The organism is Methylomarinum sp. Ch1-1, assembly GCF_030717995.2.
Classification (GTDB): domain Bacteria; phylum Pseudomonadota; class Gammaproteobacteria; order Methylococcales; family Methylomonadaceae; genus Methylomarinum; species Methylomarinum roseum.
Genome location: NZ_CP157743.1, coordinates 2,072,501 through 2,187,843, shown reverse-complemented (window position 1 = coordinate 2,187,843; position 115,343 = coordinate 2,072,501). Strand labels below are relative to the sequence as shown.

Genomic DNA, 115,343 nt, shown 5'->3' with positions numbered 1-115,343 from the left:
CATGAAATATGCTGAAGAACTAACGCATCAATCATAATCGAGGAGAGAGCACATGACCGATACCAAGCCCCCTTTAGATCCGCATCCGCTCAGTGAATATGTCGCCTGGGCCGGCAATCGTAACCGAGAACCCTTGCTAGGGGTATTGAAGGAAAAATTACCCAAAGAACCGGGCCGGGTGCTGGAAATGGCCAGCGGCAGCGGCATGCATATCAACTATTTCGCCCCGCACTTCGATCATTTGCATTTCCATCCTTCCGACCGGGATACCGAGGTTTTCGAGAACATCAAAAACCTGAGGCAGGAACATGAAAATGACAATATCGCCGACCCCGTCCATCTGGATCTCACCAATCCGGAAACCTGGTTCAATGCCGGTCATCCGGGCTCGTTCGACGCCATTTTCTGCATCAATATTTTTCAAGTTGCACCCATCTCCATCGCTGATGGTATGATGGAATGCGCCGAACATTTGTTGTCGGATAACGGTATATTGTTGATCTACGGGCCCTTTCAGGTGGAAGGCCGGTTTACCACGGATTCCAACCAGGAATTTCATCAAACCCTGAGTTCCGCCGGCGTCTCCGAATGGGGGCTGAAAGATGTCGCCGATTTAAAAGCGGCCGCCGCCAGACACGGTCTGGAATTAAAAGAACAAATCGATATGCCGTCGAACAATTTCTCACTGGTTTTCGGCAAAATACAATAACTACTTACAACAACAATGAGGTAACGACATGAGCAAAGTCTTAAATGAAGTTTTATTAGCGAACCGAGAATATGCCAGCGGCTTCGATAAAGCCGATCTGCCTATGCCTCCAGGTCGTCAATTCGCTATCCTGACCTGCATGGACGCCCGCCTGGACCCGGCTAAATACGCCGGTCTTGCCGAAGGCGACGCCCATGTCATTCGCAACGCCGGCGGCCGCGCCAGCGACGACGCCATCCGCTCGCTGGTCATTTCCTATAAATTGCTGGGCACCCGTGAATGGTTTGTCATTCATCATACCGATTGCGGCATGGAAACCTTCACCAACGAAATCATGACCGACCTGCTCGGCAGCAGCCTGAAAACCGCATCGGTCGATGCATCCGGCTGGCACGATTGCTGTGAAGGCCCCGGTTCGACGGAAGGCAAATACATCAACTGGCTGACCATCAAGGATCAAGCGGAAAGCGTGCTGGAAGATGTCGTCCGCATCAAGTCCCATGCTCTAGTCCCTACCGACATTCCGGTATACGGCTATATCTATGACGTCAAGTCCGGCAGCTTAATCGAAGTGCCGGCCGCGACCGAAGCCGGCAAAGTAGGCTAATGGAACAGCCATGTTCAGCCGTTATCATCGGTGTTGGGCCAGAACGTGGACTGGGCGCTACACTCGCAAAACATTTTGCCGCAAAAGGTTTGCATGTTTTTATAGCTGGGCGCAGTGAAGAAAAACTGCAAACCGTGGCCGATAGCATCATGGCCTCAGGTGGCCAGGCGACTTCCGTAGTTGCCGACGCCACCCGGGAATACGATATCGATCATTTGTTCGATATCGTCCGCTATCACGACAGTGATTTGCGTATTGCCGCCTACAATGTGGACAGCAACATTCCGGCGCCGATCCTGGAAACCGAAATGGAAACGTTCACGCATTTGTGGCAACAGAATTGCCTAGGCGCATTTCTGTTTGCCAAACAAGCTATCGAGCTGATGAGAGCGCGGCAACAAGGCACCCTGTTTTTTACCGGCGCCAGCGCTTCGCTGCGCGCCAAACCGCCTTTTACCGCGTTTGCTTCAGCCAAAGCCGCCTTGCGTTCGTTGGCGCAAGGGCTGGCCCGGGAATTCTCCCCGGAAGGCATTCATGTGGTGCATGCCGTCATTGACGGCGTCATCGACGGGGACCGCGCCGCCCAACAGTTTCCTGCCTTGGTCAAGGCCAGGGGCAAGGAAGGTCTGCTGCAGTTGGAGGCGATCGCCGAAACCTATTGGGCGATCCACAACCAACATCCCAGCACCTGGACTCACGAACTGGATCTGAGACCGTTCAAGGAACCCTTTTAATCAGGTAATTCGTATGACACAACAACCGACTTGGCGCTTACAAGGCAGTTATTTTGAAACCTGCAACTGCGAGACGGCCTGTCCTTGTATATGGCTGCAAGATCCCAGCGAAGGCGACTGCAAGTTGCTGGTGGCCTGGCACATCGAAACCGGCTTTTTCAGCCGACAACGTCTGGACAACCTCAATGTCGCCCTGGCTTGTTACGCGCCCGGCAACATGAAGGATGGCGACTGGCAGGCCTCTCTGTATATAGACGAGCGCGCGAATGCCGAACAGGCGGACGCCATCACCCAGATATTCAGCGGCCAGCAAGGCGGACACCTCGCCATACTGATGAGCTTCGTCAGCGAAGTCAGCGGAGTCAAAAAGGTCAAGATCGACTATCGTGAAGACGGCAACCGGCGCATGCTAACCATTCCCGGCATCGCCCAGGCGGAAATCGAAGGCATCCGGGGCATCAACGGCAAGCAATCCAGCGTCAGCAACCCGCCATTATGCGTCGTCGACAGCGATCCGTCATTAGTGGCCAAGTCCAAGCACTATCAATATCAGGATTATGATAAAAATTGGCAGTTCAGCGACCGCAACGGTTATTACTCTCCCTTTACCTACCAACCGTAACGGCGATTTAACACGATGCCGGTCATAGCCGCTGCGCTGATAGCGGTCACCCTGGGCGCATGGCTGATGCTGTTTTTCCAGCATCAGCAGATGACTAACCGGCCGATGGCGGAGATGTGGATGCCGCCCTCCGACGCCTGGCAGTGGAGCAGCATCGATTTCGCCGTCGTTTACAGCATGTGGGCGGTCATGATGGCGGCGATGATGCTGCCCTCGGCGCTGCCGATGATCAAAGCCTACAGCCGAGCCTGTCGGCAACGCTATCATCAGGATTTCCCCTACAGCTTGTTGTTCAGCCTGGCCTACCTATCGATATGGTTTCTGTTCAGCGTCGTGCTGACGCTGCTGCAATGGCAATTTCATCACCAGCAATGGCTTACGCCGATGATGGAAAACGATAGCCCGTGGCTGGCGGCTTTAATCCTGATTACCGCGGGGCTCTATCAGTTCAGCGCTTTCAAACAGAGCTGTTTGCATCACTGCCGCACGCCGGCCAGCTTCCTGTTAAATCATTGGCAAAACGGCCACAGCGGCGCATTCAAGATGGGCATGACGCATGGCCTCTATTGCCTCGGTTGCTGCTGGGCGCAAATGCTGCTGATGTTTGCCGTCGGCGTCATGAACATCACCGCGATGATCATCTTGACCCTGTTCATTCTATTGGAAAAAAGCCTACCGCTGTACATCGACACCCTCAGCAAAACGGCCGGTGTCCTGCTATGTTGCTGGGGGACCTGGTTATTAATCTGATAGTGGGGTTTGGCGGCTTGCCCGCGAAGCCGCCCTACATTGGCGGATCCGCTGCGCTTGATCCACCCTACCCAATTTGCCCCCCCGGTGCGGGTTGTGGTGGCTTGCTTCGCGAAGCCACCCTACGCGAAGCCACCCTACGCGAAGCCGCCTTACATTGGTGGATCCGCTGCACTTGATCCACCCTACGTTGGTATCGTAACCATCGGGTCGGCCACCGTAGGGCGGATTCGCCGACAGGCAATCCGCCTGAATATGCACAATGGCCAATTTTGCCTCCGGAGGCAGTTTTTGGCGGATCCGCTGCGCTTGATCCACCCTACTCAATTTGCCCCCCCCCGGTGCGGGTTGTGGTGGCTTGCTTCGCGAAGCCACCCTACGCGAAGCCGCCCTACATTGGTGGATCCGCTGCACTTGATCCACCCTACGTTGGTATCGTAACCATCGGGTCGGCCACCGTAGGGCGGATTCGCCGACAGGCAATCCGCCTGAATATGCACAATGGCCAATTTTGCCTCCGGAGGCAGTTTTTGGCGGATCCGCTGCGCTTGATCCACCCTACTCAATTTGCCCCCCCCCGGTGCGGGTTGTGGTGGCTTGCTTCGCGAAGCCACCCTACGCGAAGCCGCCCTACGATGCTACGGTACGGGTAGGGTGCGCTGACGATAGGAAGCGCACCATGTGTTGATGCGCTTCACGCTGTTCGGCATATCCGAAGGCAAGACGGTGCTTTGCGTAGGAGCGCCGCCCTCGGCGCGAAAAGAAGCATACAACCAAGCACAAAAAGCGGAGATTTTTTATCAATACGCCATAGTCATGCTTTTGTCGTCGTTCTAAAGATATACTATAGTGTCGCCGAAGCATTCTTTTCCAAATATCGAACAACAGTCAAACCATGGCTCCCATTACACACAATATCTACATCACCGGCGCCGAACAGGGCAGCGGAAAATCGGTCATTATGCTGGCCATGATGGAATTGTTCTCCGGTCACGCCGACAAAGTCGGTTTTTTCCGCCCGATCATACACAGCGGCGAAGAAAAGGACGATCTAATCGAAGTGATCAGCAACCGCTATCAACTGGAATGGCCTTATGAAGCGATGTACGGCTGTAGCGACGAAGAAGCCTATCGCCTGCTGGCCAACGATCGTTACGAGGAATTACTGAAAACGATCCTGTCCAAATACCGTAGCCTGAAGGCGCAATGCGATCACGTCCTCTGTGTCGGCTCCGACTATAAAACCGGTTCGCCATTGTTTGAATTTGATTTCAACGCCGATGTCGCCAACAACCTAGGCTGCCTGTTGATGCCGGTCATTAAGGGAAAAAAACGCAATAATACCGATATCATCGACACCCTCTACAGCATCAGACATGCGGTTCATGAAAACGGCTGCGACTTGCTGGCCGCCGTCATCAATAATGTCGACCCCAACCAGGTCGACGCCCTCAGGGCCCGTTTCAGCCACGATCCTAACTCCAATTTTCCGGTTTATATCGTGCCTGCAGAACCTTCGCTGGAAAGGCCCAGCATCGGCGATATCGCCCGCACCCTGAACGCGAAGCAGTTAGCGACCAACAATGAAACCTTAAACCTAGAGGTCTATAACTACAAGGTCGCCGCGATGATCGTGCCCGACTTTCTCGATTATCTGGAGAAAGGCGACCTGATCATCACCCCCGGCGACCGCTCAGATATCATCCTGGCCTGCCTGATGGCCTATCATTCCAAAAATTATCCGCAAATCGCCGGCTTGTTGCTGACCGGCGAGCAGGAACCGGCCCATCAGGTCAAACAATTGATAGACGGCCTCGGCGAAATGCCTTTTGCCGTGCTCGGCGTCGCCACCGACACCTTCACGACGGCGATGAACGTCACCCATGTGCATGCCAGATTGCATGCGCAGAATCAGCGCAAGATCGCCACGGCGCTGGGTCTGGTGGAAAACAATCTAAACATGGAGGAACTTAAGCAACGCCTGCTGACCCAAAAAACACCGCGCATGACGCCGTTGATGTTTGAATATGAGCTGCTGCAACGAGCCAAAACCAACCCTCGTCACATCGTGCTGTGCGAAGGCGAAGAGGAGCGCATCCTCAGAGCGGCGGAAATCCTGTTATTGCGGGGCGCGGTCAAACTGACGCTGCTGGGCAACGAAGAGACCATAAGGCAAAAAATCCAAGCATTGGCCTTGCAGCTGGACGATATCACCATCATCGACCCGCTGACCTCCGACCTGCGCCAGCTTTACGCCAACACCTACCATAAATTGCGTGAACATAAGGGCGTCGTATTTGACATGGCCTATGACCTGATGGCCGATGTCAGTTATTTCGGCACGATGATGGTTCATCTGAATCATGCCGACGGGATGGTCTCCGGCGCCGTACACACCACCCAGCACACGATCCGTCCGGCATTTGAAATCATCAAAACCAAGGCCGGCACGTCGATCGTGTCCAGCGTCTTCTTCATGTGCCTGGAAGACCGGGTTTTGATTTATGGCGATTGCGCCGTCAATCCGGCCCCGACTGCACAGCAATTGGCCGAAATCGCCATCAGCTCTGCGCAAACCGCCGCGATGTTTCACATCTCGCCACGCATCGCAATGCTGTCATATTCCACCGGCGCATCCGGCAAAGGCGAGGCGGTGGAAAAAGTCAGAAAAGCCGTCGCGCTGGCCAAAGCCCTGCAACCGGATCTGAAATTGGAAGGTCCGATGCAATACGACGCCGCCGTCGACGCCAGCGTCGCCCGCACCAAGCTTCCGGACAGCGAAGTGGCCGGCCAAGCCAATGTCTTCATCTTCCCCGACCTCAACACCGGCAACAATACCTACAAGGCCGTGCAACGTTCTTCCGGCGCGATCGCGATCGGCCCGGTGCTGCAGGGCCTGAACAAACCGGTCAACGACCTGAGCCGCGGCTGCACGATTCCGGACATCGTCAATACCGTCTTGATTACCGCGATTCAGGCCCAGGGGTGACGATGAAAACACTGGTGCTAAACTCCGGCAGCTCGTCGATCAAGTACAGCCTATTCGACCTGAACGGTCACAACCTGCTTGTTTCCGGGCTGATCGAAAAAATCGGCGAAGAAAGCAGTCGCCATCGCTTTCGCCTGCACAATGACGCCGGCAACAGCGACAACAACGATGCCGGCATAACCATCGCCGACCATAGGCAAGGCTTGCAAGCTATATTTACCCTGCTGAGCGAGCGCCAGGCCATCGCCCGGGCCGAAGAACTGTTCTGCATCGGTCACCGGGTCGTCCATGGCGGCGAACATTTCCGCCAGCCGGTGATCATCGACGCCGAAGTCATCGCCCAAATCAGGGAAATGATTCCGTTGGCGCCTTTGCATAACCCGGCGAACCTGCTCGGCATCGAACAAACGATCGAACAGCTGCCTCAAGTGCCCCAAGTGGCGGTATTCGATACCGCCTTCCATCAAACTCTGCCGCCGCATGCCTTTCATTATGCGGTGCCGGCCGACTGGCATAAACACTATCGAGTGCGTCGTTACGGCTTCCACGGCACCTCTCATCATTATGTCGCCAAGCAGGCGGCCGCCTATCTGGGCCGGGAACTTAACAAGCTGAACCTGATCACGCTGCACCTGGGCAACGGCGCCAGCGCCACCGCCATCGAACAAGGCCGCAGCATCGATACCTCGATGGGTTTGACGCCGCTGGAAGGTCTGATGATGGGCACCCGTTGCGGCGATATCGACCCGGCCCTGCCCTTTTATCTGCAACGCAGCGGTCAGTTATCCGCCGTCGAAATCGAAACCGCGCTGAACAAACACAGCGGCCTGAAAGGCGTCTGCGGCGAAAACGACATGCGCAGCGTTCACCGCAAGGCCGAAAACGGCGAACAGGCCGCACAGCTGGCGCTGCAAATGTACGCCTACCGGATTAAAAAATATCTGGGCGCCTATTATGCCGTGCTCGGCCATGTCGACGCGATCGTCTTCACCGGCGGCATCGGCGAAAACGATGCCTGGCTGCGCGAGCAATGTTGCGCCAATCTCAGCGCCTTAGGCATCGACATCGATACCGACAAGAACGCCCACATCGACAACGACTGCGCCGCGATCAACGCCGGCGATCAACCGGTCGCCGTGCTGGTCATTAAGACCGATGAAGAGCTGGAAATCGCCCTGCAGGCGGTCGAATGCGTATCCCAACCAACTGAATCCCATGACCACAACCCTGCTTAAACGTCGATTGAATATCCTGCTGCTAACGGCCCTCTTGTCGCTGTTCTATTGGCAGACGGCGCGAGCTCATCTCGGCCCCCACGAAAGCTCCGATTGTTTTATCAATATCGAAACCACGCAACTGCGCTTCAACGGCTATCAATTCCACGGCCAACATCCGGAGAAACATTATTGCCGCTATTTTCCGCAATTGGGCGACGTGATTATTCAAATTGATTCGTTACAAGACCTCGGCCCACAGCAAATATCGCTGCAATGGCTGGAACTGGCGTCGTTGCCGCAATTGTTCAGCGAAGATAAGGCCTTAGTGGAAAGCCAGCCATCGCCCTGGAAGCCCTTTGCCGACGGCATCAATTCGCTGAGAAAAAACGTTCAACAACTCGGCCTATACGGCATCAAGATCCGCCTCAAGGCTCCGAACGGCGTCGTAAGACAACAGCATTTCTATTTCCTGGTCGGTTTCCCGGTCATGCCGATACTGCTAGGCGTCGCCCTGCTATTGTTGCTGTTGATCGGCCTGATTTTCCTCAGACAATCGAAAAGGTCAGACCGTTAGCGCACCGCAAAATCCGTCACTACCCTCGCCCATTGTTGATAAAAGGCAACTGCAGAAGCCTCAGGAATCTCACCTGTTGCGGCGCTCGCATCCTCGGCAAACCGATGTCCATCGTTTCCTGTGGCCCGGCCGGATCGGCAGTATAGGTCCGACATAAACGATCCCACAGCGAAATGGAAAAACCATAGTTGCTGTCTATTTCCTGACGAATCGTCGAATGGTGAATGCGATGCATATCCGGCGTGATGATCAGCCAACGCAAGATTCTATCCAGCTTGATCGGAATATTGACATTGCTGTGATTGAAGGTGGCCGCACCATTCAGGATGATTTCAAAGGCGATCACCGCCGCCGGCTCCGCCCCCAGCGCATAAACCCAAGCCACCTTATAAAACATCGACAACAGTATTTCCAACGGATGAAACCTGACCGCCGTGGTCGCATCGAATTCCAGATCGCTGTGGTGCACCTGATGCAAGCGCCACAACAACGGCCATTTATGGGTGATGATATGCTGCAAGTAAATGGCGAAATCCAGCGCCAACCAGGTCAAAAAAGCATTTAACCAGAACGGCAAGTCCAACTGATTCAGCAAGCCCCACGATTTCTCGCCGGCATCGATGGCGCTGAAAAAGGCCAGCCCGCCGATCGTCAGCCGCATCATCGCCATGTTAAAAAAAGCCAACCCCAGGTTGATCGGCCAGCGCTGCTTTCGGGTTACCGTTTGCCGCCGGGGACTGATCGCCTCCCAGCTGACCATCAGTAAAAAAACGCCTAGGGCGATAAATAAGCGAACCAGGTTTTCCTGCACAACAGCTCTCCTCGTTGCAGTTGAAGATGTCTTAATATGGCTCCACGCGGGGCGGGTTATTTAACCCGCCCCGAACGCTCAACTTGCTTTCGGCGATTGAATCGTTCAGGACGGAGTTACAAACTCCGTCCCGCTCAAGAAAGTCAGGACGGCGTTACCCACGCGGGACAGGTTATTTAACCCGCCCCGAACATTTTGGTTTTTAGCCTGGCACAGGGGTGAAAGAGTCAGGACGGCGTTACTAACCCTGTCCTGCTTATGACTCAACCAACGCGTTCCGCTACAAATCAATCGGCTTTAACAAGGCGGTCAAATCATCGGCGTTCAACTGGAAAGCCTCCTCTTTCTGACCGCCCTGATAAACGCCATCGGCCAACGCGCGTTTCTTTTCCTGCATCGCCAGAATTTTTTCCTCGACGGTATTCTCGGTCAACAGCTTATAGACGAAGACCGCCTTCTCCTGACCGATACGATGAGCACGGTCCGCCGCCTGGCTTTCCACCGCCGGATTCCACCAGGGATCGTAAATAATCACGGTATCCGCCTCGGTCAGGTTTAAACCGACGCCGCCGGCCTTCAGACTGATCAGAAAAACATCCGCTTCGCCGCTTTTAAAACGCTCGATAGCTTCATCCCGTTTCCGGGTTTGTCCGGTCAGCTTGCTGTAAGCGATCTTTTGAGCCTTTAATTCCGCCTCGATCAACCCCAGCATCTTGGTGAATTGTGAGAAAACCAGGATGCGCCGCCCCTCTTCCAATAATTCCGGCAGCATCTCCAGCAACAAATCCAGTTTGGCCGACTCGGTCACCTTCTGCGCTTCCTTCAGCGACAGCGTTCTCGGGTCGCAGCAGGTCTGGCGTAATTTCAACAAGGCGTCCAGAATGGTGATATGACTGCGCGCCATGCCCTTTGTCGCAATCGCCTCTCGGACTTTCTTTTCCATCGAAATGCGTATGCTTTCATACAATGCCGCCTGCTTTTCGGACAATGGCACCGAGCGAACGATCTCGGTCTTCTCCGGCAACTCGTCGGCCACCTGCCGCTTGGTGCGGCGCAACATGAAAGGTTCCACGCGTTTGGACAGCCGCTCCCGCGCCTGTTCTTCGCCATAAACCTCGATCGGAGTGCGATACACCTTCCTGAACAAAGCGTTGTTCCCCAAGAATCCCGGCATCAAAAAATCGAATTGCGCCCATAGCTCACCGAGATGATTTTCCATCGGCGTGCCGGTCAGGCACAGACGATGACGGGCGTCGATTTTACGGACCAGCCGCGCAGCCTGAGCCTTAGGATTTTTGATCGTTTGCGCCTCATCGAGGATTAGAAAGTAATATTGATGTTCCAGCAACGCGTCCTTATCTCTAGGCAACAACGGATAAGTGGTCAGCACCAGATCATGTTGGGCGATCTGATCGAAACGCTGTTTACGCTCGACGCCTTGCAGGGTCAACACACTCAGTTGCGGAGTGAAACGCTCGGCTTCGCGACGCCAATTGCTCATCAAACTGGTCGGCGCGATGATCAGGCATGGCTTGTCCATACGGCCGGCCTCCTTTTCCAGCAACAAATGAGACAGGGTTTGAACGGTTTTCCCCAAGCCCATGTCATCGGCCAGAATACCGGCGAAATCATAGGCGCGTAGAAATTGCAGCCAGCTCAAACCTTGGCGCTGATAATCACGCAATTGCGCCTGCAACCCGGCAGGTACAGGACTGTCTTCGATGCCGCGAAAATCCCTGAGCTTCTTGCCGATTTCGAGCAGTTCGGCGCCGCCTTGCAGGCTGAAAACACCGTAACTATGCTCTTCCATGTCGGCCAGGGCCGCGGCATTGTAACGCGATAGCCTGCCATTGCCGTCCTCATCAAAACTGACACTGTCGAACAACTCATAGAGTATATCCAAAAACGGTTTAAGCTGTGTGGCCGGGACCTTGATATAATGGTGGGATTCCAGCGGAATACTGAGCATGTCCGGCAACTCTTCCCGGGAATATTGCTCCAGCACCGGCATAATCAACGGCATCAACGGCATCGATTGGTCATTGACCGTGATATTAAAACGCATCTGAAACCAATCGTGATCGGTTTGTTCGATTTCGGCGTCCCAGTTCTCCGCCTGCTGAAACTGAAGCAAAAAACTGTCGTCCTGTTCGACAATCCAGCCCCTTTCCTCCAGCTCCGGCACTTTATTATCCAGGAATTCGGCCCAGCGCCCCGCGCTGTCCATCAAGGTCTTTTCAACCGGGCTGAATAAAACCAACTCCTCCAGACCTGCAAGCTCATTCGGATAAAACCCAAATTCGGCCAGTTCCGTCACCGCGGTGATTTCGGCCTCGGTATTCCGCTGAATCCTGACATAGCCGCGTTCCGCCTTGACCACGCTCACCTCATCGGCCCGATAAGCCGATACCGTGTAGTCGTCATAATCGAAACTCAGCATGATAAAATGGCTGTACTGATTATTACTGCCGACCGCTTGCCCGAACAAGCGCAGCCGCGGGATAGGTTCGGCTCCATTCAATTCGCTCAGCTCAAGCGGCTGCGGCGGCGGCAAGGAAAGCTCCGGATGTTCGACAATTAAGCGCCGGCTAAACTCATCGGCCAACTCGGCCGGCACGACCGGAGCCGATAGTAACCGACGAAATTGGTGCTGACTCAAACCGCCGACCAGAACCTCCCCCATAGTCCCCGCTGCCTCATCGATATAGAGCGGCGGTTCGGTCGGCAACAACATGGCATCAGCGGGCTGAGTCTGGACCCGTAGCTTGTAATTGCTGCCTTGTTGTTGCCAGGACAAGTCTAAAGACCGCTCCACGTCGGCAACCAAGGGCTCTGATTGATGCGTTTTCCAGAATAAACGCCCGCTTTTCAACGCCTTTTGCAAGGCGATATAGCCCGCGGCGCCTTCCAAGGAACTTCCTTGTCCATAGCTGAGATCAAGACTCGTCAAAATTCTGGCGATCTCAACATCCTCGGGCCTGATATAGTTGTTGTAGTGATAACTATAAATAACATTGGCCGCCGGTGTCTGCCGACCCACGGTCAAGCCGCCCGATTTTTTCTCCCGAGTCACGTACAGAGACAAAATACAATCATCCCGTCCGCTTAACGGCTGGATCACATAAGCGATAAACTCGTTAGTGAAATCAATGACATTGTTCGCCTCATCCAAGGTATCCAACCAGGACAAACAGGCCGTTGACGTGACTTGCGATTTCGGTCTGCTTTGTTCATAAGCTAAACAGGCGGCGACCACATGTTTACAGTTATAGCCCACCGGACAACTGCAAGAGCCGGAAACATCCAGCGGACCGCCCTCTTCAGAAAACCAACTTAATTCGATTTGCTGCACATATTGCCTACCGCCGTTGCCCTTGACGACCGAATATAGCTCTATTGATAAATCGTCTTCATGCTCGACCCGAAGTTCAACAACCCGATTCTGTTCAAAATATTTTTCCCCGCGCGTATATGCACCATTTCCGCAGTCGTAACGGAGATCCGCCGCTGCTATTTTCTTGTGACTAGTCAATTATTCCTGCCTCAGTCTTACTCATTCTCATTGCGCGATATGATATCAAGAAAATCGAAACCTCGTCTCCAAGACGGAAACTTATGCCGGAAATACCTTACACGACCGTTAACCCTAGAACCTAAGAAATTGTTTTTTCAAGAAAAACTATTTTTTGCTAAAAAATCGTCAATATCCACTGGAATTTATCCGACAGAAACTATAGAATACGCAGATCTACTAGCTCATCAGCAGTGCCTCGGTGGCGAAATTGGTAGACGCACGGGACTTAAAATCCCGCGGTGGCAACACCGTGCCGGTTCGATTCCGGCCTGAGGCACCATTCAAAAACACCCTCTCATTGACATGCCTATCCCAGCATAGAATGTCTGAACGCAGCTATTGGCCCGAACCATAAAATCCTCCACCCGTAGGATGTGTTGAACGCAGTGAAGCGCATCGATCCACCTCGCCTTCTAACAATGCAATCCATTAATTAAACAGCCGAATCGCAGCGATTGGCCCCGAACCATAAAACCATCGCCCCCACCTCAAACAATGCAATTCATAAAATAATTGCAACGTCAGCAGAACCTACCGTCTAGCAATAAAACAGCACATGTGGTTACAATGGCGCATCTATTCAAGCGTCACTAACAATCTTTTGCCGCCAATGATAGCTTCTCAAAAAAATTAGACGTCACGCCCTTTCAACTGCTCTGTTCAGACGCATTGCTAATTTAACGCTGTTAAAAGTCTGTTCTGAGACAAAAGGACGATCACGAAACACAAGGAAATGGATAAATTTAATCGCATCTGGCAACTGCACCAGGAATTCAGCAACCGACGACTCCCGGTCAAACTCAGCAAACTGGCCGAACTGCTGGAATGCAGCGAAAAAACGATCCAGCGCACCCTCAAACAAATGCAACTGGAGCTTAACGCCCCGCTGGAATATACCCCAGAGTTTCATGGCTGGCGCTACACGCCTGACAGACAAGACCAATTCGAACTTCCCGGTTTATGGATGAACGAAAGCGAGCTGGTTTCTTTGATTTTGTTATTATCGATTCTTGAAACCTTCGGCAACGGTTTACTTAATCGGGAAATGCAGCGCGCCAACGTCTATATTACAAAACTGCTAAGTGACCGGGGACTGAACCGCGACGCCATGACGGCAAAACTAAAAGTCCTGCCCATCGCACAAAAAACCCTGCCGTCCAAAACCCTTTATACCGTCAGCGAAGCGCTATTCAAAAACCGGCAAGTCGCCATCGACTACACCGACTTCAACAATCGCGAAACCACAAGAACCATCAGCCCGCAAACATTGGTGTATTACCGGGACAACTGGTACGTCGACGCCTGGTGCCATCTGCGAAGCGAACTGAGAACATTCTCCATCGCCCGCATCACCGCCGTTTCTCTAAAAAATACAGCCATCAAACCCATCGGATCGGAATTATTATCGGCGCACTTTTCGGAAAGTTACGGCATATTCGCCGGCCAACCAACACAAACAGCCAAACTGAAATTTTCTCCCAAAATCGCCAGAGAAATCGCCATGCAATGTTGGCATGAAAAGCAAAAGGCTTATTGGGATGGGGAACATTACCTATTGGAAATTCCTTATGGCAAAAGCGAGGAACTGATTATGGACATCATGCGCTATCTGCCCGATATCGAGGTCCTCGGTCCTGCCGACTTGAAAGACGCAGTTAAAAGCAGAATTCAACGGGCTCATGAAATTTTTTGCAGCTAGGACAAGTTTTGTCCGCCTGCCGGCGCATAATGCCAATCCCGAAAACGTTTCAATCCTTTTTAATCCTCAATCGCTGGATAACCGTTTATGGATCAACTCACCGACCTTAAAGCCATACTGCACTCCAAAAGGGCCAACATTTATTACCTGGAAAAATGTCGGGTCATGCAAAAAGACGGCCGCGTCCTCTATCTGACCGAAGCCAAAGAAGAAAAGCAATATTGGAATATCCCGATCGCTAACACCACCGTGATCCTGCTCGGCACCGGCACCTCGATCACCCAGGCCGCCGTACGGATGCTGGCCTCGGCCGGCGTTCTGATCGGCTTTTGCGGAGGCGGAGGCACGCCGCTGTTGATGGGCAATGAAATCGAATGGCTGACACCGCAAAGCGAATACCGACCCACGGAATACATACAAGGCTGGCTGTCATTCTGGTTCGACAAGCAAAAGCGACTGAAAGTCGCCCAGCAATTTCAACACGGACGCATCGACTATTTAAGTCGGGTCTGGGCCAAAGACAAGGACCTCAAAACCGAAGGGTTTGACAGCAGCGATGAGGATATAGCGGGCGCGTTAGCAAACTGCACAGCGAAAATCGATAGCGCGAAAAACGTCACCGAATTATTGGCCGCCGAAGCGCAACTGACCAAAAGCCTATACAAAACCGCCGTCAAACGCACCCAACAGAGCGATTTCATCCGCAATTCGGAAAGCGTCGATGACGCCAACATCTTTCTCAACCACGGCAACTACCTAGCCTACGGACTGGGAGCGACCACACTGTGGGTGCTCGGCATCCCACACGGCTTCGCGGTCATGCACGGCAAAACCCGGCGCGGCGCCTTGGTGTTCGATGTCGCCGACCTGATCAAAGACACATTGATATTGCCATGGGCCTTCATCTGCGCCAAAGAAAAAATGACCGAGCAGGAATTTCGCCAACAAATCCTACAAAAGTTTACCGAGCATAAAGCGCTGGATTTCATGTTCGAGTGTGTCAAACAAGTGGCTTTACAAAGTTGGGAGTCAAACGAATGACAGCTTTGATTCAGTCGCAACCTTATGCAAGCGCCTGTCACGAGTCCATAGCTTGGTATCCGGAGAAAGCGCGGCCGAGGCGAGCAAATGTAAATCGATATATCCAATTCCTCTCCCCATTAACCGGTTTTTTTCCAGAAAAAACAATGCCTCCTGATGCGAAGCTTCTATCGACCGAGGCAGGTTATTCCACAACATCAATAACTCCTTGCGTTGCTGGAGATTACCACAAGCCAGTTCACCGACAATCATGGTATGCATACAAACACGATTGGCCTCTAATAGCCCGGTTAATTGGGAATCCCCCGAACGCAGAAAGTCAATCCAGACACTGGTATCAACCAAAACCGGCGTCATGCGGCATCGCTCGACTGACGCCGGGGTATGGCCTTCAAGTCAGGCTCCGAACCACCCAGAAGCGCCAGCCTGCGAGCACTTTCGCGTTCAATCAAAGCCTGCAAGGCTTCCCGGATCAAAGCGGTTTTTTCCTTTTTCCCTGTCAAAACGACCGCTTGTTGATACAAATCCTCATCAATATTGATCGTTGTACGCATAAAACACCTCTACTCATCATCATATTCAGACATCATTGTATGCGTCATATTGTGCTTATAGCAATAAGAGGAAAATGCTCATGATGGTCACCTTCGTGTCCGAATGCGAGAAAAAAGCCTTGGGCCGCACCCGCCGCGTCCTCGACGCCTTCGCCAACCGCATCGGCAGCCGCACCTGGCAAACCGTGATCACCGAGGAAGGCTTGCAGGCGGTGAAAAAACTGCTGCGCAAAAGCGCGACCAAGAATACCGCCGAGGCGTGTCATTGGATACGGAGCCGGAGTCGGAGCGAATTGGTTTGGGTCGTGGGGAACCGGAGCAAGTTTAATCAGGAAGGGATTGTGCCGGTGAATAGTACGCAAAAAACCATTTGGCAAAGTGATATGTCGGCAGATTGGCATGCGTTGCCGTTAATAAAAAGCTTAACGGCCTTAGCCGCTCTATTTCATGATTGGGGCAAGGCTTCTGAATATTTTCAAGACAAGTTAGCAAGCAATAAAAAGACAGGCGATCCTTTAAGACACGAATGGATTTCCACCTTATTTTTAAATGCTTATGTAAATGAAGAGTCAGATCAATCTTGGTTAACCCGGTTGGCCGAAGGCAAAATAGAGATCGAAGATTTAAAAAAATTAGTTTGCGATAAACATAACCAGAGCAAGGAAAAAAATAAACCATTGCATAAACTACCGACAGCAGCCAGTGTGCTGGCTTGGTTAATTGTTTCACATCACCGGCTTCCTGTTAACGATATCAATGTTCGTTCATCTTCAAAGCCGCATCAATTTAAAGATTTGTTTAAAGTCATCGATCAAAAATGGGGGTATGAAAATATCTACAATGAAGATGAATATAAAAGCAACTTGTCCCGTTGTTTCGACTATCCCAAAGGTTTGCCGAGTCAATCCGACAAATGGCGGCAATATGCTCAGCGCAACGCTAAAAAACTGCGGGAACTGTTGCCGTTGCTTGAACAAGCCATTGCCGACGGTAGCTGGCGTGTCATTATGCATCATGCCCGTTTGGCATTGATGTTGGGTGATCATTATTACTCCTCACAGGAAAAGGATAAGAACTGGAAAAGTAACCTCGATTTATACGCCAATACCGATAAGAGTCATCAGCTCAAACAGCAACTTGATGAACATTTGGTGAGGGTGGCCAAGCAAGCGGTACGCAATGTGCATTTGTTGCCTGCCTTTGAAGGCCAACATCAAGAGCTGCAACGCGCTTTTGATATAAAACCGTTGAAACAAAAAAGCCCGATTGCCTATCGCTGGCAAGACATAGCAGTAACAAAAATCAGTGACTGGCGAGAACAACACAAGGCAAAACTTAATTCCCATCATTTCGGTTTTTTTGCCGTCAACATGGCCAGCACGGGCCAAGGTAAAACATTCGCCAATGCCAAAATCATGCGGGCTTTATCGATTGACGCGGAAAGCCTGCGCTATATTCTGGCGTTGGGATTAAGGACTCTGACCTTGCAAACCGGGGACGAATACAGAAAGCGTATCAAACTGGAAGATGATGAATTGGCGGTATTAATCGGTTCGCGGGCTGTTTTGGAGTTGCATGAGCTTAACCAGTCCCAAAAAGAAGATGTAGGCATTGAAACGGGGTCGGAATCGGAAGAAAGCCTTCTGGATAATGAAATTGATTTTAGTTCCAGCATTCCCGATGACCAATTGGCAACGGTATTAACCACACTCAAGAGCAGGCAGTTTCTTTATGCACCTGTATTGGTCTGTACTATCGACCATTTAATGGCTGCTACGGAAACCAAAAGAGGTGGTCGTTATATTTTGCCCGTCTTACGGTTAATGTCTTCTGATTTGGTTATCGATGAAATTGACGACTTTGACGGGAAAGATTTAATTGCTATTGGTCGTTTAATCCACCTGGCAGGCATGCTGGGACGTAAGGTCATGATTTCCTCCGCCACCATTCCACCCGATTTAGCGGAAGGTTTTTTTAATGCCTATCAGGAAGGTTGGTCATTATTTGCCAGACACCGTAACCGAAGCCAGATTATAGGCTGTGCCTGGATTGATGAAAAAACGACGCACGTCGAATCGATTGACAGTCAATCTTGCGATCAAGCTATAGGTCGGTATCGGCAACAGCATCAGGGGTTTGTCGCTAAGCGCATCAAAATGTTACTGACTCAAGCGGTTAAACGAAAGGCGGATATTGTGCCTGTTGTTGAAACAGACGGACAAACACAAACGGACGCATTTTTTTACGCCATAAAAACCGCCATTGTAGAAAAACACCGGCAACATTGTTTTATCGATGAACAAACAGGCAAGTCGATAAGTATCGGCTTGGTGCGCATGGCCAATATTAATCCATGTGTTCTGTTAACGCGTTTTTTACTCAATGTGGAATGGCCTGAATCCATGGATATACGGTGTATGGCGTATCACAGTCAGCAAACGTTGATCATGCGTAACGAACAGGAGAAACATTTAGATCAAATCTTAAAACGTCACCCAGGCAATGAAGCACTATGTCATCATCCGGTGATTCGGCAGCACCTTGACTCTACAAAAGCGAAACACTTGATCTTTGTTTTGGTTGCCACTCCCGTAGAAGAGGTCGGACGCGATCATGATTTTGACTGGGCGATTGTCGAACCGTCTTCTTACCGTTCCATTATTCAGTTAGCTGGACGTATTTTACGACATCGTTCATTAGAGAACGCGTTAGAACATTGCAATATCGGTTTGTTGCAATACAACCTGAAAGGCTTTTTAGGACAAGAGAAAGTTGTCTTTCGGCATCCAGGTTATGAAAGCGATGGCAACAAATTGAAAACACATGATTTGACCAAGTTGGTTAATACCGCTGAGCTTGCAAAACGGGTCGATGCTCAGGCGCGTATCAGTAAATCAGAACAACTTCAGCCAGAAAGCGATCTCGTTGATTTGGAACATAGTGTGATTCAGCAGCTATTGACTCACTATACCGAATTCGGCCCGGCATCTTTGCAAGGTTGGCTGCAAAGTTGCTGGTGGTTAACCGCCATTCCGCAACAGCTCGTCAAATTCAGAGAAGGCTATCCGCAAGTGACGCTGTTTTTGGTTGATCATGAAGGCGAATGGAAATTTGCTGAAAAAGATAAATTTGGCAAGCCTGTCGTTTGCGAGCAGATCAAACATATTCATCAGCAGAATGAGCTTTCGGCGACGGAACGACAACGGCTCTGGTTGCATCGGGATTATCAAGAACTGCTGGAAGCAACCGGAAAACCGAGCGCGAAAGAAGCAGCGTTGGTTTATGGGGAAATCAATATACCGGATAATGAAAAGGCGGAGTTTGTTTATTCGGAGCAATTTGGAATTACAAAATCAATAAAGGAGACAATATGCTAGACCCGGCAATACAAGCGTTTCTCAACGAACGCAAAGAACTGTGGTTAAAGAAAAAAATCACCACGAAAACATCTGAAAATGAACAAGCTGAATTAAAAATGCAGGCAGTGGAAGCTTTTTCATTGGATGAATGGCTGCCCGATGCCGCTAAGCGCGCCAGGCAGTTGTCGATGGTCTCTCATCCGGGAAAATTCAGTCACCCTAGTGCAAAAACAAGCGCTGTGATTGCTACTGCTCAACGGCAAGCCGATGGTTTTTTACGGTCCGGGAATGTGGCTGTCGATTTGGATGTATTAGGTAATGCGGCGGCATTGGATGTTCATAAGTTCTTGAGTATTTATTTGTCCGACGGCGCGACGGTATTAGAGCATTTAGAGCAACAAACCGAAACGATACGGCAACAATTCACTCTGCACACAGCACCATTTGACGAAATTGAAGCCGGGTTGCTGGCAATAAAACAGACAGGGGATAGTTCGGTCAAAACCAGCGAGCGCGTCAAACAGGTTTATTTTCCAGTTGATCAGGCTGAGTATCACTTGCTGTCCGTTTTAACGCCATCGAGTATCATGTTTAAGCTTAAGGAGCGTATTAATGTTCTACGTTTCTCTGATGAAGTCAAAGAAATACGCGAAGCAAAGAAAAACAATCTCTATCATGAAAAGTCTTTATCCGAGCTATATGGCTTAAGCGTCATCGGGTTTGGCGGCACAAAACCGCAAAACATCAGTGTGCTCAATAATAAAAATGGCGGAACAGCTTATTTATTAGCATCCACTCCGCCTATGTTGGAACAAAGGACTAACCAACCACCCAGAACAGATTTCTTTGTTGGTTATTTAAACACTAAAAGCTATGCCGAAGACTTCAATAAATTACATAAGCTGTTAGTGAGTGACGCCAACAATATGCATATACGCAAACAACGTGATTGGCTGATTCGCACGATTATCTACCAAGTGGCTGACAGACTTTGGCAAGTTCGGTTCTTACCTGCTGGGTGGTCTGATTCCGATAACTATGCACAACTGACTCACTATCAAAAAATCTGGCTGGATCAGCAATATCAGGGACAACGCTCAGAAAACACCGATTATTTAAGCAAAGTAAAACAGGAGCTTGCTATTTGGTTTATCAATACCTACAAGAAATTATTGGATGATCAGGCGGTAAGTCTCGGCGATGAGCAACTATCGGCCATTAAAGAATTAATCGAAGATTGTGAGGAGGCTTTACGATGAACAGCAGAACTCTCTTGTTAATCCCTAAGATCAAGATTCACAATGCCAATGCCTTGTCCAGTCCTTATACCATCGGTTTTCCGGCAATGACTGCCTGGTTAGGCGCTGTCCATGCGCTACAACGACAATTAAACGCTATTGATGATTATGATGAGGTACGACTAAGCCGCATGGCCGTTATCAGTCATGACTTTAACCTGCAAACCTATAAAGGTAATAGTGACTATGTTTATTCCATTATCGGTACGGGCAATCCGCTTGATAAGAACGGTGACCGGCCTTCATTTATAGAAGAAGCCCGCTGTCATTTAACCGTTTCACTAACCATCGAATGCGAAGAACTTGGGCTGATTGATGAAAATGAATTTCTGGAACAAGTTACAAAAACGCTGATCAGCATGAAATTAGCGGGTGGCGATGTGCTTTCCATGCAAGACCCGCAGTTAATTCCCGTTGAAGATGAAAACAGCTTAAAAATCCTAACTAGAAAAGTCATGCCGGGTTTTTGTCTGATCGAGCGGCGCGACCTTATGCAGCAAGCTATGCAAGAGGGGCAGGATGCAATCGATGCATTATTGGATTACCTATCCGTACACCACCATAGCAATCAGGATGATGCGGGGCATGTGACCTGGACAAGCAGTCGTAAAACCAAAGGTTGGATTGTACCAATTGCGACGGGCTTTCATGGTCTTAATGCGCCGGGTTTAACTGAAAATCAGCGAGACCCGGATACTCCCCACCGATTTGCGGAAAGCATTGTCACGCTCGGCGAATTTGTCATGCCTTATCGAATATCCAACCTGGATAACATGCTTTGGCAATATCACGCCGATTTGAAAAACAGTCTTTATCTTTGTCAACAAACACAACCGATCACTCAATAAGGAGAAATACTCATGGCTAAGAATGAAAAAATGGCGTCCGTATTAGCATTTGAAAAAAAACTGGTCCCCTCGGATGGCTTCATGTATGGAACCACATGGGATCAGCGATATGAGAAAAAGTCCTGTTCACCGCTCGCTCTTAAGGAAAAATCAGTACGGGGTACCATTTCAAATCGTTTAAAAGCGACTATTAAAAATGATCCATTAAAACTCAACGCAGAAGTGGAAAAACCAAATTTACAACGCGTCGATAGCTGTGCATTAGGGACGGATCAAGACACGTTAAAGCTTCACTTTACATTGAAAGTGCTTAGTGGAGTACAAAAGCCATCAGCCTGTAATAGTCACGTTTTTAATGAAACCTATACCAAGGCGGCCAATGGTTATATCGAGGCCGAAGGGTTTACCGAGTTGGCCAAACGCTATGCGACTAATATCGCCAATGGTCGTTTTTTGTGGCGAAATCGGGTTGGTGCGGAAAAGCTTGAAATACAGGTCAGTGTATTAAATCGCTTGGATGATAATCAAAAAACATGGGTGTTTGATGCAACACAGTTCAAATTACGGGATTTCGAGCAATCAACACCGGAGTTGGAAGAATTAAGTACGGTAATAGCCGAGTCGCTTTCAGGAAAAGCAGATTTTGTGTTATTGGAAGTCAATGCGTTTGCTTTGATAGGAAAGGCTCAGGATGTCTATCCCAGTGAAGAACTGGTTCTGGATAAAAGCAATTCAAAAGATAAAAGAAGCAAAATCCTTTATCACATTAACAATATTGCCGGGATGCATTCACAAAAAATCGGGAATGCGTTACGTACTATCGATACATGGTATCCCGAGTATGCGGAAGCCAATATCGGGCCGATTGCCTTGGAGCCTTACGGCGCAGTCACCAACCTGGGTAAAGCTTTTCGTAACCCCAAAGCCAAATCTGATTTTTTTACCTTATTTGACAAATTTGCCACGGGCGAAACCTTGGGCAATATTGAAGATCAGCACTACGTTATGGGTGTCTTAGTGCGTGGCGGCGTGTTTGGCGAAAGTGGCAAGGAATAAGCTATGAAATGGTATCAAGACATCACCCTTCTGCCCGATGCGGAAGCCAATCTTGGCTTCCTCTGGCACAAGGTTTATCAGCAAGTCCATTTGGCGTTAGCGGACAATAAAATCGCAGAGAACCAATCGGCGGTTGCTGTTTCTTTTCCGGGTTATGGGAGCAAACAATTTCCATTGGGGGAAAAACTACGGTTGTTTGCTGGAACTCAAGCCCAATTGGAGGAAATGAAAATAAACCAATGGCTGTCCCGCTTAACCGATTACACACATGTGAAGCCCATTAAGTCAGCCCCGGAAGCAATCAACCAATATGCCTGTTTTCAACGGAAACAATTTAAAAGTAATTTATTGAAAGAGGCGGCAAGAAGAGCTCAATATAAGGGTGAAACATTGGAAGCGGCATTGGCGCATTTTTCGCATTATGAAAAAGAATGCGCGTTGCCTTATATCAATATGGCCAGCTTATCGATGGAAGATAATAACAGTCCTCGAAATTTTAAACTGTTTGTGGCGCGTGAACTTTTTGATGAGCCCCAAGCAGGGCCTTTTAATTGTTATGGCCTTAGTAAAACCGCTACCGTCCCTTGGTTTTAAGTAAGCTGCGACCGATCTCGTTCCCACACTCCTGCGTAACCTCAGGACATAAATGGGAACGAGAGACAGTCAGTCTGATCAGTCGAATGATGAATTGCAAGCGGAGTCTAACCAGGGCTCAGTTCCAGAATGGAATCGGGTACTTTTGGCTGATTATTTGCTTAATAGCGAAAATTAAGTGATTTGACCCAAAAAATTTAAGCTCTTTAACAATATAGAAAAATCAATAAGTTATAAGATAGCGAAAAATAATGGTTAAAACGGTTATTTTTACATAAGTAGCTGTTGCCATTATTTTTTTACGTTTTATACTACAGTTCACTGCCGCACAGGCAGCTTAGAAACAATGGCAAATGGTTCACCGCCCGCGACATCGGTTCACTGCCGCACAGGCAGCTTAGAAAAAACCAGAAAGCAGCGGAAGTGGAGCGACTGTGTTCACTGCCGCACAGGCAGCTTAGAAAAATGGCGAACGATTCTTCGTTGTGATGTGAGAGTTCACTGCCGCACAGGCAGCTTAGAAATCCCGCGACCAGGCCGAAGTGTTCAAGGCCTAGTTCACTGCCGCACAGGCAGCTTAGAAAAGCTGAAATGGTGGGACGCGAAGAACGACCCGGTTCACTGCCGCACAGGCAGCTTAGAAAGACCTGGACCGGGGAAAGTTAAGGGAGCTAACGTTCACTGCCGCACAGGCAGCTTAGAAAAAGCCTAAATTTAAACTCGCCATAGCGCCTATGTTCACTGCCGCACAGGCAGCTTAGAAAGCTGGCATAAGGAGTCGCTGGAGGGTGGTGAAGTTCACTGCCGCACAGGCAGCTTAGAAAATCACAGCGATGCCGTCGCGCACCTCGACATTGTTCACTGCCGCACAGGCAGCTTAGAAAGCTAAAAATACCCTCTTTGCCCGGTTGAAACTGTTCACTGCCGCACAGGCAGCTTAGAAAATGTTTTTCAGGTCCAGACGGCCAATGACAATGTTCACTGCCGCACAGGCAGCTTAGAAAATGCACCCAGCCGGCGTGATCGTCCCGCCAAGGTTCACTGCCGCACAGGCAGCTTAGAAATCTTGATGCGCGGTCAAATCGTCCCAGAATGCGTTCACTGCCGCACAGGCAGCTTAGAAAATTCGCTGGCAATGACCGGGTTTGCTCGGATGGTTCACTGCCGCACAGGCAGCTTAGAAATGAAATTTTCAACAATCCAATCGCCATCGCTAGTTCACTGCCGCACAGGCAGCTTAGAAACATGAAGAATGTCGCTGAACTGTTGTTGATGGGTTCACTGCCGCACAGGCAGCTTAGAAATTGTAAAAATGTGCTTCACGTTCATTGAATTGGTTCACTGCCGCACAGGCAGCTTAGAAACCTATATTAATCGCCCCGTGCATTTATACACAGTTCACTGCCGCACAGGCAGCTTAGAAATCAAACCATGCAGCGGAAACGATTAAGCAAACGTTCACTGCCGCACAGGCAGCTTAGAAAAGTCTACGGCGGCATGAGGGTTGGCTATAGTAGTTCACTGCCGCACAGGCAGCTTAGAAAACACATTTATGTTTGGTCCTACAGGAGCCGGTGTTCACTGCCGCACAGGCAGCTTAGAAAAGCTTCAGCAACAACCCAGACCTGTTAGACTCGTTCACTGCCGCACAGGCAGCTTAGAAAACATCCTCACCCAGTATATCGTTCAACTGTAGGTTCACTGCCGCACAGGCAGCTTAGAAAAAGTACAAAACCCAGCAGCAACAGAACAATGAGTTCACTGCCGCACAGGCAGCTTAGAAAATTGCTTTGGCGTAGGCCCAGGGCCGCTTCGCGTTCACTGCCGCACAGGCAGCTTAGAAAAGCACTAGAACGTAGACTAATAATATCAGGTAGTTCACTGCCGCACAGGCAGCTTAGAAAAGTACCCGGATTCTCAAGTATGGTGGTACATTGTTCACTGCCGCACAGGCAGCTTAGAAAAGCTCAAAACGTGCGTGGCACACTCAACAGGCGTTCACTGCCGCACAGGCAGCTTAGAAATGGCGGAAGGAAAGCCCGAACATCGTTAAGTTGTTCACTGCCGCACAGGCAGCTTAGAAAGCTCGTCCGGACCTTATCCCGGCCGTCGCCGCGTTCACTGCCGCACAGGCAGCTTAGAAAAGCTGGGGATCGTGTTTAAGATTCCGGACTACGTTCACTGCCGCACAGGCAGCTTAGAAAAGCTTCTTTAACATCGGCAACGGTTATCAGGCGTTCACTGCCGCACAGGCAGCTTAGAAAATGCTGACGGTTGATTTTCTATTGCTCGTGTTGTTCACTGCCGCACAGGCAGCTTAGAAATAAATGCGCGCGGAATCGTGATCACGTTTGATGTTCACTGCCGCACAGGCAGCTTAGAAAATCTAAATTTGTCGATGAATCTGCATTTTGTAGTTCACTGCCGCACAGGCAGCTTAGAAAAAGGAGTCGGCATGAGTCAAAGTAAAACACACGTTCACTGCCGCACAGGCAGCTTAGAAATTTTCATAATTACCCCCAGTTAATTTTTTGTTGTTCACTGCCGCACAGGCAGCTTAGAAATTTCAAATATGCGTTTTCTTCTTTTGTTGTTTGTTCACTGCCGCACAGGCAGCTTAGAAACAATCCTAAGGCAAGCTGTTGAGCAAGAAATCGTTCACTGCCGCACAGGCAGCTTAGAAATGTTAGTTGCTCACAGTGTGCGAATTTTATTCGTTCACTGCCGCACAGGCAGCTTAGAAAAGAGTGGGCAAGGAAAGAGCGCGAAGAGCTTGGTTCACTGCCGCACAGGCAGCTTAGAAAATTAACTGCTAGAAACTACAATGCAAATACTTGTTCACTGCCGCACAGGCAGCTTAGAAAACGTGTTTTTGTGGTGTCGATATGGATACCGTGTTCACTGCCGCACAGGCAGCTTAGAAAACAAAAGCAAATTACAGGTCAAAATGTTGGGTGTTCACTGCCGCACAGGCAGCTTAGAAATGAACACGCGAATAGGCCCGATAACCCAACGCGTTCACTGCCGCACAGGCAGCTTAGAAAAATCGACGAGATGCGTGATTTTTTGGCATATTGTTCACTGCCGCACAGGCAGCTTAGAAATCAATACCAGCCGGCGCTTCGGTCCGATCTTGGTTCACTGCCGCACAGGCAGCTTAGAAAGTCCGATTACGAGTTATTGAGTCCGTATGGCGGTTCACTGCCGCACAGGCAGCTTAGAAATGATACGACGCCATCGAATCGTCGTCCGGTACGTTCACTGCCGCACAGGCAGCTTTGAAATCCGGTGTCGGCATCGGAGGCGATCATGTCGCGTTCACTGCCGCACAGGCAGCTTAGAAAAATGACGCCATCAGCGAAGATGCCGCCGTTGCGTTCACTGCCGCACAGGCAGCTTAGAAAAGGCGTTTTCCATCCGTTCGATTTTATCGATCGTTCACTGCCGCACAGGCAGCTTAGAAAATTATGTCAAGATGCGTGTTGTCAGTACTAAGGTTCACTGCCGCACAGGCAGCTTAGAAAATTAACTGCTAGAAACTACAATGCAAATACTTGTTCACTGCCGCACAGGCAGCTTAGAAAACGTCCAGGGCAAGGACTTGGGGCCATTCATCGTTCACTGCCGCACAGGCAGCTTAGAAAGCTTCACTTCGTCGCCAGTCCATGCCTGGCCCGTTCACTGCCGCACAGGCAGCTTAGAAAGACCCACCCTCGGCCCGTCTGATCGGTGCGATGTTCACTGCCGCACAGGCAGCTTAGAAAGAGAAGGCGCCGACCCATTCGTGCTGCTCCGTGTTCACTGCCGCACAGGCAGCTTAGAAAACTCCTCTATAACGCCATGCCAAAAAACAAACGTTCACTGCCGCACAGGCAGCTTAGAAAAAACTCATCGGCGCTCATCGCCCGGACTTAACGTTCACTGCCGCACAGGCAGCTTAGAAATGATACGACGCCATCGAATCGTCGTCCGGTACGTTCACTGCCGCACAGGCAGCTTTGAAACAACTCGGAAAACAGGATATATTCTTAGTTTGATCTCGTTCCCACGCTCCTGCGTGGGAACGCATACAGAATTTCAACATGGGTAGAAGCCGCTATAAAATCGTCGACGACGAATTGCCGCATTTTGTCACGCTGTCGGTTTTGCATTGGATACCGGTATTCACACGTCCGGCAACGGTATCTATCTTACTGGATTCGTTAAAGCATTTGAACGAAGAAGGCTTGAGGTTATACGCCTTTGTGATTTTGGAGAATCACATGCATTTAGTGGTTCAAAGCAAGCAATTAGGCCGCGACTTGGCCCGCTTTAAATCTTATACTTCCAGGGAATTGCTTGCCTATCTTCATCAACATAATGCTGTCCGGATTCTCGATCAATTGGCGTTTTATAAAAAAGTGCACAAAATTGATCGCGCTTATCAATTCTGGCAGGAGGGCTGCCATCCGGAATGGATTCAAAACGTTGAAATGATGCGACAGAAGGTTGATTATATTCATCAAAACCCGGTAAAACGCGGGTATGTCGATCGACCTGAACATTGGCGGTATTCCAGCGCCAGGAATTATCTTGGTCAAAACGGGTTGATTGAAGTTTGTATGGATTGGTAAGCCCCGTATGCGTTCCCACGCAGGAGCGTGGGAACGAGAGAAAAGAATTGTCGTAGGGTCATATGCCACCAAAACGTCTTGGTGATGGTGCGCACATTTTTCTTGGATTGCTGCGCGGTTGCAGCTCTTTGTAGCATTTCGGCGCGATGATCGTAAAATTGATCTCTGCATTCTTGGAGGCGCGAAAAGTTTTATTCGGCCCGAGGGCGGGCCTCCTACGGCGGCTTATGTCTAACGATGAGAGCTTAACCCTCTCCATGGCTAGAACCATTGTGATGGTGCGCAGTGCGCACTTTACATTTTCCTTGGGTTGCTGCGCGGCTGCAGCTCCTTGTAGCATTTCGGCGCGATGATCGTAAAATTGATCTCTGCATTCTCGGAGCGCCGCATTCGGCGCGCAATGTTTTATTCGGCCCGGGGGCGGGCCTCCTTACGGCGGCTTATGTCAAACGATGGGAGCTTAACCCTCTCCATGGAGCCAGAACACCATTGTGAGGGTGCGCAGTGCGCGCCCTACAGTTATAGGAGAATCGATGCGTCTTCTTTATCGGCGGGCCTCTATGCTCAACAGCGATTCGAAAACTGTTTAGGCGAGAAAACGGTCTGCTCTTTTAGCTTCTTCCTTTTGCATTTTCAGGTCTTTTTTGCGTTGCCGATAAGGTAGGAGCATGAAAAATATGGCTAAGCCCAGCAGCAGCCAAAATTTTATCCGGAACATCAGCTCTAATTGGCCCAGCATAACCGGATGATTCAGGAGAAAAAGATTGATTGAATCGAATATTTCCATAGTCTTACTCCCATAATGTTGCATGACGACTCACCCGAATTTGCCATGAAGATAGCCTAGGTTTTTAAATAAACCGTGGAAAATTGGCTTTAATGCAACCAGAATGGATTGAGTACTGTTTGTATCTGAATAAAAATTTTCCGGGTTAAATAAAACAGACTCCAAGCCCCCGAAATAATTCATTTTTTTAGTCGGGGTTAAGCCTTTACAGTCGTCGCGGACTCTAAGGCTTTAACTATTTTCATCGCTGCGCTTGGAAAAATCACGGTAACCGATTGAGATTAAATAGACTATACTTGGGATAAAATTCGTTTCCAACAGGAGGAGATAGTGTCTTTTGTCGCTTATCTGGCCATCTATCTTGTCATTTGCATCATCGCCACCTATCTAACGACCCGCCTATTAGCGATGTCTCAGCCCCTGCCCGACCGTAGAAAATATGACCGGCGCAAAAACGTCAGACCCGGCCACATCGATCGACGCGCCTCATATCGACGCCAAAACAATTTAGCGATTAACCGTCGTTTCGCTGACGACCAGCTCTCTTAACAGCGCCGTCGCATAGCTCCCGGCCGGCAAACTGAAGTTCACCTGCAAGTCGCCGTTGTCGGTAAAAATCCACCCCAGTTCTTCCGGCATGGTCCTCAGGGCGCGCCTGCCCAAATCCAGATCGAATTTCAATAAGATTTCGGTCAGCTCCGGATAGCGATCCAGCACGTGCTTTTCCATGTTTCCAGCCTCACCGGCGGTGTCGATCTCTCCTTTACCAAACAAGATGCCGGTCGCGTGTATGTCTCCCCCCTTCATCCGTTGTTCCAACTCCTCGGTAACCGTCTCAACCTTGAACAGGCTGTTGCTTTGCCTCAGCTTGCAGAGGTCGCCGCTTACCGGCTGACGCCAGTTTTGCCGCCGCACCCGTTCCGCCAGCACCTGATTGAATAAATAGGCGCGTATGGCCGATAGATAAAGACTGCGCTGCTCGCGCTTAAGCTTTTTACCTTGGCCTAGGATCAAGGCCTTGTTGACATTTTGACCGTCTCGGCCGAAGCGTTGCTCGGCAAAATAATTGGGAAAGCCCTGTTGTTGGATAATCTGCAGGCGATGCTCCGCCGCATCCCGATCGCCACGCCAGTTTCTGATGCGAATTTGAAAGCGGTTGCTGGCAATGACGCCCCGTTTCAGTTTGCGGGCATGGCGGGCAACCTGGTTTATTTTAATGGATTCCGTCTCCAGCGCCGACCAGTCCAGGTCTTGCTTGCCCGGTAGCCATATACTGAACCATTGCGTGGTGCGGGCATGACGGTCTTTCTGGCCGGCAAATCCGATATCCCGCTGTCGCACGCCGGCATAGCGGGCCAAAGCCCGAGCGACATAGTCGGTGTTTTCGCCGACTTTTTCGATGAGCAGGAATACATGCTCGCCCTCTCCTGCCGGCGCGAACGGCAAGCGTTCGTCGACGATGAAGTCCTCCGGAAGCGTTTTGATGTCCCCATTACCGACCGGCCCACCATGGGCGTAAGGCCATTCGGGAAGCGAATAGTCGTGTTGTTCGCTCAAGCGATCATTTCTCGATCAAAACCACGGCTTGCACGGCAATGCCTTCCTTGCGGCCTTCAAATCCCAGCTTCTCGGTCGTGGTGGCTTTGACATTGATGCAATCGCTATCGGCGTGCAGATCATCGGAAATATTTTTGCACATCGCTTCGATATGAGGCGCCATTTTCGGCGCCTGGGCGATGATCGTGATGTCGGCATTGACCAGTTGATAGCCTTTCTGCTGGACGATGCCATAGACATGACGCAGCAATACTCGACTGTCCGCGCCCTTGAATTCCGGGTCGGTATCGGGAAAGTGCTTACCGATATCGCCGAGCGCGGCGGCGCCCAACAAGGCGTCACAAAGCGCGTGCAGGACCACGTCGCCGTCGGAATGCGCATCCAGGCCCTTTTCATAATCGATTTTGACACCGCCCAAAATCACGTCGCCGCCCTCTTTAAAGCGGTGTACGTCGTAACCTTGTCCTACTCTGATCATTGTTGCTCCATATAAAACTGCGCCAACGGCAAATCTTCCGGGCGCGTGATTTTGATGTTGTCCGGCCGACCTTCGACGATTTTCGGCCGATAGCCTTTCAGCTCCAGCGCGCTGGATTCGTCGGTGATGGCCGGGTTGCCTTCCGCCTCCTGCAATGCCTCCCTGAGCATGCCATAGCGGAACATCTGCGGCGTCAACGCGCGCCAGACACGAGAGCGGTCTATCGTCGCACTGATGCTGCCGGCTTCGACCTGTTTCAGGGTGTCGTGCGACGACAGCGCCAGTATGCCGCCGACCGGGTCGTCCTGCAGCGTTGCGATCAACTGATGAACATCGTCGGCGGTCAAACAAGGCCGGGCGGCGTCATGCACCAGCACCCAGTCGTCTTCGCTCGCCCGCCCTTCTAGAGCCTGCAAGGCCGATAAGACCGAATCGGCCCTTTCCTTGCCGCCCGCTGCGGTGATGATGCGAGGGTTAGTGGAAACTTCCAACTCCGGCCAATAAGGATCTTCCTTGGAAATGGCGACGGCGACGGCGTCAAAGGCGTCGGATTGCAACAAACGGGAAAGGGTGTGTTCGATGACCGTCTTGCCGGCCAACGGTAAATATTGCTTGGGCTTGTCCGCCTGCATGCGCTTGCCGACACCGGCGGCGGGCACGACGGCCCAATTCTTGATTGAATGAGTCATTCTTTATTCAAGCACCTGAAAGAAAGTTTCGTTTTCCTTGACCATGCCCAATTCATAACGGGCGCGTTCTTCAATCGCCTCCTGGCCTTTTCTTAAGTCCAGTACTTCGGCATAAAGGGCGTCATTGCGCTCTTTCTTCTCCTGCGCCTCTTTCTGCAAGGCGTCCAGGCGCTGCTGATATTCCTGTATCCGAAAGACGCTGGCGTCCCCCAGCCAAAAGCGATACTGCAGGTGAACGATCAGCAAGATAATGATGGCGATGAGAATTTTAATAAGCGTGCCCTCATCTTAGGTCGGTTGGATTAGACGGTCGCCTAATCCAACAAAAATAGCAGGTGTTTTGCAAAAGCCGGGATTCGCATGGCGAACCCCGGCCTACGCTTTATAGCATTTTGAATGCGCTACGACCTGCGTAAACGGCTTTATCGCCCAATTCGTCTTCGATTTTCATCAGACGGTTGTATTTGGCGATACGGTCGGAACGGCTCAATGAACCGGTTTTGATCTGACCGGTGCCGGTCGCGACAACCAGGTCGGCGATCGTGGTGTCTTCGGTTTCGCCGGAACGGTGAGAAACGACGGCGGAATAGCCAGCCGCTTTCGCGGTGTTGATCGCTTCCAACGTTTCGGTCAGCGTACCGATTTGGTTAACTTTGATCAGGATGGAGTTGCCGATGCCCTTGTCGATGCCTTCTTTCAGGATCTTAGGGTTGGTCACGAACAAGTCATCGCCGACCAACTGGATTTTGCCGCCCAGTTTATCGGTATGCGTTTTCCAGCCGTCCCAATCGTTTTCGTCCATGCCGTCCTCGATGGAGATGATCGGATATTTTTCCACCCAATCGACGAAGAAGTCGGTCATTTCATTGGAATCGAAGCTGCGGCCTTCGGAAGCCAATACGTATTTGCCGTCTTTGAAGTATTCTGAGCTGGCCGCGTCCATGCCCAGGAAGATGTCTTCACCGGCTTTGTAACCGGCGTTGGCGATCGCTTCCAGGATCACTTCGATCGCTTCTTCGTTGGAAGACAGGTTAGGTGCGAAACCGCCTTCGTCGCCAACGGTGGTCGCCAGGCCTTTGCCTTTCAATACTTTGGCCAGGTGATGGAAAACTTCGGCGCCGTAACGGATCGCTTCACGGAAAGTCGGTGCGCCGACCGGCAGAATCATGAATTCTTGCAGATCAACGCTGTTGTCGGCATGAGAGCCGCCGTTGATGATGTTCATCATCGGTACCGGCATGACGTATTCGCCGGAGGTGTTCAGATAACGGTATAAAGGCACTCCGCCTTCTTTCGCCGCCGCATGAGCCGCCGCCATCGATACGCCCAGAATCGCATTGGCGCCCAGACGACCTTTGTTTTCGGTGCCGTCCAGTTCGATCATTTTTTTGTCGATCGCCGCCTGATCGGCCGCATCCATGCCGATGATGGCGTCGCGAATTTCGCTGTTGACGAACTCAACGGCTTTCAGAACCCCTTTACCCAGATAGCGAGATTTGTCGCCGTCGCGCAACTCAATGGCCTCACGTTCACCTGTTGAAGCACCTGACGGCACCATCGCACTGCCCACAACGCCGGAAGCCAATGTCACTTCCGCTTCAACGGTCGGGTTGCCACGCGAATCCAATACTTCACTTGCTCTTACATTTACTATTTCAGCCATTATTACCTTGCCTTTATAAAGTTGTTTCAATCAGGCTGTTTGCTTTCACAGCCTGGTCTATGGTTGATAAAACTTGCAATAATTCTTTCATTCTATGCAACGGCCAGGAGTTGGGGCCGTCGCTCAACGCTTCTTCCGGTTTAGGGTGAGTCTCCATAAACAAACCGGCGATGCCGACGGCCATCGCCGCCCTGGCCAATACCGGCACATGTTCGCGCTGGCCGCCGGAACAGGCGCCCTGACCGCCCGGCAATTGCACCGAATGGGTCGCATCGAAAACCACCGGACACTGGGTATCGCGCATTACCGCCAGCGAACGCATATCCGAAACCAGGTTATTATAACCAAAGGATGCGCCGCGCTCACACACCATAATCTGATCGTTACCGGCCGCTTTGGCTTTGTCGGTGACATGCACCATGTCCCACGGCGCCATGAACTGGCCTTTCTTGATATTGACCGGCTTGCCCTGGGCGGCGACCGCCTGTATGAAATTGGTCTGCCGACACAGGAATGCCGGAGTCTGCAGCACATCGACGACGGAGGCGACTTCATCCAGCGGCGTGTCTTCATGCACATCGGTCAATACCGGCACTTGCAGTTGTTGCTTGACCGTCTCCAGGATCTGCAGGCCTTTTTCCAAACCCGGTCCGCGGAAACTCTTGTGCGAGGAGCGGTTAGCCTTGTCGAACGACGATTTATAGATGAAGGGGATGCCCAGCTCGGCGGTTATTTCCTTCAGGGCGCCCGCGGTGTCCAGCGTCATTTGCTCGCTTTCAATGACGCAGGTGCCTGCGATCAGAAAAAACGGCTGGTCCAGCCCGACTTCGAAATCAAATAACTTCATTATTTTGTCTGCTCCTGTCTATACTTGGACGCTGCGTCTACAAAACCGGAAAACAACGGATGGCCTTTACGCGGCGTCGAGGTAAATTCCGGATGGAACTGGCAAGCCAGGAACCAAGGATGATCCGGGATTTCCACGACCTCGACCAGGCGGCCGTCGATGGACTTGCCGGAAAATCTCAGACCGGCCTGCTCCAGTTGCTGCATATAATTATTGTTGAATTCGTAGCGATGACGATGGCGTTCGGTGATGACGTCTTTTTGATAAAGCTGATAAACCAAGGTATCCGGCTTCAGACGGCATTTTTGTGCGCCCAGGCGCATCGTACCGCCCAGGTCGGAATCCTCGTCGCGGGTCTCGACCTTTCCGTCGGAGTCTTTCCACTCGGTAATCAGACCGATCACCGGATGCAGACTGTCGATCAGAAACTCGGTGCTGTGCGCGCCTTCCAGGCCGGCCACATTGCGGGCGAATTCGATGACCGCGGACTGCATGCCCAGGCAAATGCCGAGGTAAGGAATCTTGTTCTCGCGGGCATAGCGCACGGTTGCGATCTTGCCTTCGACGCCGCGTTCGCCAAAACCGCCGGGCACCAAGATCGCATCGACGTCTTTCAGCAGCGACACGCCATGCTCCTCGATCATTTCCGAATCGATATAGCGGATCTTAACCTGGTGCCGGGTGCGTATGCCGGCATGCATCAGCGCCTCATTCAGCGACTTATAGGCGTCGGAATGATCGACATATTTGCCGACGATCGCGATTTCCACCTCATCAGTCGGATGGGTCAGGCCTTCGACCACTTTTTCCCATTCCGACAAATCGGCCTTGGGCACATCGAGGCGCAGTTTATCGACGACGATGTCATCGAGCCCCTGCTCGTTCAGCAATAACGGAATCCGGTAAATGGTATCGGCATCGATGGCGGAAATCACCGCTTCTTCGGAGACATTGGTGAACAAGGCGATCTTGCGTCGCTCTATCGACGGAATCGCTTGTTCGGAACGGCAAATCAGAATATCGGGCTGGATGCCGATGGTGCGCAATTCCTTGACCGAATGCTGGGTCGGCTTGGTTTTGATTTCCCCGGCCGACTTGATGTAAGGCACCAAGGTCAGATGAATGAAAATGGCGCGGTCATGACCCAGCTCGATGCCGATCTGGCGGATGGCCTCTAAAAATGGTAGCGACTCGATATCACCTACCGTGCCACCGACTTCGATAAGCGCGACATCCATGCCTTCGGCGCTGTCAAAAATGCGCTGCTTGATTTCATCGGTAATATGGGGGATCACCTGCACCGTGGCGCCCAGATATTCGCCCTTACGCTCCTTGCGCAATACTTCCTCATAGACCTGGCCGGTGGTGAAATTGTTTTTCTTGGACATCGTGGTTTTCAAAAACCGCTCATAATGCCCTAAATCCAGATCGGTTTCCGCACCGTCCGCGGTGACGAAGACCTCCCCGTGTTGAAAAGGACTCATCGTGCCGGGATCGACATTGATGTAAGGGTCCAACTTGGTTATCGTGACTTTCAAACCACGGTCTTCAAGGATGGCCGCCAGCGATGACGCCGCAATCCCCTTACCCAGTGATGAAACCACGCCGCCTGTAATAAAAATATATTTTGTCATGAAATAATTATTTGCCCTGAATCGTCGATGACAAGTTAAATAAAAACTGTCAATTTTAGCATTTTTAACGATAAATTTCCTTCTTTATTCAATAGACTCCCACAACACTTGATAACAAGATTCTTCGCCTGCGGAAAAAAACGCTTCCGCCACCCATAAGCCGGCCACCGCCGCCAGCTGACCGTCCAAATAAATCAACGGCCGCTGTTCTCTTTGCCAGGGCGGCACGGCGGCTTCCTGATATAATTTTTTCAGGGCATGCCGCCCTTTCCGTCCGATCAGCTTGAGCATCTCTCCGCCTTCTCTGGGCTTGATTGTGACCTTAGCTTGCCGCCAAAGCCCGACCGGAATACCGGAGGACGAAGGCGCAATCCGCAAGCGATAACCGTTGGCGCACGCTATCTCGCTGACGCCTTGCGGCCACTCCCGGGTCTTTTCCTTGACCGGGGCGCTGGCGGGCAGACAATATAGCCTTCCGCGGTATCGTTTGATCTCCCGGCCTTGCGTGCGCAGCTCGGGGTCGGCTTCGGGTCCGGCGCAGGCGACCTCGGCAATCAGCGTTTGCAACAAGGCTTCGCCGGGCGGCTTCAAGCCCTGCATTTCAAGCCAGCGTCTCAGCACTAAATTGCGTTTGCTCAAATCCAGCGCCAATAAATCTTGCACGGCTAACGACCGATCCCGCCGATCATAGCAATCTTCCAGCAAGTCATCGGCCAGACCGGCGAGCAATTCGGCCGCCGCGGCGCAATGCCTGGCCGAACGCGCCACCGTTTTATCGAGGGACGGCCAGCGCTGTTTTAACAGCGGCACGATGTTATTGCGCAGATAATTCCTGTCGAAATCGTCCGCTTGATTGCTGGGGTCTTCGACCCAATGCAGCCGATGGCTATCGGCATAATCAAGGATACTGCGCTTGCCGACAGTCAGCAACGGTCTCAGCAGCCAGCCTTTGCCGAATTCCGTCCGTTCCGGCATCGCCGCCAAACCGGATACGCCGGCGCCCCTAAACAATTGCAGCAGCACCGTTTCCAGCTGATCTTCCCGATGCTGGGCGACCAGCAATACATCGTCCCGCGCCAGCAGCGCCCGCAAGGCCTCGTAACGAGCGGTCCTTGCCGCATCCTCCGGGCTTTGTCGCTTTTTTGCGCTGGCGTCGACCCGCAATTCCTTAAACTCCACGCCCAGACGTTCGGCGCTGACGCGGCAATGTTCGGCCCAGACGTCGGCCTCCCGCTGCAAGCCATGATGCACATAAACCGCCGTCAGCCGTTGCCGATAGTCGGGTTCGTTAGCGCAAAGATGCAGCAACACCTGGGAATCGACGCCGCCGCTGTAAGCGACGAAAATTCGTGCCGTGTTTGCCGGCAAAATCGTATCGATCAGCGCAGCGGTCAATTTAGTCATAGATTCGAATCGCTAAGCGGAAACAAAAAAGGCCGAAAGATCGGCCCTGTTCGCTTCTGCTCGTTGCTTTGGTCGGCTTAACGCCTATTTCACCGGCTCCTCGATATAGGAGCCATAACGCATGATGCGCTGATAACGTTTCACCAGCAACTGATCCATGTCCTTGGCTTCTTCTTTTAAATCATACATGTGGCGTATCAATGTTTCGCGCAGATTCAATGCGGTTTTATGAAAATCTCGATGGCCGCCGCCCAGCGGTTCCCTGACCACTTCATCGAGGAAGCCCTGCTCACGCACCCGGTCGGAGGTAATTCCCATCGCTTCCGCCGCCAACTGCGATTTTTCCGCGCTTTTCCATAGAATCGAGGCGCAGCCTTCCGGCGAAATCACCGCATAAGTGCTGTATTCCATCATGATCAGGCGATCGCCAACGCCGATCGCCAACGCTCCGCCGGAACCGCCCTCGCCGATCACCGTGCAGATAATCGGCGTTCTCAACTTGGACATCTCGAACAGATTCCTGGCGATCGCCTCGCTCTGGCCGCGTTCCTCGGCGCCTATGCCGGGATAAGCTCCCGGTGTGTCGATCAGACAGATGATCGGCAGTTTAAAACGCTCGGCTAACTTCATCACCCGCAGGGCTTTACGATACCCTTCCGGACGCGGCATGCCGAAATTGCGATAAATTTTCTCCTTGGTGTCACGACCTTTCTGATGGCCGATCACGACAACAGGCTGGCCCTCCAATCGCGCCAGGCCGCAGACAATGGCCGGATCATCGGCATAAGTGCGGTCGCCATGCAGCTCGTGAAAGTCGGAAAACATCAGCTTGATATAATCCAGTGTATAAGGCCTACCCGGGTGTCTGGATAACTGGGAAATCTGCCAATCGCTCAAATCGGTAAAGATGCTTTCCGTCAGCATTTCGCATTTTTGTTCCAGCTGCTTCAGCGTATCGGAAATATTAATATCGTTATCAAACTCTACCTTGCGGAGCTCTTCTATTTTCGCTTCCAGCTCGGCGATGGGTTGTTCAAAATCGAGAAACTTTAAATCCATGGAATTGTGCTTGGGAATTTAGAAATGAATGCAATTTTATAGAAAAACCATAATTTTTTCTAAAATATTTATACTATTCAGTAAAATTTTGTAAGTACCTGGAAAAAGTCAGAGGGTCTCAGGTGCTTCGTCATTCCGGCATGGATTACCGGAATCCAGTTATCATGGATGGTGGCTCATACAACTATCCCTATTACCAATCACTTAATTATTCAGCATCCTTTTATCAGAGGGAGTCGATTATTGATTTATCGGGCTGTCTGCAACAGGACGCCGCACTCAGCGCTTACGCCGCACATGGACGTGCAAGTGTCGCGTGAGATAGGAAATCGGCAGCGACCGCCGCACATGGACGTGCAAGTGTCGCGTGAGATAGGAAATCGGCAGCGACCGCCGCACATGGATGTGCAAGTGTCGCGTGAGATAGGAAATCGGCAGCGGCCGCCGCACAGGGACGAGCAAGTGCAGCGTGAGGCAGGATGCCATTAGCTGCCAGGGAGGTGTTCAGGCGCCCCGAGAAATCAATGATCTACCGCCCACAGCCAAAAAATACTCAATAAAAACGAATAGTTAACAAATACGATGACATGCGTCGACTCATGGTATTGATAAACCTTCAAACAACTTTGCGATACAATATCGGTCATATGAAAGTCACCCTTACTCCAGTTTTTTAATGAACGATCTGTTTTCCGCCCCTGCCGACGACTTTGCACCGCTCGCCTCCCGGATGCGGCCGGGCAATATCGATGAATTTATCGGCCAGGAGCATTTGTTGGGCCCGGGCAAGTCATTACGCGTTTCCATCGAAAACGGCAACCTGCATTCGCTGATTTTCTGGGGCCCGCCAGGCGTCGGTAAGACCACATTGGCCAAAATCATCGCGCAATCCTCCCGCTCCCATCTGATCGAACTGTCGGCGGTGTTGGCCGGGGTCAAGGAAATCAGGGCGGCCGTCAACGACGCCAAAAACCTGAAGGCCACCCGCGGCATCGACACGATACTGTTCATCGACGAGATTCACCGATTTTCCAAAAGCCAGCAGGATTCGTTATTGGCGCCGATCGAAGACGGTTCGATCATGCTATTCGGCGCGACGACCGAAAATCCCTCGTTTGAACTGAACAACGCCCTGCTTTCGCGGTTGCGGGTCTATGTACTCAGGAGCCTGGAATTCGGCTCGTTAAAAGGCCTGTTGAAAAACGCCCTGAACGACCCGCAGCGCGGCTTGGGACAGAAGAAGCTTGTCGTCGACGATGACATTCTGGATCTGATCGCCAAAGCCGCCGACGGCGACGCCCGCCGCTGCCTGAATATTCTGCAGATCTGCGCCGACCTCTGTGAGCTTAAAGACGGCCAGGAAACCATCACCGTCAATGTCTTGGAAGAAGTCCTGCAGGGCCAGCTGAATCGTTTCGATAAACGCGGCGATATGTTCTACGACCAGATATCGGCGCTGCATAAATCGGTGCGCGGCACCAATCCGGACGGCGCGCTGTATTGGTTCGCCCGCATGATCGACGGCGGTTGCGATCCCTTGTATATCGCCCGCCGAGTGGTGCGCATGGCTTCCGAGGATATCGGCAACGCCGACCCGCGCGGCTTACAAGTAGCGCTGGACGCCTGCCGGGCTTACGAACGCCTGGGCAGCCCGGAGGGCGAATTGGCGCTGGCCCAGGCCGTCGCCTATCTGGCCTGCGCACCGAAAAGCAACGCCGTCTATGCGGCTTATAAAGCGGCGCTGGCCGACGCCAAAGCCAGTGGCTCACTGGATGTGCCGGCGCACCTGAAAAACGCGCCGACCAAGCTGATGAAAGAGCTGGGGCATGGCAAGGATTATCGATACGCCCATAACGAGCAGGACGCCTATGCGGCCGGTGAAACCTATTTACCCGATCCATTGAGAGACCGGCAATATTATTTTCCGGTGGAACGGGGCTTGGAAATCAAGATCAAGCAGAAATTGGATGCCTTGCATCAAAAAGACGCCAGATTCCGCGGCGACAAGCAAAAATAAGGCAGTCTCCTTTCGCGCCGAGGGCGGCGCTCCCACGAAACAATCGCTATCAAACAAGCCCGTTACAAAACCTCCGGTAGGGCGGATCAAGCGCAGCGGATCCGCCGAAAAAGCGACAAACTTCATGACCTTCATGACAATCAAAACGATCAATCGCAGAACAGAATCAAGTAGGGTGACGCTGACGGCAGGAAGCGCACCAGATGCCGAGATGCGCTTCTCGTTGTTCAGCACATCCGACGAAACTACGGTAGGGCGGATCAAGCGCAGCGGATCCGCCGAAAAAGCGACAAACTTCCTGATCTTGATGACCTTCATGGTAATCAAAACGATCAATCGCAGAACAGAATCAAGTAGGGTGTGCTGACGACAGGAAGCGCACCAGATGCCGAGATGCGCTTCTCGTTGTTCAGCACATCCGACGAAACTACGGTAGGGCGGATCAAGCGCAGCGGATCCGCCGAAAAAGCGACAAACTTCATGACCTTCATGGCAATCAAAACGATCAATCGCAGAACAGAATCAAGTAGGGTGTGCTGACGACAGGAAGCGCACCAGATGCCGAGATGCGCTTCATGCAGTTCAGCACATCCTACGAAACTACGGTAGGGCGGATCGGTAGGGCGGATCAAGCGCAGCGGATCCGCCGAAAAAGCGACAAACTTCCTGATCTTGATGACCTTCATGGTAATCAAAACGATCAATCGCAGAACAGAATCAAGTAGGGTGTGCTGACGACAGGAAGCGCACCAGATGCCGAGATGCGCTTCACGCAGTTCAGCACATCCTACGAAATCTATGGTAGAACGGATCAAGTGCAGCGGATCCGCCGAAAATTCTAATGGCTCTGATCGGTCAATAGCCTGCTCAATTTTTGCTCATCGGTCGATGAAGCCGCCACATGATCGATGCCGTCAACGGTAATCGCCAACAGGCCATTTTCCAAACGACAGATCCAGCCTTTTTCTTTCAGATACCATAAATGAAAATCGATATGCTCTTGCGGACATTCAACCAGCCGCATCAACTCCATGTTGCCTATCCCCGGATTATGAATATTCCGGCGCCGTTTGACGTATAAAACAGACAGGATCCTGTCTTGAATGATAGCATCGTTAGTCGAATTGTAAAAACTGCTAGCCTCCCCTTTAATCTCCCATCGGGATTTCAACAGATTATTGTAATGAAGGTCGTAGGCGACTCTTTTTTCCGGGTCGCGCAATACCTCATGCGCCTTGACGATACCGGCAAAACGACTGGCATCGCCGGTATCGCCATTATCCGGATGATAACGCTGGGCTAAATATCTGAATACCCGGTCTATTGTATCCGCATTAGCATTAGGACTAATTTCCAATAATTCATAAAAATCGACATTGTTATTATTCATGACTAACAAACTGCTCTCAGAAAGACTCTAACGCCAAAAAAGTGTTGACAGTACTCATAAAAGTCTAGTCCAGACTTGATGATTCGTCAAAATTCAGCCTTCCCATATATCGTTCTGAAAAAAGGAGGCCCAATCGTTGAGCCTCCTCGATGAAGGGATTACTCTTCGCCCGCCCTGACCTCGAACTCGATTTTCCAGCGCTGGCCATCCTGCTGGGAAACGGCATGCAATTCCAGCGTGCCGACTTCGGTGACCGCGGCCGATAGATGCACCGGCACCACCTCGCCGGCGCGGCGCCCCTCTTCAGGCAGGATGATTTCGATTTCCTCCAACTCTTCCAGCTCATCCTCGGCCCAATAATCGAGTCGCGCACCAACCCGATCCTCGCGGCGGACATTGGAGGCAAAGAAACGAAAACGCACCGGCTCGCCGACGATCAGGCCGAACTCGTCATCCGGCAGTTCTTCTTCGGTGCCTTCTTCCATGCCGAACGGGGCGATACACAAGGCCTCGATTTCCGGCGGCATGCCGGGAACGGCGGGCATCGCGCTTTCCACGCCGACATAATAGGAAGCCGCGGTGCCGCCTTTGATGCGCACGCCCTTGCCTTTGCGGACAAAACCATAATAGGCCGCGCCACGCGCCACCGCCAGATCCAAATTGGCGCCTTCGAGCAATCTGGCTTCCGGCGCCTGCTCGGCCTGCAACCATGAATTCAACACCTTCATCAGGCGTTCGGCCAACAAGCCGGCTTTTAACACGCCGCCATTGAACAAGACTGCGCTAGGATGAAGAAAACTTGCATTTTCGGGCAGTTGAATATCTTTCAGTTCATCGGTGGCGCTCAACTGTTTGGACAGAAAAGCCGCTAGATGACGAGTGATGCCGGCATCCTGGGCGTAAGGCAGACCGGCCGATCTCAACCCGGAACGCGGTCTTGAAACCGGCCTTTCCGCAGCTTCGATTTCCGGCAAAAAGCCTTCCACCAAGATCTGATCGACTTCGCCACGGGTCAGCTCGGTGCGCAACGTGCCGCCGATCAGCGACGAGCCGCGACTGGCCACGACCAACGGAATGTTATCGATCTCGGGATCATTGAACAGTTTTTCCTTGGCGTCCCGACAGGCATGGGTCAAGGCTTGTAATTGCCAGGCCTCCAGACGCTTGCCGCTGTCTTTTTCCAGTTTCGCCTTGACGGTATAGGCCAAGGCCAGATCCATGTTGTCGCCGCCCAGCAGAATGTGATCGCCGACCGCGACTCGGGTTAATTCCAGGCTGCCGTCCCGTTCGGTCACGGCGATTAATGACAAGTCGGTGGTGCCGCCACCGATATCGACGACCAGAATGATGTCGCCGACATTGACATGGTTGCGCCAATCGCCTTCGCTCATTTCGATCCAGCTGTATAAGGCGGATTGCGGCTCTTCCAGCAACAGGGCATGATCCAGGCCGACCGAACGGGCCGCTTCGGCCGTCAACTCGCGAGCGGCGGGATCGAAGGACGCCGGCACGGTAATGGCGACATCCTGCTCCGCTAACGGCGCATCGGGATGTTTATACTGCCAGGCATCACACATGTGGCGCAAATAAGCTTGAGTCGCCTGAAACGGCGACACCCGCTCGATTTCTTCCGGCGCATCGGCCGGCAAAATCGGTTCCTTGCAGTCGACGCCGGCATGACACAGCCAACTCTTGGCGCTGGCCACCAGACGTATCGGCGTTTTGCCCCCCATATTGCGGGCAATATCGCCAACCAGATATTCAGGCTTAGACGACCAAGGCAAAGCCGTGGAGCCTTCGGCGATCTCAGCCTCATGCGGCAAATATAAAAACGACGGCAATTGGCTTTTCTCTTCCACCTCGCCGGGCGCGGTCAGCTGCGGAATCGGCATGACTTCCTGCACCACCTCGTCGCCGCTTTCCCATAAATCGACATAGGAAACGACGCAGTGGGTCGTGCCGAGGTCGATACCTACCGAGTAACGCGCCCCCTCGTGGTCGGGTTGACTCGACTCACCGCGGTTGGATTCTTCAGGGCTCTGCTCCTCTGGCTCCTGATGTTCGACAGACTGTTCCCCCGAATAATCTTCGGCGGAAGCCTGTTCTTGCTGTTTTACGTGTCCGAACAAATTATTCATCATAGCTCGACCTCTGCCGCCGCGATGATTTTGGCGTCATGCCCTTCGGTTAGCTTCGGTAGATTCATGTCGGTTACCCGCCAGCCTTTATGCACCAGCGTTCCGGTGAACGGCGCTTGGCCGACGATGTTGCCGGTCAGGCGAACGGCCGAGGCATCGAAGCCCTTTTCCAAGGTGATCTTGCTGCCTTCCTGTTCCTCCCGAACACTGGCCAATTTGAAATGTTCATTGATGACGTTATTGCAACCTTCGTGAACCACGCGTGCCGCCACACCGATATCGGCGTCGCTATAGGAACCGATGTTTTCTTTGATGAAATCGACAAAACGCGCTTCTTTTTGCAACAAGCTCAATAATTGCAGGGCTGCATCCGGCGTCGCTTCTTTTAAAACCACCGGTTCCGGCGCCGGCGCTTCGACGATTTTTTCGACTTCGACAACTTTCTCGACCACCTTCACCTCAGGCTCGGGAGCCGGCGCCGCTTGTTCAGCAGGCTTTTTCTTGCCCCGGGCTAGGCTGATCACCATGACCAACAGCACGACGACTAGGGTTAATGCCAGAATCGCCGCGGTCCCGGCCAGGCAAACATGCCACAAATCAAACGTGGTCGGCTGTAATGACAAATCTATGCTATATGTTTTATTCATAATGCTCTTGCTGCTTAATCAGCCGACACGCCCCCGTGCATGCACCGTATCAAGGAATGCGGCGACCAATTGTCTGGATAAAAGATTCGGCGGTCGCTCGTTAATCGCCACCGCCCCCACGAAACTTAAGGTTTTCCTGCTGCCCGCGCCGCTTCGGCGAACATCAACTGTTTCAACACTCGACGCATCATTTGAATGCGCATTTTTTTCAGGTGTCGGTCAGCAATCACGCCCGGCACTTCGGCATCGAGATAGACTTTGCGCATGCCTGCCAGCACCGCTTCGCAACGCTTGACGATCGCTTCGGTTGCATTGCGGCTTTCGATTTTGGCATAGCCTTTCTTCTGCATTTCCTCAGCGATACACTGCTTGTAATTAAATTGCGCATGCTGAATTTGCTTGATGGTCTGATCGCTTAACGAAGTGTTGCGCCATTCGTTTTTGGCGTCGTCGGCGAATACCGAAACCGCGCCAATCATCAATACCAATCCTAAAAACTGTTTCATAATGTTGCCCATCGATAGTGGAATACTGTTGGCCGTCATTTTACGCGATGTTGCAAAAATTGCCCACCGGCATATTGTCCCCATCGCCCATCGTGTTCAGCGCTTTGCAAATTCGGCAACGCGGTGTTTGGCAAAGGTGTTGGCGGCAGGAATCCTGTTAGCCGCCAGGGGAATATTCACCCAGCACCTAATTACCATAAACTATTGGCTATGATTTATAATCGTCGTTTATTTAGGTGTCGGGTGAACGGCGTCCTGTCAAGCGAGTTACCGAACCTCCACAAAGCCTACTGTCTCGGGAAGTTATTTTGTGCATATTCCTTACCCGAACTTTATGCCGCGACGATTATAATATGATCGAATTCGCTATTTTCAACTCTCCAGGCCGACAAACCGCGTCCTTTTATAAATCCAACTCATCGATAAACCGCGCGCCAGCATGAACACCGTCATCGCCAGCCATAAACCGTGATTGCCCAATTCGCGGCTCAGATACCAAGCCGGCAAATAACAGAAAAACAACGAAAACAGCATCGTGTTGCGCATCTGCCGGGACAGCATCGCGCCGATAAAAATCCCGTCAAACAAATAGCAGACAAACGACAGCAACGGCATCGCCGCCAACCAAGGCAAATAGCGGTAAGCGACTTGCCTGACCTCCTCCAGGCCGGTCAGAGCATCGATCACAGAATGGCCGAACCAGGCGTAAACGCCGGCGAAACAACAGGCTATCAGCAAGGACCACAAGGCGGCGGTGTTGATGCTGTGTTTCAGCTGGTCGCGATTTTTTTCGCCGATCGCGCGGCCGACCAGCGCCTCGGCGGCATGGGCGAAACCATCCAGCGCATAGGCCATGAAGGTCTGAAAATTCAGCAACACCGCATTGGCGGCCAGGATGACCTCGCCAAGTCGGGCGCCCTGGGCGGTAAAAAAGGCAAAGGCGAAAATCAGACACCAGGTGCGGATGAAGATATTGCCGTTGATCGCCAGCATCGCCTTGATTTTATTAACATCGCCGACAGCCAGGCCTTTACAGGCGCCGAGTCTCCGCAGGCGCCCGACCAACAACAGCAAGCCGAGCATCAATCCCAGGTATTCGGACACCACCGAGGCCAGCGCCACACCGGTAACCTCCATCTTTAGATAATAGACCAGCCAGATATCCAAACCGATGTTGCTCAAATTAGTGACCAACACGATCGCCAATGGCGCCTTGACATTCTGCATGCCCAGAAACCAGCCGGTCAAAACATAGACGCCCAGGGTCGCCGGCGCGCTCCAGATGCGAATATCGAAATAACGATGGGCCAACGCTTCCACCGTCGCACCGCCCTGCAGCAGCGTAAAGCTCAACCGCGCCAACGGCTGACTCAACAACAGAATTAGCAAGGCGATCAGTTGCGCCAACAACAACGCCCTGAACAAAATCGCCTTGATTTCGCGCTCATGCCCTTCGCCGAAGGCTTGCGCGGTCAAGCCGGTAGTGCCCATGCGCAGGAAGCCGAAGCCCCAATAAATGAAACTGAAAATCAGCCCGCCCAGCGCCACGGCGCCGAGAAATTGCGGCGAATCCAGATGCCCCATCACCGCCGTATCGACCAGTCCCAACAGCGGCGTGGAGATATTCGAGACGATCATCGGCAACGCCAACGACAAAACCAGACGATGGCTAAGGGCTTTATTTTTCAAGACAATTTTGTTGAATTCAGGGAAAATAGTACAGTTTAAAACAATTTTTATCAGTCCATGTACAAATATGATGGCTTAATGGTGCACCAAAGCCACGATGACGAAGGCGTGATCGAGATCATCGACAAGGAAGGCGTCAGAGCCCTGCATTTCGGTTCTCATTCCCGTCAGAGCACGATGTTGCTTGAAGACCCCAACCAACTGCATTCCCTGTATGCAAGAGCGATGATGGCCTTGTTGCTGTTCCACGATTCGCCTCGGGATATCCTGATGATCGGCCTGGGCGGCGGCACCCTGACCAAATACCTGCTGCACCAATTTGTCGACTGCAAGATCAAGGTCGTCGAATTTCGCCGCGGCGTGTTGAAAGTCGCGCGCAGTCATTTCGGCCTGCCGCTGGACCCGCGCCTGAAAGTCAAAATCGGCTGCGGCGCCGAATATGTCGATCGGCAAAGCCACCAACAGGCCGATCAACACGATCTAATCATGATCGACGCCTTCGACCATGAAGGCATGGCCCCGCAAGTCAGCAGCGAGACTTTTTTCGAAGACTGTCGAACGTTATTGCAAGAAGATGGTCTATTGGCGATCAATCTATGGGGCACGAATAAGGATCAGTTTCAGGAAGTCGCCTGGAATATGGGCCGAGTGTTCGACTGGCGCATTTTGTTCCTGCCTGTGCGCAAGCGCGGCAATGTCATCGGCTTCGCCTTCGGCGCAGATATGGCCAAACCCAGCATGAAAGAATTACAGCTCAAAGCTTTACGACTGGAACAACAGTATCAGCTCGAATTTCCGACCTTTGTGCAGGACTTCAAACGTAACAACAACAAAGTACTCAATCGAGTCATCAGAAAATGAATCAACCGGCAAGCAATATCTTCAGCTATAGAAAATACTGGGCGCAGCGCTTCGGCATCGCCCCCCAATTACCGATGAGCCAGGAGGAAATGGATCAGCTCGGTTGGGATGCCTGCGATATCATACTGGTGACCGGCGACGCCTATGTCGACCACCCCAGCTTCGGCATGGCGGTGATCGGCAGAGTGCTGGAAGCGCAGGGCTTCCGTGTCGGCATCATCTCCCAACCCGACTGGCATAGCGCCGAGGATTTTAAAAAACTGGGCCGCCCCAATCTGTTTTTCGGTGTTACCGGCGGCAACATGGATTCGATGGTCAACCGCTATACCGCCGACCGTAAAATCCGCTCCAATGACGCCTACACCGCCAATGGCGAAGGCGGCAAGCGTCCGGACCGGGCCGTCAACGTCTATGCCCATCGCTGCCGCGAGGCCTATAAAAACATCCCGATCATCATCGGTGGCATCGAGGCCAGCCTGCGGCGCATCGCCCATTACGATTACTGGTCCGACAAGGTGCGCAAATCGATATTGATGGATTCCAAGGCCGATTTACTGGTCTACGGCAACGCCGAACGGCAAATCGTCGAAATCGCTCATCGCCTGGCCCAGGGCGAAACGATCGGCGACCTGAAAGGCATCCGCGGCACCGTGCATTTCGTCAAACAAATCCCGAACGGCTGGATCGAGAAGGATTCCAGCAGCATCGACAAACCGGGCGCGATCAATGCGCCGCAAAATCCCTACCAGGAGCAGCCGGCCTGCGCCGATAAACCCGAGGCTGGCGCCGGTCAGGAAAATGTCGTTCAGTTTCACCGAACCATACCCAACAAGCAGCGAACGCAAACCGTCATTCGCCTGCCCGATTACGAGGCCGTTAAGGAAGACAACATTCTTTACGCCCATGCCTCACGCGTCATGCACGGCGAAACCAATCCCGGCAACGCTCGGCCGTTGATCCAGCGACACGGCGCCCGGCAAATCTGGGTCAATCCGCCGGCGATACCGCTAACCAGCAAGGAAATGGACGGCGTCTTCGACCTGCCCTACTCCCGACTGCCTCACCCAACCTACGGCAACGCCAACATCCCAGCGTTTGAGATGATCCAACATTCGGTCAACATCATGCGTGGTTGTTTCGGCGGCTGTACCTTTTGCTCGATTACCGAGCACGAAGGCCGCATCATCCAGAGCCGTTCGGAGGATTCCATCATCCGCGAAATCGAAGCGATTCGCGACACCTCGCCCGCCTTCACCGGCCATATTTCCGACCTGGGCGGACCGACCGCCAACATGTATCGCTTGGCCTGCAAAGACCCGAAGATCGAAGCCTCGTGCCGCAAGCCTTCCTGCGTCTACCCCGGTATCTGCCCTAACCTGAATACCGATCACAGTCATTTGATCAAGTTGTATCGCCGCGCCCGTAAACTGCCCGGCATCAAGAAGATCTTCATCGCCTCCGGCCTGCGCTACGATCTGGCCGTCGAGTCACCGGAATACGTCAAGGAGCTAGTCAGCCATCACGTCGGCGGTTATCTGAAAATTGCCCCGGAACACACCGAACAAGGCCCGCTGTCGAAAATGATGAAACCGGGCATGGGCAGCTACGACCGCTTCAAGCAGATGTTCGACAAATATTCCAAGGAAGCCGGCAAGGAACAATATCTGATTCCCTATTTCATCGCCGCCCACCCCGGCACTAAAGACGAAGACATGCTGAACCTGGCGCTCTGGCTGAAACGCAACGGTTTCCGAGCCGACCAGGTGCAGGCCTTCCTGCCCTCGCCGATGTCGATCGCCACCGCGATGTATCATTCCGGCAAGGACACCCTGCACAAGGTCAGCCGCAGCGCCGACGACATATCGATACCGAAAGGCATCAAGCAGCGCCGCCTGCACAAGGCTTTCTTGCGCTATCACGATCCGAAAAACTGGCCGTTATTGCGCGACGCGCTGAAACGCATGGGCAGAGCCGACCTGATCGGCAACGGCAAGCATCACCTGATCCCCAGCTTCCAACCCAAAGGAACGGGCGCCGCAACAAAACAAAAAAACTTTAAAGGTCAAAATTTTAGAACCAAACACACCGGCTTCGACAAACCCAATGGGCGCAAGCAGACTCGGCGGCCGGCGAAAAAAAGAACAAAAAAATAGAAAAAACTATTGCCAAGCTAAAAAAAATCTTTATAATGTTCAACTTCTTCAGCTGGTGTAGCTCAGTTGGTAGAGCAGCTGATTTGTAATCAGCCGGTCGCGGGTTCGAGTCCCATCACCAGCTCCATTTTTTATCTTTTTTTTAAAAAGATACCTTGATATTGAATCATTTTACCGAGGTTCCTCAGCGTAAAATGATAGCTGTCATTCTCCCGAAAATTCAGGTATATCCTAACCTACTTGTCTGGAGAGTCTTGCGGGCACAAGACTTTGCGAATCAGCGCAGTGACGCCTGATCCGCTTCCGGTTTAGTGCGGATACTACCATAACGCATAGACAGTCTACAATAGTATTATAGAATTGCTTTTCACGTTAGGAATAAGAAACAGACGCATGACGAATGTGACTGGAATCCAGACTCTCTCCTTGGACCAACTCTTGGCATCCTACCTGCCCCGCCACCATCCGAAATTATCGCGCTATCACCCGTAAAATTCAGCAGGAACAAAAGATCACCTTGCTTAGCGAACTCACTGAGGAAGTGCTCATTGCTTGGCGAAACGATATTTTGAAACGCGCGTCCGCCACCACTTGGAACAATTACTATACCCATTTGCGGGCTCTATTGAATTACGCCCTGAAAAAGAACTGGCTAACCTGATGATGAGCTGCTCGACATTCCCAAAACCAGATTGCCAAAACGCAAGAAAAAAACCATCGAACAAGCGTCTCTGGTACAAATCATCGATACGATCGATCATCACGAAGAACGATTCATGCCCAAATGGTTCTGGAAAACCGTGATCAAAATGGTGTTTTTTTACCGGCATGCGGCAAAACCAGCTGCTTTCGCTCAAGTGGCGGGATATCGACTTTGCGAATAATGCCTTGCCGCTTTCCCTTGAAGGCAGTAAAACCCACCGCGAATGGAATATCCCCCTCCCTCAAGGTTGCATCGACGATTTACTTTATCTGCGTGAATAAACCGAACGGCAGTTGGGGCCCGTCGATATTACCAACCATGCCGTTTTTCGGCTGCAACTCTTTAACGACCGATTCTCCGGATACAGTTTGACGAAATGGCAAATCGAAGGTTTTTTCAAGAAGTTAACGAAACTCTCCGGCACCCGTATCAGCGCCCACCGATTAAGACACACCTTTGCGACGCTGATCGCGCAAAGCGGCGAAAACCCCGACCTGAAATCACTGCAATATATTCTTGGTCACACCGATATACGAACCACCATGGCATATATCGAACCCCAGAAAAAACACCTGGAACAGGTCCTGAATCAATTATCGCTGGATCGTTAGCTTTTGGTGAATCGTATATTAATATATGCGACCTTTATAGACATGTTCTATCAATTGCATCGCAGGTAGCTGATCCCATATATTTAAATCATGCCAGCCGCCAAACCGGATATTGTGAGAAAACTGGATCTAGGACGGCTACCAACTCAATTTCTTGCGTTAGAGTTGATGGCATTCAGTTGTTTCCGGCCTTGATTACCCAACCCGATGAGAGCTAAACGCTTAGGAGTTTGATCGGACATATATGCTTAATGACCGAACGAGCCAGCCGTCATATCAATGATACTGTCTGTTAAATAACTGCTATCATCGTTCAAAACAAAAAATGCAATCACACGCGTTATTCCTTGCGGTTGATACAACCTCTTTAGAACACTGCCTTTGGGTTTTCCTCGCGCCCCTCTTTTCATCTAGTCATTAACCTCAAAATGACAACTAGTGAAAAGAGATGGCGCTTTAAGCCCCCCTTGGGCTAATCGAAAATCGAGTCCCACAGGCTTGAAACTGCCCAGCCAACGCCCACCGCCACAACAACCGGAGCGGCAATGGTGACAGCCGATGCCGCCCCAATACTGGCGACGGCAGTTGAGGTCGCAGCAATTGCAGGGCCGCTGGCCGTCACTGCCGCAGCCGCAGCCGCGCCGGTGGCATATCCCTTGGCGCCGGCTTTTGCGGTGGACAAGGCGACATCCTCAAAGTCGCGGTCACCATTCGCCAACCCAACAATACCGCTGGTAAGCTCAATGCCCACCCCGATACCGGCTCCCAGCGCACCGCCCGATTTGGCCGATTGCAGCACGGCATTGCCCAGTGTGCCGGACCCTGAGGCGCCGGCGCGCTGCGCCAGCGTGTTAGTCGTTTTGGACGAAACCCCCGAACTGGTCATGCGTTTGGCAGCCCCGGCTTTTTCCAAAGCCTGATTCGCCAGTTTGGTGGTTTCCTCGGTACCGACCAATTGGGTGCTGCGGTATTGGCCGTTCAGCACCTGCTTGACCGTTTTATCCACTCCGGCCTTGGACAGCGTATCTTTCAACTGCAAACGCTCCACTACCTTGCCACCGTTTTTGGTGACCAAATCGACCGTTTTGGCGGTCGTGCTTTTGGTCAGCTCGGTTTGGCTGCCGTTGAGCAGGTTGCGGACATTTTTGGCATCCTTGGCAAGGATTTCGTGAATGTGGCCCTTCAGATGCGGATTTTTACCCGCGCGCCCGACGGCACGTGAAATCACGCTGCTTTCGTAAGCAGTCTTGCCGGCGATGGTGGTCATGGATGATTTTTGGGATGGTGTGCTCATGATGTATTCCTCCAATATAAAAAGATGGATAAGTTGTTTGAAAAATTAACTAATTATTTAGATAAAAGTGGATATCTCAGAATCCACCCATTAATATTTCATGCGATCAAAATCAATTTATTCGGACTCATCATTCTCCCTCGCCATTTTCAAATTATCTACATAACCAATCGATGATTGGGCCGATGCAACTTCGAAATTGCATCGACCCCCAGGCTAATCGAAAAACCGGCCCAGCAGCTTGCCGACCCCGCAGGCCACCAAGACAACCCCTGCCAACAGCGGTGAACGGGTCCCCGTCGTGTAGGCCTCCACGGGCAAGCGTGTAAACGCGGGCTCCGCTTTCGTAAGAACCTTAGCGGCCCCCGCCGTAGTCAAATGCTTAGTTTCTTTGGCAACGGTGGAAGAAAATGCTTGGTTTGAATTTGACATGATCATTTCTCCTATCAGAATTGAAAAAAATTAATAAACAGTTTCGTAAAAAGCCACTGTCTTAAGTTGTCAATATTTAATCACTCATTAATATAAAAATACGGATTAACAAATTTGTTGTTTGCCCATGTATCAATACCGATTACCAGATATTTTTTTTTAAAATAAAGAGTGTTGTTTTATTGCCTTCTTCGTTTTGTTCGGGAATATTAAATCAGTCAATTAAGCCTTTTTGATATTTGACAAATTTGTTGCTCAAACCAAAATCAATCCATTCAAAGCCGCACTTTTGCCTAACTGGATTTTCTGGCATTCGGGCGTCAACGAATAAAAACCGATGCAATCCACTTCGGGGTCGATCAAATCCCGCAACTGACTCACCAGTTCATCCAGTTCTGCTTGTTTAAGCGCCGCCTCAAACACCGAAAACTGCACCTGTGTGGCAAAGTCGCGCGTGACTCTGTGTACCCGGCGCAAACGTTTGGGATCGCGTATGTCGTAGCAAATCAAATAGGTTTTACTGTGACTCATCGTTCATCACCGTATGCTCGGCCATGCGCGCATACTGTCTTAACAAACGCCTGAAAGCGGGCGCTTGTCGTCTGTACGTTTCATAAAACCGTTGCTTGCCGGCTGCTTGCAACAGACAGCCACCATTTTCATGTTTGAAATCTTCCGGACGCAGTCTGTGGCTATGAAATAGCCCAAACACCCAGGCATCGATCCACGGCCGGATCGGTTCCAACAAATCGCAAGCCAGCGAATCGCGCTGGTAATAGAGATCGTGGTAACACCCCAGCGCCGGGTCCAAGCCCACAGCCCGCAAGGCATCGGCTGCTTCGTGATGCAACAGGGTATAGCTCAACGATAAACAGGCATTGACAGGATCGGTCGGCGGACGGCGGTGGCGATGTTCGAAACCCAGCGCAGGTGGAAATAACCGACTGTAGGCGGCAAAGTAAGCCCCTCCTGCTGCGCCTTCCACGCCGCGTAAACGCTCCAGGGTCAAGGTTTCTCCGTCCGTTTTTATGTCTTCCAACAAATGGCGCAAGGTCTCCATGGCCTTGAACAAGACATGGCGTAAATCGGGGCGAGAATCCTGCTGCTTGGCTAACAGACGATATTGCCGGCTCAATTTCAGGAATACCAGGCGGCGCGCCTGATGAGTTCTGAATGTTTGGTCCTGATACAAGGCATACTGGCGCATGCGCCGATGCACATCGCTGTGCATCGGCGCGCTCAAATAAGCCGTGCGTTTAGGATTGCTATGATTGACCACCAGTAAGGCGATATTGTGTTCACAAAACACGCCAAGTACGCCGGCAGCCAAAACAACCTGAGGCGATGCCACCACGCGCTCAAGTTCTTTCAGCGGCAGACTTCCGATGTGCTTGCCTTGCTGATAAATCAACAGGCAGGCGCGCTCCGTGCGCAATGTTATACCGGTTTTTTCCAAGAACAGTGTTTGCATGATTGTCTCCAAACGTTGGTTTGGAAATCATTGCAACACGCGCGGCGAGAAAAGTAAGAATTGACAAATTTGTTGTCAAAGTCATTCCGGCGGAGATTGCCGGAATCCGGGTGAGTTTGACGAGACTGAAGCATCAGGATGTGCTTAAACCTATGATCTTAATCCCTTCGTACACAGGGGGGGCAATCTATTAAGACGGTGCGCAATGCGCACCCTACACGTCTAAATCCCTTCATAAACAGGGCTGTTATTCAATGAAAGCCGGCATTAAGTATTACCCATTTTTCCGTCTTAATCCCTTCATAAACAGGGCTGTTATTCAATTGAACTTGGATATAAAGTTCAGATCGTAACTAAGTCTTAATCCCTTCATAAACAGGGCTGTTATTCAATCTAAATGGCCTGCTTGCTAACGCGCAGAGCTATGTCTTAATCCCTTCATAAACAGGGCTGTTATTCAATGCCAATGTTGTTGCCATTTATAACTGTCGAAGAGTCTTAATCCCTTCATAAACAGGGCTGTTATTCAATGTATGGAAGATGAAAGCCAGTCATTCTGTTAAGTCTTAATCCCTTCATAAACAGGGCTGTTATTCAATTTATAGAGTTTATAAAGTCAGAAGAATTCAAGAGTCTTAATCCCTTCATAAACAGGGCTGTTATTCAATGCATGGACTCTGCCTGATGGACATACCGCTTATGGTCTTAATCCCTTCATAAACAGGGCTGTTATTCAATCGATACGGCTGTGACCTTGGACACCCTAGTGGGGTCTTAATCCCTTCATAAACAGGGCTGTTATTCAATGTAAGTTATCTACTGGTTTGCACGGCGGTATTAGTCTTAATCCCTTCATAAACAGGGCTGTTATTCAATAGATAACGTAACTCGTGTGTTTGTGGACGATAAGTCTTAATCCCTTCATAAACAGGGCTGTTATTCAATAGCATGCAAGCAAAAAAGCTGATTAATCAAGCTATTACCCAGGTGCTTCACAAGTCTTAACACGTTCATCACCCTCATTAATCTTTGCCGCTCATCCATTTCTGAATTTGTGCTTTCATCTGTTTGATTTCACCCCCTTCAATCACTTTGATGTTATATTCCCGCGCCCGCTTTCGGGTGGCATCATCCAGTTTTCTGGCCGAAACCAGCCAGGCGTCGCCGAACAAACCGCCGGTGCGGCGATCCAGCGTATCCAGTTTATACAAAATGCCGTCGTTTTTAGGCGCTCCTTCCTTGAAAACGCTGGTTTTACATTCAACCATCAACAAGCGGTTGTCGTGCATAATCAAGCAATCCATTTCGTTGCGTATGTCATTCCTGGAATTGCCGGTCTCGGTAAAGAATACGTTAGCGTAGACCTGATCGCAACCCAGTTCGCTCGCCGTCAGCCAGACGTATTCCTCCAGCCAGCCGCCGCTGAGATATTGAGCGCCATCCGCCGTTTCAAAATACAATCGCTCCGGATTTTCTCTGTCCCATTGGCAAATACCCGCCTCCTGACACTTTTCCAAAGCGGTTTTCCAGTCGCCAAGCGGTGTTTTGCCGGCTATGAAACATTGTTCAGGCTTGGCCAGGGCCGGCGGTTTGCCCCGCTCTTGCTCCGCCAGAGCCTGATGGGCAAGCAGGTTGATCACATTCCAGTATTTTTCCAGTTGGTTTGAATGTTGCGCCAGCCAGAAACTCAGTAATCTTCGCTGCCTGGCCTTATCTTCCCAATCATTGTCTGCACGTTTGCGCACCTGTTTGTCCATGGACAACAAATAGCTTTCAATCGTCAATACCTTGTCAATGGCGATGGGCTGGCTTTTTTCCGGGTAAAGAATTTCAATCTGGCCGTGTCCTGTGTCGGTGTATAGCACGCGGTTGGCCCCGGCATGGAATACGTCATAAAAACCCAAGGCCATCAGTTTGGTGCCTCCGGTGGCGTGGTAGACGATAGGCCGGCCGGGAAAGCGGCGATTCAGATCATCTTCGATTTCCATGGCTCGGTCTATGATGGCTTCCAGGCCGACTCCTGGCACATCGTTGAATTGAATGATGTTTTCCGCTTGAAAACCGGCCAGGTTAGTCAAGAGTTTGACAAACTGTTTGGCGGTGGCTTGCATTGCGTTGGACACGGCCAGCGCGACGATGTCTGGTTTAAACTGCATGATGGGAATCAGATTGGCCTGAGCCTGGCCGGTGACGATGAGCAAGTGTATGTTCGAATTTTCCATGGATAGATCCAGATTAGGTTTGGGACATGATGCTATATCGCCCCATGCCGAAGGTGGTTTTGTTGCCGACGTGCAACCATTGGCCTTGTTGCAGCAAAGGCAGAAACGGTGTCAGGTTGCCTTGCAGGCGCAGAGTGCCGATCACGCCGCCAAAGGTCATTTTTTGCTTCTGTCGATGCGAATAGCGATCCCATTGATACCAGCTTAATTGATGATTAGCTTGAATTTGTTCGGCATGATCCGTCAATTCTTTGAAATTGGGCGCCTGATAATTCGGCGTATGAAACTCCTGTAATAAATAATAGCGCCGCACTAACGCCATTAAAAAATCCTTGCCGCGCATGGCCCCCGATAGCACTTTTCCATGGTGTTTGATACGCAGAGGCGTATGCAATTGCAGGTCAATACTATCGGTTGCAGGCAAAGGCTGCGGCGCGAAAGACGGCGTCGGCAGCAGCCGGTTGTCGCTGGCCGCCGGATAAATGATTTGTTCGACTGGCTGGCCCGGCTCGAAGACGACATTAATCAATTCAGCTTGAGCATGACCCGGTCCCAAGCCTGCTTTCAAGGCCCTTTGCCAGGCGTGAATGACGGTGGGTAAGTCGTCCAGCGCGCGGCCGATCAACACCAGATTGAAGCTGAAGTTTTCGCCGGATTGGAGCTGGCGACGCCCCATGGGCGGCGGTTCGATGACAAAGGCATTGGGTACTTGGCTGAACTGCTGAAACTCGCTATGCAGCGGCGGCGTTTCGAAGATTTTTGGATAGGTGCATTGCCGATACAACAGGCAGGACTTGCAATCGTTCATGCGGGTCACACAAACGCTTTTCCGCAAGGCGCGCCCGAAGGCGCCGCGCAACATGGAGCCGGAATAGTGGTTGAGATTCAAGGGCAGCAGCACTCGGCAATTGAATCGGTAGCGGTGAGTGGGGAGTTTATTCATGCCTTAGCCTTGCAGGTATTTCAGCACGTTTTGACTGCGCTGTTTGAATTTGCATTTTTTTTTGTTTTCGCCGGTAAAGTCGGGCATCCATTTGCCGGCATCCTCCATCAGCGTTTTGATTTTTTGTGCGACCACTTTGGCGTCTTCACCTTGCCAGGCGCCTTCTTCCAATGCTTGCAGCAAGCGGGTATCGTGTTCCGCAGCTTGAATAGGTTTGAGGAAGTCTTCAATTTTTTTGTCGATGGGACTCAGCGTAGCCTGCCGTCGTTGCTCGGCCAACGCTTGTGCTTGGCGCGCGAATGCAGCCTCTTGTTCATGAAGGAAGTTAGCATCCGGGCTGAAATAGCCATAACCAGCCGCGGTTTTGGCGCCTGCGCCCAGCCATTCCAGTGCATTGGTCAAGGCGTCGAATACGGCGTCCAGTTCTTCGGCCAGCGCCGGCAAACGGGGGGCGATGCCGAATACCAGCCGAGCTTTTTTGACGGCCAAAAACGGTATGGGCACCGGCTCGTGCCAATCGGCGGGGATGGCGTTGTCAACATTGCCTTGGTCGCCGTCGCTGTACCAGTCGCCCATGTGCGGCGTCATGATGTCACACAGGAGATTAGGCTTTTGATCGGGAATCGCATCAAAGAAAATGAAACCGCCAGTTTGCTCGGCGACATCGTCCTTGTTTTCGGTGCCAAACCAGCGTTTGAGGCGTTCTTTTTGTTCGGCTATCGGCAAGCCGTCGTCGTTATTTTCAACCCAGGCCCGCACCAGGCCTTTGACGGCGGAACCGGCCAGATACGGCACGCCCAAGGTGGGATGCCAGCTAAAACCGTTTTCGACCGGGTGCGGATTGCCCATGCCGGTCACAAAATGCCAATCGGTCTGGTAACGCTGGTTGCGTCCGTTAAGATGGCGAACCAACGCCGTTTGCCGTTCAGTGTATTCCGCCAGTTGCTTATCCTGCCCCACCGGGCCGGAAACGGTTTTGGTCCAATCGCGTTTAGCATCTTGATGGTCGTTGGGTTTGGGAATCTCCCAGTCCTGGTTATTTACTCGATAGCGATTGAAAAACCGGTCGAACCATAAGCCGGCGTGGGCGTTATCCGGCTTTTCCTCGTGGACGTGATAATTTTGATACAGCGGCGCACTCATGCGGCATCCTCGGCTAAAAAGGCTTTGGCGAATTTTTTGACCCAACTCATCAATACCAGCGCTTCGGCCTGGGCCAATTGGTAATGGCTCATATCCATTTGGGTAATGCCTTCCAGCGCATCGGCTTTGCCGGCATAGGGTTGGCCGGGTTGGCAAAGCCAGTCTGACACCAGTTGATAGAGTTGTTTGTATGACTCGCGATCATTGCTGCCTTTGACTCTGCAAAAGGCTAGCGCTTGTCCGAGACCATTCATGTGGACCATGGCGGGCAGGGCGCAGGCATTGCGGGTGAACTCTTTTTGCTGGTCAGGTTCGAGTTGCTCGGGCAAGGCTTTGATGTACTGCAAAGCAAAAGCTGCGCGTTGTTGCTGAATGGTTTGCGTCATAATCAGGCCTGTTGATGTTGGTTGATCGCCACTTTACACCAGCCCATGCCGACCGTTTCGTTACCGCCCAATTGCAGATAAGGCGATGCGCCCAGCAAGTCTTGAGTGATGCAATTTAGAATGGCATCGGCAGGCAGGCTGTTTTTATCATCGCGGGAGCGATAAGCGCTGAGGGCGCAATACAGCACGGTTTCCGGCGGCAGGGTTTCTTCGTACCACAATGCGCCTTTTCTAACGGTTTTGCTATTGTTGTCGATGGCGATATGCGCGGCGACGGACGTGGCGTAACGGGATAAGTAATTGAATTGATCGTTGTGTACGATGACCAGTTGCGCCGTGAGAGTTGATTCATCGATACCACTCAACCGGCTCAAAGTTTGAACCATGTTTGTCAGCTCGGCTTCTTCGGTGCTGAAACGGTATTCTTCCAGAAATAGATCATTACCATCGATTTCTGCTAACAAGACTTTTGTTTTGTCGATTTTTTGTGGCAATGCAAAATCCAGCGGGATACCCAGGCGCCGACCATCTCGTTGCAAGCGTTCCAAAATAGCCGGGCAGGTCACCCATTTGAAGTGACTGTTCAAAGAACGCACCGGGAGTAATAGCAGGCGGGCATCGCCCACCAGCAAGGCGCCGGCGTGTTCGGAAGCACTGTCGCTATCGGAATCGGGGCCGAATACAAATTTGATACTTGTGTTGTCCTTGCCGAATTTGTCTTCGGCCTTGGCACGCAGAGCACCCTTGACCGCCGAGCCGTAGACGCATGGCCAACTACTGTGGGCTTCGCGTTGAATGGGGAGATCAATACCCTCTACCGAGCCGCCGGCGCCTGCGTGTAAACTGGTTTCTGTCCAAAGTCCGATCAGTGCGTTGTTGCTTGTCATGTGTTTGTCCTTTTTTATACTTATGCGTTTATTGAATCGCGCCAATGGCCCAGAAGTATCTGCCCACGGCCAAACGCGGTGTCGTAGCCGATGCAGTGACCATGCAATTTATCTGTCAAGGTTTGCCAGTCGTAGTCCTGCCCCAGGCGACAAAACCAGGCGCTACCGGCGGGAATATAGCTTTTGACCGGCCGCGGCTGGTGGTTTTTCATATCCCAGCCGCCTTCGCGATGCACTTTGCCGATAACAGCGGCTTCTATGTTGATCTCGATGCCGTTGATCTGCCCGCGCCAAACGGTTTGTCCGTTTATGTCGGTCTGTACAAAATCTTCCGGATACCAATTACCGCCGAAATCGGCAGGGGTGATGAAATGCAGTAAAACGCTATTGACGGTTTTGACTCTGGCAAAGGGTAGTGTGTCAATGGTTGGTGACATCGATATGCTCGCCATGCGGCCCTCTCCACCTAAGCGCATCAAGGCCGGTTGCCGAGTATCCAGGAAAGGCAACAGTTCTTGCGGTAGACCTTGTACATCCAGTTCTATGTGTACTTGATCTTGCACACGCAGGTGGCGGGTTTGATAGAGCTTGCCGTCTATCACTGAACGACTGGCGTTGTTCCGGGCAATGCCTAAGCGGGGTTCGTGGCTAAATAGTTGCTCGGGCGCGATGATGTGCTGTGATTCCGGTGTTTTACCATTCAAGCATTGCGCGAGGCCACTGGGCGTAAGCCAACGTTGTTCCAGGGCTTTATAGCCCTTGCGGCCGGCCGGTAATTCAGGTAGACGCACATGCCCTAAGTCGCAACGCACGGTTTGTCCCGCTTGCAATCGCTGGAGGTCGGGCTTGCCGTCTAGGCTCCCTTGCATCAAATACAACGGCGCCGGGTAAAGACGCTGGTTTTTATAGACGATCCACGGGCCCTGTAATTGTAACTGCCCTAAACCCTCGCTACCGCCCAAGCTGGCGGTAAAGTCCAGACCGGATAGTTGATGAGATAAATTTTGCCAATTAATGCCGATGCGTTCGCCAATAAAGGTGCGCAAGGCGCCGGCCAGTGTTCGTACCGGTGGCGGGAACAGGCTGGCCAGCTCGCTAGCGCCAACTGCATCGTGCGGACGCGATTCGCGAAAAAACCAGGTATCCAACGCATGTAGTTGAAGTGTTACCCGCCCCTCTGCATTTATCAGTTCAGCATTGACTTGCACTGCTTGCGCCCGCTTCTGTTGCTGGCGCTGCTGCTTTCGGTAGTTGTTTTTTTTATGGGGCTTAGCCACGTTCCACTCCTTTTTGCGCCAGAAATCGAATCAGTTGTAGAGCACTAGGGTTGAGTTGATGGGTCGATTCAAAATACGGTTTATCGTTTTTCAATATGCGCTTGAACGGAAAACACTGGCTGAGAAGGTTGTCTATTCGAGTGATAGCCTGTTGCAGATTAATCCGTTTTTCTGAGTCTTTGACGAGATTTACGCCGGAATTGAGATATTCAGCCGCAATGAGCTGCCTCATGGCTGTTTGGTCGAATTCCTGACTAAGTTGCATCTCTCTTTGCTGGTCTTTGTTTTGCAAGCTGGCGAACCGCTCTTCCACATTAAAAAAGAAGCTATTGGAAAACGGAGTGTTTTGTTGGTCGCGTCGAAAATCACTGGCCAGCTGGTCGATGATGACTTCGCCTGTACTTGAGCATAAGGCTTTTTCCCACGGCATGGCCCATTGCAAATGCTGACCACCGGGCTTCCAGACCCGCACCGCAATGGCGTCCCGGCCGGTTTGTTCCTTGGCGATGTCATCTAGTAAATGATGGGCATCGCTCAATACCTTGCCTAAAGGCATGCGAATGTGGGCGTATTCGATCGCGCCGGATAAGGTGGTGTCGATGTCATCCCAAGCGGCAAAGCATTTCAGATAATGTTCGCGCAGGGCTTTGGCGCAATTGAGCGCCCATTCCAACGGCAATAAAGCCAGCACGTCATCGCCGCCGGCATAGATCAAAAAGCCGCTGTATTCGTCGACGATGGCTTGCACACCATTGGTAAACTTTTCCAGGCCCTTGCTGATGTTTTGCTGTTTGTCAGGATCGCTCATATGGCTGCCGAGCGAGTCGCCGTCCATCATTAATACAGCATAAAACGGGCTGACGGGCTCCAGGTTTTGTTCGTTGACCGATCGACGTAAATCGCTCAGTGCTTCTTTCACCTTTCGCGCCTGTTCTCGATCCTCGTAAATGTTTTTGTTGTCCAAGGCCGATTCAAAGAATACGTTGCCGTCCAGGCTCTTGGTGTTCCAAAACAGCTTGGAATCTTTACGCTGCATTAATACGCTATCGATACAATCCAATTGGGTGTCGTATTCCCCGTAGCTTTGGGTAAGCTTTTTGGCTGCATCATGAAAAAATTGCAGTTTGTTTTCCGGTGCATACCGTATCATTTGCGCCAACCAGGGTGCAGCGGCCATGTAGGCCACCGAAGGGACAGCTGAATTGACTTTCCAACCATGAAGCATCCAGTCCACGGGCATGGGTTCGACTAACTCCTCAAAATAGCGGGCAAAACGGCGCTTGATAAAAGCAATGGCGCATAGGTATTCGCTATCGCGTAAATCGGTTTTCATGCCATGTTTGCCGGTTTGGCGCAGTTGGTCCCAAAACAACTTGAGTCCTTTGGCATTGGGTGTGTCAATGCCGGACAATTCCTGCCAGCCGTCCATCATCATACATTTGACGCCTGCTTCAGCCGGCGGTAAATAAGTCCGCCAGTTTTTGCGCCTATCCAATAGATTGCTTTCGATTTCGTTGTCGGATAAAGCCCAACTGATTTCCCAAAAGGATTTAATCTGTCTGTCCCATATTTCACGAGTGATTGATGGCGCATCTGCCAAGTCTCGTTGCCAGACCAAATTTGCCAACGCTTCCCAGGCCTTTTGAATGCTATTGGTCACTAATTCCGGTTTGAAATCGGTAGGCACCTTGGCCAAGCCTCCTTTAAAGCGATTGGGTACGCAGCCTTGTTGCGGAGGCGTACCTTTCCCTTTCTGCTCCAACCAATCGAGGTAGCTGTCGCTAACTTTAGGGAAAATAATCTCGCCGCCTTGCTTCTGCACGGCCTGCATGGCGACTGCCGACAACCAGGACAACAAAAAAGAACCCGCCCAAAAATCCCGAGTACGACGCGCCTGGGCGACAAATCCCTGCACGGGGCCTAGGGTGAAGTGGAAGTATTGAGCGGTCATGGATAAACCCTTTCCAATGTATTCATAAAGTCCAGAATAGGACGGTAAAACCCCAGTTCCTTACCTTCGGGGTAATCTGGGTGAAATTGCGCAGGAATCAGAGTCGCCATGGCTACAAATTGATTGCCAATGGGATGGATATGTAGCAGTAAAGGACTGCTGCGGCGATTGTTTTCATCCGAGGAGCCTTTATTACCTGCCAAGGGTAAGCCAAATGGCAGTTTGGCCATGCCTTTTCCGGCTTTTTTTCGTGCTTCTTTATACGCCCCTCCCAATTGATCCATCAGCCGTCTAGGATCAGGTGCTTCTCCAGCTTTGGCAACTTGAATGGCGTCATTGAGTGCAGTGATTAAGGGCATGGATGGAGCCAACTGGATAGAGGCTATTTGTTTTTTTAGGATCTCAAAGTAGTCTTCGCTATTTTGAAAATTAAACGTTTTCTCGTTTAGGGATGTAATGGCCACTGAACCAAAGCCACGTCTGGCGCGACTGCCTAAACCCCCTAGTAATCCGAATAACATCAGACTATGTTGTAATTGCTGCACCTGATCAGAGCTAATGGCCGGTTTTAATGACAGACATACTGTGAATTTGCCCTGCTTAATGGCCCATCGATGTGGTTGACCGTTACGCGTGGCATCCAGGCCATAACCTAAAAAACCGGCGCCGGCATCGTTATTTTTAGGCCATTTTTTTTCAGTACCTTGGGGATCAATCTGCTTTAATCTGAGTTGGAATAAACCTTGGCCATAAGCATCATCTCTGGCCGCTGCGCCAAATAACTTTGCCTCGTCACGATACAGCGCTTTAAGCGCTAAATGGGCATTACCCTCATTGGATTTAAGACAATCGCCCCATTGTTGAGCTCGCCACCAAAAACGCAATGCGCCTTTGACAGAGGGGGGACGTATCTCAGGTTCATCATTCTGATGGGCGCCGCCGATGAACATCGGGGTGACTATTTCGTACTGCGCTTCAATAGTTTGCATAATGGGATGTACTTAAATATTCAGGCAACAAAAGTGATCTGCTCTTCGGTCAGGGCAATGTGATATTGGCGGTTGTTATTGTTGCCAGTGCTTTGCACGATGAAAGGCTGCGCGGCATGTTTGCCCAAACTGTTTTCAAAACTACGTTTTATCAGGCTGATGCGTTCCGATATCCATTGATTAGGCATGCCGCCCTCAAGTGCCTTTTGTGTACGATCGCCGTCTTTCGCTTCATTCACATTCTGGGCATAGAAAGCCAAAAACTCCCTGGCGTAATCCGAGTTGTTATCGCTAGGCAAACGCTTGACGGGATCGCCTTTGATAGACCGCTCCAGTAACCATCGATAGAAAATAAAATTCACCTCCTGAGGGGCGACTTTAATATCAGACACCCAAAAGCATCGCTTGACTGTATCAATACGTAATTGAGGGGCTTGCTCGATTTGGCGCACAAATTTAATACTTTCACTGAAGGTGGTTTTACCCTCCAATAAGTGTGGCGGAATCCCTCCGCGTAGACGAACAAAGGGAATTTCGGCCAGCATGACTTCCGCATCCTTGGCGTTTAGCGCATGATTGTCCTTGTCGTGAATAACGTGACTGTCCGGCGTGGGGTAGAAAAAGTCTTTCAGGCTTTCGTATCGATCGGTCACCAGTACGTGCGATAGTCTGTCCTGCGCCCGTCCGTACAAACTCAGCGCATAACCTAGGTAGTAGCCCATGGTCTTACGACCGCCGGCAATCGAAACGTGAAGGCTGGCATCATCGTCGCGGGTCAGTTTACTGACGATGGCGGTAATAAAATCGGCCGCGGCCTCGTTTTGTTCTGGCGTTTTGATGTCATCTAACGCCAAGCCGTTGCTGTCTTCTATCACGTGAATGTTTTTTTCCGGAAAACGGATTTCGGGCAAGCAGTAATCCTTGCACAATTGCCAAAATTTCCCGCTGTTTTCGTCCAGCAATTGCAATTTAGCCTGCTGGGCGCCGGATTGAGTAGTGATCAAATGAATCTCGGTCGGAATGAATGGTTCCGTTTGCTTCGTCACCAGACTGTAAAGCGTTTCTGTGACAATTTGCGGTGACATGCCGCTAACGGCCAGCAAAACTCGTTTTGGAAATTTATTGGGTTGTTGCATGGTCTTCCTTTCCCTTTATTGTTATTTCAGGCGTTTGAGCAAGCCTAGTTCAAAATTTAACGTCTTGAGCTCAGTTTCGTCAAGCACTTTACCTTCGGGTAATCGTTGCGGCAACCGCAAAATCAATGCTTGATCCCCTGGTTGCATCTTGATATGAATGCGATTGGCGGGAATGGGGACATTAAGGATTTGGCTGAGCACATTAGCGCTTGCTGCATGCCCAATAGCTGAAACGAATCCGGTCTCAAGTATTGACCGAGCATCATTAATCGTCAAAGGACCAGAAAATTCCCAAAGTCCGTATTCCGTCAATACCGGTGTGTTGATAATATAAAGCACCATGTTCATCTGCTTACGAAAGATTAAACCTAAATTAGCATTGGCATCGCCAACATTCTTGGAAAATATCTTTGACCGATTATTTCCATTGGTCGAGATTAAACCAACAATCCGAAGAAAATACACATTTAACAAATTTGTTAACACCTTAATCGCTTCCTTGCTTGGGTTTAAATTGAGATGATATGAGGAATGCTAGGTTGAAAGAGATTTAAACGTTTGTTGATGGACTTAGAAATTATCACAAAGGCGATGGAGTTTTTCTGTAGGGCATCTCAACCCAATTTAAATTTGATGTGTCAACACTTTTCCGGGCACATGATTACACAGCTTTTTGCTGCATTTCGTAGTCCACCGGTGACAAATAGTCATTGGCAGAATGAAGGCGTTCTCGATTATACCCACGGGGCACAAGTACCCGCGGGGCACAAGTAAAAGACCTCAATATATTCAAAAATCGCCTGCTTACCTTCTTCACGAGTTTTAAATCGACAGTGATGCGTCAATTCCGTTTTCAAGGTATGAAAAAAACTTTCGGACACGCTCATCCCAGCAGTTTCCTTTACGACTCATCGATTGAACGACATGATGCTCCTTTAAAATCGCGCGATGGCTATCAGAAGCATACTGGCTGCCGCGATCGGTATGCCAGACAAGCCCTTTCTCGGGTTTGCGCTTCCACAGAGCCATTAATAAAGCGTCATTGACTAAGCTTGGCCTTCATCCGACTATCCATCGACCAGCCGACCACCTTTCTGGAAAACAAGTCAATGACCACCGCCAAACACGACCGAAGGAAGTCCCTGTGGGACAACCAGCCTTCATCGGTGGCAATGTAGGTAAAATCGCCCACATGAACGATCCAGTTGTGAGACGGTTTGTGTCTGTCCAGTAAGTTTGGCGCAATCGGCTTGGCATGCTTGGAGTCGGTTGTAGCTTTAAATTTTTTCTTGGTTTTACAGGCCAGCCCTGCTTGATTGCTGCAGACGATTGATCGAGTCGCCGGTGCCATCTTGGTCGAGTGACTCAATGAATTCACACACAGCGCCTACAACAAGCGCACCGTCATAAGACCATCATAGACCTCTAAATCTGTTTCCGATGGCTCTATACGTTTCGAGATGTTCTTGGCAATCTCCCCGAACTTAACGATCTGCCAGCCGGGTGGAAAGGATGAAGGCTGAAGGCGAAAGGATGAATTTTGTGAAGAATCGTTTTTCATTTATCACCTCGCTTGTTACTTGCGTTTTTCGCACAAGTGATGAGTATTGCTGTCAACTCTCCAGCTTCATTCATCAGTTCCGACAGTTTCTGCTCATACTGCAAAGGTGTCTGACCCTTTTGTGCACTTTTGTGCAAAAAGGTGCAAAGGTGTCTGACCCTTTTGGGTTTTGACCTTTTTGGGTTTTTTCTTTACCTTGATTTATCGTCTATTGACGGAGTTCTTTGAACGCCGCTGAAATGACGCGAACAGAGGAACGAATTAACAGTAAGACGAGACCGATTGCCACCACCATATCGGGCCAACCTGAACCGGTTAACCAAACGGCGCCGGCCGCTATAAAAACTGACAAGTTGGATGCAATGTCGTTGCGCGAACATTCCCAGACCGAACTCATATTGACATCTTCGTGACGATGCCGCCAAAGCAAGAAAAGACAAAGACCGTTGGCAGTCAGACCGAGCAGGCTAAAAACGCCCATCACTTCGAAGATGGGCAGACTGGGAACATAGAGCTTGTAAATAATCTGGGCGATGACTGTGGCGGAAGCCAGCGCTATCAGTAACCCTTTGAACAAGGCAACCTTGGCCTTGACGGTAGCGTCCCTCGATACCGCATACAGGCTAAGAGCATAAGTTAATGCATCGCCTAGATTATCGAGGCTGTCGGCCAGCAACGAGGTCGATTCGCCATACAAGGCCGCGCCGGCAATGACGAAGAACATCACAGCATTGATGGCGAGAACGATTTGTAACGTGCCGCGCTGACGTTCGCGCATGCGTTCTAAAGAACAGTTATTGTCGCAACAACCAGCCATAGGAATCCCGGGAACTGAGCGAAATACTCATTTCGAATGAAAAGAACAACTATATTTGAGACTGCAGATAGTTTTGCAAGCCGATTTTTCCGATCACCCCCAATTGTTGTTCCAGCCAGTAAGCATGATCTTCCTCGGTGTCTTCGAGCATGACTTCTAGGATTTCCCGCGTCTGATAGTCCTTGACTGATTCGCAATAGGCGATGACTTCTTTCAGCGCATTCACCACCTGAATTTCCAGCTTGAGGTCGTTTTCCAGCATCTGCTGAACGTCGCTGCCGATATTCAATGGAGCGCGTTTGGACAAAGCGGGCGTTCCTTCCAAAAACAAGATGCGACGAATCAACTGGTCGGCATGTTGGGTTTCCTCGGTCATTTCATGATCGATACGCTCATAGAGCTTCCCGAACCCCCAATCATGATACATGCGGGAATGGATAAAATACTGATCCATCGCGGTCAGTTCCCCGGCCAGGAGTTGGTTGAGTTTTTCGATAACTTTGGGATCGCCTTTCATCGGAATCTTCTCTTTTTTAATGTGCGTCGGTTATCAATGTTAATCTTTTGCCGTAAAGCGGGCAAATAAACACGATTGCTTGTTTGTCGGCGCCGCCATATCGGAATCACCCCACTTAGGGCCAGAACCAGTAACGACAGCCCAAACAATAACAAGACAGGATAACGGAATATATCGAACATACGACCGCTGTGCAGCGGATACAACCAGTCGAGCCAGTGTGATAAGGGCTTTTCTAGTTGTAGGATTTGACCATTTTGTCTGTCTAAATATATACGCCCGCTATCCTGGTAGCGTGCCATAACGACTCCTTGAGTAGGATGATCGATATAAACACGCTCTAGAGAACTTGCCGGATAGATATTTTTTGCGATCGCCAGCAGTTCTTGAATACTGAGTACAGTTTGCGGTCGGGTAAATAAAGGTGCGTCCGGCGCGGGTTTCAACCATCGCTGCAACGGCGCCGCATAATTCAACAAGGCGCCACATAGCGTGAAAGCTGCAAGAAATCCTCCAAGGGTAAAACCGATCCGTCTGTGGTAACACATGCTTTTCTTTTTCCCAGATATCGCTTTATATAGTCGTAGACCGAACAGCCAGAGAAGAAACACGGCTCCACCACAAAGACTGAAAAGAAACTGCCCAATTGTTCCTAACCATTTGCCTTGATGAAACTGATAAAGCTTGTCCAACCAGTCTTTCTCAGAAGCAGCACGAATACGGATGATTTTCCCGGTGCCCGGGTGTAGAAACGCGAACAGTTTTTCGTGATCCCCTTGCACCAGAACTCTGGCCGTCTGTCGATTTGAACTCGGCAGATACAGACGTATTAGGCGCATATCCGGTTTAGTCCGCTGAATCGTTTCAATCAGTTCGATGGGCGGTAAAGCCGTTTGCACCGGTTCATCCAACGCATAAGGCTCAGCGCTATAACGCAATTGGTCGAAAAAGATCAGCACCAAACCGCTGCCGGAAATCGCTAACAACGGAACAATCAGCAACAGTCCCAAGCGTCGATGCAGGCGGTAACAAAAAGCTAAGCTCAAACGCATGCCGGCACGCCTGTCCGATAAGACTCCAAATGCGCTTTAAAAGCCCTAAAAGCCACGCCGCGATCGTCTCCTAGCAAAAAGGCCTGAACATTTTGGATTTTCCAATCGTTAAATTGCTGCGGATTGCGTGGAACCGTGCAAAAGGCACCCGCTTTGTTCGACAGGTTGTTGCGATGTTTTGTACCGCCTGCACGATTTCGGGATGGGTAAATTAACCGGGTACACCATAGGATTCAGACAGATCCACCGCCCCCTCCAACACCATATCGATACCCGGAACCGACAATATCCGCTTCAAATTGTCTACTCCGCTCCGGTCTTCTATCATGATCGCAACCAAAATTTCCACATTCGCTCGTTCGAAGTGTGCAAAGGTGTCTGACCCTTTTGGGTTCTCGTTTCAAAGGTGTCTGACCCTTTTGGGTTTCTTTAAAAGCCCTAAAAGCCACGCCGCGATCGTCTCCTAGCAAAAAGGCCTGAACATTTTGGATTTTCCAATCGTTAAATTGTTGCGGATTGCGTGGAACCGTGCAAAAGGCACCCGCTTTGTTCGACAGGTTGTTGCGATGTTTTGTACCGCCTGCACGATTTCGGGATGGGTAAATTGACCGGGTACACCATAGGATTTAGACAGATCCACCGCCCCCTCCAACACCATATCGATACCCGGAACCGAAAATATCTGCTCCAAATTGCCTACTCCGCTCCGGTCTTCTATCATGATCGCAACCAAAATTTCCACATTCGCTCGTTCGAAGTGTGCAAAGGTGTTGTGCAAAGGTGTCTGACCCTTTTGGGTTCCGACCCTTTTGGGTTCCTTTTGGGGTCTCGTTTCAAAGGTGTCTGACCCTTTTGGGTTCCTTTTGGGTTTTAAGGTGTCTGACCCTTTTGGGTTTTAAGGTGTCTGACCCTTTTGGGTTTTACTTTTGGGTTTTATTGACGGAGTTCTTCGGTTTCAAAGGTGTCTGACCCTTTTGGGTTCTTTTGGGTTTCGGATTCCTCGAACCGGATTCGTGTAACTCGGTTTCCGTGATCACGCTGCGCGCACCGGGATAAGTCTTAATCGTCTCATCACTGGGCACACCGAGCCAGTCGCCGGTCACGGTCACCGTGTCCAATTGCGAAGCTTCGTTAGGGTGTTGTGCCGAGCCTTCGGTTGTTGAATCCGCTTGCGAAGCTCCCTTAACAGGCAAAGCGATCAACGCCAAGTACATTGCTGTAGTCAGCCGATTAGGCCGAAATTTAATAAACATGAGTCCTCCATCGAAGAAGATGCTGAGTCGTATGGCTGGCTATACATCTTGCGGAGGCAAGTCTTGTCTTGGCTGGCTGTAGTGGGTTTATGGGTTATTTGGTCAAAATGAGCTTTCCTCTGCTGGTCAGACGTAAACGATACTCCTCTCCATCGTGCTCGATCACGACAGTACTGGCAGTTGCAAACAACTCGGAACTGAACAATCGCTGTTCAGTGTTGTTTTTTATTTTAGAAGCATCACTATTTCTAGCGTTTAAAGAATCGTTGTTGCGTTTCATTGCCAATGTGAAGATGCGCACACAGTTAACAGTGCATTTGCTTAGAGACTGGTGAAAATGATTTATATTTATTTTAAACGATAATGGTTCTTATTCGCAATAAATATTTATCAATATAACTAGAGATTTATAAGGGCACCCGCAGAATTTGGAAAATAGTACGCCAAGGCTCCCGAATGAATCAGTAGCATAAGTGACGGGCGTATGCGTATCAGGTCGAAGTTATCCCTATATAAGTGTGTCTCGATGACTTTTTTCCAAATATTTAAAACTTGCTAAACAGCACTGACCTGACGGGTTTCTAATTTCACAAGCACATTCCCCGGCTTGAGTGCGCTGTATGACGAAAGCTTTGATCGAACCTGCCTGGTGATCTTTTAACGCCGATAAATACTGCTCGGCATTAATATCAAAACAGTAACAAAGCGCGTCGCTTTGAATGGCTTGATAGCTTCTTAGATGCCGTTTAAGAATGGTGTTGCCCGCGTTGGAGAAGTAAGCAATCGAGCAGGTTTTTGCCGGACAAAAATAATAGCTGTCCGTGATGAGTGCTTGATTCTCTGGAAACCGGACTTGATGGTAAAGCGTAGACATACCAACACCTATACAAGTGGCGCCGCATTCAGGACAAATCTGTTTGGTTTTGGGGGATGTATTTGGGCAGCCGCAATCTGACATAGGCCATCGTATCCTAGGATTTATCGAGAAACAGGCGTCGCGAGGGAACCTGGATAACCAGCATCCGTCGTGGCTTTGATTAAGGCTGCACTATCAGTTTTTTTGCTATCGAAGACTACTATGGCTGTTTTTGAATCGTAATCGACGGTCACTAACTGAATACCATCGACTTTCTGCAAAGCTTTTTTGATGGTGACTGTACACATAGCGCAAGTCATATTTTCTATATTCAGCGTCACCGTTTGCTGTTGGTTTGGCTGTGTGAGAATCATTTCAGTACGCGCAATCGGTATCCACAGTATGCTAGAGAACAAGCATACAATTAACAAGCTGGATTTAATAGCCATATCGAAATTTTCTTAAGCCATGAAAAAAGGCGCTAACCAGGGAAAGGCCAGCAGTATCAAAATAAATGTGGAACCCAGCCAAAAAAATAGGCGTTGTCGTCGTTGGATGTCGGATGTGGCGCAAATTTTTCCCGCCTCACAGCGGTAAGACGCTAGATACAGTTTTCGATAGCCGAGCCCTATAAAAATCAGGGTCAAGATAATGAAAAATGGCCGGGCGGGTTCCATAGCCGTCATCGTGCTGATCCACGCGCCGCTAATGCCCAATGACAATAGCAAAAATGGCCCGACACAGCAGGCCGAAGCCCCTACAGCGGCTAAAAGAGCGCCGATACCCAACCATGAGGGGGAATAAACAGGCGTTTTAGAGTCTGTATTCATGCAAATCTCCTAAGCCAAACTGTGCTTATTTATTGGCAAGGAGTCTAAACCCTGTTGTCTAGAACAGAGTCAAGTGAATGACGATGTCTTATTTTTAAAATCAGGGGTGGGTTGACGCATCATCGCTAAATGCATCGAGAATAGCGCAGCGCGCGACTGAAGCGGTCTGTTGACAATCGTTGACTAGGGTTCCCAATACTCGGCGGAGAGCCGTCAAATCCTTGATTTGTTGATCGATCTGCTGGCATTTTTGCTCGGCGAGTTGTCGTACTTCGACACAATGCGCCCCATCAAGCGATAGCAAGGCGGCAATTTCTTTCAAGGTAAATCCAACCTGTTGAGCGCGTTTGATAAAGCGTATTCGCGTAATCGCATTAGCCGGATAAGATCGATAACCGCTATCTGGTTTCGCAGGTTCCGTCAGTAGACCAATGCGTTGATAGTGACGGATGGTTTCGATGGTCACTTCGGTTTGTTTAGCAAGTTTGCCGATGGTCAAAGTTGGCATTTTTAGATTTTCTCCCTTAAGTAACCGGTGGAAATATTTATGCATGCGCCGCAAGCCGAAGCGCCCTACTACGTTAATATCGTCCATCGCGCCGCCGCGCTGATGTACGCTATTTTCGCTACAGCCAGTGTCTTTCTGGCAGCCGTCAACACCCTTGCAGTTATCCCCCCTACTCTTTTTCGCCGTCGCGATCGTCGATCTCGGCATAACGAGCGAAAGCGATAACAGCATGCGCGATTCCACCGATCGAACCAAGGACTATTTTTCTTCTTATAACCTGCTGACGAAAGCCGAGATCGGCGGTTTTGCGGCATTGTTATTCGGCTTTTTTCTGCGTCTATGGGGCTGACGGTCACGCTTTCTAAGGCATAGTTTACGCCTTTCCGGAAAGCTCCAACAGATCGACGACTCTTAATCGTATCGCCAGTCGCGTCAGCTCGATATCGCCAGCAACGCCGAGTTTGCTTTTGATCAAATAATGGCAATTGCGAACCGTTTTTGGGCTGATGCTCAGGGTTTGCGCAATCTCCTCGATCGATCGCGCTTCGACCAGCAGGCGCAAAATCTCGAATTCTCTTACCGTTAAGGTTTCCAGGGCCGTGCGTTCACCGCCGAATTGTTCCAGCGCTAGTGCCTGGGCGATATCGCTACTCAGGAAATGACGACCGCCATAAACTTCGTGAATCGCTCTCAGCAAAACTTCCGAAGGGCTGCTTTTGGTGACATAACCCAAGGCGCCTGCCCGACAGGCCTGTACGGCAAAACTCGGATTTTGATGCATGCTGAACACCAAGATCTTTGTCTCAGGACTCCGTTGTTTGAGGCGGCCGATCAATTCCAGGCCGCTGCTACTGGGCAAGGAAAGATCGGTAATGACGATGTCGGGCTGATATTCCTTGAACAATTGATAGGCTTGTACCGCGTCCGCAGCCTCAGCAACTACTGTTAAACCGGCTTGCTTGGCCAGCAACGTGCGATAGCCAGCGCGGACAATCGCGTGATCGTCGACGAACAGTATCTTGATCATTACCGTTGCAATCATATCTGCACCTCGACTTCAGCATGAACCGGCAACATCGTAGTAACGATTAAGCCGCGAGGTTCGGCAATGGCTAAGGTTAGCCGTCCCCGCAAGGCATCGACACGTTCGCGGATACCCAGCAGACCGATGCCGGGACCGTCACTAAACGGCAGTGTGCAGGCATTGCCGTCGTCCTTTACGGTCAAACGGACCGATGCGCCGCCGATCACCAATGTTACGCTGGCATTCGTCGCGGCTGCATGTTTGACGATATTGGTCATGCATTCCTGAGCGATGCGAAACAGCGTGACCGATAATGCATCCGTTAGCGTGGAAGCATCTCCGGTCACTTCCAGTCGAAAACGCACCTGCCTTTCTCCGCTAAGGGTATTCCAATCCGCTACCAGCCTGTTCAAGCTAGGGACAAGACCCAACTCGTCGAGTTCGACGGGCCGCAAACGCCCTAGCAGGCCGCGCACGTGATCCATCATGTGCTGACTGATACGGCCAATTTGCCGGGATTCCTCGACCAGAGCCGGGCACTGTGTTTCGGCCGTTTGGGTGATCGATGCGGTGACGGCGTTGATGGCCGCCAGGCATTGGCCGAATTCATCGTGTAACTCTCTGGCCAGCGCGCGGCGTTCCTCTTCCTGTAGCTTCATCAGCTTAACGGCAAGCTTTTGGCGTTCCGACAGCAATTGCTGTTGGCTGGCGGTGAGACGATTGATCGCCGTGGCGGTATGCTGCCATTCGAGCAAATCAAACGACGGCAAGCGATAGACCAGATCGCCTTGTCCGATGCGATCAAGCCCGTCGACGATGATACCGGCCGGGCGCAACGCGCGTCTGATCGTCAGACTGACTAGGATGCAGACCGCCAGCACGGTCAAAGCGGACAACCCGCCTAGGCTCACAATATCATCCCATGCCCGAGCAATATTCGATTCGGTATTGGGCGTCACCGTCAGATAACCGTAAACCCGGTCATTCAAGGCGATAGATCGGGTCACTTTAAAATCAGGATTAAATATATGACGGTAGAAAGTTTTGAATCCCTCCGGGATATTTTGTCCCGAAAGCTTGCTTCCATTGCATAGACTGTAGATTGTGGCCTTCTCCGTCGAAACGAAGCGTAGACAAAATCCGGGTTGCCCTCCTGTCTGCTTCCACAGTGAAAAATCAGGAAAGCGCTCGGCTTCGCCGAAGCCGGCATTTCTGCGCAGCAGCTGCAATTCCAATTGCTGGCTCAACGATCTTGCTGTTTCCTGCGTTATTTGTCTGGCATGCCGATCGCTGCGATAGAGCACATAGGTGGAACTGGCCGCCAAACAAGCCAGGGCGACAATGACGATACGTAGCAACAAATGGCGTTGTAAATTCATGCCAAGCCTGTCTGATAAAAAACCGATAGCCAGAATTCTAAGTGGCGATAGGCGCTGTGAAAAGCCGTTGTCTTAAATTCGGGCAAATTGCCCGGATTTTGCGGGCAAGGATCTGCATACGTCACATGGGGTCTTGCCATACACTGCTTCTTGATCCGATTGAGACGAAGTAAGGCAGAAAAACTGCCTGACCCAAGCATTACACCATAATCAGGAGTAAACGATGACTAGCGATCTTTTCAACGATTCCCATATCGACTGGCAGACGTTAGGCGGTATCGAACATTTGCAGTATTCGATACTCGATATCGATGAACGGAACAAAATCGTCGACTTGATTATTAAATTCGCCGCCGGCAGACAAATTATCTTGCATCGGCATAAAGTCCGGAACAACACCTTCGTCATCCAGGGCGAACACCGCTTATATCACGCAGATGGAACACTCAAGGAAATCAGGCCGGCCGCTACACCTGCAGTCAGGCCAGCGATGAACCTCATCGTGAAGGCGGCGGCGAAGTGGACGCCATCGTCTTGTTCAGCATTCGCGGGGGTGATGGTGTGCTCTATGAACTCCTGGACGATGACGGCAATCTCGTCGCTACAATCGACATGCAGGACTGGGTGAATCTGTACTCGAATACAGTCTCGCCAACACTTACTTGATTCACAAGCTTGAGGAAAAAACCTATGACTCGTCCAATATCAATCGGAATCGTTATGCTTATATTTTTGCTGGCCAGCAACATCGCCGGCGCCGCTCCACGTATCGCCATCCTGGAATTCGAACTAAACGATATCACGTCGCTGCCCAATACGCCGAAAGAACGGATACGCACCGCTTCCTTTCGTCCATTATTGGAACAAGCGCTCTTGCAATTGGGCGATTACGAAATCATTTCGATCAGCCACACAGAACAGGCCACCGCTAATTCGAGCTTCGGCTATTTGTTCCGCTTTGACGATCTGGCTGCGGATCTGAGCAAGCGCCATGGCGCCGACTGGGTGATCGTCAGCCAACACAGTAAGCCCAGCTTTTTGTTTTCCTATTTGATGGCGCATTTGATCCGGGTAAAAGATCGGACACTGGCCGCGGACTATGCGATAGAACTCAAAGGTAATCATGAAAAAGTCAGCCTGCATGGCACGAAAGCGCTGGCCAATAAGATTCATGATTTCATCGATAAACAAAAAACGGAAAGTCCATGATTCATCATAATTCCGCAAAGGTTAGAATGACACGGGTAGCACCGAGAACAACATCTTGAGGCTAAGAATGATGAGGAGCACGGCAAACATCTTTTTCAAGGATGCGACCGGTAATTTATGGGCGAGCCTAGCCCCGTATGGCGCAGTGACGGAACTAGTCATGGAAATCAGCAATACCGCAGGGAGGTAGACGAAGCCGAAGCTGTCATGCTCGGCCGAAGTCACCGACCAACCGTTGACCACATAACCCAGGGTGCCGGCAATCGAAATGGGTTTAGCAAAAAGAGGACAGATTTATTTTTCAATGATGAAGCCGCGTCAATCGTGCCTTTGGCCAAGATCGTCAAGCATATATAGCGTTCAATCACCAATCGATGTCGACGCATAGGTGATCAGAACCGCCGTAGTCGGGCCCGCATATGCTCGCTGCCCCGAGATGATCCTTGCTCTCACCGCGTAGTCAAGGATTTTCCCGCTTGAGGGGCGCGTCGCTTTGGCGGGGGCTATGATATCGCCGCCACGCATGTCCATCCAGGATAGATCTTCATTTGCATTTTGATTGAAATCACCTGCAACGATCCACTGCTTTCCGGCTCCATTGGTCTTGGCATGCTGAATCGCCAAGTTGATGTAATCGCGTCCCCCGGCATGAATGTTCGCCACGTAGAACTTGGAGCCGATCGATTTCCGCATGACCGGCCGTTTGTATGTGTCGGTCGACCATGAGACAGCGGGGACTCCGCTATCCGCAAAGAGCATAGCCATGGAGCAGCGTATGTTTCCGGCCCCATTATTCCTGTCCCACGGCAGATACCAGATATTGAGGCTGTTATAGTATCCAATCAGGTTGGGCTTGCCATGTTTCAGTGCGCCCGCGTAACCGATCTTGGTCGGGAGGTTGCCGGCCTCCTCTCCTGGATACAGACAACATCTGGCTTGTATTTGTCGATCCGGCGCTTGATGCCCTCCCAACGTTCGCCCTGTGTGTTCCATGTTAATAGTTTCACTGCTTTCTCCTATGAGATTGAAGATAGGTGCGTTTTCGCATTAGTCGGATAACGAATAAAGTTAGAGGGTGCGATCGCAACGCGCGAAGCCACCATCTGAAGCTTTTGATAGACAAGGCCGGCGATCGTAGTGTTGGCTTTATATAAATGCAGTGAAAAGTGTAACAGAAGAGGAACGCATAATTACCATTACCCCCCTTTTTCATTGCCTAATATTTCAATACCCAACCCACCCAGCTCAATCTTCCCGGCTCTCAACAGCTCGGCAAACTCATCCGCCGGCACCGGCTTGCTGAATAAATAGCCCTGAATCTCGTCGCACTGTTTCCGCTTCAGAAACTCTAGCTGATCGCGGGTTTCCACCCCCTCCGCAATAGTTTTGAAACCCAGGCTTCTAGCCATGCCGATAATGGCGATCACGATGCCTTCGTCCTCTGAATCACGACAAAGGTCGCGGATGAAGGACTGATCGATTTTCAGCTTGTCGATTTTGTAACGCTTTAGATAATTAAGCGACGAATAGCCGGTGCCGAAATCGTCGATCGACAATTTTACTCCCAGGGCGCTCAGTTGCTCCAACATGGCAATCGTGCGTTCGGAGCTCTCCATGGCAACGCCTTCGGTAATTTCCAGCTCAAGCATGGCCGGATCGAGCTTATAATTGCGCAAGATGCCGACTACCTTCCGATACAGCGCATCCAGGCGGAATTGCGCGGCGGAAATATTAACCGCGACTGGAACAATGCAGAGTCCGTTCGCTTTCCAGTTAGCTGACTGGCGGACCGCTTCGTGCAGAACCCAATCGCCGATTTCGCCGATTAACCCGCTTTCCTCGGCAATGGGAATAAACTTATCGGGCGGCACCAGACCCTTGTTCGGATGATGCCAGCGTATCAGCGCCTCTGCTCCGATGATTTCATGGCTGTCCACATCCACTTGCGGTTGGTAATATAACGATAATTCGCCGCGCACCAAGGCTTGGCGTAACTCATTCTCGATCTCCAATACTTGTTTCGCTTTGTCATGTAACTGTTGGGTAAAAAATTGGAAATTATTGCGGCCGTTCTCTTTAGCCCTGAACAGCGCCGCATCGGCTGATTGAACAAGTTGTTCAAAGTTATCGCCGTCTTGCGGATATTCGGCGATGCCGATGCTAGCCGTTATCGACAGGCACCTATCGCCGAGGTCGAAAGGCTCAGCAATCAACACCAATATTTTCTGGGCGACGTGAGCGGCTCCCTCGGCGTTGCTGTCGGGCAACAGCAAAACCAATTCATCACCCCCTTGACGGCTCAGCGTATCGTCCGGATGCAGGTGTTTGACCAACCGATCCGATAACTTTTTCAGCAACTGGTCGCCGGCATCGGGACCTAAAGAATCATTGATGATCTTGAAGCGGTCCAGGTCGATAAACATCAGCACGGCTTGGCGTCCCGATCTGCGGGCCGCCGCTAAAGCCAGACGGGTGCGGTCGCGCAGCAGCGAGCGGTTGGGCAAATGGGTCAGCGGATCGAAATTGCTGAGGAACTGGATGCGCTCCTGGGCCGCCTTATAATGGGAAAGATCGCTTAATATGCCGACATGATGAGTAATGCGGCCCTCCTGATCACGAATTACGTTAACCGACATCCATTGCGGGTAGAGGTCGCCGCTTTTACGCCGATTGATCACTTCGCCCTGCCAATAGCCGCGGTTCAATATATCGTTCCACATTTTCCGATAAAAACCCTTGCCATGCTTGCCTGATGACAGCAAGCGCGGGGTCTTGCCGATCGCTTCCTCGGCCGAGTAGCCGCTGATCCCGCAATAGGCCGGATTAACGGATACGATCACATTGTCGGCGTCGGTCACCACAATGCCTTCTCGGCTGGATTCGAAGACTTTCGCGGCTAAATAAAGCTGCTGCTCGGACTCGAGCCGCGCGGTGACATCGTGGGCAAGCACGATCTCCGCTTTTCTGCCTTCAAAGGTCAGCGTGTGAGCGGTTATTTCGGCCCAAATCAACGTGCCGTCCTTTTTGCGATGTCGCCAAATACCGGCCTCGTTATAATAGTTGTCGACACCGGCAATGCGTTTAATATTTTTCTGCAAAAGCGACACATCATCGGACGGGCGAATATCGGCAATAGACATACTTAAGAATTCTTTTCGCGTATAACCGTATTGCGCGATCGCCGCATCGTTCACGGCCAGGAATTGCAGAGACTCAATATCATATACCCACATCGGCAACGGATTGGCGTTAAATATGAGCCGATAGCGCGCCTCACTGTCCCGTAAGGCTTGCTCCGTTTTTTTTCGCTCCGAAAGATCCCGTACGCTTGCAAGATAACCGTCTTTATCTAACCAACGCACGTTGACCTCGGCCGGAAATTCCTCGCCGTTTTTACGCACATGCACCCATTCCTGCACGTGCGGATAGCCGGCTTTAATGTGGGCGGCCACTTCTTTCACCTTGGCCCATTCATGAGGAGCCAGAATATCGAACAAGCGCAGCTTCATCAGCTCGTCGCGGCGATAACCCAGCATCTCCAAGATGGCGGCATTAGCGTCGATAAAACGGTAATCGCGAGTCACAAGCAAAACGCCGTCGCCGGCCTGCTCGAATAATTTACGGTAGCGAAACAGCGCCTGGTTGCGCCCCCTAGCCAGCAGCCAAGCCAAACAGCTCAAGATCAACGTCAAGACAATGCCGATCGAGACAGCCATCAACGAACGCTGCCGGTTCGAAACACGCGCTTCAAATGCCGGCGTTGTGCTCATCGACAACGTCCATTGCCGGTCTCCGATATCTATCCGGCGACGGGTCTGCAGTCGCCGCAAAGAAGAATCTGCTTCTTCGGACCAATCCCCCCATCGATACAATAAAGCTTGCTCCGGATTCGACTCGCCGTCATAAATTTTCAGGTTGATATCGGAGCTAAATAAATCTTGTATTTCCGCCATGAGATCGTGTATGCGCAAAGGCATGTCGACCCAGCCTACAATGGCCTCGCGCCGGTTTTCCTGGCTATCGAGACTGGCCCCATCTCGGTAAATCGGTAAATACATGACAAAACCAGGCGCTTCATTTTTATCCTCGTCCTGGATCAATGTCAGCTTGGAAGTGATCGCAAGTTCGCCCTTATCGCGGGCCTGCGCCATCGCGGACCGGGCCGCCGGTAACGTCAAGAGATCGACGCCGAGGGTTTTCAGGTTGTCGCCCGCCATCGGCTCCATGTAGACGATGGGCGCATAACGAGGGCGAACGCCCTGCGGCTTGATACGGTAATCGGAGATTCCGTTGCGGCGCATGTCGGCCATATGACGTTCCTTCTCGTTATGAGACACGACCTTAACCATCCCGATTCCCTGCACGCCGCTTTCATAATCCAAATCCAAAGCGCGGATATAGGTTCCGAATTCTTTGAGGGAGACGTTTTCGGAGCCCTCATAGAAACCTTTGACGCCTCGCATCATCATTGCATAGCCGCGCAAACGGTTAGAAATAATGCCGGTAACCATATCGACCGAGAATTCGAATTCGGCCTGAAGTTTGTCGGAGTCGTCAAGGCGCATGTGCCGCCATAACTCCGCCGTAACACTAAACCCGACAATCAGAACGGCGCATGCCAGAAACCAGGGGATGAACCGCGGTCGCTCAGCGGCGTCAATGTCTTTTTTTAGGTTGAAGGTCATAGATGATTTTTAGCGACCATGAAATAACTGACACAAATTCCCGGAATACCCAAGGAAAATGACGGTAAGGGTTGCGCGTCTTAGCCTATAAAAAACTAAGTTTAATTAATAATCAAAAAGTGCTTTTTAAACATTTATGTAATTATTCAGCGTATTTTTATCAGAGGGAGTAGGCTATTGATTTATCGGGCTGTCTGCAACAGGCAGATTTTTGCTCTGACCGCCAAGGAAGGCGGAAATGTAGAAACTGCAGGAGCAATTTTCTGCCTGCAAAATCTGCATTTCCATCGTCCCTGACGGTCTACCTCACCGGTTCCCGACCGGTGTGGCATTCCCACCCTCCCTGGCAGTCAGACGTTGCAGCCAGAGCTTACGCCGCACAGGGAAGTGCAAGTGCCGCGTGAGATAGGACATCGCTAGCGGCCGCCGCCCAGGGAAGTGCAAGTGCCGCGTGAGGCAGGATGCCGTTAGCTGCCATGGAAGTATTCACCCAGCACCTAAATTAACGAAGATTATTAATCATAGCCAATAACCTAGGGTATTTAGGTGCTGGGTGAACGCGTCCCGAGAAATCAATGGTCTACTCCCTAAACCCTGAAAGATACTGAATAGTTACACATTTATTAAGGCTAGCACTCCTTTGCTAAATTGCAATAATAATATAATTCTCATGGTTTTCTGCTCGAACACATCGGCCCCTACTAATTTGTATTAGTCTCGACTAGATCTGAAACAGGGGGTACGTCGAGCCGCGTACCGGACATATCCACCGAGGTAACTGCTGACAGCGATTTTTCGCCATCAGTGCCAACAAGCGATCTGCGCGGTATTTTCGTACCCGAAGAAACACACTTTTTCCGGCTGTTTCTAACCGATCCTCCAGGAACGCCTGGCGGCCTGCTGGAAAGTATCGCACGTAGACCTTGTCCCCTGACTGCACAAAACAGATCGCTGGAAAATTCAGCAAATCCAAACCGGTCTTGATCAATTCAGGATTGCCAGACCTGAACATCGATATCCCTATTCACCTGATCCATGATTCAGTCCTCGCGACGTAATCAGCCGGTCGCGGGTTCGAGTCCCATCACCGCTCCATATACTAAAGGCCAATAGCGGTTTCGTTACAGGCATTTATATTATGTTTTTTAGTCACAACGATGCGCAATGACCCAACAGCGTGGAATATGAGGGTGACGGAAGAGTTGAAAACTCATTCAAACGCCCTTAAAAACGACGTATGCCTTTGATTTACTGCCAAAACACCCAGCCTGCACAAATTGTAACCAATTTGACACAAACACAGAAAAAACACGGATTTGAGTGTCTTAATAACGACTTACTCACAGAGTTATCCACAAGTTCTGTGCATATCTTTTGTAATGACTCAGGGTAATATTATCAGAGCGAGTAGCTATGGATTTATTGGATTTTCTGTTCACATTAGATGGCGGAAGAGGGACACTCGAGACAAAACATCTTGCCGAAAATTAATTGTTTGTTATTTTCGCATAATGCGGTAAATATAGTTAACAATCTATTTCCATTTAGGATGCTTATCGAGACAGTCTGGTTTCAAATATAGACCGGAAAGGCAAGATCAACCGGTATGATAGAGAAATGTGCTCACAGCGCTCCTGGCAAAGAATCAGTGCAGCCATCCCCCAACTACTCTGCTCATTTTCCTTGCCAGCGCCATACTTCAGCTCAATAAAGGGTAATAATAATGATAAAAAAGACAAAAGCCCTATTCGCAGATTCACTCTCTTTTTTCTCTCTGGCATTCGTGGTCTCGGTGCTGTTTGTCCCGGAATGCGGAGCGCATGAACGCTGGGTGTTGACGCCGGAACAGATCGCACATTGGAACGCATTGCCGAAACCGTCGTTTTATACCGAGCTATCGTTCGGCAATGTCGCGATGGTCTCGATGTTTTTGTTATTCATCTTCGGTTGGATAAGGCTCGGCTTCACTGGCGCTCGTGAATTATTTCCGGATCTCCAGGCCCGGCTCGCTTCGTACGGCGAGCATGTACCCCGAATCCTCCGGGTCTGTTTGGCCTGGATGCTGATATCCTCGGCTTTTGGCGTCGAACCGCGCACCGGCGTGGAACCGTTTACTTCGCCGACCTTATTTGTTCCCGACCTCGAGTTACGACTATTGGGTCCAGGCTGGGCATGGCTACGCTGGCTGGAATTCCTGTTAGGACTGGCGATTCTGTTCGGCGTTTACGTTCGATTTTGCGCGGTGCTGCTGATGGCTTTGGGCTTGTTGGCCGGCGTGCTATTCGGCCTGGACTTCCTAGCCTACGGCGGAGCATTGCTCGGCACTTCGATTTATCTGCTGATGCAAGGCCCGGGAAGACATTATCTCCCGCTCTCCACCCCCGCTTCTCTGCACGGCATCCAGTCCTGGCTCGCGGCCCAGCCCAGAGCCCGGGCGCAATTCATCATGCGGGTTTTGACAGGCTTAACGATGCTCTATTTGGGGATCGCCTTCAAGATCATGCAGCCCAATCTATCGGTGGCCATCATCAAACTTTACGAGGTCCCCATTCTGTCTTCAGCGCCTGAAGGCTTTTCGTTGTTCATGGCCTTAGTTGAAGTATCCGCCGGTTTATTGATGATTGCGGGCATTTTGCTGCGCCCCTTGTCGCTGTTTATGCTGTGCGCATTTTTATTCTTCGCCTCCTTGCTGCCTGAAACCCTGACCGCGCATATCCTATTCTATGGCGTCATGCTGTCCACTTTCATCAATTCCGCAGGGCATTGGCGCAAGCCGGAAGCCCGGGACCAGCCGGCCGAAATCGTCATCGCCGGCGGAGGGTTTGCCGCATTGCATGCCGCGATGAAAATCGAGCGACTGATCGGCGCCTACTCGAACGTTAAGATTAGCTTGCTGCACGACAATTCGAATTTCGTGCTTAAGCCGTTGTTACCGGAGGTCATCGGCGGAACGGTGCAACCCGGCAACGTGGTCAATCCGATCCGGCGGGTCATTCCTCGGGTCAACGTTATCGTGGGACGCTTGGATTCGATCGACAACAACAACCGGCAGGTGTTAGCCCGCCGTCCTAGCGGCGAGCGAATCACGTTGGGATACAGCGAGTTGGTCCTCGCGCAATCAGCAAAACCGAATACATCCTCGATTCCGGGCATGCTGTCCCATGCTTATCCGATCGATTCAGTGGGCGATGCCTTACACCTTCGCAAGTGTCTGCTCGAACTGATCGAACAGGCGGAATTCACAGAAGACGCCGACGAACGGTCGCGGTTCTTGAGCGTTGCGATCATAGGATCGGGCGAACTGGCTTGCAGCGTCGCAGCGGAGATTTGTCAAATGCTGCGCGCCATGACGCCGTCCTATCCGGTGCTACGTGATTCAGGGTATCAGGTTCATCTCTACGAAGACCCGGAATACGTTTATGCTGATTTCGAACGGGAACACATGTCCGTGCGCGATGACTGTCTTGAAAAAGCCGGAGTCACCCTGCACAAGGCCGAAAAAATCACCGGTGTTGCCGAACAGGAAGTCATCTTGACCAACGGAGGACGCCTTGCAGCGGGGCTGTTGATCAATGCCTGTTTCAGTGCCCCGGTCGTGCGCTTGCAGGGAGCCACCGCCCTGGCCTGGCCTTTCGCCGTCGACGGCGACTTGTGCCTCGAAGCTCATCCGCACATTTGGCTTGCGGCTCCAAAAACACAAGGCGACGAACATCCTTTCATCACTGCCGCCGACTGGGAGGCCCTGGGGACCGCCGCAGGCTATAATGCCTGGGCTAAAACGCAAGGCTTCACCACCCGTCCTTATCAGGGCCGGAATAAATTAATCAAGCCTTACAGCATCGGATTCAATTCGTTTTGTGATGTAAAAGCCTTTACCTTCAGAGGCAGGATCGCCTGGCTGCTGTCTAGACTCGGCCAGCTTCTGGCCATGCCCGGTTTGGAAAAAAACCTGCGCATCATGATCGATTGGGCCTTGGTAATCCCCTTCCGTAGCGATATCGCAGTGCTTGCGCCAGCGCCTATGGCACGCCTGCAAAAGATACGCTTCGCGCAAGGCGACGAAATTTTTCATCAAGGCGACGAGGCCGAAATGGCCTATGTGGTGGAATCCGGTCGGCTGGAAGTCATCAAGGATGACCGCAAGGTAGCAGAACTGGGGCCGGGCGATTACTTCGGCGAAATCACACAGACTTATCTCAATCGGCGGGCGGAAACCGTACGCTGCATTTCCGGTTGCGAATTGACCGTGTTGTCGCAAACCGATTTCAAGGCGTTGACCAAGGGCTCCGGGCTGATGTCCAAGGCGCTTCAGCACCTGGCGACACAAGACCGCGCCGCCGGGGGACGAGAGCGGGGTCTCAAGCGGATCATGTACGTCAGCACGATGCACGCCGCGTTCAGCGATGAAGAGATCGTTGAACTGGGGCGTAAATCCAGTCTGAACAATCAAAAACTGGGCTTAACCGGCGTACTGATTTCGGTTCACGAATATTTCTTTCAAATCCTCGAAGGCCAGCCCTCCGTCGTGGATACGTTGCTGGAAAAAATCCGCTCCGATACCCGACACAGGGACTTGACCATACTTAGCGCGGAATACGGGCTCGAACAACGCCTGTTCAGCGACTGGGGCATGCGCACGGTGTGTCTCAATGAAGAAAGCGGCGTCTTGCTGCAAGCAATACGCATGATGTTGCGCAATATCGCCCAATCTCACCATATCATCGGGCGCTATACTCAGCCCGCCGTGCTCAAACTCCTCACCGAGGGTACTAACCCCTTGACCGTGCCGGTCAAAAGCACCGAAAAACTGGTATTGTTCGGGAACATGCTGGGTTTTTCCACCTTGTCGGATCGCTTTTCCGCCGAAGAGATTGCCGAAATCATCAACAGTTATTTGGAAACCTGCTCAAGCTGTATTATCGAGCATGGCGGACAAGTGGCCGAATATGTGGGTACCAGCCTGATCGCCTATTTTCCGTTCAACCAGGCGGATGCGGCGATTTCGTCCTGCCTTGACGCCTTGCGAGGCTTGAAGGCGTTGCGCGATCAGGACAACCCGCTGTACAACGCCGTCTATGGGGGCTTCGGACTCGCCGCAGGCGCAGTGATCGAAGGCAACATTGGCTCATCGGTCAAAATGAACTATACAATTCTGGGCGAAACAATCACCCGGGCCACCCGCCTGCAGTCATTGGGGAGCAACGCCGGCAAGGCCATCGCACTAAGCGAGACTGTCCAACAAAGCGCACAGAGTTCATGGAATTTTCAGAAATTGCCCGAGACCGTGCTTCAGCAAGAGGGTGAAGAAAAGAAACCTGTGTATACGATTGACGATCGCCTAGTCAATGAAACCGGAAAGATCCCCCATTAGTCAGCCGGCGCCGAAGAGGCTGGCTAGAGCATTATCGGACTCGATTGAAAATAAAATCAACCGAGCCTCCTCTGTACACGACAAAAATTTTAGGAATTCAGTTAGATGCGGAAGAAGTGTCTGCGACAAGGCAGATTTTGGCTCCTGTAAAATCCGCATTTCCACCCGCCATGGCGAGCATATGTCGCATCCAAGCCCGACGCACATGGATGTGCAAGTGCCGCGTTAAGCAGGGGCTGTTAGTTGCCAGGGATATATTGACCCAGCCCCTGATAGTAGAAAAAGCATTTTTATATTGAATAGCTACGTTAAAAGTTCATAAATACGTTCAAAGAAATAATATGATTCATCGCGTCATTGGCAGAAGGTTTGCGAATATACTGATTGATGTATCCAAATTCCGTTCTGACCTGTTTATCCATTTGAAACCCTAACCCGACAAAAGCACGGTTCTGGTCGAAACCATTGTCTGCCTTCCAATCTGGTCTGTTGAGGCCAACAAAAACCTCATTCCAGACAACCCAACTTAGTTTTGGCGCCGCCTTAATGGGATGGTAATATTTCAAGAATTGACGATAGCGCCAGCCGACATCGTCACCCCGTTCATCGAAACGTTGTTCCAATCGAGAGCGAGACATAAACTTGCCGCCTGCCAAGGAATGGTTCCATATCATTTGTTGCCATAGACGGTGTTCATCAAAAGATGACGAACCCGTCGGTTCACTGGGTATCCAAGCATAACCGAACCAGAAGCTTAAATTATCATAAACCGAATAGCCTAGTGCAGTACGTAAAATAGCTTGAGAAAATTTTGAAATATCATCTCCGAAACGGCCCTGAGCCTCCAGCCACAATTTCACTTTATCCAAAGCGGGATCAAACCGGCCTAAAGAAGTAATAGCAGTTACATTGCCCCACGATTGTATATCTTCGTTAGTGTTGTCCGCCGATATTTCGACAGCAACTAACATGATTAGTAAGAATACTATTTTTTTTATTATATTCATTATTTTAAATTCAACGAGAATAAGCGATTGCGAATAAGTTTAGTTGTATAAGCCATCATTCATGATAACTATAGGGTTACGGCGCTCCATGCCGGAATGACTGTGGTTATTTACCGTCGAACTTTCTGCCAGGGAATTAAAATATATATTAAGCCCGGCATTTACTATTATTTTCTTATATCGATAACTTAAGAAACCAAGCATATAAAACTAATAGAATGAGTGTTTTATGTCATGTGCAGAGGTTATTTTTTAATATTTATCAAGTAAACATTTCTCTCTTAAAGCAAAATTGCCTTTTAAATAACATCGTATCGACACTGCCTTACAAAAACCTTTCACCCCAGAAAATTTCTCATAAATTTTCACATGAACGAGAAGATATAACTTGTTCAGGCCGTGACTATTCAACCTCTGTACACGACAAAAATTTACCCAATGGTTCATGGAGACGAAGGAATGATGGGTAGAAGCGATAGCGAAACACCGCCCCATCCCACACAAGGAATCAGTATTCCCTATTAAAATAAATTTACTACGGATCATTAAGATTTTTTGTCATGTGCAGAAGACACGGTTCAGAACCAACGTTTTTGTGGAACGCTGAAACGTCAGAGATGTTGCATTAAGCTGAGCTTAATCAGCGGAGTTTTTTGGTTAGCAGCATTACAAAGCGGCTAGCAGCGGTCTTTGTCTGCCCTATGAATTTGACTTGAATAACCACAATATGAGGATCAGCAGCCTGCCCTATCGGATTCTTCGCTGCTACAGCTGCACTACTGGCTTTTGAAATAGTAAGGAAAATTTGCGCTTTGTGTTCAATCTCGCTGATCAGTTTTGGCAAGTTGTCCCAGCGTATCCGGCACTAAGCGTTCGGAAAAACCGGCTGTAAAGCCCCAAACAAGCGCTTTAGCATAATCCTTGGCATGCATCGGAGCATAAGCCATTAAACCGCTAAAACTGTCGCACTCTCCCTCGCCTAGAGAACAATGAAAGTGCGGAAAAAGATCGCCTTCGATCAAACCGGCCGCGATGATGATGTAAAGCACCACGGCGCCTATCATCCCGGTGATCGGAGGAATCAACGAATACATAAACAGGTATTTGTTGCGAAGACCTTTCAAGTCGGCGTGGAAAAGAGCCGCCGGCAGATTTTCCAGCGCATAAATACGCATCAGCGCACTGAAAAAAGCTCCTAAGGCGCCGCACAATGTCACAAACGGCAAGATCGGAAGCTCATGACGCTTACCGGCCTCCTGGCCATAATTTATCCATTCCAATATAATCAAAGGGATTGTGATAACCAAAATCAGCGCAACCGTCGATAGAAAAAGGCAACTTAGCATCTGACGATAAGCTTCCAATAATTCAGTTGAGCTTTTGGAGACGTTAAACTGAGAATCGTGTTGACCGGCCATCTTTTTTCCTTAATGCGAAGTTGATAAAGACCTAAGCGAGTACATCGGCATTTAAACACATTCCTTGGCCGGAATGGTCGCTTCTGAGCTTGGCGCCACAACACGGTAGGAGCAGCATCCTCGGCGCGCAAAGCTTCATTCGCCCGATAGCTGTGCCTATCGAAGTGGCCGTGATTCTGCAGCGAATAAATTTTTTGGCGGATCCGCTATACTTGATCCGCCTTATGAACTTGATCTGAATGCCAGCAAGTAGCCCGTATGAAGCGCAACGGAATACGGGATTAACACTATGCCCTCACGGATTCCGGGCTACTCACTCATTGAATAAAGAAAATTAGCTAAAAATGGATCAGTATCAATAGGATTGTTTTCAGCATCTCGATCACCGAATGGAGTGGAAATCATATATGAGCCTACTAGGTGATTGAGATTATTCAAGTTTATTGACAATAAACTTTTCAATATCATCGATACATCTATAATGATGGGTTTGATTCAGGCTTCGAAATCATTCAGGTTTTTGGCGGATCCGCTACGCTTGATCGGACCTACAGTCCTACAAGCTTCATTTGAATAACAGCTACTCACGATAAGAAAAAATATCTTCTTTTCCCATGCTTTCATGTTTTTTTTACTTTTTTCCGCCCCTTCCCAATTACTAGCGATCTTTAACGGTTTTTATATACGTGAAACTAAAGCTATATTGAGCTTAGCTTGACAACCATACACAATCTTTACACCAAGCCCAATGCGCCTTTAACATGGCGACTTAGGATCGAATAAAATAACAATTGACAGCCACGAAAAACAGTTAAGCCATTGATTTATAATCAATTAAGTTCAACTGTATAAATTACAATCAATTTGACACAAACGCAGAAAACACGCGCAGTCAAACGTGTTAACAACCGTTTATGCACAGAGTTATCCACAGTTTCTGTGTATAGCGCGTTTTTCTAAAAAGAAGAGAATAACCTAGCCAGGCTACTGAGATAATACGTTAGCAAGATAAGGCAACCGCTAAGACTTCTGACCCACGATAATCATATGTCGGTCGCTGGTTTTACGAACGACAAGTTCGCCTAATCCCACCGTCGCCAGTTGCTGCTTGACTTCATCCGGCGTCAAGGCGGCCAGCAATGAATGATAAAAATCACGCCGCAGTACTTCCGGTTCGCTGGAGGCATACTTTTCGACCAAGCCTTGCGCCTGTTGCGGAGAATCCGGACGATATAAATCCATAATCAGAATTTGACAGCCGGGTTGAGCATAATGACTGATGAGTCCCCAAAGGACTTCCGGACGATGTAAATGATGCAGAAAGCTGTTGCTGATAATCGCAGCATAAGGCCCGGCTGGAATCCTGACCTTCGGAATAATGCCCTGTAAGAATCGAATTCGATCTATGAGTTCCGCCCTTGATTTCTTGCGCTGATCGGCAATCGCCAACATTGCCGCCGATCCGTCGACGCCTATCACCTGACAGCGAGGAAAGCGTTCGGCAAAACGAAAAGCCATATTGCCAGGACCGCAACCCAAATCGAGAACGGGGCCCTGCAATTCCACCTCAGGAAAGGCCTCATTGAACGCTTGCAACATCAAAGAATCCGCTTCCGCAAAATCGGCGGCGGCATAGACTTCGGCCTGCAGTGGATCCTCCATTAACTCAGGTTCTAACCTTCGTTTCATCATGACGCTAACGTTTCACAGTGATAAAAAATGGGGGTAACTATTCAGTATCTTTCAGGGTTTAGGGAGTAGACCATTGATTTCTCGGGACGCGTGAATACATCCATGGCAGCTAACGGCATCCTGCCTCACGCGGCACTTGCACTTCCCTGTGCGGCGTAAGCTCTGGCTGCAACGTCCTGTTGCAGACAGCCCGATAAATCAATAGCCTACTCCCTCTGATAAAAATACGCTGAATAATTACAAATGGGGTTGATCGAATAACCAATGAATCTACGTTCGTCATTATAACCGCCCTTACTTATCCCACAGCGTATCGAGCAATCAAATTAATCACAATGCCGGAAGAACGTCGGCCTCGGCGCGACAAGCTTTATTCGGCGCGAAGGCGGGACTCCTACAATACTCCATCGGAGATAATTCCAGCAATTCTCAATTTGTATAATACTGATAACGCTTCCTCATCTCGCACAATGGAATGGCTTTAATTTTACTCGCATGACCGGCCGAGCCAAATGCTTGATAACGTTCTTGGCAAAGCGCCTGCATCGCATCTCTGGCCGCTTTATAAATCTTGCGCGCGTCTAAGTCGGAGGCGTTTTCCGGTTGGGCTAGATAACGACGTATCGCGCCGGTAGAAGCCATCCGTAAGTCGGTATCGATATTGACTTTGCGCACGCCATATTTGATTCCTTCAACGATTTCGTCGACCGGCACGCCATAAGTTTGAGGAATATCGCCGCCATAGTCATTGATGATTTTCAGCCAATCCTGCGGTACCGAGCTGGATCCATGCATGACGAAGTAGGTATTGGGCAGGCGTTGTTGCAATGTTTTTAACCGGCTAATCACCAAGACTTCGCCGGTAGGCGGCTTGCTGAATTTATAAGCCCCATGACTGGTGCCAATCGCTACGGCCAACGCATCGACTTGGGTTTGCTTAACAAATTCGACCGCTTCCTCGGGATCGGTCAGCAACTGACTATGATCCTGTTGCGCCGATGAATCTTCAGTAGCCGCAGCTTCGTTGACCTCACTTTCTAAGGAACCTAAGCAACCAATTTCGCCTTCCACTGACACGCCACAGGCATGCGCCATATTGACCACGGTGCGAGTCACGTTCACATTATACTCAAAAGAGGCCGGCGTCTTCATGTCTTCCAGCAAAGACCCATCCATCATCACCGAGCTGAAGCCGGATTGAATCGCTTGGGCGCAGATATCTGGTGTGGGTCCATGATCCCGATGCATGACGACCGGAATATGAGGATATTGTTCGACGGCGGCAACAATCAAATGGCGCAAAAACACCTCGCCGGCATAGCGATTCGCGCCGGCCGAACCTTGCATAATCACAGGGCTGTCGCAGGCATCGGCCGCTTGCATAATGGCTTGCACTTGTTCCATATTGCTGACGTTGAATGCGGGAACGGCAAAGCCATGTTCCGCGGCATAATCCAAAAGTTGTCGCAATGATACTAACGCCATGTTCGGCTCTCCTTAGTGTTGAGTTCTACTTTATTAACAGAACCGGCCATTTTAAAGCGTGGCCGCTGCAATTAAAAATTTGAAGAGTTTATTGTCAGGGAACGCTATCGCGCACCCTGACCTACTACTATAGTTATCGAAAAATGATAAAACGCATCGACTCTTGCTTAGAGTTCTTTGATTTAAGTCTTTCCATTATTTGCTAAAACATTGTAAGGTAAATGCGCATTGTTCGACTAAAAGGTTAACATTGGAAATCGATCCTGAACTATTGAATTAATTGCTGGAAACCTTTTATGTGTAGCACCCCAAAAAGCTCATCGCTCCCAAATCGACGTAGAAAGAAATCCTCCGAAGTCCAGTCTTATCAAGACTACGCCCGGATGTTGCGTAACGCTTCGGCCTGTTATGAACGCAACCAGAAGCTTAAGGCGGAAAGATTGCTTGATGCCGAATCTGAAACGTCGGCAGCCTCTCAGCGAAATAAACTCGAAAAAGCATCGAGCGCTGAACAACCTAATCCAGAAAATCGCAGCCGATTTCGCTCCTTAATCCGCTTTTTGTCTTCACTTAGCGCGAGTGAACGGATACTTAAGCGAATCATCTATTGAGAATTAAGCAAAGCGCCAAACACGGCGTAATGTTTATACAAAACAGCGACTCGTTACCTTTACCGCCCCTATTCTAAAACACATTCGATATCTTGGAGATAACCGTGAAGAAATTGATTTTAGTTGTACTGACATTAATAATGATCATTACGGCCTGGAGTTATTTAAAAATAGAAGGCATACATTTTGATAATGAAGCCGACATTGAAAAATTGATTTTAACCGGTTCCAGCACGGTGGCGCCGTTAGCCGCGGAAATCGGCAAACGTTTCGAATCGTTAAATCCCAATGTGCGGGTCGATGTGCAGACCGGCGGCTCATCGCGCGGCGTCAACGACGCCCGAGCCGGACTAGCCGATATCGGCATGGCCTCAAGGGCGCTAAAAGACAGCGAAGCGGATTTGCACAGTTACACCATTGCGTTGGACGGCATCAGCATCATCGTTAACGAGGCCAATCCGGTCACGTCGCTCACGCAACAACAAATCATCGACATTTACACCGGCGAGATCACAAACTGGAAGGCCGTGGGCGGAAACGATAGGCCTATTACCGTCGTCAACAAGGCCGAGGGACATTCGACACTGGAGTTGTTTCTACACCATTTCGGCTTGCAAAACACACAGGTGAAACCACATGTAGTGATCGGCGATAATCAACAAGGCATTAAAACCGTTGCCGGCAATCCCGATGCCATCGGCTATGTTTCGGTAGGCTCCGCCGAATACGAAGCCAGCCACGGCGTATCGATCAAACTGCTGCCGTTGCAAAATATCGCGGCCTCGGTCAAAAACCTGCGCAATCGGACTTTTCCGTTGTCCAGACCGTTGAATCTGGTAACTAAGAACGAGCCTTCAGGCATGATCAAGACATTTATCGAATTCGCCCGCTCGGAACAGGTCAATGACATCATCGCAGCGCAATACTTTGTCCCTGTCGCGCCCTGACAAGAAACTGGCGGCGCTGCTGCGTCTCTGCGCGCTGGTTTCGGCGGCGGTCGTGTTATTAATCATGCTGTTTCTGATCGATGAATCCCGACCGCTGCTGGACCATCTGCAGCTGTCGCGATTCTTCACCGACCGCTCCTGGCATCCGGTGCAAGGCTTATATAACCTGACGCCGATGCTGTCGGCGACGCTGTTTTCGACAGCGGGCGCACTCTTGCTGGCGCTGCCGCTGGGTATTGCCTCGGCATTGTTCAGCCGTTTCTATGCCCCGCCGACGCTGGCGGCCTGGTATCGCCGACTGATCGAATTGCTGGCCGGCATTCCTTCGGTGGTGTACGGATTTTGGGGATTGACTACCGTTGCGCCGTGGGTCGCACGCCTGCATCCTCCCGGCGTTAGCTTGCTGACCGCTATCTTGATTCTGGCCTTGATGATACTGCCGACGGTGGCCTTAACGGTCGATGCCGCGTTGGCCGCTTTACCGGTCAGCCATTATCGGGGCGCCGCCGCGCTGGGTTTATCGCGTTGGGGGATGATCAGCGGCGTGGCCTTGCCAGCCGCCAGGGCCGGCATCGCCTCCGGAAGCATGCTGGCGGCTGGCCGCGCCATGGGTGAAACGATGGCGGTGCTGATGGTGGCCGGCAATGTCGTGCAACATCCACACAGTCTGTTCGATTCGGTGCGCACGCTGACCGCCAACATCGCCCTGGAGATGGCCTATGCGATGGGGGATCACCGTGCGGCCTTGTTCGCCTCGGGGTTGGCGCTGATGCTAATGGTGTTGGCGTTGGTCGGCGCAGCTGAATTGTTTAAATGGAAGAGCGCACATGACTAAGAACGGCTTGGCCAGCGTGTTGATCTGGCTGACGCCGATTTTAATCGGGACAATCTTTCTGTGCTTGCTGAGCGATATTATATTGCAAGGGCTGCCCCGGCTTTCCTGGTCATATCTGCTCGAAGCGCCGCAAGATGCCGGGCGCGCCGGCGGCATTGCCCCGATTATCGTGGCTACTGGGTTGATTTTGCTGGTCGCGATCGCGGCCGCTGCGCCGTTAGGCTTGGCGACCGCCGTGCTGCTGACCGAATTCACCCGCTCCCAGCGTTTCTTTGACCGTTTCATCGAACGTAGCCTGGATGTATTGGCGAGCATTCCGTCAATCGTCTTCGGCCTGTTCGGCAATGCTTTTTTCTGTATTTATCTAGGCCTGGGCTTTTCGATTCTGTCCGGCGGACTGACACTGGCCTGCATGGCCTTGCCCATTCTGATCCGCACGACGATGGAGGGTTTGCGCGCCGCCCCCGACGATTACCGGCTTTCCGCCGCGGCATTGGGCATGAGCCGCGCCGCGACGCTGTGGCATTTGCTGCTGCCCAGCGCCAGCCCGGCGCTCGCAGCCGGTTTGATGCTCGCCATCGGCCGGGCCGGCGCCGAGACCGCGGCGCTGATTTTCACCAGCGGCTATGTCGACCGGATGCCAAGCTCACTGTCCGACTCCGGCCGAGCGCTGTCGGTGCATATCTACGACCTGTCGATGAATGTTGCCGGCGGTGACGCCAATGCCCATGCCGCGGCGCTGGTGTTGATCCTTATCTTATTAAGCCTTAACGCGATGGCGATGAGTTTGACTCAGCGCTGGCTGCACAGGAGAATTGTGACCTCATGAATTCTTTTTTCATTAACCGCGAAGCTGATGGCGAATCCGGCAACGATCCCAGCGCCTATACATTGGGACCGTTACAGGCCGGCCCGCCTTGCTGCGATCCCGAACCGTTGCTCAGCATCGAAGACCTGTCCCTACGCTACGGCAACAAACCGGCGCTGGAGAAAGTTTCGCTACAAATTTACAAGGGCTGCATTACCGCGTTGATCGGCCCTTCCGGATGCGGGAAGACCAGTTTTCTCTCGGTCTTGAATCGTTTGACCGATATGATTCCGGACTGTCATGTGAGCGGCAATGTCCGTTTTAACGAGTGCGATTTATTCGACCCGGCTGTTGATATACAGCATTTACGCCGTGATATCGGCATGATTTTTCAAAAACCGACGCCCTTTCCGTTATCGATACGCCGTAATATCGAACTGCCGCTGCGTGAACACGGCATGCGCAAACAAGACGAATTAAACGACAGAATACAGCAGGTATTGCAGGACGTCGGCCTATGGGATGAAGTCAAGGATCGTCTCGATGCCCCGGCGCAAGCCTTGTCCGGGGGGCAACAACAACGACTGTGTATCGCCCGGGCACTGGCGTTGCGACCCAAGGTGTTGTTAATGGATGAACCCTGCAGCGCGCTGGATCCCATTTCTTCCGCGGTGGTCGAAGATCTGATTCAATCCTTGCGAGGACGCTATACCGTCGTGATCGTCACCCATAATCTGGCCCAGGCCCGGCGCATCGCCAATTATGCCGGTTTTTTCTGGGTCCAGGAGCATGGCGGCTGCCTGATCGAGTTCGGTCGCTGCCAGCAAATATTCGAATCGCCGATTCATGGGCTGACGAAGGCTTATGTCAGTGGAAATAGAGGCTAACTGCAATGATTGCATTGCGATCTCCTCAGTTCAGCCTATACCAGTTTTCGATAATCAAGGGGGAACGTCGTCCTTGTTTATCCGGTGAATAGTTTTCACTTAAATACTTCAATATCCGTGCTTCCGTTTCCGGTTTAAATTTCTGCAGCCCTTGATCCTGCATCCAACGGATCGCCTCTCGCCAGCCTTCCAGCGTAGCCCGATTTTGGACTATAAGTTTCGCCGAATGACAAGCCAGACAATATGTCTTGATCAACTCGATGCCCTCATCGACGATGAGCCCTGTCTCGGCATCCAAAGTTTGTTGCGCCTGTACGCGATACGGCGTCCATAAAGTAAGCAGAATCATTAGGCTTGCAAAAACTTTCATTCCCATTCCTTAAACCACTTTCACCGCTATCCGATGGCAGGCATTGTTTAAATAGCCTTTCGGATTCCAGCCGGGCACCACCATCGGCTGCATCTTACCGGCGCTATCCGTGGCTCTGGCCCAGACTTCATAATATCCTTTGCCAGGAAAATCGATTTCGACGTTCCAATGCTGCCAGGCCGTCCTATTTCTTGGCGGCTGCAATTTACAGGATTGCCATGTGACGCCAAAATCGTATGAAATATCCATCGCTTGTACGACCAGGTCACCGGCCCAGGCATGTCCTCTCACCTTCAGCTTCTCGCCTTCGTTGATCATCGCGCCACTGCGGGGATAGGTAATCAACGACTTGACCGGCATGGATTCGATGATGCACATGTCCTCGACGGCAATCTCACTCCCCGGCGCAACCGGGCGACAAGGAACACGATAAGAAAATCCAGTCATTTTAGGGCCGTCATGCACTTTGTTTCTGATCACAATTTTTTCCAACCATTTCCCTGAAGTGGACCCCGGCCAACCGCCGCAGACTAACCGCAATGGATAGCCATTCATCAGCGGAATATCCTGTCCATTCATCGCCCAGGCAATCAAGGTTTCTTTCTCCATAGCCTTGGCAATGGGTACGCCACGTGAAATCGGTCTTTTTCTCGGGTCTCCGCTTAAGTGCGTATCGCGGCCATAGTATCCGATATAGACCGCATCGTCCTTAATTCCTACCGCCCTCAATACATCCCTCAGACGAACACCGGTCCATTCAGGGCATCCAACCGCTCCCAGGGTCCATTGATTCCCCCTCGCCGGCGGATAGAATTCATTTCGGCCGTTTCCACCGCATTCGACCAACAGTTGGTAGGTATAAGGCGAAAAAGTGTTTTTTAAATCTTCGAGGCTAAACTGTTGTGTCGAGGAAGCCGATTCGCCGCCGATTTCGAGCAACCAGGCGCCAACAGCAATGTTTTCGGGAGGTAGGCCGTTATTGCGAATAAATAACCGTTCGGCCGGCGTAATGGGATCGTCAAGTAGATGAGGAGGCGTTTCCGCATTGACGGGCCGGTCGTTCAAAACAATCAGTTCAGGATGTTTACCGGGAATTCTGAAGGGTTCGTCGCTATTGGCCAAGGCGGCGGGAATCAAACCGCCGGGCATGTTATCCGCGAAAGGTATTTGCGAGCCGAGAAAACCGGTCAAGGCCAGCAATCCGCTTTTTTTCAAAAAACCTCGCCGGCTAGACGGGTTGATTTCTCTGCCCCAGAGCAAAAAATCGGCTTTTTCGGGGCTCTTGGAATAAAGCTCATGAATGCCAACGCATTTTTTTTTATGTCTCATCAGTCACCTCATCAAGTCCGACACCTCCGCACAAAATAAAAAACGCGTATGACTCACCAATGCCATATTGGTCATAGCGGACGAACAGATGCGCTAATCCCTGATTTTTTATTTCTTGTTGCGGCAATATTTAAAAGGACACCAAAAGCGTGAAGTAATTCAATGTAACTACCCCCCATTCGTAGGGTGGATAAGCGGAGCGCATCCACCGGGTCGCTCTGGAAGAAGTGTGCGCGGCATGGCCGATTTTTGTTCTGGAAGCGCTACCTGATACTGGCGAGTTTCTTAACCCGAACTCAGGTTACTATTAGCGCACTGACCACTGAGGGGTCGGCAGATCATTAATCCCAAATCATCTGCCTATAGAGGGTTCAGTTTCTCGCTGAACAGCGACGCCGTTAACTGTTAAGAGACTGGCACGAAAATAATCAGGACAATACACCGGTGCAGCTCGAACCTTGTCCGGCCGTGCAACCGTAGCAATGCTCGCCGACGACAACCGGCAACCCATCCGGCATCCGTTCCAGCAATTCATGCAGATGGGTGCGGCGGCCCATCAACGGCAATTCCAGCATTTGGTTAAAATCGCAATCATAGACATATCCCTGCCAATCCACGCTCAGCAAGCTGCGGCACATGACCTGTTCCAGATTCTCAGGCCGATAAGCTTGTTTCAGCACCGTCATATACTCTTCGAATTGGCCTTTCGCCAACAACACCGCGCCGAAACGTTGTATCGGCATGTTGGTGATCGTGAAAAGATTGTTAAATTGCAATTCGAAATGGCCTTGTAAAAATTGCCGGTAGGCCTGCTCCAACTGCTGTTGCGGCGGCGGCAAGGAAATCCCTTGCGGATTGAACACCAGGTTCAAAACCAGACCGCTGTCGGGACGTCCGTAACCCAAGGCATTAAGCTTCTGTAGTCCGTCGATCGAGGCCTTGAACACCCCCTTGCCGCGTTGGGCATCGACATTGTCTTCCAAATAACAGGGCAAGGAGGCGATCACCTCGACCTGCTGCTCGGCCAAAAATTCGGCGGTATCTTGATAGCCCGGCTCGACCAAGATGGTCGGATTACAGCGATCCATAACGCGCAAGCCCTGCTGTTTCGCCTGTTTAACCAGCCAGCGGAAATCGGGATTCATTTCCGGCGAACCGCCGGTCACATCGAGGATTTCCAGATGATAACGTTCGGCGAATTGCAAGGCGTTACGCATCGTGTCCCGCGTCATCAATTCGGTGCGTTTCGGCCCGGCATTGACATGGCAATGTGTGCAGCTCAAATTGCAGAGATAGCCGAGATTCATCTGCAGGGTCTGCAAGCGTCCGCGCTGAATTTTCGGGAAGTCCGTGTTCAGTAGTAAAGGTTTTACGTCGCGCATAAGTTTTATTTAAGATGAGATAGACTGCAAGTAACGGCTCAGCGCCAATTGCGCCGGCAACGGTTCGGAACATGCCGACAAAGTCTGGCGTAAGGCGCTCAGGTCTTCCGCTTCATCGACATCGATCAAAGTCGCAAAGCGATGAACCTGACCCAGCTTTTCGATTCGATTATGGAATTGGACGCCGGTATCGGAAACACTGTAAGTGACCTCCGTCCAGATCTTTAAAGGAACGGCGCAGTTGCCTCCGAATAACCAGAAACCGCCGTCGGCGCTGGGGCCGAACGCCATACGCGCCTGTTCATGATCCGTCAGCCATGCAGCAGCCGACTGCAGTTCCGAGGCAGTCATCTGCGGGATATCGGCGCCCACCAGCATGACGAAATCATGCTGGTGCAACAAGGTTTGATAAATATGAGCCATGCGTTCACCCAAACCGCCCTCTCCCTGCCACAAGCAAGGCAAGGCTTGCCAATAAGCATGATCCAGCGCCTCTTGCTCGGCCACGGCGTAATAACACTGCAAAGCGCTATGCTTGCCTGCGGCCTGCGCAACCTCGGTCACGGCCCGCGACGCCATCAAATGAAAGGATTCCGCCACTTCTGTCCCCAGTTCAGCGGCCAGGCGCGTCTTGACCGGTGAACATCCCGGCGTTTTGACGAAGATGGCAAGCGCGCCGTTCATCGCACGCTCTCCAAACGCTGTTTGGCCTGTCGGTTCAATTGCCAGGTCAGACAGATATGGCGCACCGTCGTCGCCAGCCAGCCCTGCTGCTGATAGCGCCGGGCGCTGGTCACCAGTACGGCCGGCAGTTCGCGCAGTGAAAAACCGGCGGCTTTAACGCGTACGGCAAAATCCAGATCTTCACCCAAGCTAACGGCCTGATCAAAGCCCTGCAACTGTTCGAACAGCGTTTTCCGGATTATGAAGCCCTGATCGCCAAACGGCAGACCGAAAAAACGCGAGCGCAGATTGGCCGCAGCGGCGTTCAAGCGGGTCAAGCAAGGGCCGTCGCCGGCAAACCTCAGCCTGAAATAGCCCAGGATTTGCCCGCCTTTGGCGATGAAATCCCCTACCGCTGTGACGACGTCTTCGCTAAGGCGGGTATCGGCATGAACGAACCAGACCAGCTCACGCGTCGCTTGCTTTGCGCCGGCATTGAGCTGATGCGCCCTGCCCGGCACTCCGCAAAGCCAGTTTGCATTGTTCGGCAGATCACTATCGGCGGACCGCGGCTGACAGGCGGATAGTATGATTTCCGCTTCGCTGCCGAATACCGCCAATTCGTTCAACAACTGAGGCCAGACTTGATCATCGGGTCCGACCGGCACGACGATGCTGAGCTTACTAAAGTTCGTCATCGCACTCAGCAGCAAGCGGCGCCGGAATCCAGCGAACGACTGGTATTGGGCGGCGCGCAGTCGAACAAGCCGAAATGCGTGGATTTGTCGCCGATCAGTTCAAAATGTTCGGCGTATCGACTGGAGCCCAGCATATCGGCGGTGTTACCGCAAACGCGTAGCGGCCGGCCTGTTTCGAAGTGATGATGATCGTCCAAATCGAAGCCATGCGGATGTTCGGCGATTGTGCCTTTGTAGATGGCGACTTGGCCGAAGTCCTCGCAGCGGTCTTCCAACGGCATCTTAAAGGCCCTGACCGTGACCGAGCGAAAATTGACCATGCCGATTTTGGCCGCCACTTCCGGATCGTCCAAGCTGATCGGATTTTCCTTGACGACGCGCACATCTGGACAACCCAGCTCTTGCATGATGCGGCGGAAATCTTCCCAATAAAGCGCGCCGCCCAGACATTCGCCCAACAGCACCGGATCCAATTTCAACGCCTCAGAAATACGCCGATCGGCGTAGACATCGGAAAAGTACAGTTCGCCACCGGGTTTCAGCACCCGGAAGATTTCCGTCAGCACCTGGCGTTTATCCGGCGACAGGTTGATCACGCAATTAGACACGACCACATCGATGGAATTATCATCGATGCCGGCGCTGGCCAGATTTTCGATCTGACCATGGACAAATTCGACATTGGAGCGCGCATAACCATAGCGCTCGGCGTGCCAGTCGCAATGTTTTTTGGCGACGGCAAGCTGTTCTTCCGTCATGTCGACGCCGATCACCCGACCCGATTCACCGACCAGGCGCGACAACAGATAGCAATCGCGGCCGGAGCCGCAGCCCAAGTCCAGTACCGTTTGACCTTCCAAGGCCGGCGGCAACGGCGAACCGCAACCGTAGAAACGGGAAACCACTTCCGGATGCAGATCGGTCAGAAACGGGCGCAAATGCCAAGGCATCGCATCCAACGTACAACAGGCGCTGGTTTTCAAATCCTGATTGGATTTCAGCACCTCACCATAATAATTTTTTACAGATTCACTGATGGCGGTATCCGTCATATGAGCTCCAAATAATGAAATAAGACACACTCTCGCATGTGTCGATAAAGAGTGTAAAACGCATTAACCGATGGGTCGTAAAATTTCAGCTTAACTTACAAAAATAATCAATTTTTTCATCGCGATGCTCTGGAATCTCAAGTTTACAATAATTTGGAGAAGGCTATGCCTTGAACTTAAAGCGCTCTCTATGGCGTCAAACCATGGAAAAGTCTGCCCGTAGGAGGCCCGCCCTCGGGCCGAATGGCTCTTTTCGCGCCGAGGGCGGCGCTCCTACGCAAAGCATCGTCTTGCCTTCGGATGTGCTGAACGGCGTGAAGCGCATAAAAATCCGGTGCGCTTCCTATCGTCAGCACACCCTACCGCATCGTAGGGTGGATCAAGCGTAGCGGATCCGCCATTGTAAGGCGGCTTCGCGTAGGGTGGCTTCGCGAAGCAAGCCACCAAGCCACCAAACCTCGAGCCGGGTACAAAATTGGCCGTTGTGCGTATCCAGGCGGATTGCCTGGCGGCGAATCCACCCTACGGTTGCGATGCCAATGTAGCCTTGACTTCGGATGTGTCGAACAGCGTGAAGCGCATCGAAACAAGGTGCGCTTCCTATCGTCAGCACACCCTACTCACATCCGTGAGGTGGATCAAGCGCAGCGGATCCGCCATTGTAAGGCGGCTTCGCGTAGGGTGGCTTCGCGAAGCAAGCCACCAAACCTCGAGCCGGGTACAAAATTGGCCGTTGTGCGCATCCAGGCGGATTGCCTGACGGCGAAGATATTCGGTCTTGGGCCACACAAATTCGCGTAGGATGCATTGCATGCACCATTTTTGAATCTCGTTAAGTGTTTTCGGTGCATAAAATGCACACCCTACGCCTGGCGGCGAATCCACCGGTTGCGATATAACCCGTAGGGCGGCTTCGCGAAGCAAGCCGCCAAAAACCGCACCGGGAGCCAAATTGGCCGTTGTGCGCATCCAGGCGGATTGCCTGACGGCGAATCCACCCTACGGTTGCGATGCCAATGTAGCCTTGACTTCGGATGTGCTGAACAGCGTGAAGCGCATCAAAAACCGGTGCGCTTCCTATCGTCAGCACACCCTACTCACATCCGTGAGGTGGATCAAGCGCAGCGGATCCGCCAACGTAGAGCGGCTTCGCGAAGCAAGCCGCCAAAAACCGCACCGGGAGCCAAATTGGCCGTTGTGCGCATCCAGGCGGATTGCCTGGCGGCGAATCCACCCTACGGTTGCGATGCCAATGTAGCCTTGACTTCGGATGTGTCGAACAGCGTGAAGCGCATCAAAAACCGGTGCGCTTCCTATCGTCAGCACACCCTACCGCATCGTAGGGCGGCTTCGCGAAACAAGCCGCCAAAAACCGCACCGGGAGCCAAATTGGCCGTTGTGCGTATCCAGGCGGATTGCCTGACGGCGAATCCACCCTACGGTTGCGATGCCAATGTAGCCTTGACTTCGGATGTGTCGAACAGCGTGAAGCGCATCAAAAACCGGTGCGCTTCCTATCGTCAGCACACCCTACCGCATCGTAGGGCGGCTTCGCGAAACAAGCCGCCAAAAACCGCACCGGGAGCCAAATTGGCCGTTGTGCGCATCCAGGCGGATTGCCTGGCGGCGAATCCACCCTACGGTCGCATGCGATAAATCATCTTCGTTTATTTAGGTGCTGGGTGAACGGCGTCTTCCGGAAGCGCGACCTGATACAGGCGGCTTCCTTAACCCGAACTCAGGTTATTGAATATATCGATGTTCTTTAATCCACGGAGCTGGAAGCCACATGGAAGGCATCGGCATATATATCGGCCATCGAAGCGCCCGCTAAAAAAGCCTGACGCTTGCTCGAGGACACCATGTCGGGATGCCCGCATAAGAATACGCGCCAGCCTTTCAGCGCCGAACAGTCCTTGAAAGCAATCTCATGCGCCCGTCCTTTTGCGATGCCTGCTGGCGGCTCGCCTCGTGATATACAGGGCGTATAATGAAAATTTTGATACCGCTGCTGCAGAGAACGCATCTCCTCCGACCAATACAGGCCGTTCATATCGCTGCTGCCGTGATACAAATGAATCTCTCCCCGATGGCCGTCATGTAACGCTTCGCTGATGATCCCCGCCAGCGGCGCCAGGCCGCTGCCCGTTCCGATCAACAGCAAGTTTTGCTGCGGCTGGCCGCTCTGGTAATAACACAGCCCCTGAGGTTCGGATACCGCCAGACGGTCCCCGATTTGCAATTCCTGATGCGCCCATTCACTGAATTGTCCGCCCATCAGGCGCCTGACATGAAAACTCAATTGCCGTCCATGCATGCGGTGATTGGAGATCGAATAACTGCGGGTCAGGCCGTCGTCGCGTTTCAGGTTGACGAATTGGCCGGCGTAATAATCCAGCTCTTCATCGGTTTCGATGACCAATTGCATGATTTCCGGATTGAGCATTTGTTTCGCTTTCACCGTGGCGTGAGTAACATAGTCTCTGTGGTGGGTGTAAGCGATCTCCATATCCTGCTCCGGATAACACAGACAGGCGAGAAAATAATTTTGTTGCTTCAAGCCATCTTTCAAGCCATGTTGCGCTTCGGCGGGCGGTTTGCCTTTTAAACTTCTTAACATACAGCTTTGACAAGCGCCTTGGCGACAGCCATGACTCACATCGATATTTTCGCGCAGCAATGCATCCAGTAAAGGTTCACCGACCTGGCACAATAGGGTTTGTTCGTCAATTTTGATTTTCGTGACTGTCATCATTGATTATATAGAGTGCTTGCGCCGTGTAGGTTGAGTTAGCGCGGCTTAACCCAACCCGTTTATTTAAGGCGCGATAAAGATTGTTAACGACCTAACACGTCATCCCGTGTGCTTTCAGCAATCGCCGCGACTTGATCGATCAGGTTTTGAGGGACATTCAGCTCTTCCAGAGTACCGGTCAAATGCTCCATCACGGCATCGAAATGGCTGTCGTCCAATCCGTTGTTGACCAGTTTAGCATGGGCCTGACGCATATCGGCGCCGGTATAATCATTGGGACCTCCGAACGCCATCGTCAAAAAGGCTTTCTGCTTTGCCGCCTGTTGCTCCATGTCGACATTGTCGAAAAAACGATTGATGCGATGATCATTCAGCACCCGCCGATAAAAAATGTCGACCGCTGCATTAACCGCTGCTTCACCGCCAAGTTGGTCATAAAGTGATTCAGTCATTGACTTACTCCCGTTGTTACTAGTGTGAATTGGCATTTAAATAAATGGCTATTAACTTACCGCCGGCTGTTTCAGGTAACCTATGGTTTATATATAGCCATTTTTAAATACGCCCACTCAGTATAGGGTCGATACTTTACTTTTGCAATATATATGTTTCAAATGTTCGAATAATAAGCTATCGATTCAATTCTATTTTCTAACGAGATGCGTCAGATCTAGTCGACACTAATACAGATCAATTCTCAATTTGGATAGCAAAGAGGGCTTGGGTTGTGTTTGGCGAGGATGTCGGCGGGCAAACACAACCCCAAGGCCCTAAACATCACTAAAATGCTCAAACTGATGAGAATTGCTGGGGTAAAATTTATCGGCTGACAAGATACTGATGTTTAATATATAATTGTAAAGATATTTCCAATCGATTATCCCCTATCCAATGTAGCGTTTAAGCAATCCGGCGCCATTAGCTATACTCATGGATAAAAGCACCAGGCGCAGAATTGATCTAAAAGAGATTTGTTTTATACAAAACCATGGCTATCACCCTAGCGGACTTGCTTGATCAATTACGCCTGTCGATAAAACGACTAACTTCCAGAAAACCGCATAACCCTGGTCCTGAAAGCGATCTGCAAATGCTCGCCAGAGTCGGCCGCCGCTTTGCCTTACTGTTTTTTATTCTGCTTTTTTTCGAAGACATTTCCGATTTTCTACTGGAAAGCTTGCATGTCGCGTTCGAACTGATCCATGTTTTTCTCGAAGTCATCGAACTTTCCGTCGAGATCGCGCTAGAACACTTATTTCACACCAGCCATCACGAAAGCGAAATCATCATGATCAACGCCTTGCTGCTGGGCGCTATCTATCTGTCTTATCGCCTTGCGCGCAGCTGGCCGGCGCTGCCTAGACGTCTGCAAAAACGCTTTACAGATGCTTGGTTGCACTATAAAAATCACAAAATAGCTTATTGGCGTTCATTGACCAAGGCTCAACAAATCAAATTGACGTCAGCCTACGTCGCCGGTTTTTCCTTAATGCTTTTTTGGTTGACGCTGTGACGACTAAGTATCCCGGTTTTTAGCGGCTTTTTAATCGATTGAGCCATCAAAACCCTAAAAGCGGATATTTAGCGGAGAAGCAGGAACAAACGTAACGAATGCCACTGCAGGCCCTACTTGAGCGATTTTGTTCAAGATTCGAAGTCCGTTTTTTCAAAAAAAACATTCAGGCGCAAACACTACCTGGAAAATATGATCCCTATTAATCCTCATACATGGGTTCTGAATACTTATTTCGAAGACCAAGGCCGCCTTTGTGGAATATCCAGGCATAACTTTGCACATGCTTAGCAAATACCCGAATCATCAATCACTTTTATTAATCTACAGGGAACATATTATGATCGCTCCTTATACGCCGCCTTAACCCCCCTCAATTCACCTCAAACAGACTCGTATCCCACCGGCCGGAGATGGCCGTCACGTCAATCACTTTAGTATGTAGGACTACCATGCTCATTTTATCGAAAAAACAGGACTGGCTCGGCAATATCCGCGGTGATGTGCTGGCCGGCACCGTCGTCGCCCTGGCGCTGATACCCGAGGCCATCGCTTTTTCCATCATCGCCGGCGTCGATCCCAAGGTCGGACTCTACGCCTCGTTTTGCATTGCGGTGATCACCGCCGTGGTCGGCGGCCGGCCCGGCATGATCTCGGCCGCCACCGGCGCGATGGCCTTGCTGATGGTGACCCTGGTCAAGGATCACGGCCTGCAGTACCTGCTAGCGGCGACACTGTTGACCGGCGTCTTGCAAATCATCGCCGGTTATCTGAAACTCGGCCAGCTGATGAGTTTCGTGTCTCGTTCGGTGGTCACCGGCTTCGTCAACGCCCTGGCGATTCTGATTTTCATGGCCCAACTGCCGGAACTGACGAACGTGACCTGGCATGTCTATGCAATGACCGCGGGCGGTCTGGCGATCATCTACCTGTTTCCCTATCTTCCGGTCATCGGCAAAACCCTGCCGTCGCCGCTGATCTGCATCGCCGCATTGACGGTCATCGCCGTCTGGCTGAACCTGGACATCCGCACCGTCGGCGACATGGGCCAATTGCCCGATACGTTGCCGGTGTTTTTGTGGCCCGAGGTGCCATTGAATTGGGAAACTCTGCAAATCATCCTGCCTTATTCATTACCGCTGGCCGTGGTGGGCTTGCTGGAATCGCTGATGACCGCCACCATCATTGATGATTTGACCGATACCCAGAGCGACAAGAACCGCGAATGCAAGGGCCAGGGCCTGGCCAACATCGGCGCCGGCCTGCTCGGCGGCATGGCCGGTTGCGCGATGATCGGGCAATCGGTGATCAACATCAAGTCCGGCGGCCGCGGCCGTTTATCGACGTTAATCGCCGGCATCTTATTGTTGATCATGGTGGTGTTTTTGGACGAATGGATATCGATGATTCCGATGGCCGCGCTGGTGGCGGTGATGATCATGGTCTCTATCGGCACCTTCAGCTGGCGCTCCATCGTCGATTTAAAAGAGCACCCCAAATCCACCAACATCGTGATGCTGGCGACCGTCGTCGTGGTCGTCTGGTCGCATAATTTGGCGCTCGGTGTGTTCGTCGGCGTGCTGCTGGCCTCATTGTTCTTCGCTAATAAGATCAGTCATTTCATGTACGTCGAGTCGACATTGGATGCCGAGACCAGCACTCGCACCTATAACGTCATCGGCCAGGTGTTCTTCAATTCGGCGGACAAGTTCACCGCGTCTTTCGATTTTAAGGAAGCGGTGGAAAAAGTCGTGATAGACTTACACCGCGCGCATTTTTGGGACATCAGTTCGGTCTCCGCGCTCGATAAGGTCGTCATCAAATTCCGTCGCGAAGGCGCCGACGTCGAACTAATCGGCATGAACGAAGCCACCACCACCATCGTCGACCGTTTCGGTGTGCACGATAAACCGGAAGAAATTGAAAAAATCATGGGAGGCCATTAATGAGCACCGATAACAACATCGTCCTGGCCGGTATCGACGGCTCCAGCCTGACCGGCTCGGTTTGTGATTACGCCGCCTGGATCGCCGGGCGCGTCGATGCGCCTTTAAAACTACTGCATACCATCGATCACCATCCCGAAACCGCTGCGATGACCGACCTGTCCGGCAACATCGGCGTAGACAGCCGCGATCATTTACTAGAGGACATCACCCGGCTGGACCAGGAGCGCATCAAGCTGCGTTTGCAACAAGGCAAACAATTACTGCAAACCGCCAAGGACCGGGTCCGGCAGGCCGGCATCGCCGAGCCACTGTGCAACCAGCGCCACGGCAGCCTGGTCGAAGCGCTGATCGAACTGGAAAACGACATCCGCGTGCTGGTGATCGGCGTGCGCGGCAAGATACACGAAAATAAAACCAGCGAAATAGGCGCCAAACTGGAATCGATCATTCGCTCGCTGCATAAACCGATATTGGTGGTCAATGCCGATTTCAAGCCCCCCGAGCGCATCATGATCGCCTACGACGGCAGCGAAGCGGCGGAAAAAGCCCTGGATATGGTGGCCGACAGTCCGCTCTACAAAGGCCTGACCTGCCATCTGGTCTGCGTCACCAAGGACGACGGCAAGGGCCAACTGCTTGATAATGCCGCGAACAAGCTGAGTCGAGCCGACGATCTCAAGGTGATCGCCAAGAAACTGAAAGGCAAGCCGGAACAGGCCTTGTGCGAATACCAGACGGCTCATGATATCGACCTGACGATCATGGGCGCGTTCAGCCATACTCGCATCCACGACCTGCTGCTGGGCAGTTTCACGGTAAAAATGTTGACCCATAGCATCAAGCCACTGCTATTGCTGCGCTAAACGCAATAGCCTGCTTAACCGGCGTTATCTTAATCTCGGTTCGGGATAAAAGAATCATCTTTTGCAAAAGGTTAAGACAGGGTGGATAAGCGGAGCGCATCCACCGGGTCGGCATCATCTTTGGGGGATGCGCCCTTCAGGCTTATCCACCCTACATGCCCTGCCGCGTTCGATAAGTGGGGCGAGCAGTGACTGCTGATTCAAAAAAATCAAAAATATCGAAGCAAGTCATTTACGTTTACAATGGCTCTACGCATCGCATAATCATAGCTAGGCAATCGGGGACGACTCATTAGTATTGTATGCGGAAATGACAAGAATTAACTTTCAAAGGATATGATTCCAAAACTTTTTATTCTTTCTGGAGGTTTCCATGCTTAACAACCAGACATTGTCGTTCGTGTTTTTCATTTTTACCCTGCTCTCCGCCAGCACATACGCCGCCGAAGATAACGCCCAAGCGCAAAGGGTCATTGAGAACAGCTCTAATCAAATCAAACAAACGCTGCAGCAACCCGCCTATCAACATGACTTTAACAAGGCGACGCAATTTGTCGATGGCGTCGTCACCGAATTCGTCGACATGCCCAGGATCTCGCTGCTGGTGCTGGGCAAAAACATACGCAAGAGCACCGTGGAGCAAAGACGGCGCTTCATCAAGGAGTTCAAAACCTTATTGGTGCGCACCTATACCCGGGCTTTCCTGGAATACCAAGATTGGAGCATCACCTTCGTCCCTTATCACGATAACAAAAGCGATCGTAAGACACTCGTAAAATCGCTGATTCATCAACCGGGGAAACAGCCGATCGACGCCAGTTATCGCATGGTATTGAGTAAAAACGGCGAGTGGAAAGTCTATGACATCATCATCGGCGGCGTCAGCTTGGTGACCACCTATCGCACGTCTTTTAACCAAAAAATCGCTCAAAGCGGTTCGTTGGAAAGCGTCATTCAAGATCTGGTCGAAAAGAACAGTAAAGCCACCCCCGAAAAAGAAATTTAAGGAGAATAACATCATGCAGCAGTCTGATAACACCACCATGACGCTAACACTGGGCATCCCCGGTTATCGCTACGGTGACTTATACGACCCCAGCCGGTTGTCGGAACTGCTGACGCTGTTTGACCGCTCCGTGCAAAGGCACGACCCCGAGCTTTTCGCTGAATACCAGCATTACCGAGACCAACAAGGCGCAGGCATGAGCCCGGTGCAAATATCGGAATTGCTGGTCAACATGGCGCCTTTAGTCGGAAAGTTTATCGCTCATTTATTCAATGTCGACAACCTCAGGAACGAGCAAATCGAAAGGACCCGACAACAATTCGAGACCATTTTCGTCTATCGCTCGGAAATCGTCACCCGGCTTTCCAAGCATTTCAAGGGCGAATCGATAGAGGAATGGGACATTGATAGTGTTATTCGTCGCTTCGAGGCCTTGCTTAAGGCCAGTCATAAATCCGCCGATTGGCGTATAGACCCGGAAATGACAATCAGTCAACTGGCTGCAAAATTATTGCGTTTAACCGATAGAAATGACATTGAAGAGCTCAAGACGCAAATCAAGACATCGCCGGAAGCCGCTAAACTGTTAATCGATGTATGCGCCTGCCAGGATCCCGATGAATTTGTCGCCGGCCTGCTGGACATCATTCGACGTTGGAGTTTCGCCGCTCTACACAACGACGACTTAAAGACCTTGGTCGACGATTGGGTCAGCTTCAAAACTCCGGCAAAAACCGATTTCGCTCATCTTGTTGAACATGACGACATTCCGCAACAAGGCTACAGCGTCTGGGCGGCCGAAGCTTCTCAGCATCGCCGTCGCGATGGTTTCGCACTGACCGACAAACGCTTCGGCGAGCGCCGCGTATTGTACGAAGTCGATCATTGTATCTACTGCCACGACCGCGACACCGACTCCTGTTCCAAGGGCATGCGTAACAAAAAGGACGGCAGCTTCAAGACCAATCCGCTCGGCGTCACGGTGTCCGGCTGTCCGCTGGAGGAAAAGATTTCCGAAATGCATCTAGTCAAGCGTCAGGGCGACAATATCGGCGCGTTGGCGTTGATCATCATCGATAACCCGATGTGTCCCGGCACCGGACACCGCATCTGCAACGACTGCATGAAGGGCTGCATCTACCAGAAAACGGAGCCGGTCAATATCCCGCAAATCGAAACCAATGTGTTGACCGATGTCTTGTTCATGCCCTGGGGCTTCGAAATCTACAGCCTGCTGACCCGCTGGAATCCGCTCAATTGCAAACGCCCTTACGCCCTCCCCTATAACGGCAAAAACGTCTTGGTCGCCGGCATGGGTCCGGCCGGCTATACGCTATCGCATTATCTACTCAATGAAGGCTTCGGCGTCGTCGGAATCGACGGACTCAAGATCGAACCCTTACCGAAATACCTCACCGGCGACAGCCAAACCCTACCGCAACCGATCCATGATTTTCATTCGCTCTATGACGATCTCGACAAACGGGTGATGCTGGGCTTCGGCGGCGTAGCCGAATATGGCATCACCGTGCGCTGGGACAAAAACTTTCTAAAAGTGATCTATCTGAATCTGCTGCGCCGCTCGGCATTCCGCTGCTACGGCGGCGTGCGTTTCGGCGGTACGCTGACCGTCAACGAGGCTTGGGATATCGGCTTCGATCATATCGCGATCGCCAGCGGCGCCGGCAAACCCACCATCATCGGACTGAAAAACAATCTGATCCGCGGCATCCGCAAGGCCTCCGATTTTCTGATGGCCTTGCAGTTGACCGGCGCCGCCAAGGAATCTTCGCTGTCCAATCTGCAGGTCAGACTGCCGGCCGGCGTTATCGGCGGCGGCCTGACCGCCATCGACACCGCAACCGAGCTGTTGGCTTACTATCCAGTACAGGTCGGAAAAATCCTGCACCGCTACGAAAAACTGGTAGCCATGTACGGCGAGGAAACGGTTAGGGCCCGCTATGATGACGAGGAACGGCAGATTCTCGATGAATTTCTGGCTCACGGACGCTTGATTCAATTGGAGCGCAATCGCGCCGAGACTGCCGGCGAAACGCCCGATTTTTTACCGTTACTGAACCAATGGGGCGGCGTGACGCTGTTTTATCGCAAAGGCATCAAGGAATCCCCCGCCTATCGGCAAAATCACGAGGAAATTCACGAAGCCCTGACCGAAGGCATCCGCTTGGCCGAAGGCATGAGTCCATTGGAAGCGGTCCCGGATCAATACGGTCATTTGCAGGCGGTGCGTTTCGAAAAATTGGAGAACGTAGAGGGCCGCTGGCAACACAGCGACGAATTGCAAGTTCCGCTGCGCAGCCTGTTCATCGCCGCCGGCACCTCGCCCAACACCATCTATGAATCGGAACATCCCGACACCTTCGAAATGGACGGTAAATTCTATCAACGTCATGAACCCCTGGGACGCGATCAACAACCGCAGCTGACGTCAGTCGCAGACACGACTTGGCCCAAGATCGGCAAACCGGCGCCGTTTACCTCATACCACCGCAACGGCAGATATATTTCCTTTTACGGCGACAATCACCCGGTCTATGCCGGCAATGTGGTCAAGGCCATGGCCAGCGCCAAGGACGGCTACCCTTATATCGTTAACTTGTTCGCCGACGAACTGGCCAAACAGGATCCCGCCGATCATGATCTACGCGAGAAACAATTGCAGCGCTTCCAGAATCAATTGGATGACGCCTTGTGCGCCCATATCGTCGCGATCAACCGATTGACGCCGACGATCATCGAGGTCATCGTCCGCGCGCCGATGGCGGCAAAAAAGTTCGCGCCAGGCCAATTCTACCGAGTGCAGAATTTCGAAACGCTGGCGCCGGTCGAGGAAGGCACGGCGCTTGCCTCGGAAGGCGTCGCCCTGACCGGAGCCTGGGTGGACAAGGATAATGGCCTGATTTCGCTGATCGCGCTGGAAATGGGCAGCTCCACCCGGCTGTGCGCGACCTGGAAAGCCGGCGATCCGATCGTGGTCATGGGCGTCACCGGCACGCCGACCGATATTCCAGCAGGCAAGACTGTGCTGTTGATCGGCGGAGGCCTTGGCAACGCGGTGCTGTTTTCGATCGGCAAGGCGCTGCGCGCCGCCGGCAATCAGGTGATTTATTTCGCCGGCTACAGAAATCGCGAGGACCTGTTCAAGGTCGAAGAAATCGAAGCCGCTTCCGACTTGATCGTCTGGGCAGTCGACAAGCTTCCCGGCAACACGCCGATTCCGGCGATCCGGCCGCAGGACAAGAGTTTTGTCGGCAACATCATCGAGGCGTTACAAGCCTATGCCAGCGGCGAACTAGGCGCCACTCCGATCCACCTGGATGACGTCGATCATATCATCGTAATCGGCTCGGACCGGATGATGGCCGCCGTCAAAAAAGCCCGTTACGACGAGCTTAAGCCCTATTTTAAAAAGCATCATGAGGCGATCGGCTCGATCAACTCGCCGATGCAATGCATGATGAAGGGCGTTTGCGCCCAGTGCTTGTGCAAACATATAGATCCGGAAACCGGCGAGCCCTATTTCGTATATTCCTGTTACAACCAGGATCAGGAACTGGACCGGGTCGATTTCGACAACCTGCAAGCCAGATTGCGGCAAAATTCGGTGCAGGAAAAGCTGTCGTCGTTATGGCTGGATTATTTATTGACTCGCGTTTAACTCAATGGGAGCTAGTACTCAGGGCTCCCACATTAAAAAAATACCTTCTGGGCGGAGCGGGTTATTTAACCCACCCCGAACGTTTAACTTACTCTAGTCACGGTTGAATCGTTCAGGACCTCGTTGACCTGCATTTCGCATAGCGATGCGGACTACTTGCTTTTCGCGCCGAGGGCGGCGCTCCTACGCAAAACACCGTCTTGCCTTCGGATGTGTCGAACAGCGTGAAGCGCATCAAAAACCGGTGCGCTTCCTATCGTCAGCACACCCTACCCTACCCGCACCGGTAGGGCGGATCAAGCGCAGCGGATCCGCCAACGTAGGGCGGCTTCGCGAAGCAAGCCGCCAAAAACCGCCACCGGAGGCAAAATTGGTCATTGTGGTATCCAGGCGCATTGCCTGGCGGCGAATCACCCTACGGTCGCATGCCAATGTAGCCTTGCCTTCGAAGGATAAGCCGAACACCGTGAAGCGCATCAAAAACCGGTGCGCTTCCTAGCATCAGCACACTCACATCCGTGAGATGAATCACGCACAGCGGATCACCTGGCGTATTTGTTGTTAAATTCTGTTTTGCCACTCATTCATTTAATGAGGTAACCCTGGTCTCAGTACGCCCCCCTTTACAGCCAAATAAAATTAATTTGAAAAGACCAAAATAGGTAAATATGCTGTCTTCCAAAATGCAGGTGCGATTACGCTTTATCATATCGGTGCAACGCGGGCTTGTGTCCGCCTCATTGTCCTTTTAGAATCATACTTAAGTTCATCGCTAAATTATATTTGACCTTCTGTTGGATTGCATGAGCGTGAAAACATTAATGTCAGAATTAAGAGGGAGGTTCGGGTTGTGCACCAATTTTTGCTCCGGCTATTGCTTTATCTCAATACTTTCCTTATCGGCACCGGATGGTGCCTAGCGGAATCGACGCTGGAAAAGGCGCGTTTGCAGGGCGTTATTCGAGTCGGCTTCGCCAATGAAGCGCCGTTTAGTTACGCCACGTCCTCGGGCCGGTTTACCGGCGAATCACCCGAGGTGTTCAAACAGATAATGCAGCGCTTGGGCGTGGCCAGAGTGGAGGGTGTTTTGACCGAATGGGCCACATTGATCCCCGGACTCAAAGCGGGCCGTTTCGACGCCATCGTCTCAGGCATGTATATTACCCCTAGGCGTTGCAAGCAGATTCTCTTCTCAAATCCCACCTACGCCATCGACGAGGCTTTCATCGTTAAAAACGGCAATCCGGAAGGCGTGACCAATTTTGTGGAGGCGGCGGAAAAAGACGTGAAACTGGCTTTAGTCGCCGGTACAGTGGAAATGCGTTACGCCAAAATCGCCGGACTTTCACGTATGCAATGGGTCGTGGTTCCCGATTTCGCTTCCGCTGTGGCCACGGTCAGGTCGGGTCGCGCCGCCGCCGCTGCTCTGACGTCGCTGACCGCGAAGACGATCGCCGCCAAGGACGATGCTATCGAAAGCGCCGAACCGTTTGTTTTTACGCATCAGGGCAAGCGTTTTCGCAGTCAAGGGGCATTCGGGTTCCGCAAGGAGGACGACGAATTACGCGATGCCGTGAATAACGCGCTGGCTGAATTTATCGGTTCCGAAAAACACCTGGAGCTGATTGCCCCCTTCGGGTTCGACGCCGGCAATTTGCCCGATCAAAGCGCCGATCAACTGTGTAGGAATTGATCCGTTTTGGCCGGCTCGGACAAACCCTTACCCTGGCTCACTTTTGGCTTTGCCGGTGTGACGGTGTTGCTCGTCCTGTCCGCTTTCACGGATCTCCGTCCGCTATTGCCAGAGCTGCTGAGGGGGCTCAAGGTCACAGTCCTGATTACTCTCGGCGCCGCTTTGCTGGCAGTACTGTTAGGCTTGACGGCGGCCGTGGCGAAGCTGTACGCTCCGCGGCCGATTCGTTGGTTATCGGTACTGTATGTGGAAGTATTTCGCGGGACTTCCGCTCTGGTTCAACTGTTTTGGCTTTTTTTCGTGCTGCCGCTTTTCGGTTTGACGTTGAGTGCTTATACGGTGGGGATCGTAGCCCTGGGACTGAATATCGGCGCCTATGGAGCCGAGGTGATTCGCGGCGCCATTCTTTCGGTGCCGCGTGGTCAGTGGGAGGCGGCCGGGGCGCTCAATATGTCCCGCATGACCGCCCTCCGACGCATTATTCTTCCTCAGGCTTTTCCGGCGATGATTCCGCCCTGGGGCAATCTTTTCATCGAACTGTTAAAGGCTACCGCACTGGTTTCCCTGATCACGTTGGATGATCTTAGCTTCAAGGCGCAACAGCTGAATCAATCAACCCTGCGTACGATGGAAGTTTTTTCTCTCACCTTGCTTTTTTATCTGGGGCTAGCTTTTATTATTACAGCCGGAATGCGCTGGTTGGAACGCCGTGTCGGCCGTAGCCACTCTCGTCGCGGCAGATCGCTATGAACGGCCTACGTTGGGATTGGGAGTATACTTGGGAAATTCTACCTGTTTTGGGTCAGGCATCGATTATTACCGTTAAGGCCACTCTGTGGAGCTTTCTGTTGGCGGCTTTGTTGGGGCTGTTGTTCGCTCTATTACGGTTAAGTCATATACGACCTCTTTCCCTGATAGTGGCGGGGGTGATAGAGTGCATCCGTTCCACCCCGCTGTTGATTCAAATCTTTTTTCTTTATTATGTAGGGCCCGAACTTGGCCTCAACCTGTCCGCTATTCATGCCG

General features: G+C 51.2%; 102 protein-coding genes, 2 tRNA genes, 2 pseudogenes and 2 CRISPR repeat arrays (1 of these 108 cut by a window edge). Of the genes and pseudogenes, 43 read left to right on the top strand and 63 right to left on the bottom strand.

The features are described from left to right. Nucleotides 1–52: 52 nt before the first annotated feature. The 8 genes from Q9L42_RS10230 to Q9L42_RS10195 all read left to right on the top strand — a co-directional run bounded on the left by Q9L42_RS10230 (nucleotide 53) and on the right by Q9L42_RS10195 (nucleotide 8,202). Nucleotides 53–709, top strand: coding sequence for a DUF938 domain-containing protein (locus tag Q9L42_RS10230; RefSeq protein ID WP_305908532.1), 657 nt, complete (start codon nucleotides 53–55; stop codon nucleotides 707–709). Between the two features lie 28 nt (nucleotides 710–737). Further along, nucleotides 738–1,316 carry a beta-class carbonic anhydrase gene (locus Q9L42_RS10225; protein WP_305908533.1) on the top strand — a complete coding sequence of 193 codons (579 nt, stop codon included), beginning with the start codon at nucleotides 738–740 and terminating at the stop codon, nucleotides 1,314–1,316. Then, complete coding sequence (locus Q9L42_RS10220) at nucleotides 1,316–2,050, top strand: SDR family NAD(P)-dependent oxidoreductase (RefSeq protein ID WP_305908534.1); 735 nt, start codon at nucleotides 1,316–1,318, stop codon at nucleotides 2,048–2,050. The genes Q9L42_RS10225 and Q9L42_RS10220 overlap by 1 nt, the downstream gene beginning before the upstream one ends. 13 nt (nucleotides 2,051–2,063) lie before the next feature. Beyond that, nucleotides 2,064–2,672, top strand: coding sequence for a DUF1326 domain-containing protein (locus Q9L42_RS10215; protein ID WP_305908535.1), 609 nt, complete (start codon nucleotides 2,064–2,066; stop codon nucleotides 2,670–2,672). A gap of 15 nt (nucleotides 2,673–2,687) precedes the next feature. Then, complete coding sequence (locus tag Q9L42_RS10210; protein WP_305908536.1) at nucleotides 2,688–3,422, top strand: DUF2182 domain-containing protein; 735 nt, start codon at nucleotides 2,688–2,690, stop codon at nucleotides 3,420–3,422. Between the two features lie 895 nt (nucleotides 3,423–4,317). Beyond that, nucleotides 4,318–6,411: a phosphate acetyltransferase gene (pta, locus tag Q9L42_RS10205; protein WP_305908540.1), complete on the top strand. Its 2,094-nt coding sequence runs from the start codon at nucleotides 4,318–4,320 to the stop codon at nucleotides 6,409–6,411. A 2-nt stretch (nucleotides 6,412–6,413) separates the two neighbouring features. Next, a complete protein-coding gene (locus Q9L42_RS10200) occupies nucleotides 6,414–7,646 on the top strand; it encodes an acetate/propionate family kinase (protein ID WP_349432718.1) in 1,233 nt (410 codons plus the stop codon). Beyond that, nucleotides 7,627–8,202, top strand: coding sequence for a hypothetical protein (locus Q9L42_RS10195; protein WP_305908543.1), 576 nt, complete (start codon nucleotides 7,627–7,629; stop codon nucleotides 8,200–8,202). Before Q9L42_RS10200 ends, Q9L42_RS10195 begins: the two co-directional genes overlap by 20 nt. 19 nt (nucleotides 8,203–8,221) lie before the next feature. Here the strand turns inward: Q9L42_RS10195 and Q9L42_RS10190 are convergent, their stop codons facing one another. Both Q9L42_RS10190 and Q9L42_RS10185 read right to left on the bottom strand, forming a co-directional pair. Further along, nucleotides 8,222–9,013: a sterol desaturase family protein gene (locus Q9L42_RS10190; RefSeq protein WP_349432717.1), complete on the bottom strand. Its 792-nt coding sequence runs from the start codon at nucleotides 9,011–9,013 to the stop codon at nucleotides 8,222–8,224. Nucleotides 9,014–9,293: 280 nt separating this feature from the next. Further along, nucleotides 9,294–12,545 (bottom strand): DEAD/DEAH box helicase, encoded by a 3,252-nt coding sequence (locus Q9L42_RS10185; RefSeq protein ID WP_305908546.1) that lies wholly within the window; start codon nucleotides 12,543–12,545, stop codon nucleotides 9,294–9,296. 235 nt (nucleotides 12,546–12,780) lie between these two features. On the opposite strand from Q9L42_RS10185, the gene Q9L42_RS10180 reads away from it, so the two are divergent. From Q9L42_RS10180 to cas1f, 3 genes are all read left to right on the top strand, one after another. After that, nucleotides 12,781–12,867, top strand: a tRNA-Leu gene (locus Q9L42_RS10180). Nucleotides 12,868–13,320: 453 nt separating this feature from the next. Continuing rightward, complete coding sequence (locus tag Q9L42_RS10175) at nucleotides 13,321–14,286, top strand: helix-turn-helix transcriptional regulator (RefSeq protein ID WP_305908547.1); 966 nt, start codon at nucleotides 13,321–13,323, stop codon at nucleotides 14,284–14,286. A gap of 87 nt (nucleotides 14,287–14,373) precedes the next feature. Continuing rightward, nucleotides 14,374–15,327 carry a type I-F CRISPR-associated endonuclease Cas1f gene (cas1f, locus tag Q9L42_RS10170; protein WP_305908548.1) on the top strand — a complete coding sequence of 318 codons (954 nt, stop codon included), beginning with the start codon at nucleotides 14,374–14,376 and terminating at the stop codon, nucleotides 15,325–15,327. On the opposite strand, the gene Q9L42_RS10165 is transcribed toward cas1f, so the two are convergent. Together Q9L42_RS10165 and Q9L42_RS10160 are read right to left on the bottom strand one after the other, a co-directional pair. Further along, nucleotides 15,316–15,684: a type II toxin-antitoxin system VapC family toxin gene (locus tag Q9L42_RS10165; RefSeq protein ID WP_305908549.1), complete on the bottom strand. Its 369-nt coding sequence runs from the start codon at nucleotides 15,682–15,684 to the stop codon at nucleotides 15,316–15,318. The two genes, cas1f and Q9L42_RS10165, sit on opposite strands and share 12 nt — an antisense overlap. Next, nucleotides 15,681–15,881 (bottom strand): type II toxin-antitoxin system VapB family antitoxin, encoded by a 201-nt coding sequence (locus Q9L42_RS10160; protein WP_305908550.1) that lies wholly within the window; start codon nucleotides 15,879–15,881, stop codon nucleotides 15,681–15,683. The genes Q9L42_RS10165 and Q9L42_RS10160 overlap by 4 nt, the downstream gene beginning before the upstream one ends. An 80-nt stretch (nucleotides 15,882–15,961) precedes the next feature. On the opposite strand from Q9L42_RS10160, the gene cas3f reads away from it, so the two are divergent. The 6 genes from cas3f (at nucleotide 15,962) to Q9L42_RS10130 (ending at nucleotide 27,649) form a co-directional block, all read left to right on the top strand. Further along, nucleotides 15,962–19,258 (top strand): type I-F CRISPR-associated helicase Cas3f, encoded by a 3,297-nt coding sequence (gene cas3f / locus Q9L42_RS10155; RefSeq protein ID WP_305908551.1) that lies wholly within the window; start codon nucleotides 15,962–15,964, stop codon nucleotides 19,256–19,258. After that, a complete protein-coding gene (csy1, locus tag Q9L42_RS10150; RefSeq protein WP_305908552.1) occupies nucleotides 19,252–20,499 on the top strand; it encodes a type I-F CRISPR-associated protein Csy1 in 1,248 nt (415 codons plus the stop codon). The genes cas3f and csy1 overlap by 7 nt, the downstream gene beginning before the upstream one ends. After that, nucleotides 20,496–21,386 (top strand): type I-F CRISPR-associated protein Csy2, encoded by an 891-nt coding sequence (csy2, locus tag Q9L42_RS10145; protein ID WP_305908553.1) that lies wholly within the window; start codon nucleotides 20,496–20,498, stop codon nucleotides 21,384–21,386. Before csy1 ends, csy2 begins: the two co-directional genes overlap by 4 nt. Nucleotides 21,387–21,398: 12 nt before the next feature. Next, the gene (csy3, locus tag Q9L42_RS10140) at nucleotides 21,399–22,442 is read left to right on the top strand and encodes a type I-F CRISPR-associated protein Csy3 (protein WP_349432716.1); all 1,044 of its coding nucleotides are present in this window, start codon (nucleotides 21,399–21,401) and stop codon (nucleotides 22,440–22,442) included. A gap of 3 nt (nucleotides 22,443–22,445) precedes the next feature. Beyond that, on the top strand, nucleotides 22,446–23,036 hold the full coding sequence (cas6f, locus tag Q9L42_RS10135) for a type I-F CRISPR-associated endoribonuclease Cas6/Csy4 (protein WP_305908555.1): 591 nt from the start codon (nucleotides 22,446–22,448) through the stop codon (nucleotides 23,034–23,036). A 316-nt stretch (nucleotides 23,037–23,352) separates the two neighbouring features. After that, nucleotides 23,353–27,040: a CRISPR direct-repeat array (repeat unit 28 nt; unit sequence GTTCACTGCCGCACAGGCAGCTTAGAAA). Nucleotides 27,041–27,118: 78 nt separating this feature from the next. Then, entirely contained in the window at nucleotides 27,119–27,649 is a 531-nt protein-coding gene (locus tag Q9L42_RS10130; RefSeq protein ID WP_305908556.1) for an REP-associated tyrosine transposase, read from the top strand. A gap of 586 nt (nucleotides 27,650–28,235) precedes the next feature. On the opposite strand, the gene Q9L42_RS10125 is transcribed toward Q9L42_RS10130, so the two are convergent. Continuing rightward, nucleotides 28,236–28,436, bottom strand: coding sequence for a hypothetical protein (locus Q9L42_RS10125; protein WP_305908557.1), 201 nt, complete (start codon nucleotides 28,434–28,436; stop codon nucleotides 28,236–28,238). Between the two features lie 330 nt (nucleotides 28,437–28,766). Between Q9L42_RS10125 and Q9L42_RS10120 the strand changes: the two genes are divergently transcribed. After that, nucleotides 28,767–28,985, top strand: a complete 219-nt coding sequence (locus tag Q9L42_RS10120; RefSeq protein WP_305908558.1) for a hypothetical protein — start codon at nucleotides 28,767–28,769, stop codon at nucleotides 28,983–28,985. On the opposite strand, the gene truD is transcribed toward Q9L42_RS10120, so the two are convergent. The 9 genes from truD to accA all read right to left on the bottom strand — a co-directional run bounded on the left by truD (nucleotide 28,944) and on the right by accA (nucleotide 37,767). Continuing rightward, entirely contained in the window at nucleotides 28,944–29,993 is a 1,050-nt protein-coding gene (gene truD / locus Q9L42_RS10115) for a tRNA pseudouridine(13) synthase TruD (protein ID WP_349432714.1), read from the bottom strand. The two genes, Q9L42_RS10120 and truD, sit on opposite strands and share 42 nt — an antisense overlap. A 4-nt stretch (nucleotides 29,994–29,997) precedes the next feature. Further along, on the bottom strand, nucleotides 29,998–30,471 hold the full coding sequence (ispF, locus tag Q9L42_RS10110; protein ID WP_305908559.1) for a 2-C-methyl-D-erythritol 2,4-cyclodiphosphate synthase: 474 nt from the start codon (nucleotides 30,469–30,471) through the stop codon (nucleotides 29,998–30,000). Further along, a complete protein-coding gene (gene ispD / locus Q9L42_RS10105) occupies nucleotides 30,468–31,160 on the bottom strand; it encodes a 2-C-methyl-D-erythritol 4-phosphate cytidylyltransferase (RefSeq protein ID WP_305908560.1) in 693 nt (230 codons plus the stop codon). The genes ispF and ispD overlap by 4 nt, the downstream gene beginning before the upstream one ends. Before the next feature lie 3 nt (nucleotides 31,161–31,163). Next, nucleotides 31,164–31,433, bottom strand: a complete 270-nt coding sequence (gene ftsB / locus Q9L42_RS10100) for a cell division protein FtsB (protein WP_305910238.1) — start codon at nucleotides 31,431–31,433, stop codon at nucleotides 31,164–31,166. 109 nt (nucleotides 31,434–31,542) lie between these two features. Further along, a complete protein-coding gene (eno, locus tag Q9L42_RS10095; RefSeq protein WP_305908561.1) occupies nucleotides 31,543–32,823 on the bottom strand; it encodes a phosphopyruvate hydratase in 1,281 nt (426 codons plus the stop codon). Nucleotides 32,824–32,836: 13 nt separating this feature from the next. Further along, complete coding sequence (kdsA, locus tag Q9L42_RS10090) at nucleotides 32,837–33,670, bottom strand: 3-deoxy-8-phosphooctulonate synthase (RefSeq protein WP_305908562.1); 834 nt, start codon at nucleotides 33,668–33,670, stop codon at nucleotides 32,837–32,839. Further along, nucleotides 33,670–35,304, bottom strand: a complete 1,635-nt coding sequence (locus tag Q9L42_RS10085) for a CTP synthase (protein WP_305908563.1) — start codon at nucleotides 35,302–35,304, stop codon at nucleotides 33,670–33,672. Before Q9L42_RS10085 ends, kdsA begins: the two co-directional genes overlap by 1 nt. Nucleotides 35,305–35,388: 84 nt before the next feature. Beyond that, entirely contained in the window at nucleotides 35,389–36,708 is a 1,320-nt protein-coding gene (gene tilS / locus Q9L42_RS10080; protein ID WP_305908564.1) for a tRNA lysidine(34) synthetase TilS, read from the bottom strand. Nucleotides 36,709–36,792: 84 nt separating this feature from the next. Then, a complete protein-coding gene (gene accA / locus Q9L42_RS10075; protein WP_305908565.1) occupies nucleotides 36,793–37,767 on the bottom strand; it encodes an acetyl-CoA carboxylase carboxyl transferase subunit alpha in 975 nt (324 codons plus the stop codon). A 676-nt stretch (nucleotides 37,768–38,443) separates the two neighbouring features. Here accA and Q9L42_RS10070 point away from each other — a divergent pair. Next, the gene (locus Q9L42_RS10070) at nucleotides 38,444–39,784 is read left to right on the top strand and encodes a replication-associated recombination protein A (protein ID WP_305908566.1); all 1,341 of its coding nucleotides are present in this window, start codon (nucleotides 38,444–38,446) and stop codon (nucleotides 39,782–39,784) included. Further along, complete coding sequence (locus tag Q9L42_RS10065) at nucleotides 39,735–40,151, top strand: hypothetical protein (RefSeq protein WP_349432713.1); 417 nt, start codon at nucleotides 39,735–39,737, stop codon at nucleotides 40,149–40,151. The genes Q9L42_RS10070 and Q9L42_RS10065 overlap by 50 nt, the downstream gene beginning before the upstream one ends. On the opposite strand, the gene Q9L42_RS10060 is transcribed toward Q9L42_RS10065, so the two are convergent. The 6 genes from Q9L42_RS10060 to Q9L42_RS10035 form a co-directional block, all read right to left on the bottom strand. After that, nucleotides 40,117–40,470 (bottom strand): hypothetical protein, encoded by a 354-nt coding sequence (locus Q9L42_RS10060; RefSeq protein WP_349432712.1) that lies wholly within the window; start codon nucleotides 40,468–40,470, stop codon nucleotides 40,117–40,119. The two genes, Q9L42_RS10065 and Q9L42_RS10060, sit on opposite strands and share 35 nt — an antisense overlap. Nucleotides 40,471–40,622: 152 nt before the next feature. Further along, on the bottom strand, nucleotides 40,623–41,174 hold the full coding sequence (locus tag Q9L42_RS10055; RefSeq protein WP_305908569.1) for a J domain-containing protein: 552 nt from the start codon (nucleotides 41,172–41,174) through the stop codon (nucleotides 40,623–40,625). Between the two features lie 158 nt (nucleotides 41,175–41,332). Continuing rightward, the gene (locus Q9L42_RS10050; RefSeq protein WP_349432750.1) at nucleotides 41,333–43,312 is read right to left on the bottom strand and encodes an Hsp70 family protein; all 1,980 of its coding nucleotides are present in this window, start codon (nucleotides 43,310–43,312) and stop codon (nucleotides 41,333–41,335) included. Next, the gene (locus tag Q9L42_RS10045; RefSeq protein WP_305908570.1) at nucleotides 43,312–43,959 is read right to left on the bottom strand and encodes a DUF2760 domain-containing protein; all 648 of its coding nucleotides are present in this window, start codon (nucleotides 43,957–43,959) and stop codon (nucleotides 43,312–43,314) included. Before Q9L42_RS10045 ends, Q9L42_RS10050 begins: the two co-directional genes overlap by 1 nt. A gap of 125 nt (nucleotides 43,960–44,084) precedes the next feature. Continuing rightward, on the bottom strand, nucleotides 44,085–44,465 hold the full coding sequence (locus tag Q9L42_RS10040) for a hypothetical protein (protein ID WP_349432710.1): 381 nt from the start codon (nucleotides 44,463–44,465) through the stop codon (nucleotides 44,085–44,087). Between the two features lie 372 nt (nucleotides 44,466–44,837). Further along, nucleotides 44,838–46,154, bottom strand: a complete 1,317-nt coding sequence (locus Q9L42_RS10035) for an MATE family efflux transporter (protein WP_349432709.1) — start codon at nucleotides 46,152–46,154, stop codon at nucleotides 44,838–44,840. 57 nt (nucleotides 46,155–46,211) lie between these two features. Between Q9L42_RS10035 and Q9L42_RS10030 the strand changes: the two genes are divergently transcribed. The 6 genes from Q9L42_RS10030 (at nucleotide 46,212) to Q9L42_RS10010 (ending at nucleotide 50,482) form a co-directional block, all read left to right on the top strand. Next, nucleotides 46,212–47,015: a spermine synthase gene (locus tag Q9L42_RS10030; protein ID WP_305908574.1), complete on the top strand. Its 804-nt coding sequence runs from the start codon at nucleotides 46,212–46,214 to the stop codon at nucleotides 47,013–47,015. After that, the gene (locus Q9L42_RS10025; RefSeq protein ID WP_305908575.1) at nucleotides 47,012–49,168 is read left to right on the top strand and encodes a YgiQ family radical SAM protein; all 2,157 of its coding nucleotides are present in this window, start codon (nucleotides 47,012–47,014) and stop codon (nucleotides 49,166–49,168) included. The genes Q9L42_RS10030 and Q9L42_RS10025 overlap by 4 nt, the downstream gene beginning before the upstream one ends. A gap of 51 nt (nucleotides 49,169–49,219) precedes the next feature. Further along, nucleotides 49,220–49,295, top strand: a tRNA-Thr gene (locus tag Q9L42_RS10020). Nucleotides 49,296–49,574: 279 nt separating this feature from the next. After that, nucleotides 49,575–49,829 (top strand): phage integrase SAM-like domain-containing protein, encoded by a 255-nt coding sequence (locus Q9L42_RS21470; RefSeq protein ID WP_432648898.1) that lies wholly within the window; start codon nucleotides 49,575–49,577, stop codon nucleotides 49,827–49,829. 31 nt (nucleotides 49,830–49,860) lie between these two features. Beyond that, a complete protein-coding gene (locus Q9L42_RS10015; protein ID WP_349432708.1) occupies nucleotides 49,861–50,052 on the top strand; it encodes a hypothetical protein in 192 nt (63 codons plus the stop codon). 112 nt (nucleotides 50,053–50,164) lie between these two features. Next, the gene (locus Q9L42_RS10010) at nucleotides 50,165–50,482 is read left to right on the top strand and encodes a site-specific integrase (protein ID WP_349432707.1); all 318 of its coding nucleotides are present in this window, start codon (nucleotides 50,165–50,167) and stop codon (nucleotides 50,480–50,482) included. Nucleotides 50,483–50,954: 472 nt separating this feature from the next. Here Q9L42_RS10010 and Q9L42_RS10005 read toward each other — a convergent pair whose 3' ends face one another. The 27 genes and pseudogenes from Q9L42_RS10005 to Q9L42_RS09875 form a co-directional block, all read right to left on the bottom strand. After that, nucleotides 50,955–51,776, bottom strand: a complete 822-nt coding sequence (locus tag Q9L42_RS10005; RefSeq protein ID WP_305908577.1) for a hypothetical protein — start codon at nucleotides 51,774–51,776, stop codon at nucleotides 50,955–50,957. A 687-nt stretch (nucleotides 51,777–52,463) separates the two neighbouring features. After that, nucleotides 52,464–52,739 carry a CRISPR-associated endonuclease Cas2 gene (gene cas2 / locus Q9L42_RS10000; protein WP_305908578.1) on the bottom strand — a complete coding sequence of 92 codons (276 nt, stop codon included), beginning with the start codon at nucleotides 52,737–52,739 and terminating at the stop codon, nucleotides 52,464–52,466. Next, entirely contained in the window at nucleotides 52,726–53,679 is a 954-nt protein-coding gene (gene cas1, locus Q9L42_RS09995; protein ID WP_305908579.1) for a CRISPR-associated endonuclease Cas1, read from the bottom strand. Before cas1 ends, cas2 begins: the two co-directional genes overlap by 14 nt. A gap of 220 nt (nucleotides 53,680–53,899) precedes the next feature. Further along, nucleotides 53,900–54,624: direct repeats of the CRISPR family, unit length 36 nt; unit sequence GTCTTAATCCCTTCATAAACAGGGCTGTTATTCAAT. A gap of 77 nt (nucleotides 54,625–54,701) precedes the next feature. Continuing rightward, entirely contained in the window at nucleotides 54,702–55,901 is a 1,200-nt protein-coding gene (locus tag Q9L42_RS09990; RefSeq protein ID WP_305908580.1) for a Card1-like endonuclease domain-containing protein, read from the bottom strand. Nucleotides 55,902–55,914: 13 nt separating this feature from the next. Further along, the gene (cas6, locus tag Q9L42_RS09985; RefSeq protein ID WP_305908581.1) at nucleotides 55,915–56,844 is read right to left on the bottom strand and encodes a CRISPR system precrRNA processing endoribonuclease RAMP protein Cas6; all 930 of its coding nucleotides are present in this window, start codon (nucleotides 56,842–56,844) and stop codon (nucleotides 55,915–55,917) included. Nucleotides 56,845–56,847: 3 nt separating this feature from the next. Then, nucleotides 56,848–57,987 (bottom strand): type III-B CRISPR module RAMP protein Cmr6, encoded by a 1,140-nt coding sequence (gene cmr6 / locus Q9L42_RS09980; protein WP_349432706.1) that lies wholly within the window; start codon nucleotides 57,985–57,987, stop codon nucleotides 56,848–56,850. Next, a complete protein-coding gene (gene cmr5, locus Q9L42_RS09975; RefSeq protein ID WP_305908584.1) occupies nucleotides 57,984–58,373 on the bottom strand; it encodes a type III-B CRISPR module-associated protein Cmr5 in 390 nt (129 codons plus the stop codon). Before cmr5 ends, cmr6 begins: the two co-directional genes overlap by 4 nt. A gap of 2 nt (nucleotides 58,374–58,375) precedes the next feature. After that, nucleotides 58,376–59,260: a type III-B CRISPR module RAMP protein Cmr4 gene (gene cmr4 / locus Q9L42_RS09970; protein ID WP_305908585.1), complete on the bottom strand. Its 885-nt coding sequence runs from the start codon at nucleotides 59,258–59,260 to the stop codon at nucleotides 58,376–58,378. A gap of 20 nt (nucleotides 59,261–59,280) precedes the next feature. After that, nucleotides 59,281–60,537: a type III-B CRISPR module-associated protein Cmr3 gene (locus tag Q9L42_RS09965; protein WP_305908586.1), complete on the bottom strand. Its 1,257-nt coding sequence runs from the start codon at nucleotides 60,535–60,537 to the stop codon at nucleotides 59,281–59,283. Continuing rightward, nucleotides 60,530–62,488 carry a type III-B CRISPR-associated protein Cas10/Cmr2 gene (gene cas10, locus Q9L42_RS09960; RefSeq protein WP_305908587.1) on the bottom strand — a complete coding sequence of 653 codons (1,959 nt, stop codon included), beginning with the start codon at nucleotides 62,486–62,488 and terminating at the stop codon, nucleotides 60,530–60,532. Before cas10 ends, Q9L42_RS09965 begins: the two co-directional genes overlap by 8 nt. Continuing rightward, nucleotides 62,485–63,477 carry a type III-B CRISPR module RAMP protein Cmr1 gene (cmr1, locus tag Q9L42_RS09955; protein WP_349432705.1) on the bottom strand — a complete coding sequence of 331 codons (993 nt, stop codon included), beginning with the start codon at nucleotides 63,475–63,477 and terminating at the stop codon, nucleotides 62,485–62,487. The genes cas10 and cmr1 overlap by 4 nt, the downstream gene beginning before the upstream one ends. A gap of 20 nt (nucleotides 63,478–63,497) precedes the next feature. Beyond that, complete coding sequence (gene csm6, locus Q9L42_RS09950) at nucleotides 63,498–64,613, bottom strand: CRISPR-associated ring nuclease Csm6 (RefSeq protein WP_305908590.1); 1,116 nt, start codon at nucleotides 64,611–64,613, stop codon at nucleotides 63,498–63,500. A gap of 21 nt (nucleotides 64,614–64,634) precedes the next feature. Next, the gene (locus Q9L42_RS09945) at nucleotides 64,635–65,099 is read right to left on the bottom strand and encodes an STIV orfB116 family protein (protein ID WP_349432704.1); all 465 of its coding nucleotides are present in this window, start codon (nucleotides 65,097–65,099) and stop codon (nucleotides 64,635–64,637) included. 175 nt (nucleotides 65,100–65,274) lie between these two features. Continuing rightward, nucleotides 65,275–65,922, bottom strand: a pseudogene (locus tag Q9L42_RS09940) (IS3 family transposase); the annotation flags it as partial. A 78-nt stretch (nucleotides 65,923–66,000) separates the two neighbouring features. Further along, nucleotides 66,001–66,174 carry a hypothetical protein gene (locus Q9L42_RS09935; protein ID WP_349432703.1) on the bottom strand — a complete coding sequence of 58 codons (174 nt, stop codon included), beginning with the start codon at nucleotides 66,172–66,174 and terminating at the stop codon, nucleotides 66,001–66,003. Between the two features lie 208 nt (nucleotides 66,175–66,382). Beyond that, nucleotides 66,383–66,952, bottom strand: a complete 570-nt coding sequence (locus Q9L42_RS09930; protein ID WP_305908591.1) for a cation transporter — start codon at nucleotides 66,950–66,952, stop codon at nucleotides 66,383–66,385. Nucleotides 66,953–67,040: 88 nt separating this feature from the next. After that, entirely contained in the window at nucleotides 67,041–67,508 is a 468-nt protein-coding gene (gene bfr, locus Q9L42_RS09925) for a bacterioferritin (RefSeq protein ID WP_305908592.1), read from the bottom strand. Beyond that, nucleotides 67,505–68,560 carry a PepSY-associated TM helix domain-containing protein gene (locus tag Q9L42_RS09920; RefSeq protein WP_305908593.1) on the bottom strand — a complete coding sequence of 352 codons (1,056 nt, stop codon included), beginning with the start codon at nucleotides 68,558–68,560 and terminating at the stop codon, nucleotides 67,505–67,507. The genes bfr and Q9L42_RS09920 overlap by 4 nt, the downstream gene beginning before the upstream one ends. A 211-nt stretch (nucleotides 68,561–68,771) precedes the next feature. Beyond that, nucleotides 68,772–68,909: an aldolase/citrate lyase family protein gene (locus Q9L42_RS09915; RefSeq protein WP_305908594.1), complete on the bottom strand. Its 138-nt coding sequence runs from the start codon at nucleotides 68,907–68,909 to the stop codon at nucleotides 68,772–68,774. A 114-nt stretch (nucleotides 68,910–69,023) separates the two neighbouring features. Beyond that, nucleotides 69,024–69,302, bottom strand: coding sequence for an aldolase/citrate lyase family protein (locus tag Q9L42_RS09910; RefSeq protein WP_305908595.1), 279 nt, complete (start codon nucleotides 69,300–69,302; stop codon nucleotides 69,024–69,026). Between the two features lie 178 nt (nucleotides 69,303–69,480). Continuing rightward, the gene (locus Q9L42_RS09905) at nucleotides 69,481–69,813 is read right to left on the bottom strand and encodes a hypothetical protein (protein WP_305908596.1); all 333 of its coding nucleotides are present in this window, start codon (nucleotides 69,811–69,813) and stop codon (nucleotides 69,481–69,483) included. A 94-nt stretch (nucleotides 69,814–69,907) separates the two neighbouring features. After that, the gene (gene hemP / locus Q9L42_RS09900; RefSeq protein WP_305908597.1) at nucleotides 69,908–70,093 is read right to left on the bottom strand and encodes a hemin uptake protein HemP; all 186 of its coding nucleotides are present in this window, start codon (nucleotides 70,091–70,093) and stop codon (nucleotides 69,908–69,910) included. 228 nt (nucleotides 70,094–70,321) lie between these two features. Next, a complete protein-coding gene (locus Q9L42_RS09895; protein WP_305908598.1) occupies nucleotides 70,322–70,771 on the bottom strand; it encodes a putative iron-sulfur cluster-binding metallochaperone in 450 nt (149 codons plus the stop codon). Nucleotides 70,772–70,791: 20 nt separating this feature from the next. Continuing rightward, a pseudogene (locus tag Q9L42_RS09890) lies at nucleotides 70,792–71,499 on the bottom strand (MerT/CopZ fusion-like heavy metal transport selenoprotein). A 100-nt stretch (nucleotides 71,500–71,599) separates the two neighbouring features. Then, a complete protein-coding gene (locus Q9L42_RS09885; RefSeq protein WP_305908600.1) occupies nucleotides 71,600–72,238 on the bottom strand; it encodes a MerR family transcriptional regulator in 639 nt (212 codons plus the stop codon). Between the two features lie 142 nt (nucleotides 72,239–72,380). Next, nucleotides 72,381–73,049, bottom strand: coding sequence for a response regulator (locus Q9L42_RS09880; protein WP_305908601.1), 669 nt, complete (start codon nucleotides 73,047–73,049; stop codon nucleotides 72,381–72,383). After that, nucleotides 73,046–74,410 carry a sensor histidine kinase gene (locus Q9L42_RS09875; RefSeq protein ID WP_305908602.1) on the bottom strand — a complete coding sequence of 455 codons (1,365 nt, stop codon included), beginning with the start codon at nucleotides 74,408–74,410 and terminating at the stop codon, nucleotides 73,046–73,048. Before Q9L42_RS09875 ends, Q9L42_RS09880 begins: the two co-directional genes overlap by 4 nt. Nucleotides 74,411–74,633: 223 nt before the next feature. Here Q9L42_RS09875 and Q9L42_RS09870 point away from each other — a divergent pair, with 223 nt between their 5' ends. After that, nucleotides 74,634–75,038: a hypothetical protein gene (locus tag Q9L42_RS09870; protein ID WP_305908603.1), complete on the top strand. Its 405-nt coding sequence runs from the start codon at nucleotides 74,634–74,636 to the stop codon at nucleotides 75,036–75,038. Between the two features lie 92 nt (nucleotides 75,039–75,130). Continuing rightward, complete coding sequence (locus tag Q9L42_RS09865; protein WP_305908604.1) at nucleotides 75,131–75,619, top strand: DUF2380 domain-containing protein; 489 nt, start codon at nucleotides 75,131–75,133, stop codon at nucleotides 75,617–75,619. A 21-nt stretch (nucleotides 75,620–75,640) separates the two neighbouring features. On the opposite strand, the gene Q9L42_RS09860 is transcribed toward Q9L42_RS09865, so the two are convergent. The 3 genes from Q9L42_RS09860 to Q9L42_RS09850 form a co-directional block, all read right to left on the bottom strand. Then, a complete protein-coding gene (locus Q9L42_RS09860) occupies nucleotides 75,641–75,883 on the bottom strand; it encodes a TSUP family transporter (RefSeq protein WP_305910241.1) in 243 nt (80 codons plus the stop codon). A gap of 96 nt (nucleotides 75,884–75,979) precedes the next feature. Next, nucleotides 75,980–76,312: a hypothetical protein gene (locus Q9L42_RS09855; RefSeq protein WP_349432702.1), complete on the bottom strand. Its 333-nt coding sequence runs from the start codon at nucleotides 76,310–76,312 to the stop codon at nucleotides 75,980–75,982. A gap of 503 nt (nucleotides 76,313–76,815) precedes the next feature. Further along, nucleotides 76,816–80,304, bottom strand: a complete 3,489-nt coding sequence (locus tag Q9L42_RS09850; RefSeq protein ID WP_349432701.1) for a bifunctional diguanylate cyclase/phosphodiesterase — start codon at nucleotides 80,302–80,304, stop codon at nucleotides 76,816–76,818. Between the two features lie 1,723 nt (nucleotides 80,305–82,027). On the opposite strand from Q9L42_RS09850, the gene Q9L42_RS09840 reads away from it, so the two are divergent. Next, entirely contained in the window at nucleotides 82,028–85,675 is a 3,648-nt protein-coding gene (locus Q9L42_RS09840; RefSeq protein ID WP_349432700.1) for a BLUF domain-containing protein, read from the top strand. Between the two features lie 308 nt (nucleotides 85,676–85,983). Here the strand turns inward: Q9L42_RS09840 and Q9L42_RS09835 are convergent, their stop codons facing one another. The 5 genes from Q9L42_RS09835 to fba all read right to left on the bottom strand — a co-directional run bounded on the left by Q9L42_RS09835 (nucleotide 85,984) and on the right by fba (nucleotide 91,277). Next, complete coding sequence (locus Q9L42_RS09835; protein WP_349432699.1) at nucleotides 85,984–86,682, bottom strand: DUF2490 domain-containing protein; 699 nt, start codon at nucleotides 86,680–86,682, stop codon at nucleotides 85,984–85,986. Nucleotides 86,683–87,322: 640 nt separating this feature from the next. Next, nucleotides 87,323–87,526: a hypothetical protein gene (locus Q9L42_RS09830; protein WP_305908611.1), complete on the bottom strand. Its 204-nt coding sequence runs from the start codon at nucleotides 87,524–87,526 to the stop codon at nucleotides 87,323–87,325. After that, on the bottom strand, nucleotides 87,501–88,100 hold the full coding sequence (locus Q9L42_RS09825; RefSeq protein ID WP_305908612.1) for a hypothetical protein: 600 nt from the start codon (nucleotides 88,098–88,100) through the stop codon (nucleotides 87,501–87,503). Before Q9L42_RS09825 ends, Q9L42_RS09830 begins: the two co-directional genes overlap by 26 nt. A gap of 1,020 nt (nucleotides 88,101–89,120) precedes the next feature. Next, nucleotides 89,121–89,789: a class I SAM-dependent methyltransferase gene (locus Q9L42_RS09820; protein WP_305908613.1), complete on the bottom strand. Its 669-nt coding sequence runs from the start codon at nucleotides 89,787–89,789 to the stop codon at nucleotides 89,121–89,123. A 432-nt stretch (nucleotides 89,790–90,221) separates the two neighbouring features. Then, the gene (gene fba, locus Q9L42_RS09815; RefSeq protein WP_305908614.1) at nucleotides 90,222–91,277 is read right to left on the bottom strand and encodes a class II fructose-bisphosphate aldolase; all 1,056 of its coding nucleotides are present in this window, start codon (nucleotides 91,275–91,277) and stop codon (nucleotides 90,222–90,224) included. A 715-nt stretch (nucleotides 91,278–91,992) separates the two neighbouring features. Here fba and Q9L42_RS09810 point away from each other — a divergent pair. The 4 genes from Q9L42_RS09810 to Q9L42_RS09795 are packed head-to-tail and all read left to right on the top strand — an operon-like array spanning nucleotide 91,993 to nucleotide 95,365. Then, nucleotides 91,993–92,835, top strand: coding sequence for a phosphate ABC transporter substrate-binding protein (locus Q9L42_RS09810; RefSeq protein ID WP_305908615.1), 843 nt, complete (start codon nucleotides 91,993–91,995; stop codon nucleotides 92,833–92,835). Next, nucleotides 92,792–93,670: a phosphate ABC transporter permease subunit PstC gene (pstC, locus tag Q9L42_RS09805; RefSeq protein ID WP_305908616.1), complete on the top strand. Its 879-nt coding sequence runs from the start codon at nucleotides 92,792–92,794 to the stop codon at nucleotides 93,668–93,670. The genes Q9L42_RS09810 and pstC overlap by 44 nt, the downstream gene beginning before the upstream one ends. Continuing rightward, a complete protein-coding gene (pstA, locus tag Q9L42_RS09800) occupies nucleotides 93,663–94,499 on the top strand; it encodes a phosphate ABC transporter permease PstA (protein ID WP_305908617.1) in 837 nt (278 codons plus the stop codon). The genes pstC and pstA overlap by 8 nt, the downstream gene beginning before the upstream one ends. Then, nucleotides 94,496–95,365 carry a phosphate ABC transporter ATP-binding protein gene (locus Q9L42_RS09795; protein WP_305908618.1) on the top strand — a complete coding sequence of 290 codons (870 nt, stop codon included), beginning with the start codon at nucleotides 94,496–94,498 and terminating at the stop codon, nucleotides 95,363–95,365. Before pstA ends, Q9L42_RS09795 begins: the two co-directional genes overlap by 4 nt. A gap of 25 nt (nucleotides 95,366–95,390) precedes the next feature. On the opposite strand, the gene Q9L42_RS09790 is transcribed toward Q9L42_RS09795, so the two are convergent. From Q9L42_RS09790 to Q9L42_RS09765, 6 genes are all read right to left on the bottom strand, one after another. Further along, complete coding sequence (locus Q9L42_RS09790; protein ID WP_305908619.1) at nucleotides 95,391–95,735, bottom strand: hypothetical protein; 345 nt, start codon at nucleotides 95,733–95,735, stop codon at nucleotides 95,391–95,393. A gap of 9 nt (nucleotides 95,736–95,744) precedes the next feature. After that, nucleotides 95,745–97,064 (bottom strand): sulfite oxidase, encoded by a 1,320-nt coding sequence (locus Q9L42_RS09785; protein WP_349432698.1) that lies wholly within the window; start codon nucleotides 97,062–97,064, stop codon nucleotides 95,745–95,747. 428 nt (nucleotides 97,065–97,492) lie between these two features. Continuing rightward, nucleotides 97,493–98,446, bottom strand: coding sequence for an arsenosugar biosynthesis radical SAM (seleno)protein ArsS (gene arsS, locus Q9L42_RS09780; protein ID WP_305908621.1), 954 nt, complete (start codon nucleotides 98,444–98,446; stop codon nucleotides 97,493–97,495). 9 nt (nucleotides 98,447–98,455) lie between these two features. Beyond that, nucleotides 98,456–99,130, bottom strand: a complete 675-nt coding sequence (locus tag Q9L42_RS09775; protein WP_305908622.1) for a TIGR04282 family arsenosugar biosynthesis glycosyltransferase — start codon at nucleotides 99,128–99,130, stop codon at nucleotides 98,456–98,458. Next, nucleotides 99,127–99,807, bottom strand: coding sequence for a TIGR04283 family arsenosugar biosynthesis glycosyltransferase (locus Q9L42_RS09770; protein ID WP_305908623.1), 681 nt, complete (start codon nucleotides 99,805–99,807; stop codon nucleotides 99,127–99,129). Before Q9L42_RS09770 ends, Q9L42_RS09775 begins: the two co-directional genes overlap by 4 nt. A gap of 5 nt (nucleotides 99,808–99,812) precedes the next feature. Next, complete coding sequence (locus Q9L42_RS09765) at nucleotides 99,813–100,859, bottom strand: methyltransferase domain-containing protein (RefSeq protein ID WP_305908624.1); 1,047 nt, start codon at nucleotides 100,857–100,859, stop codon at nucleotides 99,813–99,815. A gap of 203 nt (nucleotides 100,860–101,062) precedes the next feature. Between Q9L42_RS09765 and Q9L42_RS09760 the strand changes: the two genes are divergently transcribed. After that, on the top strand, nucleotides 101,063–101,248 hold the full coding sequence (locus tag Q9L42_RS09760) for a hypothetical protein (RefSeq protein WP_305908625.1): 186 nt from the start codon (nucleotides 101,063–101,065) through the stop codon (nucleotides 101,246–101,248). 721 nt (nucleotides 101,249–101,969) lie between these two features. Next, nucleotides 101,970–102,515, top strand: a complete 546-nt coding sequence (locus Q9L42_RS09755) for a hypothetical protein (protein WP_349432696.1) — start codon at nucleotides 101,970–101,972, stop codon at nucleotides 102,513–102,515. A 109-nt stretch (nucleotides 102,516–102,624) separates the two neighbouring features. Here the strand turns inward: Q9L42_RS09755 and Q9L42_RS09750 are convergent, their stop codons facing one another. Both Q9L42_RS09750 and Q9L42_RS09745 read right to left on the bottom strand, forming a co-directional pair. Next, the gene (locus tag Q9L42_RS09750; protein ID WP_349432695.1) at nucleotides 102,625–103,614 is read right to left on the bottom strand and encodes a 2Fe-2S iron-sulfur cluster-binding protein; all 990 of its coding nucleotides are present in this window, start codon (nucleotides 103,612–103,614) and stop codon (nucleotides 102,625–102,627) included. Between the two features lie 83 nt (nucleotides 103,615–103,697). Continuing rightward, nucleotides 103,698–104,066, bottom strand: a complete 369-nt coding sequence (locus tag Q9L42_RS09745) for a group I truncated hemoglobin (RefSeq protein ID WP_305908629.1) — start codon at nucleotides 104,064–104,066, stop codon at nucleotides 103,698–103,700. Between the two features lie 536 nt (nucleotides 104,067–104,602). Here Q9L42_RS09745 and Q9L42_RS09740 point away from each other — a divergent pair. The 8 genes from Q9L42_RS09740 to ehuD all read left to right on the top strand — a co-directional run. Further along, nucleotides 104,603–105,127, top strand: coding sequence for a hypothetical protein (locus tag Q9L42_RS09740; RefSeq protein WP_305908630.1), 525 nt, complete (start codon nucleotides 104,603–104,605; stop codon nucleotides 105,125–105,127). Between the two features lie 452 nt (nucleotides 105,128–105,579). Beyond that, nucleotides 105,580–107,073, top strand: coding sequence for a SulP family inorganic anion transporter (locus tag Q9L42_RS09735; RefSeq protein WP_305908631.1), 1,494 nt, complete (start codon nucleotides 105,580–105,582; stop codon nucleotides 107,071–107,073). Then, nucleotides 107,073–107,939 carry a universal stress protein gene (locus Q9L42_RS09730; protein WP_349432694.1) on the top strand — a complete coding sequence of 289 codons (867 nt, stop codon included), beginning with the start codon at nucleotides 107,073–107,075 and terminating at the stop codon, nucleotides 107,937–107,939. Before Q9L42_RS09735 ends, Q9L42_RS09730 begins: the two co-directional genes overlap by 1 nt. 373 nt (nucleotides 107,940–108,312) lie before the next feature. Next, complete coding sequence (locus Q9L42_RS09725; RefSeq protein WP_305908634.1) at nucleotides 108,313–108,945, top strand: MlaC/ttg2D family ABC transporter substrate-binding protein; 633 nt, start codon at nucleotides 108,313–108,315, stop codon at nucleotides 108,943–108,945. 13 nt (nucleotides 108,946–108,958) lie between these two features. Then, nucleotides 108,959–112,624: an FAD-dependent oxidoreductase gene (locus Q9L42_RS09720; protein ID WP_305908635.1), complete on the top strand. Its 3,666-nt coding sequence runs from the start codon at nucleotides 108,959–108,961 to the stop codon at nucleotides 112,622–112,624. Nucleotides 112,625–113,474: 850 nt separating this feature from the next. Then, the gene (gene ehuB / locus Q9L42_RS09715; RefSeq protein ID WP_305908637.1) at nucleotides 113,475–114,317 is read left to right on the top strand and encodes an ectoine/hydroxyectoine ABC transporter substrate-binding protein EhuB; all 843 of its coding nucleotides are present in this window, start codon (nucleotides 113,475–113,477) and stop codon (nucleotides 114,315–114,317) included. A gap of 6 nt (nucleotides 114,318–114,323) precedes the next feature. Further along, the gene (gene ehuC, locus Q9L42_RS09710; RefSeq protein WP_349432693.1) at nucleotides 114,324–115,067 is read left to right on the top strand and encodes an ectoine/hydroxyectoine ABC transporter permease subunit EhuC; all 744 of its coding nucleotides are present in this window, start codon (nucleotides 114,324–114,326) and stop codon (nucleotides 115,065–115,067) included. Continuing rightward, nucleotides 115,064–115,343, top strand: partial view of an ectoine/hydroxyectoine ABC transporter permease subunit EhuD gene (gene ehuD / locus Q9L42_RS09705; protein WP_349432692.1) — the 5' portion only. 398 nt of this gene lie beyond the right edge of the window; the window shows 280 of its 678 coding nt (coding positions 1–280); it begins with the start codon at nucleotides 115,064–115,066; the stop codon falls past the right edge of the window. Before ehuC ends, ehuD begins: the two co-directional genes overlap by 4 nt.

Coding starts and splice junctions, on each gene's coding strand:
- Q9L42_RS10230 (WP_305908532.1), top strand. CDS start 53: ATGACCGATACCAAGCCCCCTTTAGATCCGCATCCGCTCAGTGAATAT.
- Q9L42_RS10225 (WP_305908533.1), top strand. CDS start 738: ATGAGCAAAGTCTTAAATGAAGTTTTATTAGCGAACCGAGAATATGCC.
- Q9L42_RS10220 (WP_305908534.1), top strand. CDS start 1,316: ATGGAACAGCCATGTTCAGCCGTTATCATCGGTGTTGGGCCAGAACGT.
- Q9L42_RS10215 (WP_305908535.1), top strand. CDS start 2,064: ATGACACAACAACCGACTTGGCGCTTACAAGGCAGTTATTTTGAAACC.
- Q9L42_RS10210 (WP_305908536.1), top strand. CDS start 2,688: ATGCCGGTCATAGCCGCTGCGCTGATAGCGGTCACCCTGGGCGCATGG.
- pta (WP_305908540.1), top strand. CDS start 4,318: ATGGCTCCCATTACACACAATATCTACATCACCGGCGCCGAACAGGGC.
- Q9L42_RS10200 (WP_349432718.1), top strand. CDS start 6,414: ATGAAAACACTGGTGCTAAACTCCGGCAGCTCGTCGATCAAGTACAGC.
- Q9L42_RS10195 (WP_305908543.1), top strand. CDS start 7,627: ATGACCACAACCCTGCTTAAACGTCGATTGAATATCCTGCTGCTAACG.
- Q9L42_RS10175 (WP_305908547.1), top strand. CDS start 13,321: ATGGATAAATTTAATCGCATCTGGCAACTGCACCAGGAATTCAGCAAC.
- cas1f (WP_305908548.1), top strand. CDS start 14,374: ATGGATCAACTCACCGACCTTAAAGCCATACTGCACTCCAAAAGGGCC.
- Q9L42_RS10165 (WP_305908549.1), bottom strand. CDS start 15,684: ATGACGCCGGTTTTGGTTGATACCAGTGTCTGGATTGACTTTCTGCGT.
- Q9L42_RS10160 (WP_305908550.1), bottom strand. CDS start 15,881: ATGCGTACAACGATCAATATTGATGAGGATTTGTATCAACAAGCGGTC.
- cas3f (WP_305908551.1), top strand. CDS start 15,962: ATGATGGTCACCTTCGTGTCCGAATGCGAGAAAAAAGCCTTGGGCCGC.
- csy1 (WP_305908552.1), top strand. CDS start 19,252: ATGCTAGACCCGGCAATACAAGCGTTTCTCAACGAACGCAAAGAACTG.
- csy2 (WP_305908553.1), top strand. CDS start 20,496: ATGAACAGCAGAACTCTCTTGTTAATCCCTAAGATCAAGATTCACAAT.
- csy3 (WP_349432716.1), top strand. CDS start 21,399: ATGGCTAAGAATGAAAAAATGGCGTCCGTATTAGCATTTGAAAAAAAA.
- cas6f (WP_305908555.1), top strand. CDS start 22,446: ATGAAATGGTATCAAGACATCACCCTTCTGCCCGATGCGGAAGCCAAT.
- Q9L42_RS10130 (WP_305908556.1), top strand. CDS start 27,119: ATGGGTAGAAGCCGCTATAAAATCGTCGACGACGAATTGCCGCATTTT.
- Q9L42_RS10125 (WP_305908557.1), bottom strand. CDS start 28,436: ATGGAAATATTCGATTCAATCAATCTTTTTCTCCTGAATCATCCGGTT.
- ispF (WP_305908559.1), bottom strand. CDS start 30,471: ATGATCAGAGTAGGACAAGGTTACGACGTACACCGCTTTAAAGAGGGC.
- ispD (WP_305908560.1), bottom strand. CDS start 31,160: ATGACTCATTCAATCAAGAATTGGGCCGTCGTGCCCGCCGCCGGTGTC.
- eno (WP_305908561.1), bottom strand. CDS start 32,823: ATGGCTGAAATAGTAAATGTAAGAGCAAGTGAAGTATTGGATTCGCGT.
- kdsA (WP_305908562.1), bottom strand. CDS start 33,670: ATGAAGTTATTTGATTTCGAAGTCGGGCTGGACCAGCCGTTTTTTCTG.
- Q9L42_RS10085 (WP_305908563.1), bottom strand. CDS start 35,304: ATGACAAAATATATTTTTATTACAGGCGGCGTGGTTTCATCACTGGGT.
- tilS (WP_305908564.1), bottom strand. CDS start 36,708: ATGACTAAATTGACCGCTGCGCTGATCGATACGATTTTGCCGGCAAAC.
- accA (WP_305908565.1), bottom strand. CDS start 37,767: ATGGATTTAAAGTTTCTCGATTTTGAACAACCCATCGCCGAGCTGGAA.
- Q9L42_RS10070 (WP_305908566.1), top strand. CDS start 38,444: ATGAACGATCTGTTTTCCGCCCCTGCCGACGACTTTGCACCGCTCGCC.
- Q9L42_RS10065 (WP_349432713.1), top strand. CDS start 39,735: ATGCCTTGCATCAAAAAGACGCCAGATTCCGCGGCGACAAGCAAAAAT.
- Q9L42_RS10060 (WP_349432712.1), bottom strand. CDS start 40,470: ATGAAGGTCATCAAGATCAGGAAGTTTGTCGCTTTTTCGGCGGATCCG.
- Q9L42_RS10055 (WP_305908569.1), bottom strand. CDS start 41,174: ATGAATAATAACAATGTCGATTTTTATGAATTATTGGAAATTAGTCCT.
- Q9L42_RS10050 (WP_349432750.1), bottom strand. CDS start 43,312: ATGAATAATTTGTTCGGACACGTAAAACAGCAAGAACAGGCTTCCGCC.
- Q9L42_RS10045 (WP_305908570.1), bottom strand. CDS start 43,959: ATGAATAAAACATATAGCATAGATTTGTCATTACAGCCGACCACGTTT.
- Q9L42_RS10040 (WP_349432710.1), bottom strand. CDS start 44,465: ATGAAACAGTTTTTAGGATTGGTATTGATGATTGGCGCGGTTTCGGTA.
- Q9L42_RS10030 (WP_305908574.1), top strand. CDS start 46,212: ATGTACAAATATGATGGCTTAATGGTGCACCAAAGCCACGATGACGAA.
- Q9L42_RS10025 (WP_305908575.1), top strand. CDS start 47,012: ATGAATCAACCGGCAAGCAATATCTTCAGCTATAGAAAATACTGGGCG.
- Q9L42_RS10005 (WP_305908577.1), bottom strand. CDS start 51,776: ATGAGCACACCATCCCAAAAATCATCCATGACCACCATCGCCGGCAAG.
- cas2 (WP_305908578.1), bottom strand. CDS start 52,739: ATGAGTCACAGTAAAACCTATTTGATTTGCTACGACATACGCGATCCC.
- cas1 (WP_305908579.1), bottom strand. CDS start 53,679: ATGCAAACACTGTTCTTGGAAAAAACCGGTATAACATTGCGCACGGAG.
- Q9L42_RS09990 (WP_305908580.1), bottom strand. CDS start 55,901: ATGGAAAATTCGAACATACACTTGCTCATCGTCACCGGCCAGGCTCAG.
- cas6 (WP_305908581.1), bottom strand. CDS start 56,844: ATGAATAAACTCCCCACTCACCGCTACCGATTCAATTGCCGAGTGCTG.
- cmr6 (WP_349432706.1), bottom strand. CDS start 57,987: ATGAGTGCGCCGCTGTATCAAAATTATCACGTCCACGAGGAAAAGCCG.
- cmr5 (WP_305908584.1), bottom strand. CDS start 58,373: ATGACGCAAACCATTCAGCAACAACGCGCAGCTTTTGCTTTGCAGTAC.
- cmr4 (WP_305908585.1), bottom strand. CDS start 59,260: ATGACAAGCAACAACGCACTGATCGGACTTTGGACAGAAACCAGTTTA.
- cas10 (WP_305908587.1), bottom strand. CDS start 62,488: ATGACCGCTCAATACTTCCACTTCACCCTAGGCCCCGTGCAGGGATTT.
- cmr1 (WP_349432705.1), bottom strand. CDS start 63,477: ATGCAAACTATTGAAGCGCAGTACGAAATAGTCACCCCGATGTTCATC.
- csm6 (WP_305908590.1), bottom strand. CDS start 64,613: ATGCAACAACCCAATAAATTTCCAAAACGAGTTTTGCTGGCCGTTAGC.
- Q9L42_RS09935 (WP_349432703.1), bottom strand. CDS start 66,174: ATGAAAAACGATTCTTCACAAAATTCATCCTTTCGCCTTCAGCCTTCA.
- Q9L42_RS09930 (WP_305908591.1), bottom strand. CDS start 66,952: ATGCGCGAACGTCAGCGCGGCACGTTACAAATCGTTCTCGCCATCAAT.
- bfr (WP_305908592.1), bottom strand. CDS start 67,508: ATGAAAGGCGATCCCAAAGTTATCGAAAAACTCAACCAACTCCTGGCC.
- Q9L42_RS09920 (WP_305908593.1), bottom strand. CDS start 68,560: ATGCGTTTGAGCTTAGCTTTTTGTTACCGCCTGCATCGACGCTTGGGA.
- Q9L42_RS09905 (WP_305908596.1), bottom strand. CDS start 69,813: ATGTTTATTAAATTTCGGCCTAATCGGCTGACTACAGCAATGTACTTG.
- hemP (WP_305908597.1), bottom strand. CDS start 70,093: ATGAAACGCAACAACGATTCTTTAAACGCTAGAAATAGTGATGCTTCT.
- Q9L42_RS09895 (WP_305908598.1), bottom strand. CDS start 70,771: ATGTCAGATTGCGGCTGCCCAAATACATCCCCCAAAACCAAACAGATT.
- Q9L42_RS09885 (WP_305908600.1), bottom strand. CDS start 72,238: ATGCTGTTATCGCTTTCGCTCGTTATGCCGAGATCGACGATCGCGACG.
- Q9L42_RS09880 (WP_305908601.1), bottom strand. CDS start 73,049: ATGATTGCAACGGTAATGATCAAGATACTGTTCGTCGACGATCACGCG.
- Q9L42_RS09875 (WP_305908602.1), bottom strand. CDS start 74,410: ATGAATTTACAACGCCATTTGTTGCTACGTATCGTCATTGTCGCCCTG.
- Q9L42_RS09870 (WP_305908603.1), top strand. CDS start 74,634: ATGACTAGCGATCTTTTCAACGATTCCCATATCGACTGGCAGACGTTA.
- Q9L42_RS09865 (WP_305908604.1), top strand. CDS start 75,131: ATGCTTATATTTTTGCTGGCCAGCAACATCGCCGGCGCCGCTCCACGT.
- Q9L42_RS09855 (WP_349432702.1), bottom strand. CDS start 76,312: ATGCGGAAATCGATCGGCTCCAAGTTCTACGTGGCGAACATTCATGCC.
- Q9L42_RS09850 (WP_349432701.1), bottom strand. CDS start 80,304: ATGACCTTCAACCTAAAAAAAGACATTGACGCCGCTGAGCGACCGCGG.
- Q9L42_RS09840 (WP_349432700.1), top strand. CDS start 82,028: ATGATAAAAAAGACAAAAGCCCTATTCGCAGATTCACTCTCTTTTTTC.
- Q9L42_RS09835 (WP_349432699.1), bottom strand. CDS start 86,682: ATGAATATAATAAAAAAAATAGTATTCTTACTAATCATGTTAGTTGCT.
- Q9L42_RS09825 (WP_305908612.1), bottom strand. CDS start 88,100: ATGGCCGGTCAACACGATTCTCAGTTTAACGTCTCCAAAAGCTCAACT.
- Q9L42_RS09820 (WP_305908613.1), bottom strand. CDS start 89,789: ATGAAACGAAGGTTAGAACCTGAGTTAATGGAGGATCCACTGCAGGCC.
- fba (WP_305908614.1), bottom strand. CDS start 91,277: ATGGCGTTAGTATCATTGCGACAACTTTTGGATTATGCCGCGGAACAT.
- pstC (WP_305908616.1), top strand. CDS start 92,792: ATGACATCATCGCAGCGCAATACTTTGTCCCTGTCGCGCCCTGACAAG.
- pstA (WP_305908617.1), top strand. CDS start 93,663: ATGACTAAGAACGGCTTGGCCAGCGTGTTGATCTGGCTGACGCCGATT.
- Q9L42_RS09795 (WP_305908618.1), top strand. CDS start 94,496: ATGAATTCTTTTTTCATTAACCGCGAAGCTGATGGCGAATCCGGCAAC.
- Q9L42_RS09790 (WP_305908619.1), bottom strand. CDS start 95,735: ATGAAAGTTTTTGCAAGCCTAATGATTCTGCTTACTTTATGGACGCCG.
- Q9L42_RS09785 (WP_349432698.1), bottom strand. CDS start 97,064: ATGAGACATAAAAAAAAATGCGTTGGCATTCATGAGCTTTATTCCAAG.
- arsS (WP_305908621.1), bottom strand. CDS start 98,446: ATGCGCGACGTAAAACCTTTACTACTGAACACGGACTTCCCGAAAATT.
- Q9L42_RS09775 (WP_305908622.1), bottom strand. CDS start 99,130: ATGAACGGCGCGCTTGCCATCTTCGTCAAAACGCCGGGATGTTCACCG.
- Q9L42_RS09770 (WP_305908623.1), bottom strand. CDS start 99,807: ATGACGAACTTTAGTAAGCTCAGCATCGTCGTGCCGGTCGGACCCGAT.
- Q9L42_RS09765 (WP_305908624.1), bottom strand. CDS start 100,859: ATGACGGATACCGCCATCAGTGAATCTGTAAAAAATTATTATGGTGAG.
- Q9L42_RS09760 (WP_305908625.1), top strand. CDS start 101,063: ATGGAAAAGTCTGCCCGTAGGAGGCCCGCCCTCGGGCCGAATGGCTCT.
- Q9L42_RS09750 (WP_349432695.1), bottom strand. CDS start 103,614: ATGATGACAGTCACGAAAATCAAAATTGACGAACAAACCCTATTGTGC.
- Q9L42_RS09745 (WP_305908629.1), bottom strand. CDS start 104,066: ATGACTGAATCACTTTATGACCAACTTGGCGGTGAAGCAGCGGTTAAT.
- Q9L42_RS09740 (WP_305908630.1), top strand. CDS start 104,603: ATGGCTATCACCCTAGCGGACTTGCTTGATCAATTACGCCTGTCGATA.
- Q9L42_RS09735 (WP_305908631.1), top strand. CDS start 105,580: ATGCTCATTTTATCGAAAAAACAGGACTGGCTCGGCAATATCCGCGGT.
- Q9L42_RS09730 (WP_349432694.1), top strand. CDS start 107,073: ATGAGCACCGATAACAACATCGTCCTGGCCGGTATCGACGGCTCCAGC.
- Q9L42_RS09725 (WP_305908634.1), top strand. CDS start 108,313: ATGCTTAACAACCAGACATTGTCGTTCGTGTTTTTCATTTTTACCCTG.
- Q9L42_RS09720 (WP_305908635.1), top strand. CDS start 108,959: ATGCAGCAGTCTGATAACACCACCATGACGCTAACACTGGGCATCCCC.